This window comes from Xenorhabdus beddingii (genome assembly GCF_002127545.1).
In the GTDB taxonomy this organism is placed as follows: Bacteria; Pseudomonadota; Gammaproteobacteria; order Enterobacterales; family Enterobacteriaceae; genus Xenorhabdus; species Xenorhabdus beddingii.
The window spans coordinates 1-91,501 of record NZ_MUBK01000019.1 but is presented as its reverse complement, the minus strand read 5'-3'; the positions used below and the strand labels follow the sequence as shown (position 1 = coordinate 91,501).

The 91,501-nt window shown below is 44.1% G+C and carries 82 protein-coding genes, 1 other RNA gene and 1 pseudogene; 59 read left to right on the top strand and 25 right to left on the bottom strand.

Going from position 1 to position 91,501, the window contains the following annotated elements; all coding sequences use genetic code 11:
* Nucleotides 1–58 precede the first annotated feature (58 nt).
* Nucleotides 59–422, bottom strand: a transfer-messenger RNA (tmRNA) gene (gene ssrA, locus Xbed_RS12230).
* Between the two features lie 50 nt (nucleotides 423–472).
* The gene (gene smpB, locus Xbed_RS12225; protein WP_086113201.1) at nucleotides 473–955 is read right to left on the bottom strand and encodes an SsrA-binding protein SmpB; all 483 of its coding nucleotides are present in this window, start codon (nucleotides 953–955) and stop codon (nucleotides 473–475) included.
* Nucleotides 956–1,112: 157 nt separating this feature from the next.
* Here smpB and Xbed_RS12220 point away from each other — a divergent pair, with 157 nt between their 5' ends.
* On the top strand, nucleotides 1,113–1,547 hold the full coding sequence (locus Xbed_RS12220) for a type II toxin-antitoxin system RatA family toxin (protein ID WP_086113200.1): 435 nt from the start codon (nucleotides 1,113–1,115) through the stop codon (nucleotides 1,545–1,547).
* Nucleotides 1,540–1,833, top strand: coding sequence for an RnfH family protein (locus Xbed_RS12215; RefSeq protein ID WP_086113199.1), 294 nt, complete (start codon nucleotides 1,540–1,542; stop codon nucleotides 1,831–1,833). The genes Xbed_RS12220 and Xbed_RS12215 overlap by 8 nt, the downstream gene beginning before the upstream one ends.
* 62 nt (nucleotides 1,834–1,895) lie before the next feature.
* Here the strand turns inward: Xbed_RS12215 and bamE are convergent, their stop codons facing one another.
* From bamE to nadK, 3 genes are all read right to left on the bottom strand, one after another.
* A complete protein-coding gene (bamE, locus tag Xbed_RS12210; protein ID WP_086113198.1) occupies nucleotides 1,896–2,240 on the bottom strand; it encodes an outer membrane protein assembly factor BamE in 345 nt (114 codons plus the stop codon).
* Nucleotides 2,241–2,536: 296 nt separating this feature from the next.
* A complete protein-coding gene (recN, locus tag Xbed_RS12205) occupies nucleotides 2,537–4,210 on the bottom strand; it encodes a DNA repair protein RecN (protein ID WP_086113197.1) in 1,674 nt (557 codons plus the stop codon).
* A 116-nt stretch (nucleotides 4,211–4,326) separates the two neighbouring features.
* Nucleotides 4,327–5,205, bottom strand: coding sequence for an NAD(+) kinase (nadK, locus tag Xbed_RS12200; RefSeq protein ID WP_139837487.1), 879 nt, complete (start codon nucleotides 5,203–5,205; stop codon nucleotides 4,327–4,329).
* 124 nt (nucleotides 5,206–5,329) lie between these two features.
* Here nadK and grpE point away from each other — a divergent pair, with 124 nt between their 5' ends.
* On the top strand, nucleotides 5,330–5,911 hold the full coding sequence (gene grpE / locus Xbed_RS12195) for a nucleotide exchange factor GrpE (protein ID WP_086113195.1): 582 nt from the start codon (nucleotides 5,330–5,332) through the stop codon (nucleotides 5,909–5,911).
* 66 nt (nucleotides 5,912–5,977) lie between these two features.
* Here grpE and ung read toward each other — a convergent pair whose 3' ends face one another.
* Nucleotides 5,978–6,658, bottom strand: a complete 681-nt coding sequence (ung, locus tag Xbed_RS12190; protein ID WP_086113194.1) for a uracil-DNA glycosylase — start codon at nucleotides 6,656–6,658, stop codon at nucleotides 5,978–5,980.
* Nucleotides 6,659–7,009: 351 nt separating this feature from the next.
* Here ung and grcA point away from each other — a divergent pair, with 351 nt between their 5' ends.
* Together grcA and Xbed_RS12180 are read left to right on the top strand one after the other, a co-directional pair.
* Nucleotides 7,010–7,393, top strand: coding sequence for an autonomous glycyl radical cofactor GrcA (grcA, locus tag Xbed_RS12185; RefSeq protein ID WP_086113193.1), 384 nt, complete (start codon nucleotides 7,010–7,012; stop codon nucleotides 7,391–7,393).
* A 315-nt stretch (nucleotides 7,394–7,708) separates the two neighbouring features.
* Nucleotides 7,709–8,827, top strand: coding sequence for a Tle-like phospholipase domain-containing protein (locus Xbed_RS12180; RefSeq protein ID WP_086113192.1), 1,119 nt, complete (start codon nucleotides 7,709–7,711; stop codon nucleotides 8,825–8,827).
* Between the two features lie 83 nt (nucleotides 8,828–8,910).
* On the opposite strand, the gene srmB is transcribed toward Xbed_RS12180, so the two are convergent.
* Nucleotides 8,911–10,251, bottom strand: a complete 1,341-nt coding sequence (srmB, locus tag Xbed_RS12175; RefSeq protein ID WP_086113191.1) for an ATP-dependent RNA helicase SrmB — start codon at nucleotides 10,249–10,251, stop codon at nucleotides 8,911–8,913.
* A gap of 142 nt (nucleotides 10,252–10,393) precedes the next feature.
* Between srmB and Xbed_RS12170 the strand changes: the two genes are divergently transcribed.
* The 12 genes from Xbed_RS12170 (at nucleotide 10,394) to acpS (ending at nucleotide 21,101) form a co-directional block, all read left to right on the top strand.
* On the top strand, nucleotides 10,394–11,230 hold the full coding sequence (locus Xbed_RS12170) for a tRNA1(Val) (adenine(37)-N6)-methyltransferase (protein ID WP_086113190.1): 837 nt from the start codon (nucleotides 10,394–10,396) through the stop codon (nucleotides 11,228–11,230).
* Nucleotides 11,231–11,632: 402 nt separating this feature from the next.
* The gene (rpoE, locus tag Xbed_RS12165; protein ID WP_047768512.1) at nucleotides 11,633–12,208 is read left to right on the top strand and encodes an RNA polymerase sigma factor RpoE; all 576 of its coding nucleotides are present in this window, start codon (nucleotides 11,633–11,635) and stop codon (nucleotides 12,206–12,208) included.
* A 32-nt stretch (nucleotides 12,209–12,240) separates the two neighbouring features.
* Nucleotides 12,241–12,897 (top strand): anti-sigma-E factor RseA, encoded by a 657-nt coding sequence (gene rseA, locus Xbed_RS12160; RefSeq protein ID WP_086113189.1) that lies wholly within the window; start codon nucleotides 12,241–12,243, stop codon nucleotides 12,895–12,897.
* 5 nt (nucleotides 12,898–12,902) lie between these two features.
* Nucleotides 12,903–13,862, top strand: a complete 960-nt coding sequence (gene rseB / locus Xbed_RS12155; protein WP_086113188.1) for a sigma-E factor regulatory protein RseB — start codon at nucleotides 12,903–12,905, stop codon at nucleotides 13,860–13,862.
* Nucleotides 13,862–14,326 (top strand): SoxR-reducing system protein RseC, encoded by a 465-nt coding sequence (rseC, locus tag Xbed_RS12150; RefSeq protein WP_086113187.1) that lies wholly within the window; start codon nucleotides 13,862–13,864, stop codon nucleotides 14,324–14,326. The genes rseB and rseC overlap by 1 nt, the downstream gene beginning before the upstream one ends.
* Nucleotides 14,327–14,536: 210 nt before the next feature.
* Nucleotides 14,537–16,333: a translation elongation factor 4 gene (gene lepA, locus Xbed_RS12145; RefSeq protein ID WP_086113186.1), complete on the top strand. Its 1,797-nt coding sequence runs from the start codon at nucleotides 14,537–14,539 to the stop codon at nucleotides 16,331–16,333.
* 20 nt (nucleotides 16,334–16,353) lie between these two features.
* Nucleotides 16,354–17,325 carry a signal peptidase I gene (gene lepB, locus Xbed_RS12140; RefSeq protein WP_086113185.1) on the top strand — a complete coding sequence of 324 codons (972 nt, stop codon included), beginning with the start codon at nucleotides 16,354–16,356 and terminating at the stop codon, nucleotides 17,323–17,325.
* A gap of 267 nt (nucleotides 17,326–17,592) precedes the next feature.
* A complete protein-coding gene (gene rnc / locus Xbed_RS12135; RefSeq protein WP_086113184.1) occupies nucleotides 17,593–18,273 on the top strand; it encodes a ribonuclease III in 681 nt (226 codons plus the stop codon).
* Nucleotides 18,270–19,175: a GTPase Era gene (era, locus tag Xbed_RS12130; protein WP_086113183.1), complete on the top strand. Its 906-nt coding sequence runs from the start codon at nucleotides 18,270–18,272 to the stop codon at nucleotides 19,173–19,175. The genes rnc and era overlap by 4 nt, the downstream gene beginning before the upstream one ends.
* A 9-nt stretch (nucleotides 19,176–19,184) precedes the next feature.
* Nucleotides 19,185–19,922 (top strand): DNA repair protein RecO, encoded by a 738-nt coding sequence (gene recO / locus Xbed_RS12125; RefSeq protein WP_086113182.1) that lies wholly within the window; start codon nucleotides 19,185–19,187, stop codon nucleotides 19,920–19,922.
* A gap of 67 nt (nucleotides 19,923–19,989) precedes the next feature.
* Complete coding sequence (pdxJ, locus tag Xbed_RS12120) at nucleotides 19,990–20,721, top strand: pyridoxine 5'-phosphate synthase (protein WP_086113181.1); 732 nt, start codon at nucleotides 19,990–19,992, stop codon at nucleotides 20,719–20,721.
* A complete protein-coding gene (gene acpS / locus Xbed_RS12115) occupies nucleotides 20,721–21,101 on the top strand; it encodes a holo-ACP synthase (RefSeq protein WP_086113180.1) in 381 nt (126 codons plus the stop codon). Before pdxJ ends, acpS begins: the two co-directional genes overlap by 1 nt.
* Nucleotides 21,102–21,103: 2 nt before the next feature.
* Here the strand turns inward: acpS and Xbed_RS12110 are convergent, their stop codons facing one another.
* Both Xbed_RS12110 and Xbed_RS12105 read right to left on the bottom strand, forming a co-directional pair.
* Nucleotides 21,104–21,364, bottom strand: coding sequence for a YfhL family 4Fe-4S dicluster ferredoxin (locus Xbed_RS12110; protein ID WP_086113179.1), 261 nt, complete (start codon nucleotides 21,362–21,364; stop codon nucleotides 21,104–21,106).
* Between the two features lie 375 nt (nucleotides 21,365–21,739).
* Nucleotides 21,740–22,681, bottom strand: a complete 942-nt coding sequence (locus Xbed_RS12105; RefSeq protein WP_086113178.1) for an Rpn family recombination-promoting nuclease/putative transposase — start codon at nucleotides 22,679–22,681, stop codon at nucleotides 21,740–21,742.
* Between the two features lie 215 nt (nucleotides 22,682–22,896).
* Here Xbed_RS12105 and Xbed_RS12100 point away from each other — a divergent pair, with 215 nt between their 5' ends.
* The 4 genes from Xbed_RS12100 to tadA all read left to right on the top strand — a co-directional run bounded on the left by Xbed_RS12100 (nucleotide 22,897) and on the right by tadA (nucleotide 25,858).
* Nucleotides 22,897–23,541, top strand: a complete 645-nt coding sequence (locus Xbed_RS12100) for a hypothetical protein (protein ID WP_086113177.1) — start codon at nucleotides 22,897–22,899, stop codon at nucleotides 23,539–23,541.
* Between the two features lie 179 nt (nucleotides 23,542–23,720).
* On the top strand, nucleotides 23,721–24,539 hold the full coding sequence (locus tag Xbed_RS12095) for a DNA-3-methyladenine glycosylase family protein (protein ID WP_339373806.1): 819 nt from the start codon (nucleotides 23,721–23,723) through the stop codon (nucleotides 24,537–24,539).
* A gap of 68 nt (nucleotides 24,540–24,607) precedes the next feature.
* Nucleotides 24,608–25,258 carry an HD domain-containing protein gene (locus Xbed_RS12090; RefSeq protein ID WP_086113175.1) on the top strand — a complete coding sequence of 217 codons (651 nt, stop codon included), beginning with the start codon at nucleotides 24,608–24,610 and terminating at the stop codon, nucleotides 25,256–25,258.
* An 81-nt stretch (nucleotides 25,259–25,339) separates the two neighbouring features.
* The gene (gene tadA, locus Xbed_RS12085; RefSeq protein ID WP_086113174.1) at nucleotides 25,340–25,858 is read left to right on the top strand and encodes a tRNA adenosine(34) deaminase TadA; all 519 of its coding nucleotides are present in this window, start codon (nucleotides 25,340–25,342) and stop codon (nucleotides 25,856–25,858) included.
* A gap of 14 nt (nucleotides 25,859–25,872) precedes the next feature.
* Here tadA and mltF read toward each other — a convergent pair whose 3' ends face one another.
* Nucleotides 25,873–27,342: a membrane-bound lytic murein transglycosylase MltF gene (mltF, locus tag Xbed_RS12080; protein ID WP_086113173.1), complete on the bottom strand. Its 1,470-nt coding sequence runs from the start codon at nucleotides 27,340–27,342 to the stop codon at nucleotides 25,873–25,875.
* A 266-nt stretch (nucleotides 27,343–27,608) separates the two neighbouring features.
* On the opposite strand from mltF, the gene purL reads away from it, so the two are divergent.
* On the top strand, nucleotides 27,609–31,496 hold the full coding sequence (purL, locus tag Xbed_RS12075) for a phosphoribosylformylglycinamidine synthase (protein WP_086113204.1): 3,888 nt from the start codon (nucleotides 27,609–27,611) through the stop codon (nucleotides 31,494–31,496).
* A gap of 436 nt (nucleotides 31,497–31,932) precedes the next feature.
* Here the strand turns inward: purL and cspG are convergent, their stop codons facing one another.
* Nucleotides 31,933–32,148, bottom strand: coding sequence for a cold shock protein CspG (gene cspG / locus Xbed_RS12070; protein WP_086113172.1), 216 nt, complete (start codon nucleotides 32,146–32,148; stop codon nucleotides 31,933–31,935).
* A gap of 1,001 nt (nucleotides 32,149–33,149) precedes the next feature.
* On the opposite strand from cspG, the gene Xbed_RS12065 reads away from it, so the two are divergent.
* The 5 genes from Xbed_RS12065 (at nucleotide 33,150) to glnB (ending at nucleotide 38,928) form a co-directional block, all read left to right on the top strand.
* Entirely contained in the window at nucleotides 33,150–34,589 is a 1,440-nt protein-coding gene (locus Xbed_RS12065) for a sensor histidine kinase (protein WP_139837486.1), read from the top strand.
* A 32-nt stretch (nucleotides 34,590–34,621) separates the two neighbouring features.
* Nucleotides 34,622–35,479, top strand: a complete 858-nt coding sequence (gene qseG / locus Xbed_RS12060) for a two-component system QseEF-associated lipoprotein QseG (RefSeq protein WP_139837485.1) — start codon at nucleotides 34,622–34,624, stop codon at nucleotides 35,477–35,479.
* A gap of 2 nt (nucleotides 35,480–35,481) precedes the next feature.
* Complete coding sequence (gene glrR / locus Xbed_RS12055) at nucleotides 35,482–36,819, top strand: two-component system response regulator GlrR (RefSeq protein WP_086113169.1); 1,338 nt, start codon at nucleotides 35,482–35,484, stop codon at nucleotides 36,817–36,819.
* Between the two features lie 132 nt (nucleotides 36,820–36,951).
* Nucleotides 36,952–38,574: an NAD+ synthase gene (locus Xbed_RS12050; protein WP_086113168.1), complete on the top strand. Its 1,623-nt coding sequence runs from the start codon at nucleotides 36,952–36,954 to the stop codon at nucleotides 38,572–38,574.
* Between the two features lie 15 nt (nucleotides 38,575–38,589).
* Complete coding sequence (gene glnB / locus Xbed_RS12045; protein ID WP_086113167.1) at nucleotides 38,590–38,928, top strand: nitrogen regulatory protein P-II; 339 nt, start codon at nucleotides 38,590–38,592, stop codon at nucleotides 38,926–38,928.
* Between the two features lie 86 nt (nucleotides 38,929–39,014).
* Here glnB and hmpA read toward each other — a convergent pair whose 3' ends face one another.
* The gene (gene hmpA / locus Xbed_RS12040) at nucleotides 39,015–40,205 is read right to left on the bottom strand and encodes an NO-inducible flavohemoprotein (RefSeq protein WP_086113166.1); all 1,191 of its coding nucleotides are present in this window, start codon (nucleotides 40,203–40,205) and stop codon (nucleotides 39,015–39,017) included.
* A 349-nt stretch (nucleotides 40,206–40,554) separates the two neighbouring features.
* Between hmpA and glyA the strand changes: the two genes are divergently transcribed.
* The 7 genes from glyA (at nucleotide 40,555) to Xbed_RS12005 (ending at nucleotide 51,734) form a co-directional block, all read left to right on the top strand.
* On the top strand, nucleotides 40,555–41,808 hold the full coding sequence (gene glyA, locus Xbed_RS12035) for a serine hydroxymethyltransferase (RefSeq protein WP_086113165.1): 1,254 nt from the start codon (nucleotides 40,555–40,557) through the stop codon (nucleotides 41,806–41,808).
* 89 nt (nucleotides 41,809–41,897) lie between these two features.
* Nucleotides 41,898–43,139 (top strand): 3-phenylpropionate MFS transporter, encoded by a 1,242-nt coding sequence (locus Xbed_RS12030; RefSeq protein ID WP_086113164.1) that lies wholly within the window; start codon nucleotides 41,898–41,900, stop codon nucleotides 43,137–43,139.
* Between the two features lie 247 nt (nucleotides 43,140–43,386).
* Nucleotides 43,387–43,791, top strand: coding sequence for a DUF6088 family protein (locus Xbed_RS12025; protein ID WP_086113163.1), 405 nt, complete (start codon nucleotides 43,387–43,389; stop codon nucleotides 43,789–43,791).
* A 2-nt stretch (nucleotides 43,792–43,793) separates the two neighbouring features.
* Nucleotides 43,794–44,738 carry a nucleotidyl transferase AbiEii/AbiGii toxin family protein gene (locus Xbed_RS12020; RefSeq protein ID WP_086113162.1) on the top strand — a complete coding sequence of 315 codons (945 nt, stop codon included), beginning with the start codon at nucleotides 43,794–43,796 and terminating at the stop codon, nucleotides 44,736–44,738.
* Nucleotides 44,739–44,746: 8 nt separating this feature from the next.
* Nucleotides 44,747–47,326, top strand: a complete 2,580-nt coding sequence (locus Xbed_RS12015; RefSeq protein ID WP_086113161.1) for a type I restriction-modification system subunit M — start codon at nucleotides 44,747–44,749, stop codon at nucleotides 47,324–47,326.
* Nucleotides 47,319–48,473, top strand: coding sequence for a restriction endonuclease subunit S (locus Xbed_RS12010; RefSeq protein ID WP_086113160.1), 1,155 nt, complete (start codon nucleotides 47,319–47,321; stop codon nucleotides 48,471–48,473). Before Xbed_RS12015 ends, Xbed_RS12010 begins: the two co-directional genes overlap by 8 nt.
* 132 nt (nucleotides 48,474–48,605) lie before the next feature.
* Entirely contained in the window at nucleotides 48,606–51,734 is a 3,129-nt protein-coding gene (locus Xbed_RS12005) for a type I restriction endonuclease subunit R (RefSeq protein ID WP_086113159.1), read from the top strand.
* Nucleotides 51,735–51,874: 140 nt separating this feature from the next.
* Here the strand turns inward: Xbed_RS12005 and suhB are convergent, their stop codons facing one another.
* Nucleotides 51,875–52,678, bottom strand: a complete 804-nt coding sequence (gene suhB, locus Xbed_RS12000) for an inositol-1-monophosphatase (RefSeq protein ID WP_086113158.1) — start codon at nucleotides 52,676–52,678, stop codon at nucleotides 51,875–51,877.
* Between the two features lie 125 nt (nucleotides 52,679–52,803).
* Between suhB and trmJ the strand changes: the two genes are divergently transcribed.
* The 25 genes from trmJ to der all read left to right on the top strand — a co-directional run bounded on the left by trmJ (nucleotide 52,804) and on the right by der (nucleotide 80,291).
* Nucleotides 52,804–53,538, top strand: coding sequence for a tRNA (cytosine(32)/uridine(32)-2'-O)-methyltransferase TrmJ (gene trmJ, locus Xbed_RS11995; RefSeq protein WP_086113157.1), 735 nt, complete (start codon nucleotides 52,804–52,806; stop codon nucleotides 53,536–53,538).
* A gap of 172 nt (nucleotides 53,539–53,710) precedes the next feature.
* Entirely contained in the window at nucleotides 53,711–54,205 is a 495-nt protein-coding gene (gene iscR / locus Xbed_RS11990; RefSeq protein ID WP_086113156.1) for a Fe-S cluster assembly transcriptional regulator IscR, read from the top strand.
* Between the two features lie 49 nt (nucleotides 54,206–54,254).
* Nucleotides 54,255–55,469, top strand: coding sequence for an IscS subfamily cysteine desulfurase (locus tag Xbed_RS11985; protein WP_086113155.1), 1,215 nt, complete (start codon nucleotides 54,255–54,257; stop codon nucleotides 55,467–55,469).
* 24 nt (nucleotides 55,470–55,493) lie between these two features.
* Nucleotides 55,494–55,880 carry a Fe-S cluster assembly scaffold IscU gene (iscU, locus tag Xbed_RS11980; RefSeq protein WP_086113154.1) on the top strand — a complete coding sequence of 129 codons (387 nt, stop codon included), beginning with the start codon at nucleotides 55,494–55,496 and terminating at the stop codon, nucleotides 55,878–55,880.
* Nucleotides 55,881–56,014: 134 nt separating this feature from the next.
* Nucleotides 56,015–56,338 (top strand): iron-sulfur cluster assembly protein IscA, encoded by a 324-nt coding sequence (gene iscA / locus Xbed_RS11975; protein WP_086113153.1) that lies wholly within the window; start codon nucleotides 56,015–56,017, stop codon nucleotides 56,336–56,338.
* Nucleotides 56,339–56,381: 43 nt separating this feature from the next.
* Nucleotides 56,382–56,903: a co-chaperone HscB gene (gene hscB, locus Xbed_RS11970; protein ID WP_086113152.1), complete on the top strand. Its 522-nt coding sequence runs from the start codon at nucleotides 56,382–56,384 to the stop codon at nucleotides 56,901–56,903.
* 26 nt (nucleotides 56,904–56,929) lie between these two features.
* Entirely contained in the window at nucleotides 56,930–58,777 is a 1,848-nt protein-coding gene (gene hscA / locus Xbed_RS11965; RefSeq protein WP_086113151.1) for a Fe-S protein assembly chaperone HscA, read from the top strand.
* Nucleotides 58,778–58,779: 2 nt separating this feature from the next.
* Nucleotides 58,780–59,115, top strand: coding sequence for an ISC system 2Fe-2S type ferredoxin (gene fdx / locus Xbed_RS11960; protein WP_086113150.1), 336 nt, complete (start codon nucleotides 58,780–58,782; stop codon nucleotides 59,113–59,115).
* Nucleotides 59,116–59,129: 14 nt separating this feature from the next.
* Entirely contained in the window at nucleotides 59,130–59,324 is a 195-nt protein-coding gene (iscX, locus tag Xbed_RS11955) for a Fe-S cluster assembly protein IscX (RefSeq protein ID WP_086113149.1), read from the top strand.
* Nucleotides 59,325–59,475: 151 nt separating this feature from the next.
* A complete protein-coding gene (gene pepB / locus Xbed_RS11950) occupies nucleotides 59,476–60,771 on the top strand; it encodes an aminopeptidase PepB (protein ID WP_086113148.1) in 1,296 nt (431 codons plus the stop codon).
* A gap of 112 nt (nucleotides 60,772–60,883) precedes the next feature.
* Nucleotides 60,884–61,309 (top strand): enhanced serine sensitivity protein SseB C-terminal domain-containing protein, encoded by a 426-nt coding sequence (locus tag Xbed_RS11945; protein WP_086113147.1) that lies wholly within the window; start codon nucleotides 60,884–60,886, stop codon nucleotides 61,307–61,309.
* Nucleotides 61,310–61,602: 293 nt separating this feature from the next.
* Complete coding sequence (locus tag Xbed_RS11940; protein WP_244182486.1) at nucleotides 61,603–66,597, top strand: alpha-2-macroglobulin family protein; 4,995 nt, start codon at nucleotides 61,603–61,605, stop codon at nucleotides 66,595–66,597.
* Between the two features lie 83 nt (nucleotides 66,598–66,680).
* On the top strand, nucleotides 66,681–69,029 hold the full coding sequence (pbpC, locus tag Xbed_RS11935; protein WP_086113145.1) for a peptidoglycan glycosyltransferase PbpC: 2,349 nt from the start codon (nucleotides 66,681–66,683) through the stop codon (nucleotides 69,027–69,029).
* Nucleotides 69,030–69,213: 184 nt separating this feature from the next.
* Nucleotides 69,214–69,777, top strand: a complete 564-nt coding sequence (locus tag Xbed_RS11930; protein ID WP_086113144.1) for a DUF2975 domain-containing protein — start codon at nucleotides 69,214–69,216, stop codon at nucleotides 69,775–69,777.
* Nucleotides 69,778–69,797: 20 nt separating this feature from the next.
* A complete protein-coding gene (locus tag Xbed_RS11925) occupies nucleotides 69,798–69,992 on the top strand; it encodes a helix-turn-helix domain-containing protein (protein WP_208612237.1) in 195 nt (64 codons plus the stop codon).
* 52 nt (nucleotides 69,993–70,044) lie between these two features.
* Nucleotides 70,045–70,386 (top strand): hypothetical protein, encoded by a 342-nt coding sequence (locus tag Xbed_RS20200; protein WP_244182485.1) that lies wholly within the window; start codon nucleotides 70,045–70,047, stop codon nucleotides 70,384–70,386.
* 294 nt (nucleotides 70,387–70,680) lie between these two features.
* Entirely contained in the window at nucleotides 70,681–71,109 is a 429-nt protein-coding gene (gene ndk / locus Xbed_RS11915) for a nucleoside-diphosphate kinase (RefSeq protein WP_047962960.1), read from the top strand.
* Nucleotides 71,110–71,338: 229 nt separating this feature from the next.
* Nucleotides 71,339–72,517 carry a dual-specificity RNA methyltransferase RlmN gene (gene rlmN, locus Xbed_RS11905; protein WP_086113142.1) on the top strand — a complete coding sequence of 393 codons (1,179 nt, stop codon included), beginning with the start codon at nucleotides 71,339–71,341 and terminating at the stop codon, nucleotides 72,515–72,517.
* A 140-nt stretch (nucleotides 72,518–72,657) separates the two neighbouring features.
* A complete protein-coding gene (locus tag Xbed_RS11900) occupies nucleotides 72,658–73,008 on the top strand; it encodes a tetratricopeptide repeat protein (protein WP_244182484.1) in 351 nt (116 codons plus the stop codon).
* Nucleotides 73,009–73,118: 110 nt separating this feature from the next.
* Nucleotides 73,119–74,132, top strand: coding sequence for a cytoskeleton protein RodZ (gene rodZ, locus Xbed_RS11895; protein WP_086113140.1), 1,014 nt, complete (start codon nucleotides 73,119–73,121; stop codon nucleotides 74,130–74,132).
* 166 nt (nucleotides 74,133–74,298) lie between these two features.
* On the top strand, nucleotides 74,299–75,420 hold the full coding sequence (gene ispG / locus Xbed_RS11890; RefSeq protein ID WP_086113139.1) for a flavodoxin-dependent (E)-4-hydroxy-3-methylbut-2-enyl-diphosphate synthase: 1,122 nt from the start codon (nucleotides 74,299–74,301) through the stop codon (nucleotides 75,418–75,420).
* 109 nt (nucleotides 75,421–75,529) lie between these two features.
* Complete coding sequence (gene hisS, locus Xbed_RS11885) at nucleotides 75,530–76,807, top strand: histidine--tRNA ligase (RefSeq protein ID WP_086113138.1); 1,278 nt, start codon at nucleotides 75,530–75,532, stop codon at nucleotides 76,805–76,807.
* Nucleotides 76,808–76,816: 9 nt separating this feature from the next.
* Complete coding sequence (locus Xbed_RS11880; RefSeq protein WP_086113137.1) at nucleotides 76,817–77,437, top strand: YfgM family protein; 621 nt, start codon at nucleotides 76,817–76,819, stop codon at nucleotides 77,435–77,437.
* A 15-nt stretch (nucleotides 77,438–77,452) separates the two neighbouring features.
* Nucleotides 77,453–78,625: an outer membrane protein assembly factor BamB gene (gene bamB / locus Xbed_RS11875; protein ID WP_086113136.1), complete on the top strand. Its 1,173-nt coding sequence runs from the start codon at nucleotides 77,453–77,455 to the stop codon at nucleotides 78,623–78,625.
* A 175-nt stretch (nucleotides 78,626–78,800) separates the two neighbouring features.
* Nucleotides 78,801–80,291 (top strand): ribosome biogenesis GTPase Der, encoded by a 1,491-nt coding sequence (gene der / locus Xbed_RS11870; protein ID WP_086113135.1) that lies wholly within the window; start codon nucleotides 78,801–78,803, stop codon nucleotides 80,289–80,291.
* A gap of 160 nt (nucleotides 80,292–80,451) precedes the next feature.
* Here der and Xbed_RS11865 read toward each other — a convergent pair whose 3' ends face one another.
* The 12 genes and pseudogenes from Xbed_RS11865 to Xbed_RS11810 all read right to left on the bottom strand — a co-directional run.
* Nucleotides 80,452–80,661 (bottom strand): protealysin propeptide domain-containing protein, encoded by a 210-nt coding sequence (locus Xbed_RS11865; protein ID WP_086113134.1) that lies wholly within the window; start codon nucleotides 80,659–80,661, stop codon nucleotides 80,452–80,454.
* A 265-nt stretch (nucleotides 80,662–80,926) separates the two neighbouring features.
* On the bottom strand, nucleotides 80,927–81,985 hold the full coding sequence (locus tag Xbed_RS11860; protein WP_086113133.1) for a M4 family metallopeptidase: 1,059 nt from the start codon (nucleotides 81,983–81,985) through the stop codon (nucleotides 80,927–80,929).
* Between the two features lie 232 nt (nucleotides 81,986–82,217).
* Complete coding sequence (locus tag Xbed_RS11855; RefSeq protein WP_086113132.1) at nucleotides 82,218–83,279, bottom strand: M4 family metallopeptidase; 1,062 nt, start codon at nucleotides 83,277–83,279, stop codon at nucleotides 82,218–82,220.
* Between the two features lie 260 nt (nucleotides 83,280–83,539).
* Nucleotides 83,540–84,448 (bottom strand): oxygen-dependent coproporphyrinogen oxidase, encoded by a 909-nt coding sequence (gene hemF / locus Xbed_RS11850; protein WP_086113131.1) that lies wholly within the window; start codon nucleotides 84,446–84,448, stop codon nucleotides 83,540–83,542.
* A gap of 333 nt (nucleotides 84,449–84,781) precedes the next feature.
* Nucleotides 84,782–85,039 carry a helix-turn-helix domain-containing protein gene (locus Xbed_RS11845; RefSeq protein ID WP_086113130.1) on the bottom strand — a complete coding sequence of 86 codons (258 nt, stop codon included), beginning with the start codon at nucleotides 85,037–85,039 and terminating at the stop codon, nucleotides 84,782–84,784.
* A 525-nt stretch (nucleotides 85,040–85,564) separates the two neighbouring features.
* Nucleotides 85,565–87,361: a hypothetical protein gene (locus tag Xbed_RS11840; protein ID WP_086113129.1), complete on the bottom strand. Its 1,797-nt coding sequence runs from the start codon at nucleotides 87,359–87,361 to the stop codon at nucleotides 85,565–85,567.
* Between the two features lie 761 nt (nucleotides 87,362–88,122).
* Nucleotides 88,123–89,784, bottom strand: coding sequence for a terminase large subunit (locus tag Xbed_RS11835; protein ID WP_086113128.1), 1,662 nt, complete (start codon nucleotides 89,782–89,784; stop codon nucleotides 88,123–88,125).
* Nucleotides 89,781–90,134, bottom strand: coding sequence for a phage terminase small subunit P27 family (locus Xbed_RS11830; protein WP_086113127.1), 354 nt, complete (start codon nucleotides 90,132–90,134; stop codon nucleotides 89,781–89,783). The genes Xbed_RS11835 and Xbed_RS11830 overlap by 4 nt, the downstream gene beginning before the upstream one ends.
* A gap of 119 nt (nucleotides 90,135–90,253) precedes the next feature.
* Nucleotides 90,254–90,691 carry an HNH endonuclease gene (locus Xbed_RS11825; protein ID WP_086113126.1) on the bottom strand — a complete coding sequence of 146 codons (438 nt, stop codon included), beginning with the start codon at nucleotides 90,689–90,691 and terminating at the stop codon, nucleotides 90,254–90,256.
* Nucleotides 90,691–90,993 (bottom strand): head-tail connector protein, encoded by a 303-nt coding sequence (locus Xbed_RS11820; protein ID WP_086113125.1) that lies wholly within the window; start codon nucleotides 90,991–90,993, stop codon nucleotides 90,691–90,693. Before Xbed_RS11820 ends, Xbed_RS11825 begins: the two co-directional genes overlap by 1 nt.
* On the bottom strand, nucleotides 90,986–91,324 hold the full coding sequence (locus Xbed_RS11815; protein ID WP_086113124.1) for a phage head closure protein: 339 nt from the start codon (nucleotides 91,322–91,324) through the stop codon (nucleotides 90,986–90,988). Before Xbed_RS11815 ends, Xbed_RS11820 begins: the two co-directional genes overlap by 8 nt.
* Nucleotides 91,321–91,501 (bottom strand): annotated as a pseudogene (locus Xbed_RS11810) (phage portal protein); the annotation flags it as partial. The pseudogene Xbed_RS11810 and the gene Xbed_RS11815, both read right to left, overlap by 4 nt.

Here is a 91,501-nt window from a genome sequence, read left to right as displayed (position 1 = left end):
TTTGCCGCCATTTTCAAATAAAAAAGGGCTACACTTTCGTGTAACCCCTTGTTTTATTTGGTGGAGCTGGCGGGAGTTGAACCCGCGTCCGAAATTCCTACATCCTCGGTACTACATGCTTAGTCTAGTCTTTACATTCGCTAGCCAGCTGCGGACAGACACGTCACTGACAAACTAGCCTGATTGGATTTAACGCTTCAACCCCAGGCAGGGCATCCACGCGATCTCTTTTGGGTTTGACCTCTCTTGATCCCCGTCCTAAGAGCGGAGGCTAGGGAGAGAGGGCTCTAAGCAGGTTATTAAGCTGCTAGTGCGTAGTTTTCGTCGTTTGCGACTATTGTTTTGCGGCTTTTTACGAGGCCAACCGCCCCTCGGCATGCACCTTGGGTTTCGCGAATCCCGTCGAATCCAGAATCAGCCCCAAGTATGTTAAAGGGAAGTATATCAGAATATTGAGCGATAATGCCAGTAATTAACGCCCTGAATTCTTCATAATTCGCGCTTTGTCTAATTTCCACTCACGTTCTTTGATGTCTGAACGTTTATCGTGCTCTTTTTTACCTTTTGCAACGCCAATTTTGATTTTGCACCAGGCATTTTTCCAATACATGGAAAGCGCAACGATTGTATAACCTTCACGATTGATTCGACCATACAGTGAATCAAGCTCGCGTTTGTTAAGTAGTAGTTTGCGTGACCGTGTCGGATCACAAACTACATGGGAAGAAGCAACATTTAATGGTGTGATTGTGGCACCAAAAAGATAAGCATCACCATTTTTGAGCAAAACATAACTCTCACTAATGTTAGCTTTGCCTGCGCGCAGTGACTTGACTTCCCAACCTTGTAGGGATAAGCCTGCTTCGAATTCTTCTTCAATGAAGTATTCGTGGCGGGCTCGCTTATTCATGGCAATTGTTGCCGAACCGGGTTTGTGTGCTTTTTTCTTTGTCATAATGCGTTGTATTATACTGTATGCGTTAATGAAAGAAATCTCTTCTGCATGATATTTAGCAATAAGTGCACATTTATTGTTCTAAATGCCATCAGGTTTTTATTTAACCACATTTAAGTGGTACTATTCAGCGCTGTTACGTTTTACAGGAAATGATATGCCTCAGATTAGTCGCTCTGCGCTAGTGCCTTACAGCGTGGAACAAATGTATAAATTGGTCAACGATGTGACGTCTTATCCGGATTTTTTACCGGGATGCGTGGGTAGCCGTGTGATAAGCAGCAGTAATAATGAGATAACGGCTTCGGTTGAGGTCTCTAAGGCTGGGATCAGTAAGACGTTCGTAACGCGCAATACGTTATTTGATAATGAAAGTATCAGAATGCAGCTTGTTGATGGGCCTTTTCGCAAGTTAATGGGGGGATGGCATTTTACTCCGCTAAGTGAGGATGCTTGTAAGGTTGAGTTACACCTCGATTTTGAGTTTACCAATAAGTTGATTGAATTGGCCTTTGGCAAGGTATTTAAGGAACTGGCCGGTAATATGGTACAGGCTTTTACCCAACGAGCGCGTGAGGTTTATAGTGTCTGAGATCAATATCGAAGTCGTTTATGCTCTGCCTGAGCGACAATATCTGTGTAATGTGAAAGTATCGCAAGGGGCAACGGTTGAGCAGGCGATTGTTGCGTCGGGTCTTTTGACATTACGTCATGATATCGATTTGACGAAAAATAAAGTCGGCATTTATAGCCGGCCCGCTAAGCTGACAGATACGTTGGAAGAGGGTGACCGTGTAGAAATTTATCGCCCTCTCATTGCTGATCCCAAAGAAATGCGGCGTAAGCGAGCAGAACGCGCTAAAAATAATGCTCAATAATCTCTATTCAAAGTCTATTTATTCGCCAGAATATCGACTGGCGAATAAATAAAGTCCACATCTTACTGATTCTTTGGCAGTGACTTCTCATTCTTGATATCAGTCAGCACACCTTGGCTATCAAAGGTAAGGGTTAGCGTTTCCTGAGTGACTTTTTCATGGCCGGGCTGTTGACGGAATACGTAATACCAAGTTTGACTGCCAAATGGATCGGTCAGCATTGGGGTTCCCAAAGTGTAAGCGACTTGCTGCTGGGTCATTCCCTTCTGGATTTTTGATATCGCAGCCGACGTTAGGTAATTCCCTTGATTAATATCAGGACGATAAACAACTCGCTCAAACATGGAGCAACCCGCAGTCAGCATAACAAGTGATACAGTAGCGGCAGTCAATAATTTACAGCGCATAGTGATTACATTCCTTTAGGAGTTAAGCCGTCGATAATAATAAACATTGAAGAGTTTGAAAACCTCTATACCCTTCATACTTCAAATTGCCTCTTTGTTGGCTACGCTCACCCATCCCAGCCACATAGTTATCTATGTTCCTGGGGATTGGTTCCCTTGCCGCCGCGATGCAACTCGAATTATTTTGGGTATACGCGTTTAACTATGACTTCAATTATACAAAAAAGTTGTATACCCGTCGTCTTTCAAGTTGCAGCTTTGTTGGCTGCATCTTGAAATCCATTGGGTATATTCATTTATGCCGCTAACAGCTCTTTTGCATTGGCTAATGTATTTTTTGTCACTTCACTTCCTGCCAAAAGCCGCGCAAGTTCCTGAAGCCGTGCTTTTTTATCCAATAATTGCATTCGGGTTTCCGTCTCTTCCCCATCAGTCTGTTTGCTGACGTAAAAGTGTTGATGTCCACATCCTGCCACTTGTGGTAAATGGGTGACGCACATCACCTGGGTTGATTCCCCCAATTCACGTAGTAGGCGGCCAACAATGGCGGCTGTCGGCCCACTGATACCCACATCAACTTCGTCGAAGATGAGTGCAGGTGTTTCCATTTTCTTTGCTGTGATCACTTGAATCGCCAGTGCAATGCGGGAAAGCTCACCACCTGATGCCACTTTTGCCAGTGATTGGTGAGGCTGGCCGGGGTTGGTGGTGACATTGAATTCAACTTTGCTGGCACCGTCAATGTTTAAATGCTGGGGTTCAAAGGTGATATCAATAGTAAAACGGCCATGGGGCATGGAAAGTTGGTGCATGCTGTTCGTGATCAACTGGCTTAATTCCACGGCGTATTTCTGGCGAACATGATGCAGTTTTTCTGCCACAGTCAGCGCTTGCTGGTAGTGCTGGCTAACGAGTTCACTCAGATGAGCACAATCATCTTCTTGTTGGGATAACTGATGCTGTTCTTCCAGGAGTTGCTGATGTAAGGCTGGCAGTTCTTCCGGTGCAACGTGGTGTTTACGGGCCATGCTGATTTGCTGGGAAATTTTCTGTTCCAGTTCAAACAGCCGGTTAGGATCCAGTTCCAGCAGGTCGCTGTAATGACGCAATTCATCAGTGACTTCATTAATTTGAATGGCTGCTTCCTCTAACATGCTAAGCAAGTTACTGAGTTTGTGATCCATGCCGGCAAGCTCAGTCAGTTCATTTCGTGCATAGCTCAGGAGACTGACAATGTTCTGTTCATCATTATCGCTTAAGATTTGGAGAACGTTCTGGCTGACCGACAAAAATTGCCCGCAGTTTGCCAGCCGCTTATATTCGCTATCCTGTTCTTGATACTCTCCCACTTGTGGTGAAAGTTCGTTCAATTCTTTCAGATGATATTCCAGCAATTGCTGACGTGAGCGCCGTTCAAGGGCTTGTTGCTGGAATTGAGAGAGAGCCTGACAGCTTTGTCGCCATTGTTGGTAAACCTGTTTCATTTCATGCTGGAGTTCGAAATCTCCCGTGTAGATATCCAATAAACGTCTTTGATGACGGTTTTCTAACAGCAATTGATGAGCATGTTGGCCGTGAATTTGAATCAGGTGTGAACCTAATTCACGCAACTGAGAAAGTGGTACGGCAGTACCGTTGATGAAACCGCGAGAGCGCCCATCTGCGGTAATCGTGCGCCGCAACAGGCACTCATTGTCATCATCAAAACCTTCATCAAGCTGATGGTCTTCGAGCCAGTTACGGGCGGAAGGGGCATCGGCCAGTGAAAAACGGGCACAAAGATCAGTACGGGGAGCACCAGAACGAACCATATTGGCTTCGCCCCGATTGCCAAGACATAAACCCAACGCATCAATTGCGATGGATTTACCGGCTCCGGTTTCTCCTGTGATCGCCGTCATTCCTGAGCGAAAATCGATTTCAAGCTCGCGAACGATAGCAAAATTACTGATGGTCAACTGAGTTAGCATCGTGCTCCTCCTGCTTTTCCTGTGTATAAAAACACGTTCCTGTGCATAAAAACATGTCTGTGCTTACATACAGTATAAACTGGTATTTTATACAGTAAAGTAGGGGAGCATGGTTTTTAAAACATTTTTTTCGACCAGCCCAGTTTTGTGCTCAGTGTATTGAAGTAATTGTAATCTTTTGGGTGGATCAAATGCAGATTATATTCGCTGCGTTTGATAATCACCTCTTCACCGTCCTGAATGGGCAAAACTATCTGGCTGTCACAACTGACTTCATAGTCACTGCTGTTTTGAGAAAATTTCAGCCGAATGCTGCTTTCGCTGCTGATGACGAGAGGACGTGCTGAAAGTGTGTGCGGAAACATGGGCACCAGCACGATGGCATCCAAATTTGGTGTTAATATTGGCCCTCCGGCAGATAAAGAATAAGCAGTGGAACCTGTCGGCGTTGCGATAATTAAGCCATCTGAACGTTGGGAAAAAGCAAAGCGTTCATCAATATAAACCTCAAACTCAATCATATGGGCAACTTTGCCCGGATGTAACACCACTTCGTTCAGCGCGGTACTGCGCCGGGATTTCTGCCCTTTTTTTGTGACTTGAGCTTCGAGTAGAAAGCGTTTTTCGTCCCGATATTCGCCATCCAGAACTTCGGAGAGCTGTTGTAAAGCATTATCGGGATCTAAATCAGTCAGAAAACCCAAGTTACCCCGATTGATACCAATGACTTTAATGTCATAGCGGGAGAGTACTCTGGCTGCGCCAAGCATGTTGCCATCCCCACCGACAACAATGACCAGATCGGCGATTTTGCCGATTTCTGTCAGTCCTCCGGTTTGGGCGTCTTTTAAGTCAATATCTTTCGCAACCTGCCTGTCCATAATGACGCAATAACCTTTAGAAACTAACCAATGGTAAAGCATTTCATGGGTGGCCAGAGCTTCAGGATGACGTGGACGGCCGACAATACCGATGCATTTGAATTCATTATTCATTGCTGTTATTTCCTTCAGCATATGGTTTTGCCCTCACAATATGATGTGTTCCCTTGAATCCCGCGTATAGATCCCCATAATAAGCAAGAATGGCGAAGATAATACAAAATACGCGGAGATATTCATGAGTAGTAAAGACCAAAAAGTACCTGACGAGCAAGTCTCAGAAAATACAGAAAATGTATTAGAGCAACAAATTAATGCAGAACAGGCAGACGCGCCAGAGACTGAAAATGTTGTTGACCCGCGTGTTGCCGAGTTGGAAGAACAACTAAAACAGGCTCAGGTTAACGAACGTGATGCTATGCTGCGTGCTCGTGCTGAAGTGGAAAATATTCGCCGTCGTACTGAGCAGGATGTGGAAAAAGCACATAAATTCGCATTGGAAAAATTTGCCAATGAACTCCTGCCTGTTATCGACAATCTGGAACGTGCCCTGGAGGTGACTGATCGTACTAATGAATCATTGCAATCTATGATTGAAGGTATTGAACTGACTCTGAAATCTTTTATTGATGCAGTGGGCAAGTTCGGCATTGAAGTTGTTGGTGACACTAACGTGCCTTTCAATCCAGAAGTGCATCAGGCGATGACAATGATGGAATCTGATCAACATGAACCTAATCACGTTATGTTGGTAATGCAGAAAGGTTATACCCTGAATGGTCGTTTACTGCGTCCTGCAATGGTTGCCGTTTCCAAATAAGAATCATGTTTTCCCGTGATGTAATGCCGCCATTGAGAAGGCGGCATTTTTGTAGGCAGAAATCGATTATTGAGGTAATTGGGGTGCCCAATCAATGGGAGGCAATCCCTGTTTTTCCAGCAGTGTGTTGGCGTGTGAAAAATGTTTGCAGCCTAAAAACCCTCGATGGGCTGACAAGGGTGAAGGATGTGGTGCTTTCAGCACATGATGGCGTTGGGTATCGATAAAACGGCCTTTTTTCTGGGCATGAGAACCCCAAAGCAGGAAAACAACTCCGCTACGATGTTCATTGATTGCTGCAATGACTTTATCCGTGAAGGTTTCCCACCCCAGATTCGCATGAGAATGTGCGTTCCCGCGTTCAACGGTTAGCACGGTATTGAGCAGCAATACCCCTTGTTTTGCCCAACTGATCAAACAACCGTGGTTGGGGCGAGTAAATCCCGTAATATCCGATTCCAGTTCTTTGTACATATTGACAAGAGAAGGTGGTGCTGGAATGCCGGGTTGTACTGAGAAAGCCAGCCCATGAGCCTGATTCGGGCCATGATAAGGGTCTTGTCCCAAAATCACCACTTTTACATCAGCCAATTCGGTATAGCGGAATGCGTTGAAAACATCTTGCTGCGGCGGATAAATGGTTTTTCCAGCCTGACGTTCGTTGGCAACATAAGCCAATGTATCAACGAAATAAGGCTGTTTCTTCTCATTGCCGATGACATCGTGCCATGTGATAGGTGCGGACATAACCAATCCCTTTCTATATGATTATCAGATGGACTTAAGCTTACCGATTCCCTTGGCGTAGGGAAACCCTCGGATTTCACTCCAAGTTGACTTCATAGAATGAAAATCTGTTTTTACAAAATATTTTGAAAATTTATAAAAATTATTTTATAAGGGTTTTCTAAAAAATATATTATAAAACAGTTAATTATGATTTCATTGATAATAACCTTATAAAATTAATTGATTTCAATCAAAGAATCTTCTCATGTGTATTGGTATACAGGAAATGATGAACAAGGGTTGATTAAGTCATGGTTTGACTAAATAACCAAGATGATGATGATGATGATGATGAAGTTGGAGGTATAAATGATTACTGGGATTCAGATTACCCAATCTGACAACGCTGCATTGATGAATTCTTTTTGGCTGTTGGATGATGAAAAAAATGAAGTACGTTGTATCTGCGCTAAAGCGGAATACGATGAAGGTCAGATTGTTGCCAAAAATGAATTGGGGCAATTTGAATATCGGGAAATTCCGTTGGAAGTCAAACCCACTGTGCGTGTAGAAGGGGGGCAGCATCTCAATGTTAATGTCCTGCGCCGTGAAACGCTGGAAGATGCAGTGAAGCACCCTGAAAAATATCCTCAGCTCACCATTCGTGTGTCGGGTTATGCCGTACGTTTTAATTCACTGACGCCAGAGCAGCAACGTGATGTTATCGCGCGTACTTTTACAGAAAGTCTGTGATTTTTTGTATAAATCTCGCCAGGCAGCTAAAGGCTGCCTAATTAATCTGATGTCCTGAACAATTATCTGAGCAATTCTTCTCTTATTGTTAAAATTAATTCACCAGAACTTAATGTAGTCATTATTGGAAAAGCCAAATTATGACACTTGATTGTTTTTATTCCATATTGGAATAATTAATATTTTTTTATTCTTTTGTTGCATTAAAAATGTTAATCAGTGATTAAATTTGTTGTAAAGATGTTAATTATTCTGCCGATAGAGAATTCAGGGGAGTTAATCACTCCTAATCTGAATAATCTGTAGGAGAATTTTATGACTTTATCAGTAAATGCCAGTTTTTTCAGTGAACTAGGGATATATTCCTTACAAGGTAATTCCCTGCAACTTCAACCTGATTCTCCAGCCGAATCACTACCCGATAAAGCTGATCGCCTTTCTTCTCCATCCATCTCACTTTCAGAGAATACCAAGCAGGCTAATACACTTTACCAATCATTGATTAATGATCTCAATGCCAGTGCGGTGGCTTCACCCGAATTGGCCGCTAATGATATTGCAGGAAAGCAGTCTAAGCGGATTGACTATGAGTTAACATTAGTCACGCGTGATGTTTACCGCGAGAACAGTTTAGGGCTTCCCGGTTTTGAACGCCTGTCTGATGGTGATCTATCAAAGGCAGGCATTGATCCTGACACGTTGAACGATTATTCAACCGGATTTCAGGCGGGGGTATATAAACATAAAGGGTTATATATTGTTTCTTTCACTGGCTCGAATGAATTGCAGGATTTTATGGTAAGCCTTCGTCAGGGGCTTGGCTACAATGAAAAACAGTATAATCAGGCTTTGGAATTAGCCAATAAGACCTTAAAGGTATTTGGCGAAAATATTATTTTCACGGGGCATTCATTGGGGGGTGGGCTGGCAACTGTGGCGGCATTGGCGACCGGAAAACCGGCGGTTATTTATAATTCCGTTGGCGTTTCAGATCCCACATTGGAACGTATGGGGGTATCGCCTGAAGTTGCCCGAGAAATGGCTGACAATGGTTTGATTCGTCATTATTCCGTCCAATACGACTGGTTGGGTGATTTGCAGAAAGCATTGCCCGTGCCTCAACCGATGGGACACCAAATAGATCTTGAATATGAATTGAAAAATGCGGGAGGGGCTATTTTTCCTTATCGATATGGATTGCATACCTTTAAAGCTCACTTTTTGGAAGCGGTGTTGGAATTAATGACAGTGCATGAGCCTTGGTTGAATAATGATGATGCCATGTTAGCGTCAACCATGGATAGTACAGATGAAGGGATGCTGTCGTTGAATATGCCTTCTTTGCAAACATTGGCGATGGTCATGGATGATCCTGCCATCAGAGAGCAATTTGAGGAAACTTATCAGCAAATTGTGTCACAAAGAAGTACATAACATTAAGTGATCTAATGTTTGAATGATATAGGTAAAGAGGCGAAGTCATCTGATATTTAATGACCTCGCCTGGCTTTGGATAATTAATCTTTGCCAGATTCAATGACTTCTGGTTTTGGATTGCTGGAAGGAGTGCGACGTTTACCGATGTTTTTGCTGTCACGATGACGGACTTTCACCCGTTTTGTCTTCGTCCCTTCTGATTTTTTCTTCTCTTTGCGTTTTTCCAACACTTTTTTGGAAGGTTTGTAGCTCTTATTCTCACTTGGCGCTTTGGTTTGTGGACGAAGTTCGTCAACAACCCGTATTTTCAGTGGCTCTTGGAGGTAACGGCTAATTTTACCCAGCAGAGGATGATCGTGGGATTCAACCAGAGCAATGGCGGTTCCTTTACGGCCAGCGCGGGCTGTACGGCCAATCCGATGCAGGTAAACATCCGCAGTACGGGGTAAATCGAAGTTAAAGACATGGCTGATGTTGTCGATATCCAGACCGCGGGAAGCGACGTCTGTTGCGACCAGAACCTTGACTTTCCCCTCATTCAGCCGTTTTATGGCATCAGTGCGCTTGGCTTGTACCATCTCGCCTTCAAGGAAACCGGCTTGAATCCCGGACTGACTCAGCCAATCAACCAGTTCGCGTACACGTTCACGTTTGCGCACGAAAACAATGGATTTTGTAACATCAGGCTGCTGGAGAAGGTTGCACAGCAAGGCGGTTTTATGTTCTAACGTATCCGCACGATAATAAAATTGCTGAATTTTTTTGCGTTCGCGGCGGGAAGGTTCTGCATCAATCTCAACAGGATCGGTTAACAGGCGCTCGGCGAAATCACGAATGGATTCACCTTCCAGTGTCGCGGAAAATAATAGGGTTTGTTTACGCCAGCGCGTTTCACCTGCAATGGTTTCGACGTCATTGGCAAATCCCATATCCAGCATGCGATCAGCTTCATCAAGAATTAAAGTCTCCACTGCACGGCAGTCGAAATTTTCTTCTTTGATGTATTGCAGCAGACGCCCTGTCGTTGCAACAACAATATCCTGATTCTCACTGAATACTTCTGCGTGATTCATATAGGCAACACCACCCGTGATTGTGGCGATATCTAAATGTGTGTGGGCTGCCAATTCTTTTGCTTGTTCTGCAACCTGCATTGCCAGTTCGCGGGTTGGAGTCAAAATCAGGATACGCGGTGGCCCTGATTTTTTGCGGGGAAAATCCAGTAAATGCTGTAATACAGGCAACAGGTAGGCGGCGGTTTTACCCGTACCGGTTGGTGCTGAGCCAAGTACATCACGCCCATCCATGGCAGCAGGAATGGCTGCCGCTTGAATTGCCGTCGGGCGTTCATAGCCTTTATCGTTTAGTGCATCAAGCAGGGATTCATCAAGTTCGAATTCAGAAAAATTTGTCGCAGTCATTATATACCTCAGTTTGGGCCGCCGATTATAAACAGGTTAGGCACATTCTTCACCCTATAAAATATCCTATGAGCAGGTTGCTTTTATCTGCGAGCCATAAGATTTATGCTATGGCGAATTTTGATTTCAGCAGATATGACTCATGGCATTGATAGATAAACCCGTTTTTCGCCGCGGTGGTTTTACATTTAAACAATTTTTTGTTGGGCATGATCAATGTGCGATGAAAGTCGGGACGGATGGTGTGCTGTTGGGAGCCTGGGCGCCAGTATATAACAAGAAAAGGTGTCTGGATATTGGATGTGGCAGTGGCTTGATTGCATTGATGTTGGCTCAACGGGCAGGAGAAGAGACACGGATTGATGCCGTGGAGCTGGATGCTTTTGCAGCAATGCAGGCGGCTGATAATGTACGTCAATCACCGTGGTCTTCCCGAATTACGGTGCATCAGCAGGATATCCATGACTTTGTGCGGCAGCATGTGGAACAAAATGGGTTACAGCAAGGTGATTTGCGGCAAGAAAGTGGTTCACAGGGAAAACGTGATTCACAGGAAAAAAGTGGTTTACGGAAAAGTAATACCCAATATGATTTAATTGTCAGCAATCCGCCATACTTTGAACCTGCTATTGCATGCAGGAATGAAGCCCGCAATCAGGCTCGCTATACGGAATCATTGACCCATCAGGGATTATTGGAATGTGTACGGGTATTGATTTCACCGACGGGGTTATTTTGCGTGGTGTTGCCTTATGACATTGGTGAGCAATTTGAAAAGATGGCATCAGATTCGGGATGGTTTACTCATTTTCGGGTCAATATCCGCGACAGACAGGATAAGCCGTTGCATCGCCTGTTACTGGGGTTATCTTTGCACGAACAGTCGAGTGAGGTGAGGAAGTTAACGATTCGTACCTTGGATGGTGCGTACTCAGATGAATTTCGCCGGCTAATAACAGATTTTTATATTTATTATTGATAATGTGGGCGCAATTGGGGTGATGAGACGGGTTAGGGTAAAATTTTCATCTCTTACATAAAAATCACGTATCCGTGAAATAGGGACTATGATTTGTACTATATGTTCTTGATGTTCTTGCGGCATGTTTTTAAGCCTGTTCTTAAGGAATACATTTAAGAGGCTCAATTGGGTTTCTGAACACGACACACGATAAGCGAATGATATAAATAAAATTTAAATATCAATGATATATAAGAAATAGAATACGAAATAACAGGTGGTTGTAATATAAAATTACAGCCAAAGTTGAACTTCACAATCAATAAATACTCAAAGTCATGCTTGTTCGGGAAAGCAGGACATCATATAGGTTTAAGTAAGTATAAATGTGGAGTTTTACCTCAGGAGAGTGAACCTCGGATGAGCGAGCAGTTAACGGATCAAATGCTGATTGAACGGGTCCAGAAAGGTGACCAAAAAGCATTTAATTTGCTGGTGATGAGATATCAGCACAAAGTAGCGAGCCTGATTGCTCGTTACGTACCTCAAAGCGACGTTCCTGATGTGGCTCAAGAGGTTTTTATCAAGACTTATCGTGCGCTTTCTTCTTTCCGCGGTGATAGTGCATTTTACACATGGTTGTACCGTATAGCTGTTAACACAGCTAAAAATTATTTGGTTGCTCAGGGGCGTCGGCCGCCATCCAATGATTTGGATGCTAACGATGCAGAAAATTATGATACCTCAAGTTCATTGAAAGAAATTTCGAACCCTGAGAACTTAATGTTGTCTGAAGAATTAAAGGAAGTGGTTTTCCGCACGATTGAATCGCTTCCGGAAGATTTACGGGTAGCGATTACGTTAAGGGAGTTGGATGGGTTGAGCTATGAAGAGATAGCCGACATCATGGAATGCCCCGTAGGTACTGTGCGTTCGCGAATTTTCCGGGCTAGGGAAGCCATTGATAATAAAGTTCAACCACTTATCCAACAGTAGTGGGACAAAACAATTCTTAAAGGTACTTTGGCATGCAAAGAGAGAAACTTTCCGCTTTAATGGATGGAGAAGCTCTTGATAGTGAAGTAATTCATTTGGTCTCTGAAGATGCAGTTATGCAGAAACAGTGGGAAAGGTATCATCTTGTCCGTGATGTGCTGCGTGGTGATGTGGGAAATGTGTTACATCTGGATATCGCGAGTCAAGTAGCGCTGGCGCTTGAGAAAGAGCCTATCCCGATTAATCCTAATCCGGCGGTTGTCCTGGAATCGCAGCCAGAGCCTGAAACATGGGTCAGAATGCCATTCTGGAGCAAAATTCGTCCATGGGCGAGTCAAATTACACAAGTTAGCGTTGCTGCCTGTGTATCTTTGGCCGTGATTATTGGTGTCCAGCAATATAATAGCGGTAGTGGTGCTGAAGCGGATATTCAATCTGATACCCCGGTCTTCAACACATTGCCTGTGATGGGAGCGGCTTCACCCGTTGGCTTGGCGACTTCGGTTGATGATGAAACTTTTGGCGGTGATTTGAGTATGCAAGTGAGGGAAAGTAATAAACGAATTGATGCGATGTTGCAGCAATATGAACTTTCCCGACGTATTCATTCTGAGAAGAATTATGGTGTTACTCAAATTAATCAACCTCTTGGAGTGCCAGCATCGCAAGCACAACAACAATCACAATAACCGTAATGAAACGCATTTGGTTTTTCATTTTTTTATTGGCGACCAGCCTGTTGAATCCTTTAAAAGCCTCGGCGCAGCAAAGCAGCGCCGAGGCTTTGTTGCAGGATATGAATAATGCCGTACAAACGCGGGATTATGAACTGGGCTTCATCAATATAGGGCAGCAATTTCTTGTTCCGTTGCGCTATCGTCATGCCATTATTGATGGCCAACCCATTGCTCAAATCATACAAATGGATGGTTCACGCCGGGAAATTATCCAACGTGGTGATCAGATCAGTTACTACGAGCCGGGGCTGGATTCATTCAGCTTGCATGGCAATCATATCGTCGATTATCTTCCGCCGATCATCTTTGCCAATTTTGAACAGTTACAAAAGTTTTATCGTCTGGTTGATGCCGGCAGTACGCACGTGGGTGATCATCCAGTGAGATTTGTTCGCATCATATCGAAAGACGAGTCCCGCTATAGTTATAACCTTCTGATTGATGAGAAAAGTTATCTTCCTCTCCTGGTTGATTTGTTGGATAAGGATAATGTCACCGTCATTGAGCAATTCCGTGTCGTGTCATTAACCGTGAATGGCTACATTAAGAAAGAGCTGAATGCCATTATTGGTTTGAAGTTACCGCCGATGTTGCTTGTTCCTCCTTCCGAAAAACAGACGTTTAATTGGCGGGTTGGAAAAATGCCTGAAGGCTTCAATGAAATTTCCCGTACCAGCCGTAAACTGTCAGAAACGGAATGGTTTGAATCCATCATGTATAGTGACGGACTGTTTAATTTTTCTGTCAATGTAGTGAATGCAAACAAAAAGTCTGTCAATGAACAACCCTTTCGACAAGGCAGGAGAACGGTTTATACTTTGGCCAGAGGTAAAAATAGCATTACCGTCATTGGCGAGTTGCCTTTTGCAACTGCCGAGCGGGTTGCGGCAAGCGTGACATTCACAGGGGAAAACTGATGGTTAAAGAATGGGCGACGGTTGTCCGTTGGCAAAAAGGCCGCGCACTGTTGAGTTACGGTTCATCTTCTGGTTGTGGCAGTTGTCAGGCCAAAACCGGCTGCGGTTCTTATCTATTGGAAAAAATGGGGCCAGAAAATCTCCATCAGTTGGAATTGGAAATTTCCCAGCCACTTCAACCGGGGCAGAAAGTTGAAGTGGGCATTGCTGAAAGCAGTCTGCTGCGTTCAGCCATGTTAGTCTATCTGACGCCATTATTGGGGTTGTTTTTGGGCGCTGTTTTTTTTCAATCTTGGACGGCTGACCAATTATGGATATGTTTAGGGGGAATTGGCGGTGGATTGGCCGGTTTTTTCATCGCCCGCAGGATTGCTGCGTATTGGGATCACCTGCAAGCATACCAGCCTGTCGTATTACAAATTGGTCTACCTCCTGATGCGATTAAGGTTCTACAGCAGGAATAATCTGATTTACCCTACGGGCTTCAACTTTTTATCATACTGAAAATCACAGGGTCATACTGGAAATATCAGGCATGACTAGGTTTTCGCAGGTTTGGCATGTAGAATACGCCACCTCAGGCCAGTGGCCGAACCAATAAACTGTCGCTTTATGTCCATCAGTGTGTCCATAGGCGAATGATTCAGAAATATTAAGGCAAAAAAGATTTAATAATGAAGCAAATACGAAATTTCTCCATTATCGCCCACATTGACCACGGTAAGTCCACGCTATCAGACCGGATTATTCAAATCTGTGGGGGGCTGTCAGATCGTGAAATGGCAGCACAAGTACTGGATTCAATGGATCTTGAACGTGAACGTGGCATCACTATCAAGGCGCAAAGTGTCACCCTGGATTATCAGGCAAATGACGGGCAAGTCTACCAATTAAACTTTATCGATACGCCGGGGCATGTTGACTTCTCTTATGAAGTTTCCCGTTCCCTGGCTGCTTGTGAAGGTGCTTTGTTGGTTGTGGATGCGGGTCAGGGCGTAGAAGCCCAGACATTGGCGAACTGCTATACCGCGCTTGACATGGATCTGGAAGTGGTTCCAGTTCTGAACAAGATTGACCTCCCGGCAGCCGAGCCAGAACGTGTCGCAGAAGAAATTGAAGACATTGTTGGCATTGATGCAGCAGACGCGGTTCGTTGTTCTGCAAAAACGGGGGTTGGAGTACAGGATGTTATTGAACGTCTGGTGCAAGAGATCCCGGCACCGGAAGGCGATTCTGATGCGCCATTACAGGCGCTGATTATTGATTCATGGTTTGACAATTACCTTGGCGTTGTTTCACTCGTCCGTATTAAAAACGGGACATTGCGTAAGGGTGATAAAATCAAGGTAATGAGTACCGGGCAGGTCTATAACGCTGATCGTCTGGGGATTTTTACGCCGAAACGTATCGATCGTGATGTGCTGAATTGTGGTGAAGTCGGCTGGTTGGTTTGTGCTATCAAAGATATTTTGGGAGCACCCGTGGGTGATACTCTGACGACGGCACGTCAACCTGCGGAAAAAGCCCTTCCTGGTTTTAAAAAGGTCAAGCCGCAAGTTTATGCAGGTCTGTTCCCAATAAGCTCAGATGACTATGAAGCATTTCGCGATGCGTTGGGTAAATTGAGCTTAAATGATGCTTCATTATTCTATGAACCAGAAAGTTCCACGGCATTGGGCTTCGGTTTCCGTTGTGGTTTCCTTGGTTTACTGCATATGGAAATCATTCAGGAACGTTTGGAACGTGAATATGATCTCGATTTAATTACTACTGCCCCAACAGTTGTTTATGAAGTTGAGACAAATAGTAATGATATTATTTACGTTGATAGTCCATCGAAGTTGCCGGCCTTAAATAATATTAAGGAACTGCGTGAACCGATTGCAGAATGTCACATGTTGTTGCCGAAAGAATACCTTGGCAACGTCATTACACTCTGTATAGAAAAACGTGGTGTACAGACTAATATGGTTTATCACGGTAATCAGGTTGCACTGACTTACGAAATCCCAATGGCTGAAGTTGTTCTGGATTTCTTTGACCGTTTGAAATCAACCTCTCGTGGTTATGCGTCTCTGGATTATAACTTTGTCCGTTTCCAGAGTTCAGACATGGTACGTGTGGATGTTCTGATTAACGGTGAGCGTGTTGATGCGCTGGCATTGATTACTCATCGTGACAACTCGCAATACCGTGGACGTGAGTTAGTGGAAAAAATGAAGGAATTAATTCCACGCCAGCAATTTGACATTGCAATTCAGGCTGCTATCGGGGCTCACATTATTGCGCGTTCCACCATTAAACAGTTACGTAAAAACGTACTGGCGAAATGTTATGGTGGTGATGTCAGTCGTAAGAAAAAACTATTGCAGAAGCAGAAAGAAGGTAAGAAACGCATGAAGCAGGTCGGGAATGTTGAGCTGCCACAGGAAGCCTTCTTAGCGATTCTGCATGTCGGAAAAGATAACTAACAAGGTTGTAAGGAGTTTAAATGGCTAACACTTTTGCCCTGATCTTAACGTTAGCAACGTTAATCACCGGTATTTTTTGGTGTATAGATCGGTTTAAATTCGCTCCTGAACGCAAGAAAAAATTTGCTCATATTCAGGAACAGGCGACAGGCGCAGAAGCTCAGAACGCTTTGGCTAAAGAAATCAATAAACCTTCATGGGTTGATACAATTGCATCTGTCTTTCCGGTGTTAGCCATTGTTTTGGTTCTGCGCTCTTTTGTCTATGAACCTTTTCAGATCCCCTCTGGTTCAATGATGCCAACATTGTTGATCGGTGATTTCATTCTGGTGGAAAAATTTGCCTATGGTCTGAAAGATCCGATAACCCAAACAACGTTAATTAAAACCGGTGAGCCTAAGCGCGGAGATATAGCCGTTTTCAAATACCCGGTTAATCCAAGCATGGATTTTGTCAAGCGGATCATTGGCTTACCGGGGGACAGGATTGTCTACGATTACGTCAAGAAAGAACTTCAGGTTTTCCCCGGCTGTGGCTGGAACACTGAATGTAAGGGAGACTTACCTGTCACTTATCGGGATGCATTTCCAAGTGAATGGACTATCAAAGAAGATGTCACACCTGAAGGCATTCGCATCAACGGTGTTCATCAAGTTCCTCTTGAAGAAGTATTAGAGCCGTATACGCTCCGCCAAGAGGAAAGAGTTGAGAGTTTAGGGGATGTGTCACACCATATTTTGACCATTTCTCAGGCTCACTCTATGCCACATTATCGTCAGGCAGGTTTACCACTGGGTATTTGGGTTGTCCCTGAAGGTCAATATTTCGCGATGGGTGATAATCGTGACAATAGTGCAGATAGCCGGGAATGGGGATTCGTACCGGAGAAAAACTTGGTAGGCCGTGCAACCGCCATCTGGATGAGCTTTGAAAAGCAAGAAGGTGAGTGGCCTACGGGTGTACGTTTGAATCGAATTGGTGGAATTCACTAATATTTATATATTAGCGCAGCATTAATTTATCTCACAGTGTAGAATATTCTTTCAAACGAGATAACTGGCTCCTTATGATGACGGACATTTTAAGGAGCTAGTGCAAACGCAACAGTTTTGTCAGGCTATATGTCGTATTATACCCAATAGATTTCAAGATGCCGCCAACAAAGCGGCAACTTGAAAGACGAAAGGTATAAGGGATGTAGCTTCACAGGTCTGTTGCGTGTGCTTTTATTTGATGAATTCTAACTGAATTGGTAGCACATGAACTCCATAATAACGAATCGGTTACAACGTAAGCTAGGATATACCTTTACACAGCACGACCTATTGCTTCAGGCTTTGACTCACCGCAGTGCCAGCAGTAAGCATAATGAGCGTCTGGAATTTCTTGGCGACTCCATCCTAAGTTTTGTCATTGCCAATGCGCTTTACCATCGTTTCCCCCGTGTTGATGAAGGGGACATGAGCCGTATGCGGGCAACATTGGTGCGTGGTAATACGTTGGCAGAATTGGCGAGAGAATTTGAGTTAGGTGAATGCCTGCGTTTGGGGCCGGGAGAGTTAAAAAGCGGGGGACACCGTCGCGAGTCCATTTTAGCGGATAGCGTTGAAGCCTTAATTGGTGCTATTTTTCTCGATAGTGATATTCAGACAATTGAAAAAATTATCCTGAGCTGGTATGAAACTCGCTTGAATGAAATTAGCCCGGGCGACAAGCAAAAAGATCCCAAAACACGTTTACAGGAATATTTGCAAGGGCGTCATTTGCCGTTGCCTACATATCTGGTTGTTCAAGTTCGTGGGGAAGCACACGATCAGGAATTTACAATTCACTGTCAGGTCAGTGGATTTGAACAACCTGTCAGAGGAGTAGGTTCCAGTCGTCGCAAGGCAGAACAGGCGGCTGCGGAACAAGCATTACAACAACTGGAGCTTGAATGAGCGAAGAAAAAAACTATTGCGGATTTGTTGCAATAGTCGGACGACCCAACGTCGGTAAATCGACTTTATTGAATCAGCTATTGGGTCAAAAGGTATCCATCACCTCCCGTAAGCCCCAAACGACGCGCCATCGCATCATGGGCATTCATACGGAAGGTGTCTATCAAACCATCTATGTTGATACACCGGGTCTTCATATTGAAGAAAAACGTGCGATCAACCGTTTGATGAACCGTGCGGCAAGCAGCTCTATTGGTGATGTAGAACTGGTTATTTTTGTTGTAGAAGGCACGCACTGGACAGCCGATGATGAAATGGTGGTGAATAAGTTGCGTCACTTACGTTGCCCTGTCTTACTTGCTATCAATAAAGTGGACAATGTGACAGACAAAACCATTCTCCTGCCACATATCGGTTTTCTGAGCCAACAGATGAATTTCATTGACGTGGTGCCGATCAGCGCAGAAAAAGGCATGAATGTGGCTACGGTTGTCAAGATTGTGCGCGATCATATGCCACAGGCAGAGCATCATTTCCCTGAGGATTACATCACCGATCGTTCACAGCGCTTCATGGCCTCAGAAATTATCCGTGAAAAACTGATGCGTTTTTTGGGTGATGAACTGCCGTATTCCGTGACCGTAGAAATTGAACAATTTGTTGCCAATGAGCGTGGCGGTTATAACATCCACGGTTTGATTCTGGTAGAACGCGATGGCCAGAAAAAAATGGTTATTGGTAATAAAGGCAGTAAAATCAAGACGATTGGTATAGAAGCCCGTCAAGATATGGAAAAACTGTTTGATGTTAAAGTCCACCTGGAACTGTGGGTAAAAGTGAAAGCAGGTTGGGCTGATGATGAACGAGCGCTGCGTAGCCTCGGTTACATCGACGACTTATAAGGCTGATTTGTGGACGGCTGGCAGAGAGCTTTCGTGCTTCATGGACGCCCTTACAGTGAAACCAGTTTATTACTGGATTTTTTTACTGAAAATGAAGGGCGGGTACGTGTTTTAGCGAAAGGCGCCCGCAGCCGTCGCTCTCATCTAAAAGGTTGCTTGCAACCCTTCACCCCGCTGCTCATTCGTTGGAGTGGGCGGGGGGAAATCAAGACATTAAGAGATGCCGAACCTATCTCATTGGCTCTTCCCTTAACGGGGAGTGTGCTTTACAGCGGTTTGTACGTCAATGAACTCTTATCCCGAGTGGTTGAGCAAGGAACGGCATATCCCGCCCTTTTTTTCGATTATCTCCAATGCCTACAAGTGCTTGCGGCGAGTGAATACACGCCGGAATACGCCTTGCGCCGTTTTGAATTAGCGTTATTAACCAATATGGGATACGGTGTAGATTATCTTCACTGTGCAGGCAGTGGTGAGCCTGTATCAGATGCGATGACTTATCGTTATCGTGAAGAAAAAGGGTTTATTGCCAGTTTGGTTATCGATCACTATAGCTTTACCGGCTATGAACTAAAGGCGTTGGCAGTGGGTGAATTCCCTGATCCTGCGACTTTGAAAGCAGCGAAGCGTTTCACTCGCATTGCTTTGAAGCCTTATTTGGGGGGGAAGCCGCTAAAAAGTCGTGAACTGTTTCGCCGATTTGTACGTAAAAAAAATGATAATCCCAACAAGAAAAATGAAAATTAAAGTCAGTTACGGTCTTATGATGAAAGCGTAGACTTTAATGAATCTTATATTATTGCAGGAGCTAAAAATGGCTGAGGTATTATTAGGTATCAACATCGATCACATTGCAACCCTACGTAATGCCCGTGGGACACAATATCCCGACCCTGTTCAGGCGGCATTTATTGCAGAGCAGGCGGGAGCTGATGGTATCACGATCCACCTGCGTGAAGACCGCCGCCATATTACTGATAGAGATGTTCAATTATTAGAAAAAACGATTCAAACCCGCATGAACCTTGAAATGGCGGTAACGGATGAAATGATAGGTATTGCCACTCAAATCAAACCGATGTTTTGTTGTTTGGTTCCTGAAAAGCGTCAGGAAGTCACAACAGAAGGGGGATTGGATGTTTATGGGCAAAAAGAACCGATTGCTGAAGCTGTTAAAATTTTATCGGAAGCGGGAATTCTTGTCTCTCTGTTTATCGATGCGGATCACCAACAAATTGATGCCGCTGTTGAAGTTGGCGCACCCTTTATTGAGATTCACACCGGTGCATACGCAGATGCAAAAGATGAGATACAGCAGGAAAAAGAGTTCCAGCGTATCAAAGAAGCGGCAACCTATGCGGCTGGAAAAGGCATTAAAGTTAATGCTGGTCACGGATTGACTTATCATAATGTACAGCGTATTGCGGCCTTACCTGAAATTTATGAATTGAATATTGGTCATGCCATTATTGGCCGCGCTGTATTCAGTGGTTTGTCTGCTGCGGTTGCAGAGATGAAAACTTTATTGAGGGAAGCACGCCGTTAATGGCCATTATTGGATTAGGCACAGATATTGTTGAAATATCCCGCATTGAAGACATTATTGGACGTTCTGGCGAACGTCTGGCAAGACGCATTCTGGCTGATGGGGAATGGCAACAATATCAGCAGCATAACCAACCTGTCCGCTTCCTCGCAAAGCGATTTGCAGTCAAGGAAGCGGCAGCCAAAGCGCTGGGAACAGGCATTCGCAATGGCTTGGCCTTTAATCAATTTGAAGTGATTAATGATCCACTAGGAAAACCCACATTAAAACTTCATGGAGAGGCTAACGTACTGGCCAATAAACTGAATGTAAGATCTACGCATGTCACACTGGCAGACGAACGGCGTTATGCTTGTGCGACGGTGATATTGGAAAGCTAAATTCAGATTTTATCAGCATGATGCAAGAGCACGAATTTATCCCACAATTGCTCTTCATTTTCCTGATGGTCAGGGTTAAGAATAATGGTATTGGTGATCGGGCAGACAGACTGGCAAGTGGGTTTTTCATAATGCCCGATACACTCAGTACAGCGTTCAGGTTCAATTTCGTAGATCTCTGCACCCATTGTGATGGCCTGATTGGGGCATTCAGGTTCGCACATATCACAATTGATACAGCGTTTGGTAATTAGTAGTGCCATTTCAGTCTCTTGTGAGAATAATATCTTAAAATCAATTGGTTAAAAAACTTTCGCATTCGTTACGTTTAGCGGGTGCTTGTGTTTTTATACAGCATATTCTACGTTAAAAAACGATATTCCATAACATAGGCACTTAATACACCTAAAAAGATAAATATTTAAGCGCCTTGAAGTTGGGAGTCGTGCAAACCTCCTTGCACTGGCTCACACATGAAGACCTGTGTTGTGGCTGCAAAAAGTATATTAAAACATTTGGGGAAGTTACGTCGATCTGTGTATGAAAAGGAAAATTATCTAAGGGTAGATTGATACCCTTTGTTATTCTCTTACCCGCCCGAACAATGGGTAAGAGAACAACAACAAGAAAGGAGGGGGTTATTGCAGGGAGAGAAGTTCTTCACGGCTAAGACCGGTACTTTCCATGATCAATTCAATACTGACACCCTTTTTTAAGAGGGTATGGGCAATATTAATTGATGCTTGTTTCTCACCTTGTTGAATGCCTTGTTGAATGCCCTGCAACATACCTTGCTGAATGCCCTCTTCCCGGCCTTTTTCCTGCAATCGTTGTGCAATACTCATTATCACCTCCTGATGTCTATCTACCTGTTCAATCAGTTGCTGGATCACCTGTTCAAAATGTGGTGAATCCATTGTGATAAACAGGTAGTTAAGAATAGTAACAATATCGTTGTCACTATTATAGTTATGTTTGATGGCATGAGCTAATAGCGTAGTAACCGCTTTAAAACCCTCACGTAAATTCTTATGTTTCATCGCCAACTCCATCACGGCGATTTTGCGATGATTGACTAACTCGTTATCATCAATAACGGTCACATCAACCAGTGGAAACGGATTGAAATACATTTCCTCCGCCAGTTTTGGCCATGAGAAGCAGTGCGTCCAGATCTGCTGGAAAGGGTAAGGGGTTGTATCGCCATGATAAAATAAAACGGGCACAACCAGCGGCAATTCCTTATTTCCCTGTTGCAAATGCTGATTCATCGCCATAAAAGCATAATGCATCATTCGCCATGCCATCATTTTATCCGGTGTAGACTGGTGTTCAACAAGCACATAAATATAACCGTCACCTTGTTGGGTTTTCACCGAATAGAGCACATCAGACATTTTTGAGCGTAACTGACTGTCAATGAATGAAGAGTTAGTCAGCTTCAACGTGTTAAAATCACACAGTTTCTTGATTTTTTCCGGTAGATGAATATCAAAAAAATCACGGGCATTCTCAATCCGGGCCATGAACCCTTTGAATGCAGCATCATGAGGGGTGGGGGTTACCTTTTTATTCTTCATGTTTTTTTATCAAAAATGAATCCCGCACCCAGTGTACAGTACAAGAAAGACTCGCATCAAGTGCAATGGCTTTGCCCGCCATTTTCCACCGCTCCCTAAGTCCCTTATCCTACACAGTGCGGGGAGTAAGGAAGTGTCCTACTCTTTGGAAGGCAAACCAGTGTATTTATCATGGTATATACTTAGGTATGTTCTAAATTATTTAGAGTAATAACATGATTGAATACATCGTAAAATATGGCAATGATATCGTGACGGTTTTGGGATCTATCGGTACTTTTATCGGTGTTATTTTATCGGTATTAAAGAAAGTTTATGCAGATGTCTGTGTTTTAAGAGAACGAAAAGCAATAAAGTATATTAAATATTTGACTCAGTACAATAATTACTTGGATGAAAGTGATAAGGATTATCTTAAATATGCGATTGCCTCGGAGATAATGTTTGATACGACAAAAATTAAATCTGATAGGTTTAGAAAAATATTTATCAAACTAAAACAAGCTGGCTTGAAGGATGAATGTATAGATAGCCTGAAAAGGTTGAAAGCATACGCTGTTTTAAATTCTGGTGTTGTTCAAGTGAGGGTTAAGCATTTTTACTACGTTACTTATTGGTTTGAAAAGATATTTTCTTTGTATTTCTTTGCATTGGCATTTGTTGTATTGATGGTATTTTTATTAAGGTCGGATATTTTCACTAATACGATAGGTGGTGCCTTAGATTTATTTTTGGTTATTTTAAGTATGATGCTGCTTATGGGGATGGGTATTTATCTATTGGTATTGAGCCCGTCAAAATATCAAATTCAAGAACTGAATAATGAATTAAAGCGATATAAAATTGATGAGGTTTTTTAAACTGGATTCATTAAGTTACTATTGTATTGCAACTTATTATAAATTAAAGTCTGTTAGAATGTCCTCTCAATCATGTCTGTCTCTGGAGTTTTTTAATGAAAGCAAGTGGTTTTATGGAGATTATATTACCAAATAATTATCACATCAGGGATTTTCTGGACTTTCATCAAAGGGATGAAATGAAAGTGTCTGAAATCGTGCAACAGAATGAAATTAAAAAAGGCATAATGTGGCACGAAAATCCAGCTCTTCTGACAATAGCCATTGAAAAAAATAAGGCACAAATACAGCTTGATATTGATGATGAGGAAAACTTTTGTTCACACGAAGCGCTATCAGCTCTGGCGCTACACATGCTAGGGTTGAAGCAACCTATTGAAGGATTTGAATCCACATACCAAGATCATCCGGTTATTGGCGAGTTGGTTACCAGACAAACGGGTTTACGTATTTACCAGTCAGCCACACCTTTTGAAGCGCTAAGTTGGGCCATCATCGGCCAGCAAATCAGCTTAAGTGCCGCAATTTCCATTCGCCGGCGTTTTATTCAGGCAATTGGCATCCCGCACTCTTCAGGGTTATTGTGCCATCCGACGGATAAGCAGGTAATTCAGTGTTCGGAGCAGGATCTGCGCCAGTGTGGCTTTTCAGTAGGTAAAGCCAATGCGTTGCTGAAGGTTAGCCAGCTCATTGATTCTGGCGTGTTGAAGCTGAACATCCCAGAGGGAGAAGATGAAGTAAAATCTTTGACGGAGAATTTGCTCGCCATCAAGGGAATCGGTATGTGGACAGTGAATTATGCCTTGCTGCGGGGATTCAGTTACCTGAATGGTTCACTGCATGGTGATGTTGCTGTCAGGCGCAACCTGCAATATTTGCTTAAGCAGGCCGATAAAGTGAGCGCGGGTCAAGCGGAAAAATGGCTGGCGGGCTTCTCTCCCTGGAAGGCGCTGGTAGGCGCGCATTTATGGCGACAACAGTCCAGTAGTGGGTATTGATCATCAATACCATTCTAATCCCGTGTAAGGTGTTTTCCGTAAAGTATCAAGACGAAGAGGTTTTGGTTATGTTATTTGCACCATTTGAAAATTTATCTCAGCAACTTTTACCTGTGGCAATAGAAGGTGATGACGGGGCGCATGATGTCGCACATCTTTATCGGGTATGGAAAAATGCGAAGCAAATCTGTGAAGCGGAATCCGGCAACTTGCGGTTAGTGTTCGCTGCTGTGTTATTACACGATTGCGTCAATGTCGAGAAAAACGCCCCAAACCGACATCTTGCTTCGCGCATGGCGGCAGAAAAAGCGGCATTGATATTGAAAAATCTGGAATGGGAAGAGGAGGACATTACCGCAGTTTGCCATGCGATTGAAACCCATAGTTACTCTGCAGGATTATCTCCCAACACATTGGAAGCCAAAATCGTGCAAGATGCGGATCGGTTAGACTCCATTGGCATGATTGGGGTTGGGCGCTGCTTTTATACCGCAGGTCGTATGGGTTCTTCACTGTATGATTTCCATGACCCTTTGGCAACACAGCGTGAATATGATGATACGGCTTATACTGTCGATCATTTCTATACCAAATTATTGAAAATAGAGACTGGGTTTCAAACGGTATCAGGTAAGAAAATGGCCAGTGAAAGAACAGAACGCATGAAACAGTTTCTGGAAGTCTTTCTTGATGAAATTCACCTTGAGCCGACAAATTGAGATGAATAAACAATATTGATGATGACTCGTTATAATGAGTGGAATTTTTATAAGTAAGATCCATAAGTAAGAGAACATGCAGTGACCGAAATTTATAGTGATGAATATTGGATGCGCCGGGCCATGGAATTGGCGATGCAGGCACAAGAAAAAGGCGAGATCCCTGTGGGGGCGGTATTGGTAGCAGACAATAAAATTATTGCTGAAGGCTTTAATCATCCGATTACCGATCATGATCCTACCGCCCATGCCGAAATCATTGCCTTGCGGCGTGGAGGCATTCAAGTACAGAATTACCGTCTGCTGAATACGACACTGTATGTCACTTTGGAACCCTGTGTCATGTGTGCAGGCGCGATGGTACATAGCCGGATACACCGGTTGGTTTATGGTGCCAGCGATATGAAAACAGGAGCCGCAGGATCATTGATTGATATATTGCGTCACCCAGGCATGAATCATCAGATTGAAATTACTGGCGGAGTATTGGCGGAGGCATGTTCCGCCATGTTGAGTGCGTTTTTTAAACAACGCAGGGAGCAACATAAGGCATTGAAGAAGTTGAAAGCTCAACAGCAGGAAATGCCATCGCCGTTATGATGATTGAAAGCGGGTTATGACTGTTCGGTCTTCTCGGATTGCGCCGGAGTTTTTTCCTCCGGCATTTTTTTAGCAGATTCAGTTTTAACGTCTTCTGCTTTCTCACGGTTAGCTTTTGCCCGCAGATACCCTTCCAGACTTAAGTGGTAACGCCGAATATTTTCCACGTAGCGGTAAGCCTCATAGCCACGGGCATAACCATACGTTGTATTGGTATAGTATTTTTTCTTGCTTAACAGAGGCAGGCGGTTTTTAACATCCAGCCAACTGTCAGGATTACCTTTTTGTGCAGCAGTTAATTTTCTGGCATCAAGGACATGCCCATATCCCATGTTATAAGCCGCGAGAGCGAACCAGATACGCTCATCTTCCGGAATCGTTTTTGGCAAACGATCCATCAGGTAGTGCAGATATTCCATCCCCCCTTTTACGCTCTCTTCCGGGTCCAGCCGATCGTGGATGCCTGCCCACTCTGCTGTCGGGCGAGTGAGCATCATCAGGCCACGGACGCCGGTGGGAGAGGTTGCCTGTGGGTCCCAATGCGATTCCTGCCATGCAATCGATGCCACTAATTTCCAGTCAAGTGAACCTGCATATTTTTCAAAAATGGGCTGATAGGCCGGCAAGATTGTGTTGATGGCACGAATAAATGAGATGGTATCGAAATAGTCGAACGAACTAATATGACTGAAATATTTTTCCTGTAGTCTCGACATAATACCGTTTTCAGCCAACATGCTGAAAAAATCAAGCATGGCTGAGTAGAGACTGTCATCATGACTGCTTTTTAAATACCAAGTCAGGGGACGTTCCTCACTGACATCAAAAGCAACCGCTAAATTGGGATGAATCCGCTGTTGCAGGGCTAAGATGATGGAATCGCTGAGGGTATAATCGATTTTTCCTTCAGATACTTGTTCGAGTAACTGCTGAGTGTTCTCTTGTGACGTCTCTTCCCAGATTAGATCAGGATAAGCATGTTCTTTCCATGTTCTTAGTTCGCTGGCATGGGCTGAACCTGCTGTGACGACCAGTTTGCCTTTTATATCACCAAACGAGCGTGGGCGGGTTGTTCCCTTGCGATAAACCAGTTGTTGCAGGACTAAAGAATAAGCGGGGCCAGTGCGTGTTTGACCCAGCCTCTCTTTATTATAGATAAGACCTGCGGCCAAAAAATCGGCTTTATCATTCTCTAAGTCGTCAAAAAGCTGGTTAATGTTGGCCCGAAATTTAATGACCAGTTTAACACCCAAATAATCAGCGAATCGTTTGGCTAATTCATAGTCGAATCCCGTTGGTTCATTTTTGTCATTAAGAGAAATCAGAGGAGAAGTGATGGCACTCACCCGAAGTTCTCCCCGTGTCAGAATTTTGTTTATCTGCTCCTGCTGTTTATTGGGCCAATTGATGCTCAGGCCAATGATGGCAGCGGAGAGGAGCGCGATAATGACGATAACAAAATAATTTATCTTTATATTACTCAAATAGTTATCTCTCGCCAGTGCGGTTAGGCTCCGTATGAAATGTAAGATAATAGCATGGCTAAATTTCCAGTAATCGAGAATTTTGCGCAACAAAATTGGGATGTGCAACTTTATTAAATCAGTTTATAAATTCTATTGAGTGGATTGTTGGCTCAATAAACAGTCACGCAAACGGTTTCGTCAAAGCAAACATTCCTCTATAATGTCCGGCGTTTCCCCTGAGGCATCAGTCAGGCTTTGCTTCTAAGATGAGAGAACCTATAATGATGGAAATTCTGCGTGGCTCGCCCGCTTTATCAGCGTTTCGTATTACTAAGCTCCTTTCCCAGTGCCAAGATCAGCGTCTTCCTGTAACAGAAATTTATGCAGAATATGTGCATTTCGCAGATGTTAATGCCCCCATCACAGGAGATGAACGGGAAAAATTAAATCGACTATTAAAGTATGGCCCTTCTTTGGCTGAATATGAGCCTAAAGGTCAACTATTGTTAGTCACACCCAGGCCGGGAACCCTATCGCCTTGGTCATCGAAAGCGACAGAGATTGTCCACAATTGTGGGCTGAAGCAAATTGTTCGTTTAGAACGGGGAATTGCCTATTATATTCAGAGTGCGGGCATGAGTGCTGAACAGGAGCAAACATTGTCGGCATTACTGCATGACCGCATGATGGAAAGTGTATTCACGCAGTTTGAACAGGCTGAAGTTCTGTTTGCCCAGCAAAAACCCTCACCATTGAAACACATTGATGTCTTGCAGCAGGGACGGGCAGCACTGGAATCGGCCAATATTGAACTGGGATTGGCCCTGGCTGCGGATGAAATTGACTATCTGGTGAACGCGTTCCAGATGTTGGAGCGTAATCCGACGGATATTGAACTCTATATGTTTGCGCAGGCGAATTCGGAACACTGCCGCCACAAAATCTTCAATGCCGATTGGGTTATTGATGGTCAGGTTCAACCTAAGTCGCTGTTCAAAATGATCAAAAATACATTTGAACAGACACCGGATTATGTGCTCTCGGCTTATAAAGATAACGCTGCGGTGATGGAAGGCTCTCATGTTGGTCGCTTTTTCCCTGATCCGGCAACCGGAGCCTATGATTACCATCAAGAACCCGCCCATATCCTCATGAAAGTTGAAACCCATAACCATCCAACGGCAATTTCGCCTTGGCCGGGAGCGGCAACCGGCTCAGGCGGTGAAATTCGTGATGAAGGGGCAACCGGGCGGGGAGCCAAGCCTAAAGCCGGTCTGGTGGGTTTTTCAGTCTCAAACTTGAGAATTCCCGGCTTTGAACAGCCTTGGGAAGAAGATTTCGGCAAGCCTGAGCGGATTGTCAGTGCGTTGGATATCATGCTGGAAGGCCCATTGGGAGGCGCGGCGTTTAATAATGAGTTCGGGCGCCCGGCGTTGTTGGGGTATTTCAGGACGTATGAAGAAAAAGTGCACTCCCATAATGGCACGGAACTGCGCGGTTATCACAAACCCATCATGCTGGCAGGGGGAATCGGAAATATTCGTGCAGAGCACGTCCAGAAAGGCGAGATCTCAGTGGGTGCAAAACTCATTGTGCTGGGTGGCCCAAGCATGAATATCGGTCTGGGGGGCGGTGCGGCCTCTTCGATGGCGTCTGGTCAATCTGATGCTGACTTAGATTTTGCCTCCGTACAGCGTGACAATGCAGAGATGGAACGCCGTTGTCAGGAAGTCATCGATAGTTGCTGGCAACTGGGAGAGAAAAACCCCGTGCTGTTTATCCACGATGTGGGCGCGGGTGGTTTGTCGAATGCCATGCCTGAATTGGTCAGTGATGGCGGCCGGGGTGGGCGTTTTGAATTGCGTAACATTCTTAATGATGAACCGGGAATGAGCCCATTGCAGTTATGGTGCAATGAATCCCAGGAGCGTTATGTGCTGGCTGTAGCCCCAGAGCAGCTCGCCCAATTTGAAGAAATATGCCGTCGTGAACGCGCCCCTTATGCGGTGATTGGGGAAGCAACGGAAGAACGGCACCTTTTGCTGAATGACAACCATTTCGATAATCAGCCAATCGACATGCCTTTGGATGTGCTGCTCGGTAACACGCCCAAAATGTTAAAAAATGTTCAGGTCTTGGAAGCACAGGGACAACATTTGGATCGCAAAGGAATTGATCTCGCGGAAGCGGTAAAACGTGTCCTGCATTTACCGGCGGTGGCGGAGAAAACATTCCTGATTACGATTGGAGATCGCTCCATCACGGGCATGGTTGCCCGTGATCAAATGGTTGGCCCGTGGCAAATTCCCGTGGCGGACTGCGCAGTGACTACCGCCAGCTTGGATAGCTATTATGGCGAAGCGATGTCAATAGGGGAACGGGCACCGGTTGCCTTACTGGATTTTGCTGCCTCGGCACGTATGGCGGTTGGGGAAGCATTGACTAATATCGCTTCGGCTTATGTGCAAGATCTTAAGCGAGTGAAATTATCGGCGAACTGGATGTCGGCGTCAGGCCATGCGGGTGAAGATGCGGGATTATATGCTGCGGTGAAAGCCGTGGGGGAAGAGTTGTGTCCGGCGTTGGGATTGACCATTCCTGTGGGTAAGGATTCGATGTCAATGAAAACCCGTTGGGATCAAAACGGGGAAGGGCGTGAAATGACTTCACCGCTTTCATTGGTGATCAGTGCCTTTTCCCGCGTGGAAGATGTGCGTCGCACGGTCACTCCAGAGTTAGCGACAGAGGAGGATAACGCCCTCTTGTTGATCGATCTGGGACAAGGGCAGAATGCTTTGGGGGGCACCGCACTCGCCCAGGTTTATCGTCAGCTTGGTGATAAAACTGCCGATGTTCGCAGTGTGGAGCAACTTGCCGGTTTCTTTAATGCGATCCAGCAACTGATTTCAGAACAAAAATTGTTGGCTTATCACGACCGTTCTGATGGTGGACTGCTGGTGACCTTGGCTGAAATGGCCTTTGCGGGGCATTGTGGGCTGCAAGTTGATATCAGTGCATTTGATGAAGACATTTTGGCCGCCCTGTTTAGTGAAGAATTGGGTGCAGTGATACAAATTCGCCAAACTGACAGAGAACAGGTTGAAAATCTGTTGGCGGATTATGGCTTGAATGAATGTGTTCATTATTTGGGTAAAGCTCAGGTCGGTGATGATTTTGTCATTTCCAGTGGCAATATGGAGGTTTATCGTCAAAACCGTAGCATATTGCGCTTATGGTGGGCGGAAACAACGTGGCAGATGCAGCGTTTGCGTGATAACCCGGCATGTGCGGATCAAGAACATCAGGCAAAACAGGATGTGAATGATCCCGGCCTGAATGTGAAATTATCCTTTGATCCCGCAGAAGACATTGCTGCCTGTTACATCTCGAAACAAGTACGCCCACGGGTTGCCGTACTGCGTGAACAGGGGGTCAATTCTCATGTTGAAATGGCGGCGGCATTCCATCGTGCCGGGTTTGAAGCCGTTGATGTTCACATGAGTGACCTGCTGAGTGGACGAATTACGCTGGAGCAATTCCAGACCTTGGTGGCTTGCGGTGGCTTCTCATACGGAGATGTTCTCGGCGCAGGTGAAGGTTGGGCAAAATCCATTCTGTTCAATGCACGGGTACGTGATGATTTTGCGAATTTCTTCGCAAGGCCGGATACGCTGGCACTTGGCGTATGTAACGGATGTCAGATGATGTCTAATTTGCATGAACTGATCCCGGGTACAGAGCATTGGCCGCGTTTTGTCCGTAACCGTTCAGAACGTTATGAAGCGCGTTTTAGCTTAGTGGAAGTCGCGGATAGCCCTTCACTCTTCCTGAAAGAGATGGCAGGTTCCCGCTTACCCATCGCGGTGGCCCACGGTGAAGGTCAGGTGGAGTTCAGAAACAGCCAGAGTTTGCTGGAACTTGAAAAACATCAGCAGGTGGCACTGCGCTTTGTCGATAACTACGGTTCAGCGACAGAAAACTATCCTGCAAATCCAAATGGCTCAGTGAACGGCATTACTTCGGTAACCAGCCTTGATGGACGAGTTACGGTGATGATGCCGCATCCTGAAAGGGTATTCCGCACGGTCAGTCACTCCTGGCATCCTAAAGAGTGGGGAGAAGATAGCCCATGGATGCGAATTTTCCGTAATGCACGCAGACAGTTAGGTTAATTCCTTTCACTCTATTTCCTGTAAACTTTTTTTTGTAAAAAGGCCCTGATAAATTTTCAGGGCCTTTATTTTTTATTTGATGTTTTGAAATAGCATTATGCTAATCACAGAACAAATCGGCTAGAAATGGCACAAAATTTTTTTTGGATATCAGCTAACAAGAAGATAGAAGGCAAGAAGATAGAAGGCAAGAAGATAGGAGACATGGAAGTTAAACTTTCAATGGATCGAACGCTTAAATTCTATTGATAGTGGAATCAAAGAAGTCTGTTTCAGAAAACGGGGATCGTAACATACTGACTTGGGGGGCTAATTCAGAAACCGGTCCGGTCTTATCCATACCGGTAACTGAAAATACCCTGACATCCCGTCAACTCTGTCCACTCAGGCCGGAGGCCGTCTTCGCTATCGCAGAGGAAAGGATTGGAGGGAGCTTTTACGCTGCAGGCACAACGTTTGCTGCTGCTGGGCCTTTGGCACCATCCTCGATGGAGAATTCGACTTTCTGGCCTTCGTACAGAGTACGGTAGTCGTTACTCTGAATAGCGGAGAAGTGTACGAACACGTCTTTGCTTCCATCAGCAGGGGAGATAAAACCAAAACCTTTATCTGCATTAAACCATTTTACTAAACCAGTCATTTTACTAGACATATGATATTTCCTTTGTTTGAGCCTTTTTTAGGCGAATATGGCCTGTTTTACAGAAACTACTTAGCGCTTAAGGGAGAAACTCAAAAAGAAGGGATATCTGGGATAACGCCTGTGGATGAGAACTGCTTTAATAAACTGCTTTGTATGAGGTCTGTCTTTCAAACCGACGGGGCTATTAACGCATGACCTCGAATATTAAGCAAGTTATATTTTTATATATTTTTAGCCATCTGGATGTTTTCAGTCGCTGCACGACATAATATTCAACTAAAACGAGGAATTTTTTTCCATTACCTTGAAGTGATGGGTTCCTGTAATGATGTCTCTATACGACGACAATCGCCTTTTAAGGTGTCTCAAATTGGAGACATTTAATGCTTTGATATTATTATTAAAATATTTATTCTTGGTTAAGTGTCATCAATAGGCGACAATAATACATATTGAGTATCAAAAAATATGGGTAAAGAGAGCCGATGAATTTATTTTTTTATATATTACCAATAAAATCAAATGATTGATAATTGTTTTACAAGTTGGCATGTAATGTGCATAATAATCGGCAGTTGCTCATTCAACTTTTTATGTCGGCCCACAATCAGGTGGAAACATGCCACATAAGCCCAGAATGACGCCGAAGTAAGGTGCCTACCGTCCAACTCAATGATACTCGCTTTCGGGCTTTATCAAACACAGGGCGACACGTGGAGTGAGGCACCACCTACATGCTCATTAGGTAGCATGAGGGATCCTCACTGGCGGGATAGTAAAAAGATTACTATCCCGCCGTCATTATTACAGGCAAGCCCTGTCCATCGTGTTTATGTTTGCATCCACATCGTTCTCAATGACCCATTATTTTTAATTGGTTTCAGTTTTTAATTAATTTCGGTTTTCAACTGGTTTCAGAAAAGAGAAAAAATAGCTTTAGAATCTATCATCAGGCCGATTTCTTCCTCTGCCTTATGTCGGTTAGCATCAATGTCTTTGCAGGTTATGAGATGATTTCTTTAAAAAAATGGCGTTTATTTCCGCGCTCATTGCGCCAATTGGTTGTCATGGCTTTCTGGCTGGTATTGTTGCCATTATTGGTACTGGCCTATCAAGCCTATCAAAGCCTTGACCAGTTGAGTACCCAAGCCGCTGAAATTAGCCGTGCAACGTTGTCGGATGCCCGTCGTAGCGAAGCCATGATTGGTGTTGCCCTTGAGATGGAACGTAGTTACCGCCAATATTGTGTCTTGGGAGACGCCCGGCTGGAAAAGCTCTATCAACGTCAATACCGGCAATATACCCATATGCTCGGTAATCAGATGACAATGTTGGCCAACGCGGAATATACGGAAAAATTTAATAAATTATTGTCAGGGCTGACGACAATTTCCTGTAGTAATGGCGTGCCGAAACCTGCCATATCTAAATTACTTGAAGAATTCTCCACGGCTAATAATCTTTTGGTACAGGAAACCCGGAATATCATTTTCAGCCGGGGTGAACAATTGCAAAAAGATATTGCAGATAAAGGCCAGCTTTTTGGTTGGCAGAGTCTCATTTTATTCTTGTTAAGTGCGTTTTTGGTGGCTCTGTTTACACGTATGATCATTGGGCCGGTGAAACGCATTGAACGGATGATAAATCGGTTGGGGAAAGGGCAATCATTGGAAAATGAGATTGAGTCATTTAAGGGGCCGAGGGAGTTGCGATCGCTGGCACAGCGTATTATCTGGTTAAGTGAACGTTTGTCCTGGCTTGAATCTCAGCGCCACGAGTTTTTACGCCATATTTCCCATGAACTGAAAACACCTTTGGCAAGTATGCGTGAAGGGACAGAGCTGTTGGCGGATGAAATTGCCGGGCCGCTGACCGCAGATCAAAAAGAAGTTGTGAGCATTTTGGATAGCAGTAGTAAACATTTACAGCAGCTTATCGAACAATTGCTCGAATATAACCGAAAATTGGCGGATGGCTCTGCCGAGCATCAAATCGTATTTTTAAAAGACATTGTGGATGGTGTTGTGTTGTCACATCAACTGCCCGCCCGCGCAAAAAATATTAATACGGAAATTCAATTGAATATGGATTATTGTTGGGCAGAACCTAACTTATTGAGGCGGGTGATTGATAATCTCTACTCCAATGCAGTGCACTATGGCGCTGAATCCGGTAACATTTGGATTTCCAGTCGGCAAGCGGGAGGAAATCTTCATATTGACATTGCCAATACAGGAACGCCTATCCCCGAATTAGAAAAAAGCATGATTTTCGAGCCATTTTATCAAGGAAAACTGCAAAGAAAAGGTGCGGTTAAAGGAAGTGGCCTTGGCTTGAGTATCGCGCAAGATTGTATTAAACAAATGGGGGGGAAGCTCCATCTGATAGAATCCGAATTTGCTGACGTATGTTTTCGAATTGAACTGCCATTAACCGCAGAGAATGACTAAATAATATGTATAACAGGTTTACTTACCGCTTTATGACGAAGACGGGACAGCAAGATATTGTGACTCAGCCAATGAAAAAAACGGCTGTTAGGCAGCCCATGCTGGAACGGGTGTCGCCCCTGCGTTTCCGTGCCATGTTGTTATTGTTTATTCCCTATCTACTGACCGGGTGTGCTAAAACCAGCGGAACAGACAATTTGTCAGCAATGGCTCAGTCTATCCTGCCAGAGCACCATGTCACAGATTATCGTTTTAAGGACTGTGATTTAATCTGGGATATGACGAAACCTGCGGCAATAGAAAACGGGCTTTACTGGCTGAGAGTGATTGATTGTGCGGATCGATTTTCCTCAGTTGAAGCCCGCAATATGGCGAACCATTTCAATCCGACTGATTGGCATCAAATGTTCAAACAGAGTATTTTGATAAACAGAGCGACTTCTTCATTGGCAGAACGCCGGAAAATTGTAGAAAATCTTAATCAATATAGTACACAGTTTCCGGTGGCTTTGCGGCCACTGTTCCAATTGTGGCGTGAACAGCAATATTTGAAAATCAGTCTCGCCGAAGAAAGGGTGAAATTCCAGCGGTTCCAGCTTGACAGCGATAATAGAATTGACCGTTTGAGCGAAACACGGATGCGTTTGGAATATGAACTCAATTCAATGACCCGCAAACTAGAAAATCTGACCGATATTGAACGCCAGCTCTCCTCCCGCAAACAAGATCAAAGTAGTATTGCCTCGCCAGGTGGAACAGAACACGTGAATGGCACGGAGGATTCATCCCGTCAATCCAAACTGAAAGATGAATCGGCAACCCGTGCGGAAATGAAAGACCCGAAAACTAAAACGGAAGCTAATCCCCCAGCAGCAAAAGGAGCTGAATAACCATGACAGTGCGCCATCCCGCCCATCTTCTTTTAGTGGATGATGATCCCGGTTTGTTAAAACTATTGGGAATGCGTCTGACCAGCGAAGGGTTTCGTGTCACGACCGCAGAGAGTGGACATGAAGCATTGCGCATACTGGTAAAAGAAAAAGTGGATTTAGTTATCAGTGACTTACGCATGGATGAAATGGATGGCATGGCCTTGTTTGCCGAAATCCAGAAACAGCATCCCGGTATGCCTGTCATTATTCTGACTGCCCACGGTTCTATTCCTGATGCCGTGGCAGCAACCCAGCAAGGCGTCTTTAGCTTCCTGACCAAGCCTGTTGATCGTGATGCACTCTATAAAGCGATTGATGATGCACTGGAACTGTCGACACCCGCCATAGACGGACAATGGAGCGAGAAGATCGTCACTCGCAGCCCTTTGATGCTGCGTCTGTTGGAACAGGCAAAGATGGTGGCCCAATCCGATGTGAGTGTTCTGATTAATGGGCAAAGTGGAACGGGTAAAGAGGTGCTGGCCCAGGCCATTCATCGGGTAAGCCCCAGGGCGAAAAAGCCGTTTATTGCCATTAACTGTGGTGCCTTGCCTGAGCAACTACTGGAATCTGAACTGTTTGGTCATGCCAAAGGCGCATTTACCGGCGCGGTCAGTAGCCGGGAAGGGTTATTTTTGACGGCTCAGGGTGGAACCTTGTTCCTTGATGAGATCGGCGATATGCCGATGGCGCTGCAAGTTAAGCTATTGAGGGTATTGCAGGAACGGAAGATTCGTCCATTGGGGAGTAATCGCGACATAGACATTGATGTCAGAATTATTTCTGCCACCCACCGTGACTTACCAAAAGCCATGCAGCGTAATGAGTTTCGTGAAGACCTCTACTATCGCTTGAACGTTGTTAACCTGAAGATCCCTGCATTGAATGAACGTGCGGAAGATATTCCCCTGTTGGCTAATCATCTGTTGCGGGAGTCGGCCAAGCGCCATAAGCCCTTTGTGCGTAGTTTTTCCACCAATGCCATGAAATGCCTGATGGCGGCAAGCTGGCCGGGTAATGTTCGTCAATTGGTTAACGTCATAGAGCAATGCGTGGCCTTGACCATGGCGCCGGTCATTAGTGATGCCTTGGTGACACAAGCATTGGAGGGAGAAAATACGGCATTGCCGACATTTGTGGAAGCTCGCGGGCAGTTTGAACTGAATTACCTGCGTAAATTACTGCAGATGACCAAAGGTAATGTGACTCATGCTGCTCGCATGGCCGGACGTAACCGGACTGAATTTTATAAGTTGCTGGCGCGCCATGAGCTGGATGCCAACGATTTCAAGGAATAACTTTCCTGCTATTCCAGAACCTTTTAAATTGAATAGAAATTATATAGATTAACTGCCTTTTTTAATGCTGAGTCTAAGTAAGGTCATTAGTAAGGCAAAGAGATGAATCATGGCCTAGGAGAGCCGCATTCTATGAGTCGTACTCTTAATATTGGTCTTGCCCAGTTAAACTGGCTGGTGGGAGATATCGAAGGCAACAGCGAGCGCATGTTGCAGACTGTACAGGAACAGCAGGCAAAAGGCGCTGATCTGGTTATGTTTTCTGAGCTGGCACTGTCTGGCTATTTTCCTGAAGATTTACTGTTTCGCCCTGATTTACATCAACGCTGCCGTGAACAATTGGTACGTTTGCAGGCGGCAAGCGCCCACGTTGGCATTTTGGTAGGGCATCCGTGGCAACAGGATGGGAAGCTCTACAACGCGCTTTCCCTATTCTGGAAAGGCGAAATTGTTGCCCGCTATTTTAAACAGCTATTGCCCAACTATGGCGTCTTTGATGAAGAGCGTTATTTTAATGCGGGTGATCAAAGCTGTGTGATTCCATTCAAGGGGTATAACCTTGGTTTATTGATCTGTGAAGACTTGTGGTTTGATGCACCTATTGATGCCCTGAAACAGGCGGGTGCCGAGATCATCCTGTCGATTAACGCGTCTCCTTACAACCGTGAAAAACCGAATATTCGCAGTACATTAATTAAAACCCATTGTCAGCGTATCCAATTGCCCATCATCTACCTTAATCAGGTTGGTGGGCAAGATCAGCTCATCTTTGATGGTTGTTCAAAAGTCTTTGATGCCAATGGTGAAATGACCCATCGTATGGCCGCTTTTGAGGAACAGGTTGAACAGTGTCGTTTCAACGGCATGGAAATTGAACCGATGGCAAACCCCATTCCTCAATTGCCAACCTTGGCACAAATCTATAAGGCACTGGTTCTTTCTGTACGTGACTATGTGCGGAAAAATGGTTTCAAAGGTGCTTTGCTGGGGTTATCTGGCGGGATTGATTCCGGTCTGACCTTGGCGATTGCCGTGGATGCTTTAGGGAAAGATCATGTGCAGGCAGTCATGATGCCCTTCCGCTATACCTCAGAAATGAGCATCCATGATGCCAGAGAACAGGCGGAATTATTGGGTGTTGAATTTGACGTGGTATCCATCGAACCGATGTTTGATGCTTTTATGGCGCAGCTTGAACCGATGTTCGCCGGGACGGAAAAAGATACAACAGAAGAGAATTTGCAGGCCCGTTGCCGCGCAGTCATTTTGATGGCGATGTCAAACAAGCGCCGCCGTCTGGTGTTGACGACCAGCAACAAGAGTGAATCAGCCGTCGGCTATTCAACCCTGTATGGTGATATGGCCGGGGGTTTCAACGCGTTGAAAGATGTCCCTAAAACGATGGTATTTGCTTTGTCTCAATACCGTAATACCGTCTCTCCGGCCATTCCTCAGCGTGTCATAGATCGTCCGCCTTCTGCGGAGTTGGCGCCTGACCAATTGGATCAGGATAGTTTGCCGCCGTATGACATGCTGGATGCTATTCTTGAGGGATATGTTGAAAAAGATAAATCTGTGGCCGACTTGGTGGCTGAAGGTTTTGACGAAGCCATTGTCCGCAAGGTGATCCGGCTGGTGGACATCAATGAATATAAACGCCGTCAGGCACCTATCGGCCCACGCATTTCACAGCGTGATTTTGGTAAAGACAGGCGTTACCCGATTACTTCTGGTTTCGGGCGTAAGAACTGGTAATGACAGGAAAACTTCATGAAAAAGATTGATGCAATTATCAAACCTTTCAAGCTGGATGATGTGCGTGAAGCTCTGGCTGAAGTGGGTATCACGGGGATGACCGTGACAGAAGTAAAAGGATTTGGTCGCCAGAAAGGACATACTGAACTGTATCGTGGTGCAGAATATATGGTGGATTTTCTGCCAAAGGTCAAAATAGAAATTGTTGTACCGGATGATCTTGTTGATACCTGTGTCGAAACCATCATGCAAATTGCACAAACCGGCAAAATCGGTGATGGCAAAATTTTTGTTTTCGATGTCGCCAGGGTGGTACGTATTCGAACTGGCGAACAGGACGAAGAAGCGATTTAATCGTACAAGACACGCCTTTACTCCCCGCCTGGCGGGGGAGTAAAGGATCATCAGGAATTTCAGTGTCTCACTATGATGCAAAGTCGTTAAATCACTTTATGCGGGCCAAAACATTCATAATGGATATGCTGTTCATCAATACCCATTGCCAGAAGTTGTTTGGCGATATATTGCATGAAAGCCACTGGCCCACAGAAATAAAATTGCATTCCTTCCGCCGTTATCGATTCTTTTACGAGAGAGAGATCCATCAGTCCGGTATGTTGGTAATGTATGCCTTTCTGATCCCTATCCCGGGGTTCACGATACCAAACCTGCGAATATAAATTAGGCATGGATTGGGCAATTTCATCGACCGGATTTGAGAAAGCATGGTAGCCACCATGTTCGGCGGCATGAAGCCAATTTACCGCCCCTGCATGATGCTGATTATGCAGATGTTGCAGCATACTCATCATGGGGGTTAAACCGACACCGGCTGAAATCAGCGTAACCGGTGTATCATGTTGCACATCAAGGAAAAAATCACCGCGTGGCGCTGCCAACATGACGAGATCACCTTCCTGTACTTTATCGTGCATGAAATTGGAAACCTTGCCCTGAGACTCACGCTTAACGGCAATCTGGTAATGGCGTCCGTTGGGGGCTGCGGTCAGAGAATATTGGCGGATCTCACGATTCTCGAACGTGGGATCTTCGATATAGACCCCTAAATATTGCCCCGGCTTGTAATCCATGACTTCGCCACCATCAACCGGGACAAATTCGAAGCTAGTAATCACATCACTTTGTGGCTGTTTGCGGCTAACACGGAATTGACGCAGCCCACGCCAACCTCCTTCCTGAGATTCACCGCGTTGGTAAATTTCCTCTTCCCGGTTGATAAAAACATCCGCCAGTACGTTGTAGGCTTTTCCCCAAGCACTGAGAACTTCATCACCGGGATGAAACATTTCATCAAGGGTCGCCAATAAATGCGTACCCACAATTTGATAATGTTCAGGTTTAATATTCAGGCTTGTATGTTTATGAGCGATTTTTTCTACCGCAGGCAGTAAAGCAGACAGATTATCGATATTGGAAGCATAGGCACAAAGGGCATTGAAGAGCGCTTCACGCTGATCTCCGTTGATCTGATGGCTCATATTAAAAATATCTTTTAATTCAGGGTGATGTTTGAACATACGTTCGTAAAAATGCGCAGTTAGCTTGGGACCCGTAGAAACGATTAACGGAATGGTGGATTTTATGGTCGCGATAACCTGACTATCTAGCATGGGATGCTCCTGAATTTTTCTCAAGTTTATAAGTTGTATTTTAAATGCAACTTATAATGTTTGGGAAGACTTCAAATGGAGAAAAGAGAAATGTCTTGATTTAAATCAAAAATTCAGAATTTGCGCCAATGAAAACTCTGACAGAGATCACAAATATCATTGATAAATCAGAAATGGTTGGCGCTATTGCCCGTTGTTCAGTCCTCAATGCGTGATGGTGATGTGATGCAAACGTTTGCGTAAATTATCTTGTCAAGACTATCTCATTCGATAAAAAGAGTTTACACTGTGTCGCATTCTGGCCCTCAGGGGTATTTTTTAGAGATGTTGGCTGAGTCAGGAGAACCCAATGTTAAAGCGTGAAATGAATATTGCGAATTACGATCCCGAACTGTGGCAAGCGATGGAACAAGAGGTTTGTCGTCAAGAAGAACACATAGAATTGATTGCCTCTGAAAACTATACTAGCCCAAGAGTGATGCAGGCTCAGGGATCTCAGCTCACCAATAAATATGCGGAAGGCTATCCGGGTAAACGTTACTACGGTGGCTGTGAGTATGTTGATGTGGTTGAACAACTTGCGATTGATCGGGCCAAAGAGCTGTTTGGTGCTGATTATGCCAATGTCCAGCCACACTCTGGCTCTCAGGCAAATGCCGCAGTGTACATGACACTGCTGAAACCCGGCGATACGGTTTTAGGGATGAATCTGGCGCACGGTGGTCATCTGACTCATGGTTCCCCAGTTAACTTTTCCGGTAAACTTTATAACATCGTACCTTATGGCATTGATGAAAGCGGTAAAATCGATTACGCCGATATCCGTGCCCAAGCGCAAAAACACCAGCCTAAAATGATCATCGGGGGTTTCTCCGCCTATTCCGGTGTGGTTGATTGGGCGAAGATGCGTGAAATCGCTGATGAAATTGGTGCTTACCTGTTCGTTGATATGGCACACGTCGCGGGTCTGGTTGCTGCCGGCGTTTATCCAAACCCGGTTCCCCATGCCCATGTTGTGACAACCACAACGCACAAAACCCTGGCTGGTCCACGTGGTGGTTTGATTCTGGCGAAGGGCGGTGATGAAGAGCTGTATAAAAAGCTGAACTCTTCTGTTTTCCCGGGATCTCAGGGCGGCCCGCTGATGCACGTTATTGCAGGTAAAGCAGTCGCACTGAAAGAAGCGATGGAGCCTGAATTCAAGACTTATCAGCAGCAAGTCGCTAAAAATGCCAAAGTTATGGTGGCAGAGTTCCTGCAACGTGGTTATAAAGTGGTGTCCGGCGAAACGGAAAATCACCTGTTCCTGCTGGATTTGGTGGATAAAGACATTACCGGTAAAGAGGCTGATGCTGCATTGGGTCGTGCCAATATTACGGTTAACAAAAATAGCGTACCTAACGATCCGCGCAGTCCATTTGTGACTTCCGGCATTCGTATCGGGACGCCTGCCATTACCCGCCGTGGCTTTAAGGAAGCGGAAACCCGCGAACTGGCTGGCTGGATTTGTGATGTGCTGGATAACGTCAATGATGAAGCGACGATTGAAAGTGTTAAGCAGAAAGTATTGGCGATCTGTGCGAAATATCCGGTTTACGCATAATTAAAAATAAAGTGTAATTTACTCATAAGCCCGACTCATGACGTTAGTTTTGAGCGGGTTTTTTGCATTTGAAAAATGGGGGCGTTGGGATGGTTGTTCCATCAACATTTTGGTTGGGGTTAAGTTATTTCACCTATTTTTTCTCTTTTGGCATATTTTTGCCTTTTTGGTCTGTTTGGTTAAAAGGTGAAGGTATTGAGCCTTCAATGATAGGCATCTTGCTGGGGATCGGGCTGGTTTCTCGATTTATCGGCAGTTTAATCATCTCTCCTACGGTAAAAGATCCCGCAAAATTAATTAAGGCGTTACGGCTTCTTTCCCTGCTGGCTTTGCTTTTCTCCGTTGGATTTGTCTGTGGCAGCCATTGGGCGTGGCTTTTTTTAGTCATGATAGGCTTCAATTTATTTTTTTCGCCGTTGGTGCCTTTATCGGATGCTTTGGCGGGAACATGGCAAAAACAGTTTACTTTTGATTATGGCAAAGTCAGGGTTTGGGGATCGGTTGCATTTATTATTAGTTCGTCATTGACCGGCATATTGATGTCTGCCGATGGGATCAATTTTTCAATCAGCGGCTTAGATTTTGACGGGAATATATCATTTGACCGTTTAAACGGCTGGATTGGCCGTGATTTATTTGGAACACACCATATCATTCTGGCTTTTTTAGTGTTCAGTATCACCCTCATGCTATTGGGAATGATGTTGAAACCTTCCATTATGCCGGTAGGTAAAATCAAGGCCGCCAATACGAATGCGGTTTCTTTTAAAGAACTTTTATCCGAAAAGTCAGTGCGACAGTTTTTAGCCTGCGTAACCTTATTGCAGGCCGCCCATGCGGGATACTACAGTTTTGGCTCCATCTATTGGGAGCAGGCAGGTTATTCCTCATCCACCATTGGTTACCTTTGGTCATTAGGAGTGGTGGCGGAAGTGGTGGTCTTTACCTTCAGTAACCGGTTGTTCCGCCGCTGGAGCGCGCGTAATTTGCTGTTGTTATCCGGGATTTGTGGTGTCGTTCGTTGGGGGCTGATGGGAATATCGACCGAATTACCCGTGTTGATTATTATTCAAATCCTGCATTGTGGCACTTTTACGGTTTGTCATTTGGCTGCGATGCGTTTCATTGGTGCAAGAAAGGAAAATGAAATCATTCGCCTGCAAGCGACTTACTCTGCTTTGGCAATGGGAGGCGGTATTGCAGTCATGAGTGTGATGGCGGGTTTCATGTATGAACATATCGGATATGGCATATTTTGGGTGATGGCGTTGGTGGCATTGCCGGCCCTGTTCTTGAGACCAAAAGTTGAAGCCCATGCGATTTCAGGTTAAGTAAAACGCAGAATAACGCTGAGGGTCTAAAGGACGATATTTTTAAATTGAAAATATTGATGTTTAAAGAAGGTCATTATGTTTTGTTTTTTGTGCTGATATTTGCGAAAATAAAAATATTGGCTATAAATCAGTGTATTAAAAATATTTTTTTAATTTTAATGCCGTATTTATATATTAGATAATGTCGTATTTATTCCTGTTTTATTTCCACTGGTATATACTTCTATATAAAGAAGGAGGTTCTATGACAGCAGCAGCTCGAATCAATCAAAAGTTGAAACGTTCGAGACGTTACGTCTTTGAACGCAAAGATTTTGAAGACATTGCCAGTTATGACCAGATCGGCCGTGCGCTTAATCAATTGATCAAGCAAGGTGAACTGATGAAAATCGGGTATGGACTTTATACTAAGGCTCGTAAGAACAGCCTCACAGGTCGCCTAATGCCAACGAATCCTGGTGGCACCGATGCGATCTTACGTGAAATTCTTAAGATGAAAGGCGTAGACTTCGAAGTAGATAATCTATCGTTGCAAAGTCTTTCCGGTAATAGCACGCAAATCCCTTCATCTGTGCAGTATTCGTGGAATCCTAAGCAGTTTAATCGCAAGCTAGTTATTGGTAACCGTATACTTAACGCACCAAGTTAAAAATGAAAAAATTAAAAGAACAATTCTTAGAGGTTTCCGATGCCTTAGGGCTCGGAAATCCTGCCATTATTGAAAAGGATTACTGGGTAGTGGCTTTGCTTGCTGAGTTAGAAAAACTTGAATTTGATACGCATCAAATGGTCTTTTCTGGTGGGACGGCATTGGCTAAATCCAATGTAAAAATTCTCAGAATGTCGGAAGATGTCGATATCAAACTCATTCCAACAGATGCATTTAACTCATTCGGTCGAAGCAAACGCAGGGCGGAACGTAAAGATTTAGTTCAAAAAATCGAAAAATCTCTTACTCATCAATCAAGCTATTTTTCTATTGAAGAAAAAATAGTTCGTGATGAATACCGCTATGTCGAGTATGAACTAAAATATCCTCAGCAATTTAGCCAAGCGCCTTGCTTGCGCCCAATCATTAGACTGGAGCTAATGGAAACTGTTCCTCTACTTCACTTAGAACAGCGTAGCATTCAATCATTGGTTGCTGAGCTATATCATCAGCCTCACGAAGTCAATGCATTTTCTTGTATCTCCGTTCAGTCCACTTTGGTGGAGAAAGTCATTTCTATGCTGCGCCGTACCATGCTAGTCAAACGAGATTTTGAGCGCAAAGATGATGCTACGTTGATACGCCATATATACGATGTACATTGTATTGACGCAGAGCAGAAACTTGATTTTGAAACTCTTATGCCCCTTTTCCAAACCGTGTTACAAGAAGACGTTAAGCGATTTGGTAATCAGCATGCGGAGTTTGTTGCTAACCCTGTTCAAGAATTACAGCTAGGTTTGCAAGAGATAGAATCTAACCCGATGTTTCGTCAAAGGTTTACAGACTTTGTCACCCCAATGGTGTTTGATACAAAAACACCCGATTTCGATACCTGCTTTGCCTCATTTAAGCGCATTGCTCAGTCATTGATGAATAGTAATTAGAGTAAAACATGAATAAACAACAACTGGCCGCCAAGATTTGGGAATCGGCTAACCAAATGCGTTCTAAAATCGAAGCAAACGACTACAAAGACTATATCTTAGGCTTCATTTTTTATAAGTTTTTGTCTGATAAACAAATTCAGTTCCTAATCCAAAACGAATTTGATGAGCAATCGATCAAAGATTTGAATGAGGGCGATAGCGACACCCTCAAATATATTCAAGACGAATTAGGTTACTTCATCGCTTATGACAATCTGTTCTCAACTTGGATCAGTGATGGTAAAGATTTCGACATTGCTTATGTGCGTGATGCGTTATCGGCGTTCAGCCGCTTGATTAATCCAGCTCATAAAGACTTATTTGACGGCATTTTTACTACCCTGGAAACAGGACTAAGCAAGTTGGGTGAAAGCGCAGCAGCACAAACCAAAGCGGCGATGAATCTGATTCACCTGATTGATGATATTCCGATGAAAAGCAAGCATGATTATGATGTGCTTGGTTTTATCTACGAATACCTAATCAGTTCGTTTGCTGCGAATGCGGGGAAAAAAGCCGGAGAATTCTACACTCCCCATGAAGTCTCGGTATTGATGTCAGAAATCATGGCTGAACACCTGAAAGACCACAAACATATCAAAATTTACGATCCAACCAGTGGTTCCGGCTCTCTGTTGATCAACATCGGTCAATCAGTAGAAAAACGTCTTGATGGTGAAAATAACATTCGTTATTACGCTCAAGAGCTCAAGCAAAACACCTATAACTTAACTCGTATGAACTTGTTTATGCGTGGTATTTTGCCAAATAACATCATCACCCGTAACGCCGATACACTCGAAGACGATTGGCCTCTGGATGAAGATAAAACCCATGAACCGATGCGTGTGGATGCGGTTGTCTCTAACCCTCCTTATTCACAAAAGTGGGATCCAGAGTTTAAAGACAAAGACCCTCGCTATTCGCCTTTTGGTTTAGCGCCAAAAACGAAGGCAGATTATGCATTCTTGCTACACGACCTGTACCACTTGAAACCCGATGGCATTATGACCATCGTTTTACCACACGGGGTGTTATTCCGTGGTGGTGATGAAGGAAAGATCCGTGAGAACCTCATTGAAAAGAACCATATTGATGCCATTATCGGCTTACCGGCAAATATATTCTTCGGTACGGGCATTCCAACCATCATTTTGGTGCTTAAGCAAACACGTAACAATGACGATGTATTGATCATCGACGCCTCAAAAGGGTTCGTGAAAGAAGGTAAGAACAACAAACTGCGCGCTTGTGACATAAAACGTATTGTGGATGCTGTGGTCACCCGTCAACCACAAGACAAATTTGCCGCCTTAGTCAGTCGTGACACCATTCGAGATAACGGTTATAACCTCAATATTCCACGTTATGTGGACTCTTCGGATACAGCGGAAAGCTGGGATATTTATGCTTCAATGTTTGGTGGTATCCCTAATAACGAACTGGATGCGCTAAAATACTATTGGCAAGCCATGCCTAACCTCAAGGCAAGCCTGTTTAAACTAACATCCAGTGATTACTCTGCATTAAGCGTTGCCGATGTGAGAGCAGCGATTGAAAGCAACGGCGATATGCAGCAATTTATGGCAACGTATCAACAAGCTTTTAGTGATTTTGAGGCTTATTTGACAAAGAGCTTGATTAAAGAGTTGTTACAAGTCAAACCTTCGCGCCAACAAGATATCATCAGTGAAGAGATTTTCCGCCGTTTAGAAGGGATCGCACTGATTGATAAATATGATGCTTACCAATTGCTTGATGATCAATGGCAGCAACTCAGTGCGGATTTGGAAATGATCCAAACCGAAGGTATGGATACCTGTAAAGTGGTTGAGCCGAATAGGGTGACCAAAAAGCAAAAAGGCAAAAACGTTCAGGTTCAAGACGGTTGGTTTGGTCGCATCTTTCCCTTTGCGTTGGTTGAAAAAACCTACTTTGCAACAGACCTGGAAAAAATCCAAATAATGGCAGAGCGTTTGCAAATCATCGAATCCAAGGTTCAGGAGATCTTCGATTCGCTTAGCGAAGACGATAAAGAAGCGGAATGCGTTAACGACGACAAAACCGCATTTGTTACCGCAACGTTGAACAAAGAAGTAAAACAAATCAAAGCCGACAAAAAGAAAGGTGAAACCTTTGCTGATGACAGCTTTGAAAGCAAGTTACTTGCCGTAGATAAGTTACAAACAGAAGAGAAATCACTGAAGGTAAACCTCAAAGCCGCCAATGAGATCTTGCTAGAAGCAACACGTAAAAAAATCGAAAACTTAACCCAAGATGAGATTGATCATCTATTGCTGCTTAAATGGGTAAAACCAATTGTGAATTCCCTGGATAAACTGCCAAATCAAGTCTTGCAGCAACTGACCTGCAAGCTAGAAACTTTGGCAGGAAAGTATGCACAAACGTATGCCGATATTGCTACAGAAACCCAACAAGTGGAGCAAAGCTTGGCGGCAATGATGGGCGAGTTACAAGGTAGTGACTTTGATATGCAGGGTTTAAAAGAGCTACAAAAATTCCTGCAAGGTGGCAAAAATGAGTAAAGGAAAAGTGTTGCAGCCTACGCTACGTTTTTCTGGTTTTGATGATAATTGGAAGTTCACTAACATTGCTGATGTTGTTGATGTCCGAAGTGGTCGTGATTATAAGCACTTAAACAAAGGTTACATCCCAGTATATGGTACAGGCGGGTATATGCTTAGCGTTGATAAAGCTCTGTCTTATAATGAAGATGCTATAGGTATTGGGCGAAAAGGGACAATTGATCGCCCATTCATTCTTAACGCTCCATTTTGGACCGTTGATACATTATTCTACGCAGTTCCTAGACAAAACAATGACTTACAATTTGCATATAGTCTTTTTCAGAAAGTGAATTGGAAAGATAAAGATGAGTCTACTGGCGTACCTAGCTTATCAAAAGTTGCAATAAATAGTATTCCTGTCTTTTGTTGTTCATTAAGCGAACAAGCCCAAATCGGTAAGTTCTTCCAACACATCGATCAACAACTAAAACTCCATCAATCTAAATACACCAAGTTGCAGCAGTTAAAAAAGGCAATGTTGGGTAAGATGCTCCCAAAAGCGGGAGAAAAAGTGCCAGAAGTCCGTTTTGCTGGGTTTAGTGGGGATTGGGAAGAAAAATATTTAGGTAATATCGGCAACTTCACTTCAGGTATCGGATTTCCAGAAACTGAACAAGGTGGTAAATCTGGAGTACCTTATTTTAAGGTTTCAGATCTTAACCTAAAGGAAAATCAATATAGTATGACTACTGCGAATAATTATGTAAGCAATGAACAGATTAAGCGGCTCAATTACAAGCTAATAAAAGAAAATTCAATATTATTTGCTAAGGTTGGTGCTGCGATCTTCTTAGAACGAAAGAGAATTGCACAGAATTTTCTAATGGATAATAACATGATGGCATTTTCAACTTCTTTGGACATCACTTTTATAAAACAATGGTTTGATAATATCAGATTATCAACATTTTCTCAGGTTGGAGCTTTACCCTCATTTAATGCTTCTGATTTAGCAAAAATTGTTATCAGATTTCCTAATGGAGATGAACAAAAAAAAATCGGCGAATACTTCCATAACCTCGATCGCTTAATCGCACTCCAGCAGCAACACATTGATAAGCTGAAGAACATTAAGCAAGCGTGCTTAGAAAAAATGTTTGTTTAAGCACTAAATCAATACCCAATAGGATGCGCTCACCACGTCAGTTTAGGGGCGCACTCTGATGTCAATTTTATCTGTTACCACTCATAAACCAAAGGTAACTGAGCTTTTTAGACTGTACGCTAAGGATAAGCTGTGACCTACACTAGTGAAGCCCAATTTGAACAAGATGTTATCTCCGAGTTATGCAAAAAAGGCTGGGAAGATAAGGTCTTAGCCAACCTCACTGAAGCCGATTTGCTGCAAAATTGGGCGGATATTCTTTATCAAAATAACAACAGCATTGATCGCCTAAACAATGTGCCACTCAGCCAGAGTGAAATGCAGCAAATTATAGAGCAAATCATTGCGCTTAAAACACCTCTCAAACTAAACGGTTTTATTAACGGTAAAACGGTCTCTATTAAACGTGACAATGCCGCAGACACTTTGCACTATGGCAAAGAGATCAGTCTCAATATTTACGACCGCCAAGAAATCGCCGCGGGGAAAAGTCGGTATCAAATTGTTCAGCAACCTCGATTTGAGCGCAAAAGTGCCGTCCAGCACGACAGGCGCGGTGATCTTTTGTTGCTGATTAATGGCATGCCCGTTATCCACCTTGAACTCAAACGTTCTGGCGTCCCAGTGATTGAGGCGTGTAACCAGATAGAAAAATACACCCATGAAGGGCATTTTAGCGGCGGCATCATGGCGTTAGTACAGGTGTTTGTTGCAATGAATCCAGATAACACCTTGTATTTTGCTAACCCTGGAAAGGACGGGATCTTTAATCATGATTACTACTTCCAGTGGGCCGATTTTTCTAATGAACCCATCAACCACTGGCAGAAAGTGATCGAGGGGTTGCTATCCATCCCGATGGCTCACCAATTAATTGGTTTTTATACTGTTGCCGACAATGCCGATGGCATTCTTAAAGTGATGCGCAGCTATCAGTATTACGCTGCTAATGCCATTTCAAGTAAAGTCGCCAGCCTGGACTGGTCTATTAAAAATAAAGGTGGCTACATTTGGCATACCACTGGCTCGGGTAAAACCATGACCAGTTTTAAGTCTGCGCAACTGATTGCTAACTCTGGCGATGCCGATAAGGTGGTGTTTTTGATGGATCGCATTGAGTTAGGAACACAATCCTTAGAAGAATATCGCAGCTTTGCCGATGCCAGTGATGATGTTCAAGGAACAGAAAATACCCATGTCCTGATCGCCAAACTGAAAAGCATAAAGCCAAGCGATGGCTTGATTGTGACTTCAATTCAAAAGATGAGCAACATCCACGATGAAGGACAATTAAAAACTGCGGATATCGACTGTATTAATCAAAAGCGCATTGTGTTCATTGTCGACGAAGCCCACCGTTCAACCTTTGGCGATATGCTTTCTATCATCAAAGCCACTTTCCCTAATGCGGTGTTCTTTGGCTTTACAGGAACGCCAATCCAAGAAGAAAACCAGAAGAAGGACAGTACAACCAGTACGATTTTTGGTGATGAGTTACATCGTTATAGCATTGCGGATGGTATTAGAGATGGTAACGTGCTGGGATTCGACCCTTGCAAAGTGATGACGTATCGTGATGATGACTTACGCGAGGCGGTTGCACTTGAAAAAGCCAAAGCAACGAGTGTTGCTGAAGTGTTTGCCGATCCTGCAAAAACTAAAATTTATGAAAAGTACATGGACAGTGCTCGGGTACCAATGGCGACCCAAGAAATCAAGGGTAAAAAAGTGCGAGGCATTGAAGAATTATTGCCTGCAACGCAATATGATCGTATAGAGCATAAACAGCAAGTCATTAATGATATTCTGGCTAACTGGGTACGTTTTAGCCGTAATAATCAGTTTCATGGCATTTTTGCCACACACAGTATTCCTGATGCCTTACAGTATTATCGATTATTCAAACAGCAAGCTCCTCAACTGAAGATAACAGCATTGTTTGATCCTAACCTTGATAACAAAGGTAACGCCGTGACTAAAGAGGCTGGGTTAATTGAGATTATTGAAGACTATAACAAAACCTACAATACGACCTGCACTTTGCCCACTCATGCGCAATTTAAAAAGGATATTGCGGCACGTCTTGCGCACAAAAAACCTTATCAATATGTCGAGCAACAACCAGACCAGCAATTACATTTACTAATTGTTGTTGATCAGATGCTCACCGGTTATGACTCCAAATGGGTGAATACCCTATATTTGGATAAAGAACTTGAGTACGCGAATATCATTCAAGCGTTTTCTCGCACTAACCGATTGTTTGGTATCGATAAACCTTTTGGCAATATTCGTTATTACCGCAAACCGCACACCATGGAACTCAACATCAATAAAGCACTCAAACTCTATTCTGGAGACCGTCCTTATGGTGTATTTGTGGAGAAATTGGAAGATAACTTACATTCTCTTAATGAAAAATTTTCCGAGATAGAAATCATTTTCAAAAACGCGAAGATCAGCGATTTTAGTCAGTTACCGAAAGATGAAGAAACTCGTGCTAAATTTGCCAGTCTGTTTAATGAATTCAGCAAAATCTTGGAGGCGGCGAAAGTTCAAGGATTTCACTGGCAGAAAAACAGCTATTCATTTGAAGAAACGGGTAATACCGTGGATATTGATTTTGATGAGAATCAGTATCAAGCGATGTTACAACGTTATAAAGAGTTGTCATCCTCTTCGGGTAATGGTGGCAATACGCCTGCTGTGCCTTATGCCATTTTGGGCTATTTAACCAAGCAAAACACGGGGCGAATTGATCATAACTATATGAACGCTCAGTTCACCAAATTTCTTAAGCAATGCGATCAACCGAATGTCACGCCAGAGGAGATGCAACAAACGCTTGATGAACTGCATAAATCCTTTGCTACCTTAAGCCAAGCGGAACAAAAACAGGCAAACAAGCTACTGATTGATATACAGGCAGGCAATTTGATTATCGAAGCAGGTAAAACCTTACAGGATTATATTACCCAAGCTCAAGCAGAAGAAGAAGATAAAGCCTTGCAGGTAATGGTCGATGCTCTAGGAGTTGATAGTAAACAGCTTAAGGCATTAATGAAAGGAAATCTTTCCACCGCCAACTTAAATGATTATGGTCGTTTTGATGCTCTCAAGGCAACAGTGGATAAAGCCAAAGCCAAGGCTTATCTAGAAGATAAATTAGGCGCAAAGCTAACGCCACCTAAAGTCAATATTGAACTGAATAAGCTTCTGCGGGAATTTATTTTGCAAAGTCAGAGAGATAAGGAATATTGATACTCGATAGAGAAAAATGAATTTATCATAACTGCCGAAAACCTCGTTATTTTTAACGAGGTTTGTCAGCAATTTTAGGGCACCCAGCAGGTGCCCTAAAAATAACATTGCTCAAATTATATTTTATAATAATCAACGAATTAACGTTTCAACGCTTCCGTCAATTCTTCACGCATCTCAGACAGAATGTCTTTAACGATACGTGGGCCACCTGCAACGATGTTGCCGGAGTTGACATAGTTATGGCCACCGACGAAATCGGTAATGATGCAGCCTGATTCACGCACCAGCAATTCGCCGCCCATAAAATCCCAAGGTTTCAGGCCAATTTCAAAGTAACCGTCTACGCGCCCGGCTGCAACATACGCCAGATCCAGCGCTGCAGAACCAGTACGGCGGAAATCTGCACAGCGTCCAAATAACTTACCCAGAACATTCATGTAAGGGATAGCGTGCTGCTTGGCTTTGAATGGGAAACCTGTCGCAAGGATAGTACCGTCCAGATCACGGGCATTAGTACCACGCAGACGATAACCGTTCAATTGCGCGCCTTGACCACGCGTTGCGGTGAACAGTTCATTGCGCATTGGATCGTAAACGACGGACACTTCAGTCCGGCCTTTGATGCGCACGGCAATGGAAACTGAAAAATGAGGGAGGCGTTTGATAAAGTTGGTGGTGCCATCCAGTGGATCGATAACCCAGTGGAAATCGTCTTCTTCACCTAAGTGCTCACCGCTTTCTTCGGTAATAATCGTATGCTTAGGATAAGATTTTCGGATAATGTCAATGATCAGCGTTTCTGCTTCACGGTCAACATTGGTGACGAAATCATTACTGCCTTTTTGGCTTGCCTCAATGGCATCAGGGGATTCATAGCTCTTGGCAATGTAGTTGCCGGCTTTACGCGCAGCGCGTATAGCGATGTTTAGCATCGGATGCATGGGGTATCTTCCACCAGAATTTTAAAGAACGGGAAACAAATCGGCGCACATTATAGCAGTAGTTCGGCAAAATGACTAATGCTGTGTTAAGATATTCGGCTCTTATCCTGAACTTAAAAGCCGTCATGTTAGAGAATATCCGTATTATTCTGGTAGAAACTTCCCACACGGGTAACATGGGATCAACCGCCAGGGCCATGAAAACAATGGGGTTGACCAATCTGTATCTGGTTAATCCGTTAGTTCAACCCGACTCTCACTCTATTGCACTTTCAGCCGGTGCAAGTGATGTTATTGGCAATGTGACGATTGTGAATACGTTGGATGAGGCACTGGCAGGGTGTGAACTGGTCATTGGAACCAGCGCCCGTTCCCGAACCCTTTCTTGGCCAATGGTTGAACCACGCGAATGTGGTGAGCGTTGCGTCAAAACGGCCAGCCACTCTCCGGTTGCGGTTGTCTTTGGCCGTGAACGTGTTGGCTTGACTAACGAAGAACTGCAAAAATGTCACTACCATCTGTATATTCCGACCAATCCGGAATATGGCTCGCTGAATCTGGCGATGGCCGTTCAATTGGTGAGCTATGAAATTCGCATGGCGCATCTTTCTGCTCAGGAAGCGCCAGAAAAACCCATTGTGTCAGATGATGAGATAGAATATCCGGCTGTCGAGGATATGGAGCGTTTTTATCAGCACCTTGAACAGGTATTGAACGAATCTGGCTTTATCCGCAAAGCGCATCCGGGTCAGATAATGAATAAGCTAAGACGTCTTTATACCCGGGCACGACCTGAAACTCAGGAACTGAATATTTTGCGAGGTATATTAACTTCTATGGAAAAATGGGCTAAAAAGTAACGGATATTTGGCAGGAAAAGGCAGCAGGAACAGCCAGAAGACCCAGGATAGACAGGTGAAAAAAAGTGAAAGGGCCATCAAATAATAGTTGAGTAAATTACTAGGTTAAATAGTTGACTAAAATACTCAGGAATGTCACAATTTCATTATATTTCACCATGGAGTTTTTGTTATGAGACTGACATCAAAAGGACGTTATGCGGTAACTGCCATGCTAGATGTGGCGTTGCATTCACAAGAAGGGCCGGTGCCATTAGCCGACATTTCTGAACGTCAGGGAATTTCCCTTTCCTATCTTGAGCAGTTATTCTCCCGCCTGCGTAAAAATGGTCTGGTTTCTAGCGTCCGTGGTCCGGGTGGCGGTTATTTACTGGGCAGAGATGCCGGTAAGATTGTCGTTGCCGAAGTGATTTCTGCTGTTGATGAATCCGTTGATGCAACTCGTTGTCAGGGCAGGGAAGGCTGTCAGGGCGGTGATCGTTGTTTGACCCATACATTGTGGCGTGACCTCAGTGACCGCATCACGGGTTTCCTGAGCAGTATCAGTTTAGAAGAATTAGTGAATAACCAAGAAGTGTTAGACGTGGCTGATCGTCAAGACAGCGATAAGCGCCGTACACCCAATGGCAGACCTCAAGAGACGATTAACGTTAACCTGCGTGCATAATCTTGCGGCAAACAGAAGTATTAAAAGTGTCTTACGGAGCATGTGAGCAATGAAATTACCCATTTATTTGGACTATTCAGCAACAACACCAGTTGATCAACGTGTTGCTGAAAAGATGATGAACTATCTGACTATGGACGGGATTTTTGGTAACCCAGCTTCCCGTTCACACCGTTTTGGCTGGCAGGCTGAAGAAGCGGTTGATATTGCGCGTAATCAAATTGCTGATTTGATCGGAGCAGACCCGCGTGAAATCGTGTTTACTTCAGGTGCAACAGAATCAGATAACCTTGCGATTAAAGGTGCTGCAAAATTTTATCAGAAAAAAGGCAAGCACATTATCACCTGCAAAACTGAGCACAAAGCGGTTTTAGATACTTGTCGGCAGCTAGAGCGTGAAGGTTTTGAGATCACTTACCTTGCCCCCATGAGCAATGGCATGATTGATCTGAAAGAGCTGGAAGCCTCCATGCGTGAAGAGACAATTCTGGTTTCGATCATGCATGTCAATAACGAAATCGGCATTGTGCAAGATATCGTGACCATTGGTGACATGTGCCGTAGCCGTGGCATTATTTTCCATGTGGATGCAACGCAAAGTGTCGGTAAATTGCCTATCGACCTCAGTAAACTGAAAGTTGATCTGATGTCTTTCTCTGCCCATAAACTTTATGGCCCGATGGGTATCGGTGCGCTGTATGTTCGCCGCAAACCCCGCGTGCGTATCGAAGCGCAGCAGCACGGTGGCGGTCATGAGCGCGGTATGCGTTCAGGGACATTGCCTGTTCACCAGATCGTTGGCATGGGTGAAGCCTACCGTATCGCAAAAGAAGAGCTGGAATCAGAAGCAGAACGTCTGCGTGGTTTGCGTCTGCGCTTGTGGAACGGTATCAAAGATATCGAAGAAGTTTATCTGAACGGTGATTTAGAACTGGGTGCGCCACACATTCTGAATGTCAGCTTCAACTATATTGAAGGTGAGTCATTGATGATGTCACTGAAAGATCTGGCGGTTTCTTCTGGCTCGGCATGTACTTCCGCGAGTCTGGAGCCTTCTTATGTCCTGCGCGCACTAGGCATGAATGATGAACTGGCACACAGTTCTATTCGTTTCTCTTTGGGGCGTTTTACCACAGAAGAAGAAATAGACTATGCAATCAAGTTGATTCACAACTCGATTGATCACCTGCGTGACCTTTCTCCACTGTGGGAAATGTTCAAACAGGGTGTGGATCTCAGCACCATCGAATGGTCTCATCATTAATCAGACGGTTTCAGGAGTAACGATATGGCTTACAGCGACAAAGTAATTGATCACTATGAAAACCCACGTAATGTTGGTTCATTCGATAGTGAAGACCCTTCAGTGGGCAGCGGCATGGTAGGAGCACCTGCTTGTGGTGACGTCATGCGATTGCAAATTAAAGTCAGCGATGAGGGTATCATCGAAGACGCACGTTTCAAAACCTACGGTTGTGGCTCTGCGATTGCATCCAGTTCTCTGGTAACAGAATGGATGAAAGGGAAATCGCTGGAACAGGCTGAGGCGATCAAAAACACTCAGATTGCTGACGAATTGGAATTGCCACCCGTGAAAATCCACTGTTCTATTTTGGCAGAAGATGCAATCAAAGCGGCGATTGCTGACTACAAGAGCAAGCGCCAGGCAAAATAACTTTTCTTGTCGTTTTGTAGAAGCGTGTTTTGTCAAAGAGAATCTTGCAAAAAGAAAGTTTCGCAAAAAGAAAATAACTCTGGTGGATATTGGTTCAATATCCACCTTTACTAGTTTTAAAAGTGAGGTGTTGTATGTCAATTTCCCTGACAGAAAGTGCAGCCCAGCGTATTTTGGCCTTTCTTGACAATCGCGGAAAAGGTGTCGGGTTGCGTTTGGGAGTGAGAACATCCGGCTGCTCTGGTATGGCATATGTACTTGAATTTGCTGATACAGTTAATGAGGAAGATCAGGTTTTTGAAGATAAAGGTGTGAAAGTCATCGTTGATGGTAAAAGTATCCTTTACCTTGATGGTACTGAGTTGGATTTTGTAAAAGAAGGTCTGAACGAAGGTTTTCAATTCAACAACCCGAATGTTTCCAGCGAATGCGGCTGTGGAGAAAGTTTCCACGTTTAACCCCCTTTTTTGACCCCGCACTTTGCGAAACTAAGAGTAACTTATGGACTATTTTACTTTATTTGGGCTGCCTCCGCGTTATGTGATTGACCGTGAACTGTTGGCGACCCGTTATCAGGAATTACAGCGTCGGTTTCATCCTGATCGTTTTGCCAATCAGCCAGAACGTGAAAAAATGCTGGCACTCCAACAAGCCGCGACTATCAATGCGGGTTACCAGACACTCAAACATCCCCTGAAACGCGCAGAATATATACTTTCTCAGCAAGGGTTTGATCTATCCAGCGAACAGCATACGATGCAGGATAGCGCTTTCCTGATGCAGCAGTTGGAATTGCGCGAAGAGCTTGATGTCATTGAACATAGCGCGGAACCAGAAACAGCACTGACTCATTTTTCATCTCGCCTGAATAAAATGATTAAAACTCGCAGTGAGCAGATGGAACAGCAGCTAGAGGCTGCCGAATGGTCAATTGCAGCCGATACGGTTCGTAAATTACGCTTTTTGGATAAATTGCAACAGCAGGTTGAACAACTGGAAGAGCGGTTGCTGGATGATTTTTAGCTGAACAGATTTATTTAGGGGTACATATGGCTTTATTACAAATCAGCGAGCCTGGTTTATCTGCCGCACCTCACCAGCGTCGTCTGGCTGTGGGGATTGATTTGGGTACGACTCACTCACTGGTTGCGACCGTCCGCAGTGGTCAGGCGGAAACCCTGGCGGATAGTGAAAACCGTCACTTGCTTCCTTCCGTTGTGCAATACCGCAAAGAAGACATTCAGGTTGGCTGGCTGGCGCGTCAGCAAGCTGCATCAGATCCTGCCAATACCGTGAGTTCCGTCAAGCGGATGATGGGACGCTCTTTGGCCGACATTCAGCAACGTTATCCCAACCTGCCCTATCAACTTCAGGCGAGTGAAAACGGTCTGCCGTTGATCAACACCGTGGCGGGTTTGGTTGATCCTATTCAGGTTTCTTCTGACATCTTGAAATCGTTGGCACAGCGGGCGGAAGAAACCTTGGATGGCAAACTTGATGGTGTCGTGATCACCGTTCCGGCCTATTTTGATGATGCACAACGCCAGGGAACCAAAGATGCTGCGCGTTTAGCGGGTTTGCATGTTCTTCGTCTTTTGAATGAACCGACCGCCGCCGCCATTGCTTATGGCCTTGACTCAGGTCAGGAAGGCGTCATCGCCGTTTACGATCTGGGAGGCGGAACATTTGACGTTTCCATTCTCCGCCTTAGCCGTGGTGTATTTGAAGTGCTGGCGACAGGGGGCGATACCGCACTGGGTGGCGATGATTTTGACTCATTGCTGGCGAATTGGGTCCGGGAACAGGCTGGGATCAGCGATAACGATCATGGATTGCAGCGTCAATTGCTGGATATTGCCACCCAAGCCAAAATCACCCTGAGTGAAGCGGAGAGTGCGGAAATCCGCATTGCTGACTGGCAGGGCAAAATTAGCCGCACCGAATTCAACGCCCTGATTGCCTCTCTGGTCAAACGCACATTAATTTCTTGTCGCAGGGCGCTGAAAGATGCGGGTGTTACCGCTGATGAAGTTTTGCAGGTAGTCATGGTTGGCGGTTCAACCCGAGTCCCCCTGGTGCGCAGTATGGTAGGGGAATTCTTTGCGCGTGAGCCACTGACTTCTATTGATCCAGACAAAGTGGTGGCCGTTGGCGCTTCAATTCAGGCTGATATTCTGGTGGGCAACAAACCTGACAGCGAAATGCTCTTGCTGGATGTCATCCCGCTGTCACTCGGTCTGGAAACCATGGGCGGGCTGGTTGAAAAAGTCATTCCACGTAATACCACCATCCCTGTTGCCAGAGCGCAAGAATTTACCACCTTCAAAGATGGTCAAAGTGCGATGAGCATCCATGTGGTGCAAGGCGAAAGGGAATTGGTCAGTGATTGTCGTTCACTGGCACGGTTCACATTGCGCGGCATTCCACCATTACCGGCGGGGGGGGCGCATATTCGTGTGACTTTTCAGGTCGATGCGGATGGCCTACTGAGCGTCAGCGCATTGGAAAAATCCACGGGTGTTGAGGCTGCCATTCAGGTAAAACCTTCCTATGGTTTATCGGATGAAGAAATCGCACGTATGCTCAAAGACTCCATGTCGAATGCACAAGAAGACATTCAGGCACGTAAATTGGCTGAACAAAAAGTAGAAGCGGCCCGGGTTCTGGAAAGTTTAACCGGTGCACTGGAGAAAGATGCTGACTTATTGAGCCAGCAAGAACATGCCGCCATTGACGCGGCTGCACAAGTATTAATTGAATGTGCTCAGGGAACTTCCCCTGATGCGATTGAAAGTGCAATTAAAGAATTGGACAAACAAACGCAGGAATTTGCCGCGCGCCGTATGGACACATCAATCCGCCGGGCTTTGGCGGGTCATTCTGTGGATGAGATTTAATTATGCCTAAAATTGTATTTTTACCTCATAACGAACTTTGCCCTGAAGGTGCAGTATTGGACGCTAAGGAAGGCGAATCAATTCTGGATGTTGCACTGCGTAATGGCATTGAAATTGAACATGCTTGTGAAAAATCTTGTGCGTGTACGACCTGCCACTGCATCGTCAGGGAAGGTTTTGACTCACTGCAAGAAAGTACTGAGCTGGAAGATGACATGTTGGACAAAGCATGGGGGCTGGAACCAGAAAGTCGGTTGAGTTGCCAGGCCAAAGTCACAGATGAGGATTTGGTGGTAGAAATCCCTAAATATTCCATCAACCACGCTCGTGAGCACTGACAGGAGAACGGAAAATGAAATGGTCTGACATTCGTGATATTGGCGAAGCACTGTATGATAAATTTCCGGATTTAGATCCCAAAACAGTGCGTTTCACCGATATGCATGAATGGATTTGTGAACTGGATGGTTTTGATGATGATCCACAGAAATCCAACGAAAAAATATTGGAAGCTATCTTGCTCGTGTGGCTGGATGAATATGAGTAACGCGCCAAAAAAATAGCGCAAACTCATCGATTCTTGCTCAATAGCTTGGCATCGTCTGCATTTAATGGAAAACTGGCATTTGCCAGTTTTTTTACATCAATCAATCCTAACACTGTGAAACAGTGAACAATAAGATAAGAAGTGAGAAAAAATGACAAAGCAAATCATGCCCATAACACTGTCTTATGAACCCGCTAATGCTTGCTGGGGTGAGAAAGCACTCATGAGTTCGAGTGAGCAGGGGATCACCATTCACTTGGCAGACAACGGAAAATTGGGCGCTATTCAGCGTGCCGGGCATAAAATTGATGGACAAGGAATACGCAATGTTGCTTTAGCGGGGGATGGTTGGGATCTGGAAAGAAGTTGGGCATTCTGGCTGGGGTTCCGTTCACCCAAGGGGCTGCGTGCGATTGAATGGCCGCAACTCTCCGTGGCGGACAAACAAGAGCTGGAAAGCCGGATCAAATTCATTGATTGGGTACGTGATACCATCAACCTTCCCGCAGAAGAGCTGGGGCCGCAACAGCTTGCCCAGCGAGCCATTGATTTACTGACGGGGGTTGCGGGTGATGCCGTCAGTTATCGGATTATCAAAGGGAATGAACTGCGTGAGCAGGGTTATATGGGCGTACATACGGTCGGCCGGGGTTCTTCTCGTGAACCGGTTTTTCTGGCATTGGACTTCAACCCGACAAAAGATGCAGCAACCCCTGTCTTTGCCTGTCTGGTCGGTAAAGGGATTACCTTTGATTCCGGCGGATACAGCCTCAAACCTTCCAATTTTATGGATTCCATGAAATCGGATATGGGCGGCTCGGCAACATTAACCGGAGCATTGGCTCTTGCCATCAGTCGCGGTTTAAAACATCGCGTAAAACTGTTCCTGAGCATGGCAGATAATATGGTGAGCAGCAATGCATTCAAATTGGGTGACATTATTCGTTATCGCAATGGTAAATCCGTTGAAGTCATGAATACTGATGCAGAAGGGCGTCTGGTTCTGGCTGATGGTTTGATTGACGCCAGTGCGGAAAAGGCACAACTTATTATTGATGCTGCAACATTAACGGGTGCAGCGAAAACAGCAGTCGGCAATGATTACCACTCAGTATTAGGCTTTGATGATCAACTGGTCTCTGACTTACTGGCTGCGGCCGACAGTGAAAATGAATTGTTCTGGCGCTTACCGCTGGCTGAATTCCATCGTAGTCAATTGCCATCCAACTTTGCTGACCTGAACAACATTGCATCACCCGCCCATTCAGCGGGAGCAAGTACCGCAGCGGCGTTCCTGTCTCACTTTGTAGAAAACTACAAAAAAGGCTGGGTACATATCGATTGTTCAGCCACTTACCGAAAATCATCTGTTGAACAGTGGGCTGCAGGGGCAACGGGATATGGTGTGCGCACGATTGCCAATTTATTGCTGGCTAAAGCGAAATAAAGAGTAACGTCTTCAAATGAACTTTCTTGATAGCCTCTCTTAATGGGGGGCTATGTGATTGAACTTTTCAACCGTCTTAACCCCATTCAAACAGCAATATCCGGAGATTTTCATGAGCTTATCAAATGGTGCTGCTACAGAAATAGACGTCCCCAGTGGAAGCCGCATTACTCTTAGTCAGCCTGAAGAACAACCCGTTCAGCTTATTGAAGCATTGATTAATTTATTCAGGCAACATAAGTCCCTCCGGCGTGCTTTTCTGGTCATGGCCCATGATAAACAGGTCGATGAAAAACCCAATCTATTAATTGGTTTAGAGTTCAGCGGAGCACCATCAAGTGATGAGATCAATCTGGTGATTCAAGCAGCGGGTGAACTGGCCTGCGAATATCTGGATGAAGATGAATCGGTCGATTTCTGCTTGCTTGATGAAAAAGAACGAGGGATCAGCCATTACCTGATTGAGCATACCCAACCTTTCTACCAGCGAAAATTAGGTAGCTGGCTGAGGGATACCATTCCTGTGGTTAATCAATAGTGTTTGATTAATCAATAGTGTTATTCGTGTAATTTAATTGCAATTGTCCCATCAAAATTGCGAGAGTCACCGAAGATTTAAAAGAATATGGAACAAAAGCGCAGAATGAATTTTATTTCGGATAAACATTTCGTTATTTTTTCTGCGCTTTGGTCAAGTTAAATAGGAAGTACCATAATGAATATTCAAGAAGCACAATACTCCGGGTTATCCGGCAAACAACAAGGGTTATGGTTATGTATCAATATCAACTTCGGCAACAGGCTGCAAGGGGAAAGCGATACCTTGCGGTAATGCTGGCTTCACTATTTGCGTTATTTGTGTTGTCTGGATGCGACCAATCTGACAACACAGAGAAAACCAAAACAGAACACACTGAAAATCAGGCCAATAAAGGCTTAACCAATCAGGAAGTCATCATTGCAGGGGGAGCCGCCCAAAAACGGATACCTCAACCACCCGCACAACGTTATGCGGGTAAAGATGTGACTATTCTGGATGCCTCCGAACTGCAATTGGAGGGTGCCAGTGCAATGGTAGTGACATTCTCCGTTCCTTTAGAACCGAATCAGGATTTTTCACAAAAAGTCCATCTTGTTGATGTGAAATCGGGGAAACTGGATGGTGCATGGGAACTATCCAATAACCAGATGGAACTTAGATTACGTCATTTACCGCCAGACCGTGAGTTACAGTTAACGGTTGATGAAGGTGTCAAAGGGGTAAATGAGCGCCGGTTGGCAACCGCCTATGAAAAAAAAATTAAGACCGCGCCTATTACGCCAACGGTGGGTTTTGCCAGCAAAGGTTTATTGCTACCCAGCAAGGCGGCGGAAGGATTACCGATTCTGGCGCTCAACGTTGATCGCGTTGATGTCAACTTTTTCAGAATCAAGGATGCAGCATTACCCTCATTCATTGCTAACTGGCAATACTCCAGTAATATGAATTCCTGGGAATCCCAAGATTTATTAAAAGAAACCGAATTAGTCTACACGGGCCGTTTTGACCTTAACCCTACTGCCAATACCCGTGAAAAATTATTGTTGCCACTGAATAACATCAAAGAATTGCAAAGCGATGGCATCTATTTGGCCGTTATACAGCAAGCGGGAAAATACACGGATAGCAACCCGATAACCCTGTTCACAGTGAGTGATATTGGCGTCTCGATGCACCGCTATCTGAACCGGATCGATGTATTTACCCAGTCACTGGCGCGAGGCTCCAGTCTGAAAGGTGTTGAAATTCGCCTGTTGGATGCAAAAGGACAACTTTTGTCAAAGGCCACAACGGACGGTGACGGGCATGCTTTGCTCGAAAAAACGGATAAAGCCAAATTATTGCTGGCAACTCAGGGTAGCCATACCAGCATGATCGACTTAAATGCTCCGGCGTTGGATCTTTCTGAATTTGATATTGGTGGCCCTCAGGGATATAGCAAACAGTTCTTTGTTTTTGGGCCACGGGATCTCTACCGACCCGGGGAAACGCTGATAGTTAATGGATTATTGCGTGACGCGGATGGCCGTCCACTGAAACCACAACCCGTTAAAGTGGATATATTGAAAGCAGATAACCAGGTTGTCCGCAGTTTTGTTTGGCAAGCAGAAAACGGTTTGTACCAATACCGTTTTCCAATTCCTGATCAGGCTGAAACGGGGATGTGGTCACTGCGATTTGATTTAGGTGATAACACGCCACGTTATTACAAATTTCATATTGAAGATTTCATGCCTGAACGGATGGCATTGGACATCAAAGGGAATGCTGAACATCAGCCGGTATTAAAAGATCAAGATGTTAAGTTCGCTATAGCCGGTCGTTACCTGTATGGCGCGCCTGCTGCTGATAATCGTCTGCAAGGGCAGCTATTCCTGCGTCCTGTTCGTGAGGCAGTGGCAAAATTACCGGGATATGAATTTGGCTCCGAACAAGAAACTGATTTGACACGTACATTGGATGAATTTGATTTCACCTTAGACAATGAAGGGAAAGCAAGCCTCCCTGTCAGCAATAGTAACTGGAAGTCGGTGACATCTCCCGTAAAAGTCATTGTTCAGGCCAGTTTGCTGGAATCTGGCGGCCGTCCGGTGACACGTCGTGCTGAACAAGCCATCTGGCCGGCTGAACAGCTCGTTGGGGTACGGCCACTTTTCAACAAGAAAACGATTTATAATTACAGCACTGGCCGTGATGAAAACCGCTATAACGTGGATGAGAATTCACTGGCAGAATTCGAAATAGTTTATGCGGATGCCAATGGCAAAAAACACGCTATATCAGAATTAAGGGCACGTTTGATCTATGAACGGCGTGATTATTATTGGCGCTGGTCAGACAGTGCCGGTTGGGATTCTGGTTATGACCAGAAAGATTTGGTGATGGCTGATGAACCTGTGCAGATTGCAGAAAAGGGTATGGCGAAAGTGAGTTTTCCTGTTGACTGGGGATCTTATCGCATTGAAGTCGTCAATCCGCAAAATCAGCTTGTGACTAGCCTAAATTTCTGGGCGGGTTATTCATGGCAAGATAATACCGGAGGCACCGGCGCCGTGCGTCCGGATCAGGTCAAATTATCACTGGATAAACCGGCTTATAAACCGGGTGAAAAAGTGAAATTGCATATGGCTGCACCACAGGAAGGTAAAGGTTACTTGCTGGTGGAATCCAGTGATGGCCCATTGTGGTGGCAGGAAGTTGATGTACCGGAAAAAGGCTTGGATATTGATGTTCCCATTAATCAGGCTTGGGCCCGCCATGATTTGTACCTCACTGCCGTTGTGATACGTCCGGGAGATAAATCCCGTCAGGCAACGCCGAAGCGCGCGATTGGCGTATTGCATCTGCCACTGATGGATGAAGGACGTAAGTTAGACCTGACTTTAAATGCGCCTGATAAAATGCGGCCAAATCAGGATGTTACTGTCAAAATCAAGGCGACACCCCAACAGGGATACGCGCTTCCTAAGCAAGTCTATGTTCTACTTTCAGCGGTAGATACCGGAGTGTTGAGCATTACTGATTTTAAAACTCCCGATCCTTATGACGCTTTCTTTGGTCGCAAACGTTATGGCGTTGATCAATATGATGTTTATGGCCATCTGATTGAAGCAGAAGGGCGTCAGGCTAATTTGCGCTTTGGGGGCGATGGCAGTGATGACTCACTCGATCGGGGAGGTAAAAAACCCCTGACGGAAGTCAAAATCATCGCAGAACAAGCCAAACCCATCACATTGAACGCCAATGGCGAGGGGGAAATTACCCTGCCGATCCCGGATTTCAATGGAGAACTCAGATTGATGGCGCAGGCATGGAGTGGCGATGAATTTGGTCACAGTGAACGCAACATCATTGTCGCTGCGCCGGTCATTACCCAGATGTCGTTGCCGCGCTTTATGGCAGGAGGGGATCAGTCCCAACTGTCGTTGGATCTCACCAACTTGACTGAACAACCACAAGTATTGAGCCTGAACTTCTCTGCGGAAGGGCTGATTAAACTACAGGACGTGACCAGCCAAAAACTGACACTGGAAAAAGGGAAACGGGCAACAATTCAAGTTCCCGTCAAGGCCGATGACGGATTTGGACAAGGTGAAGTGTTCTTGACGGTGAATGGCTTGAACCTGCCTGGCGAAAATTTGAAACAGTATAAAAATAGCTGGAAAATTGGTGTTCGTCCGGCATATCCAGCCAATACCCTGCAATTTGCTGACGTGATCCACCAAGGGCAGAATTGGCAGTTACCGATGACCGCTATTTCTGGGTTGGCACCAGAAACATTGGAAGGTCAATTATTGCTGACCAGCCGACCGCCATTGCAAATCGCACGCTATATCCGGGAATTGTATGCATACCCTTACGGCTGTCTGGAACAAACCGTGAGCGGGCTTTATCCGTCGCTCTATTCCAATGAAGCTGAATTGAAAAAACTGGGTATCCATACCCAAAGCGATGAAAAACGTCGGGCAGCCATTGATGCCGGGATTGCACATTTATTGAGTATGCAGCGCAGTGACGGGAGTTTTTCATTGTGGAACCGCAATGGCAATGAAGAGTTCTGGCTGACAGCCTATACGACAGATTTCCTGTTCCGTGCAACTCAGCAAGGTTACAGCGTTCCCGTTGATGCTCTGACATCGGCCAACAATCGATTACTGCGTTACTTACAGGATAAAACCATTATTAGTGATCGTTACAGTCGCTCATCGGCTGCAACCCAATTTTCTGTGCAGGCTTATGCCGGATTGGTATTGGCCAATCAACAAAAAGCACCGCTGAGTGGATTGAGACAGCTCTACGAACGCCGGGCACAGGCTGAAAGTGGCCTGTCTTTGGTGCAGTTAGGTATTGCCCTGAAAATGATGGGGGATAACACCCGTGGCAATGAAGCGGTTCATTTAGGGGTTAACAAATCACGTAAGCCCGGCTATGGATTGGGTGATTATGGCAGTACTATCCGGGATAACGCACTGATTGTTGCCCTGTTGACAGAGAACAATATGTCTCAGAGCAATATGATGTTGCAGAAAGAGCGCGACAATAAATTGCTCGATTTATCGAATGAACTGATAGAACGTCGTTATTTCTCAACACAGGAAAGTAATTCTATCTATCTGGCAGGACGTTACTTTATCGATGTTGCTGAACAACCCTGGCAGGCGGTGATTAATCAGCAAGTTCCCCCGATTAACCGTGACAGTGCCTTGAGCGAAATGTTAACGGCGGAGCAGCTTTCGAAAGGCGTAGACATCAGTAATCGTGGCAATACGACACTGTATTCACGCTTGAATGTGGTGGGTTATCCACAGAATACGCCGAATCCTTCTTCAAACGTTCTGAAAATTAAGCGTACTTACCTTGATTTGAAAGGAAAACCTGCTCACATCGATCGCATGAAAAGTGGAGAAATGGTGATCGTGAAGCTGGAAGTGGGGGCGAGCGAATCAGTGCCAGATGCGCTGGTGGTCGATTTGCTGCCAGCCGGATTGGAAATCGAAAACCAAAATCTGGCAACGAGCAGTGCCAGCCTGAGTGAAAGTGCAGCAGATTTACAAGATCTGATTGAGGCGATGCAAAAAGCGGATGTTCGTCACATCGAATACCGTGATGATCGCTTTGTTGCCGCTGTTGCTGTTCCATCTTATGAATCAGTGACATTGCTGTATTTAGCCCGCGCAGTTTCACCGGGCGTTTACCGAGTGCCTGCACCACAGGTTGAATCCATGTATGTCCCTAATTGGCGTGCCGTGGGTGCAACCAACGCAAAACTGGAAGTTGTCCGCTAATCATCAGCCCCTATCATTAAAGATAGGGGCTATTTTTCTTTCGGATACCGTTTTTCGGTGACAGGTTTTTGGATACCGGTTTAATGAGAAAATTATCCTCCCGCATTTATCTGCTAATTTTGACAATGATTCTGACTATTTTGTTGGTGCCCCCCGCCGCAATGTGGCTGGCAGATAAAATTTGGCCGTTACCGATACATAACGTCAAAATGGCGCGTGTCGTGGTGGGGGCTGATGGCTCACCGTTGTGGCGTTTTGCTGACAGCGAGGGAATTTGGCGTTATCCCGTCACCTTAGATCAAGTTTCTCCTGAATATCTTCAGGCATTGTTGACTTACGAAGACCGTTGGTTTTACAAACACCCGGGTATCAATCCTGTCTCCTTGTTGAGAGCGGCATGGCAGGATATTCGGGCAGGAAAAATCGTATCGGGAGGCAGTACTATTTCGATGCAGGTTGCCCGATTGATTGATCCACATCCACGCACTTTCACTGGGAAATTCAAACAAATTTGGCGCACCCTACAACTGGAATGGCATTATTCAAAAGATGAAATTTTGACGATGTATCTGAACCGTGCGCCATTTGGTGGCACATTGCAGGGCATTGGAGCGGCGAGTTGGGCTTATTTGGGCAAATCACCGTCAGAGCTTTCGTCTGGTGAAGCTGCGTTATTGGCGGTATTGCCACAAGCGCCCAGCCGATTGCGGCCAGATCGCTACCCAGAACGGGCACAGGCCGCTCGTGACAAGGTATTGCAGCGATTGGAGCAATATAACGTCTGGTCAGCGGAAAAAGTGGCTGATATCAGGGAAGAAAATGTGTGGCTGGCTCCGCGCCAGTCGCCGCACCTTGCGCCGTTGCTGGCAAGGCGAATGGTTAATGAACATCAGCAGGAAGTGATTCAGACGACGATTGATACCCGTTTACAGCGCCAACTGGAAGATATGGTGTTTAACTGGAAATATCAATTGGCGGCCAAAACATCAATGGGTGTTTTGGTTGTTGATCACACGGATATGTCTGTCAAAGCCTATATTGGTTCTGTCGATTTTCAGGATAACAGCCGTTTTGGGCATGTGGATATGATAAGTGCGTGGCGTTCACCAGGCTCCACACTGAAACCCTTTTTATATGCCATGGCGTTGGATGATGGATTAATTCATGGTGAGTCTTTGTTGCAGGATGTACCTCGCCGTTTTAATGATTACCGGCCGGGTAATTTTGACAGTGGTTTTAATGGGCCAGTGAGTGCCAGTGAAGCATTGGTCAGATCATTGAATCTACCTGCGGTACAGCTTCTTGAATCCTATGGTGCCAAACGGTTTACCGCTAACTTGCGCAATGTTGGCATGAGATTGCATTTCCCATTAGGCAGTGAACCGAACTTATCCCTTATCTTGGGGGGAACTTCCGCCCGTATGGATGAATTAGTTGCAGCCTACAGTGCTTTTGCCCGTCAGGGAAATGCCTCCCCATTGCGTTTTACACCAGAACAAAAAGTCAGGGACAGGCGGCTGTTCTCTGCGGGGGCGGCTTGGATCGTCAGAAGGATCATGGCAGGAGAGGGACGCCCTCAACCAGATAGTGTTTTACCCGCAGAAGTCCCGCTGGCATGGAAAACCGGCACAAGCTATGGTTATCGTGATGCCTGGGCGATTGGTCTGAATGCCCGCTATACCATAGGGGTTTGGGTTGGCAGGCCAGATGGAACGCCGGTTGTCGGCCAATTTGGTTATGCCACGGCGATCCCTGTCATGAATCAAATCAACGGCTTGTTGATGGAAAGTTTACGCTATAGCCCAAAGCACCCCCTTATTGACCCACGACCCGCCAGCGTCAGTCAGGCCACTATTTGTTGGCCTGGTGGAACGGCCTTTTCCCAAGAACACGTTGGCAAAGAAAACAATAATTGTCGCCAGCGTCGCTTGAGCTGGATTTTGGATAATACGGTTCCTCCCACACTGTCTGCTATTGGGCAGGAAGGGCTTTCAGGGATCAACGAACGAATATGGTTGGATAAAAAGGGTATGCGTGTTGCTCCTGACTGCGCTGATGCCCGGCCAGAGACCGTGATTTTGTGGCCAATCGCACTGGAAGCATGGTTACCCGCCAAAGAGCGACGCGCAAATCGGCTCCCCCCCATTAATCACCAATGTCCGCCGATGAAAGTGGATGAGATACCACTCTTGATTGTTGGGGTGCGTGAAGGTGATGTGCTGAAACGCATTCCGGGTCAAAAAGACGTGGACTTACGAATCACAACCCAAGGAGGTAGTGGTAAGCAATGGTGGTTTTTAAATGGTGAACAGGTTGCAGTAACAGAAAAGAATCAGTCATGGCTTAAGACATTATCGCAACCGGGAAAATATCAGCTTAGTGTTTTGGACTTGAGCGGACAAATCAGTTCGATCAATTTTGTATTGAAGTAATTTATCTGTCAGTTTTGGCAGCCTACCTTAGATATCATTTTCATTAAAAACATGGTGTTAGCCATGTTTTTTTGTTTATTCACATAACGTGCGCATCTTTCACTTAATGTTTTGCAGTAAAAAATTATTGTTTTACGTTAATTCTTGTCTATTATTAGATCTAAATTAACAACGGGACATCCGCATGAAGCATACAGCAAACCCCACACGTACAGCGACACTCAGTTTAGTCATGTCTAAATTATCGTTGTTGCTTATCATCATTGTGATAGCAATTAATATTTTCAGTTGGCTGGAGCCAAAGTTAGTTTTGGAAAAATATGGGTTAGGATTTGCGTTGACTGAGAGAATATTGTCCCATCTTTATCGTGATAATTTTAGTGCATGGAAATTAGCCGGGGGAATATTGATATCGACGATCCCTTTATTATCGCTGAGTGGTAGTTTTTGGGCTTTTCATCGATTATTCGGTAATTACAAAAAAGGCGATTATTTTTCCAAGCGTACCGTTAAATATTTGGAATATGCAGGTTGGGGGGTAATTGCATGGAGTATTTTAGATATTCTTTGTCAGCCCCTGTTAACACTATGGTTAACAATGGGAGCGCCAGTCGGTGAGCGTTTAATCTCATTGAGCATTACTGCGGGTCATTTTGTCGCTATTTTCATTTCAGTTTGCCTGGCTATCATTTCGCGTATCCTTTATCAAGCATGTGATATATACGATGAAAATCAGAGCATTATATAGGAGATACCGTGGCAATTCTTATGAATCTGGATGTGATTATGGCGAAACGAAAGGTGAAATCCAAAGAGTTAGCACAGGCTATTGGTATTACTGAACAGAATCTTTCCTTACTAAAGACAGGAAAAATTAAGGGAATTCGATTTTCTACTCTGAATGCGATTTGCCAATATTTGGATTGCCAGCCTGGGGATATATTGGAGTTTAAAGATGATTAATCAGTGATTAAATTGTGCTAGTTATTAATTCAACGTAAACAGTGAGGAAAGAATGAAAAATTTTTCATACGTTTTGCTGCTGGGCGCATTTTATATACCCACTTCGTTTGCTGATACATCAGCAACAGGCAATAGTCAAAAAACAGCTCATCAACAAATAGCAGTGCAAGGATCTTCTCATCAGGGAGCATTGAGAAAGTGTACAGACTTATTACCGGCCGGTCATAAATATACCATTAGTATTGTGGGTACATCGGATAAAACGACGCAAAATGCCAAGGGAGAGTTTACAGGCAAATTTGAAGTCTCTGATGAAACTAAACAAACCTTAAACCAGAAAAGAGCCAAAGAGGTCAAACCTTTTATTCAATGTGTTACAGAGACCGTTTTATAATTGATATTGGGTTTAAAATGCAAATTCAATGATCTTGGTCAGAATGCCTGTTTGGGATTTAATCATCTGAACAGGTATTCTGAGTTAAAATGTGATTCATGCTAAAAAATGATAATTTTCGCTAAGAAAGTTTTAATGAAATGTTATGTTTTTTGTAGGCAAGCAGAAACTCTCCTCCTATAATCAACGCCTATTTTTGTTCCTGTGTGATACAGGGTCGATTTGCCCCTCCGTTTTATCCGGGGCATAAAAATTAAAATGAATCATCGCTGAAAGTGCCAAAGAGGTTATCCAATGACAATTGAACGTACTTTTTCCATTATTAAACCCAATGCAGTAAAGAAAGATGTTATCGGTTCTATTTATGCTCGTTTTGAAAGCGCAGGGTTTAAAATCATCGCGGCCAAAATGCTGCATTTGACTCGTGAACAAGCGGAAGGTTTTTATGCTGAACACAAAGGCCGCCCTTTCTTTGATGGTCTGGTGGAGTTCATGACCTCTGGCCCAATTATGGTACAGGTTCTGGAAGGTGAAAATGCCGTTCAACGCCACCGTGATCTGATGGGAGCCACTAACCCTGATAACGCGCTGGCGGGTACGCTGCGTGCAGACTATGCTGACAGCTTTACTGAAAATGCTGTCCACGGTTCAGACTCCATTGAATCTGCGAACCGTGAAATCGCGTATTTTTTCAGTGATGATGAGATCTTCCCTCGTCACTGAACTTCAGTTACCCGTAGCATCTAAACAGTAAAGTTTGTACAATGGCGCGCTCCGCTGATTTGATTCAGTGGGGCGTTTATTATTTTATTTCAATGTCTATTTGATATTTCTGGAATTCGATATTGCCAGCAATAGAATGTCCATTGAATTGGCAGTCACCGCATGAAAACTTAGTGCTGACATGAAATCAGCACAGAGCCGAAAGTGTAACAACGAGGCGATGTAAAAAATGTCCCAACTTAATGAAACCGTATCACCTTCAACCTCCGTCGTATCTGTCACGCCTGAAAAGAAAAACGGCAAAATCAACCTGTTCGACCTAAACCGTAAACAAATGCGTCAATTCTTTGTCGATATGGGCGAAAAACCTTTTCGTGCCGATCAGGTCATGAAATGGATGTACCATTATTGCTATGACGACTTTGAGCAGATGACAGATATTAACAAAGTGCTCAGGGCTAAATTGCAACAAGTCGCTGAAATCAAAGCGCCGGAAGTTGCAGAAGAACAACGTTCTTCTGATGGCACCATCAAATGGGCAATTACTGTTGGTGATCAACAGGTTGAAACGGTTTATATCCCAGAAGATGACCGCGCAACATTATGCGTATCATCTCAGGTGGGATGTGCTTTAGAGTGTAAATTCTGTTCTACGGCCCAGCAGGGTTTTAACCGTAACCTGCGGGTATCTGAAATTATTGGTCAGGTTTGGCGTGCCGCCAAGATTATTGGTTCACTGAAATCCAGTGGTCGCCGTCCTATTACCAACGTCGTGATGATGGGAATGGGTGAACCCTTGCTCAATTTGAATAATGTCGTGCCTGCAATGGAAATCATGATGGATGATTTCGGTTTTGGTCTGTCAAAACGTCGGGTGACATTATCAACATCTGGCGTTGTTCCGGCATTGGATAAACTGGGTGATATGATTGACGTTGCATTGGCAATTTCTTTACATGCGCCTACTGATGATGTCCGTGATGAAATTGTGCCGATTAACCGCAAATACAACATTGAAGAGTTTTTGGCAGGGGTACGCCGTTATCTGTCAAAATCTAATGCAAATCAGGGGCGTGTCACGGTCGAATATGTGATGCTTGATCACGTTAATGACAGTGTTGAACAGGCTCACCAGTTAGCGGAATGTCTGAAAGATACGCCAAGCAAAATCAACCTGATCCCTTGGAACCCGTTCCCGGGAGCACCTTATGGCCGCAGCTCTAACAGTCGAATCGACCGTTTTTCCAAAGTTCTGATGGGGTATGGTTTTACAACCATCGTGCGTAAAACGAGAGGGGACGACATTGATGCTGCATGTGGACAGCTTGCCGGTGAAGTCATTGATAGAACAAAGCGGACGCTAAAAAAACGTCTGGCAGGTGAACCTATTCAGGTAAAAACAGTCTAATTTTCTGTTTAATATCGATTAATGGCTAAAAATTTGGCGAAGTTTAACATATTCTGATAAATGAAAATGGTATGATACGGAAATCAATAATTTGGTCTATAGTTTGTTTTGGCTTGTTAGTGGGTTGCGCGGAACAATCGGTGCATCGTGCTCATCAGGTCGTCGCCATCGATACACGATTACAGCTAGGGAAGGCTTATTTGGTGGAACGGAATTTACCGGCCGCCAAATATCACTTTCAGAAAGTTTTGCTGGCGGAGCCCCATCATCCAGAGGCTCATTTAGGTATGGCTCTGCATGAGCAATATGCCGGGCGAGCGGAAACCGCCAACCAGCATTATAGAATAGCCATGCAGCGGGCGGTAGGACGTGATACTGTAATACATTATTATTATGCTTTTCTCTGTGAACAAAAGCGATATGAAGAAGCTAATCAATTGATCACAGAAAATAAGGAAAGCACCACAAACCGTTATAGCTGTGATAGATAATAGATGATTTTCTGCGTGTAACGCAGTTTGAGATGATTTCGCTGCACAAATTAGTTAGATCTAATTTGCGTAAATTCTTTAACCCAGAACAGTACCAGTGTCCTTAGCTAATGAAGACTGAAACTTACCCAGAAGAAGCCAATCTGACAATAGGTCAGATTCTGCGCCAGGCTCGTGAAAAAATTGAGCTTTCTCAGCAAACTGTGGCAGATCGCTTGTGTCTTAAACTGTCCACTGTTCGTGATATTGAAGAAGATAATATTCCATCAAATATTACACCGACATTCTTTCGTGGATATATTCGTGCTTACGCAAAATTGGTTCAGGTGCCTGAATCTGATATTTTAAGCATGTTGGATAAGCACATGCCTGCCAAAGCCATGAAAGTTTCTCCCATGCAAAGTTTTTCATCGGGAAAGAAACGCAAGAAGCGTGATGGTTGGTTAATGAAGGTAACATGGGTTATCATCATTCTGCTGTTGGGCATGACTGTCCTATGGTGGTGGCAGAATTACAAGACGCAACAAAAAGAATTGTCTTCAATGGCCGCGCAGTCTGGCGTTCAAAATGTTCAAGCACAAGATGCTGAAAATGATTCAGGTGTTTCAAGCCCAGCCACGGATAATGCATCCGCATTCCTTAAAGAAAATCAACCTGTAGCGGCGTCAGAGCAGGCAAATGGCACGGGAACCGAAAATAGTGTTCCAGGCAGCAATGCCAGTGCGCCGGTCTCCACGGCAACAGGGCCAAAATCAGCCTCTTTGTCAGCCAATCAACCTGCAACCAATCAACCTGAAACCAATGCGACTTCAGAAAATACCGCCACGGCCAATTCCGTTGTCAGTACATCATCAGCCGACGTCAATAATATTAGCGCTGTAAGCAGTAATGCGTTGGTGATGGACTTTAAGGGAAGATGTTGGTTAGAAGTCAAAGACGCCAAAGGTAAGGTGCTGTTCAATGGTATGAAAAACAAAGGTGATCATCTAAAACTTTCTGGTGAATTGCCTTATTCATTGAACATTGGTGTGCCTGCTGTGGTTAAGGTTCAGTTTCAGGGGAAACCGGTGGATTTGAGTGCCTTTATTAAGAAAGGGGTGGCTGCCAAACTGACCCTGAAATAAACTCATCAACCGGATTTTTGGCAAATTTATCTTGGGAAGGATTTGGGCGAACATTGAATAAGCATTCATGTTCGCCTGTGTGTATTATTTACCACAGCATAATTCACCACAGCATAGTTGTAATTTTTATAAACAAAATACAGGGATGTAGGGGAGTAATGTAAAAATGCATAATGAATCACCGATAAAAAGACGCAAATCCACACGTATTTATGTCGGTCAGGTGCCCATAGGGGATGGCGCACCCATCGCGGTGCAATCAATGACTAATGCACGAACAACTGATGTTGAGGCTACGGTCAATCAAATTAAGGCATTAGAGCGGGTTGGCGTTGATATCGTTCGTGTTTCCGTTCCAACCATGGATGCGGCTGAAGCGTTCAAATCCATCAAACAGAAGGTCAATGTCCCCCTTGTTGCTGATATTCATTTCGATTACCGCATTGCATTGAAGGTAGCCGAATATGGTGTTGACTGCCTACGCATTAATCCCGGCAATATTGGTAATGAGGAGCGTATCCGTCAGGTTGTCGATTGCGCTCGTCACCATAACATTCCCATTCGCATCGGGGTCAATGGCGGGTCGCTGGAAAAAGATCTACAGGAAAAATATGGCGAACCGACACCAGAAGCGCTGGTTGAATCAGCGATGCGTCATGTGGACATCCTTGATCGTCTTAATTTTGACCAATTCAAAGTGAGTGTGAAAGCCTCCGATGTTTTCTTGGCGGTTGGCGCTTATCGCTTATTGGCGCAAAAAATTGATCAACCGCTACATCTGGGCATTACCGAAGCCGGTGGAGCCCGTGCAGGCGCGGTGAAGTCCTCAATTGGCCTTGGCATTTTGTTGTCTGAAGGAATTGGTGACACGTTGCGTATCTCTTTAGCCGCCGACCCGGTGGAAGAAGTTAAAGTCGGTTTCGACATGCTGAAGGCGTTGCGCATCCGTTCGAGAGGCATTAACTTCATTGCCTGTCCGACTTGCTCGCGTCAGGAATTTGATGTTATCGGTACGGTTAATGCGCTTGAACAGCGTCTTGAAGATTTAATCACACCAATGGATGTTTCTATCATTGGTTGCGTTGTGAATGGCCCGGGAGAAGCTGAAGTTTCAACGCTTGGCGTCACGGGTGCGAAAACGAAAAGTGGCTTTTATGAAGATGGCATTCGTCAGAGAGAACGTCTTGATAATAAAGACCTGATTGATCAGCTCGAAGCGAAGATCCGGGCGAAAGCTACGATCCTTGATGCGAATAATCGGATTAATATCAGTCAGCTTGATGAGTAATATGCCGAATGCTGGCGCATGTTATCATGTGCCGGCGATGCTCTTTGTCTTGGCATTCATTCGCTTTTATAATCGACGCCATTGTATAAATATTAATAAGAGATAAAACGTGACAAAAAATATCCCAGCTATTCGTGGCATGAACGACTGTCTTCCCGCTGAAACAGCCATCTGGCAACGAGTTGAATCTACGGTTAAGCGTGTGCTGTCAGGTTATGGTTTCAGCGAAATCCGGACACCGATTGTAGAGCAGACCCCGTTATTTAAACGTGCCATTGGGGAAGTGACCGATGTTGTCGAAAAAGAGATGTATACTTTTGATGACCGCAACGGGGAAAGCCTGACCCTGCGCCCGGAAAATACCGCAGGATGTGTCCGTGCCGGTATTCAGCATGGTCTGCTGTACAATCAGGAACAGCGTTTATGGTATATCGGGCCAATGTTCCGTTATGAACGTCCACAGAAAGGCCGTTACCGCCAATTCCATCAATTGGGTGCAGAAGTATTTGGTCTGCAAGGGCCGGATATTGATGCGGAAGTCATTTTAATGACAGCACGTTGGTGGCGTGAATTGGGTATTGCTGACCATGTTACGCTTGAATTGAATTCGATTGGTTCATTGGAAGCGCGTGCCAATTACCGTGAAGCACTGGTTGCGTTTCTTGAACAGCATAAAGAAAAGCTGGACGAAGACTGCCGGCGTCGTATGTATACCAATCCTTTGCGCGTGTTGGATTCCAAAAATCCTGAAATTCAGCAACTGCTTAATGATGCACCGGAACTGTTTGATTATCTTGATATCGAATCAAAAGAACATTTTGATGGCTTATGTCAGATACTGGATAAGGCGGGCATTAAATATCGCATCAATCAGCGTCTGGTTCGTGGTCTTGATTACTACAACCGTACTGTCTTTGAATGGGTAACATCGGCATTGGGCGCACAGGGAACCGTCTGTGCGGGTGGGCGTTACGACGGTCTGGTTGAGCAATTGGGTGGAAAAGCAACACCCGCAGTGGGTTTTGCAATGGGCATGGAGCGCATGGTTCTGTTGGTACAGGAAGTCAATCCTGACTTTGTTGCCGATTTGACGGTTGCCGATGTTTATCTCTCCTCCTTTGGTGAAGGTAGCCAACAGGCAGCCTTGATTCTGGCAGAAACAATCCGTGATCAACAACCAGAGTTACGCCTGATGACCAATCACGGCGGTGGTAACTTTAAAAAACAATTGGCCCGTGCGGGTAAGCATGGCGCTAAAGTTGCCTTGATCCTTGGAGAAGATGAAATTCAAGCGGGCAACATCACAGTAAAAGATTTACGTAACGGTGAACAAGAAACGTTGTCACAACAATCGGTTGCGGCACGTTTGAGCGAATTGTTAGGCTAAGGAGACTCTGTGCAAGTCTATTCCACTGAAACTGAACAAGTTGACGCGATAAAGCGTTTTTTTGCCACCAACGGTAAATACCTGGCTGTTGGTTTAGTTCTGGGCATTGGCGTGTTGGCTGGCTGGCGTTATTGGCAGACTCATCAAACAAACCAATTGCATGAAACAGCGGCTGCCTTTGAGAAAGTGAACGTATCGCTGACGTCGGGGTCGAAAGAAGGTGTTGCTGCCGCAGAAAAGTTCGCGAATGAAACGAATAATATCTATGGTTTCATGGCTGATCTGGAACTGGCACGACAGGCTATTGGGCAGAATCAATTGGCTCAGGCAGAGAAAAATTTGCTGTCAGCATCTGGCAAAACCAAAGATGAAGACATGCAAACTCTGTCTAACCTTCGCTTGGCCCGGGTTCAATTGGCGGAAGATAAACCCGATGCTGCATTGAAAACGTTAGAGTTGGTCAAGGGAAAAGGTTGGTTGGCTATTGCTGAGGATCTCCGTGGAGATATTCTGGCGAAAAAAGGGGATACTGCTGGCGCTCGTGCAGCATATTCCAAAGGGCTTGAATCTGATGGCCCTGAGACGATGAAAGATTTCATTAAAATTAAACTCAATAATTTATCCAACTAAGGGAGCCAACATCTAATGCAACTGCGAAAAACACTCTTGGTTGGGCTGGTTGCTTCTGTTCTGCTGGCGGGTTGTTCAAGCGAACAGGATACGGTAACAATGTCGCCGTTGCCGAAGGTTGAAAATCAATTCAGCCCCCGTGTTGTTTGGGATAAATCCGTTGGAAGCGGCGTTGGGCACTACTATTCTCACTTGTCACCCGCTTGGCAGGGTTCAACGGTTTATGTTGCTGACCGAAATGGGGTTGTCAAAGCGTTTGATATAGATAGCGGCAAAGAAGTGTGGGCAACGGATTTATCAGATAAAGCAGGTTTTCTGTCATCCCGCCTGCCAGCACTGCTTTCTGGCGGTCTGACTGTTTCTGGTGATCGCCTTTATGTTGGGACAGAAAAGGCAAAAGTCATCGCGTTGGATACAACAAGCGGTAAAGTTGAATGGGAATCAGCGGTTGCCGGTGAAGCATTATCGCGCCCTGTGGTGAGTGATGGTTTTGTCCTGATCCATACAGGCAATGGTATGTTGCAGGCGTTGAATGAAAGTGATGGTAGTGTCGCGTGGTCGGTTAATATGGATACGCCTTCATTGTCAGTTCGCGGTGAATCTGCCCCTGCCGTGGCTTATGGTGCAGCCGTTGTCGGTGGTGACAATGGTCGGGTCAGTGCGGTTATGCTTTCTCAAGGGCAACTCATTTGGCAGCAGCGCATTTCCCAGGTGACGGGAGCCACGGAAATTGACCGCCTGAATGACATTGATATGACTCCAGTCATTTCTGACAATATGATTTATGCCATTGCCTATAATGGCAATCTGGTCGCAATGGATATGCGTTCGGGTCAAATCATCTGGAAACGTGATTTGGGTTCGGTAAATGATATGGTTGTGACGGATGACAACATTTTCGTTGTTGATCAGGATGACCGGATTTTGTCCCTGCGCAAGAAAGATGGGGTGACATTATGGACGCAAAATGATCTTTTGCACCGTAACTTGACTGCACCGGAAATGTATAATGGCTATCTGGTTGTCGGAGATAGTGAAGGTTACTTACATTGGTTAAATATGGCTGATGGCAAATTTGTGGCTCAACATAAGGTTGATGGTTCCGGCCTATTGAGTCGCCCGGTTGTTGCCAGCGATAAACTGATGGTACAAGCGAAAGACGGGACAGTTTACTTGTATACCCGTTAATTCCAGAATGTGTTTTAGCGTTAGATGTAACGCTTATACACGAAATCATACGGCTCCTGTGCTGAAAGTAACAGGGGCCGTTTCGTCTTTTTAGTATCTTGTAGTGGTGGATCATATTGTTTGGATCACGTCCAGCAGGATATCGATTTAAATCTAGTCATGAGGCATCAAAAAAATGATACCTGTCGTTGCGCTGGTTGGGCGCCCCAATGTTGGAAAATCCACCTTATTTAACCGCTTAACCCGAACCAGAGATGCGCTGGTAGCGGATTTCCCTGGCTTAACCCGTGATCGTAAATATGGACGGGCAGAGGTTGAAGGACAGGAGTTCATTATCATTGATACCGGAGGTATCGATGGCACGGAAGATGGTGTAGAAACGCATATGGCTACGCAATCTTTGATGGCTATCGAAGAGGCGGATATTGTTCTATTCATGGTTGATGCCAGATCGGGATTAATGCCAGCGGATCATGCGATTGCCAAGCATCTGCGCAGCCGTGAGAAGGCAACCTTTTTGGTGGCAAACAAAACGGATGGCATTGATGTTGACATTGCCATTGCAGAATTCTACTCATTGGGATTAGGTGATGTTTATTCCATTGCCGCTTCTCATGGTCGTGGAGTGACACAGCTCATTGAACGTGTCTTGCTGCCTTTTTCTGATAAAGAAGAAACGGAAGAAGTTGAATTAACTGAAGAAGAGGCTAACGCAGCTTATTGGGCTGAGATGGAACAGGCCGAGCTGGATGCTACTGCTGAACAAGAAGAAGAGGCAGCATTTGATCTTGCCAGCTTACCTCTGAAACTTGCGATTGTTGGCCGGCCAAATGTGGGTAAATCCACATTAACCAACCGTATTCTGGGGGAAGAGCGTGTTGTCGTTTATGATATGCCCGGCACAACCCGTGACAGTATTTATATTCCCATGGAGCGTGATGGCCGTGAGTATATCCTGATTGATACTGCCGGCGTTCGTAAACGTGGTAAGGTAACCGAACCTGTTGAAAAGTTTTCCGTTATTAAAACACTCCAGGCCATTGAAGATGCTAATGTGGTGTTATTGGTCGTGGATGCTCGCGAAGGTATTTCTGATCAGGATCTCTCTTTACTGGGCTTTATTCTTAATAGTGGTCGTTCGCTGGTCATTGCCGTCAATAAATGGGATGGCATGAATCAGGAAGCCAGAGATCATGTTAAGGATATGCTGGATCTGCGTTTGGGCTTTGTCGATTTTGCCCGTGTTCATTTTATTTCTGCATTGCATGGCAGTGGTGTTGGCAATTTATTCGAGTCAATTCAGGAGGCTTATGAAAGTGCAACCCGTCGTGTTAACACGGCCTTACTGACCCGTATTATGCGCATGGCAGAAGATGATCACCAGCCGCCGATGATCCGGGGTCGTAGGGTTAAGATGAAATACGCTCATGCCGGGGGCTATAACCCGCCTATCGTAGTTATCCATGGTAATCAAGTTACAGGTTTATCCGACTCTTATAAGCGTTATTTGATGAATTACTTCCGTCGCTCTTTAAAAGTGATGGGAACACCTATTCGTATCCAGTTTAAAGAAGGGGCTAACCCTTACGCAGATAAGAAAAATACGTTAACGTCAACTCAGCTTCGTAAGCGTAAGCGCTTGATGGAACATTTGAAGAAACGTTAATTAAGTAAAAATAATGAAGAGAATAGAGGGCTATTTTTAGCCCTTTATTTGAATTATGGTAAACTCTTTATAATATTTTTGTAAATCTATGGGGGCATAGTTAACTATGTGGCTGGGTGAAGCCAACAAAGAGGCAACCTGAAGTATGACGGATATAAAACTAATTATCTTTGTTGGAGCAAGGCTGATTTTCCCTGGGTGTGTTTTTCATTAATTGGTTTTTCATTAATTGGTTTTTCATTAATTGATTTACATGGTTTAATGTTTTCAATATACATTCTTTATCGTCGTCAGAATCACAATTTTTTGCGATGCTTTCCAGTAAGTAAGGAGGGATTATATTTTGTTTTTCTATTTTATTGTTGCTCATAGCAATGCCCCATTTTATATTTTGTCACGTCTGACTATTTTTAGCTTAACTAAAAAATTATTCTAACAATAATAGTAGCTAAACTAACATTGTTAGTCACGACTAAAAATGTAAATTTTTATGGTGTAAGATTAATGAATGGAATAATTAAATTGGTGACGGGGAATAAATAAAAATTTATGGCTGAACGATGGGGTTTAAAAATAAAAAATATGTATAATCAATGCCTTCCCTAGCCTTGATTATCAGAGAAGTATTCTTATCCTCAAAGTAAAATCCCGACTTGTTTCCAGGAGTGAGCGACAATAGCTGAAATTTTTTTACCAAATAATTTTTCTGCATTGTCAACAGATAATGTTGCGAAATCATCGAAACTTGCTTTATGAGATAAGCGTTTGTCTAGCAATGTTGCGTACCAAATCTTTCCTGCCTGTTCCCATGAATAGCCTCCCAACTCAATTGCCAACAAATAGAATGCCTTATTGGGGATGCCAGAATACTTGTGGACGCCTCCATGGTCATCCCGAACGGACAAGTCTTGATATTGCTTCATGTGGCCGATTTGATTATCTTTGGGATTCGCATTTCCGGGGTTTTTGAATGAACGCAAAGCAATATTGGGGTCATTATCTGGATTAAGTGCGGAGCCAAATATCCCCTGACCGATCAACCAATCAGATTCACTTGCCTGTTGATTGTTTGCATACTGTTTCACCATAATTCCGAATACATCTGAAATGGATTCATTTAACGCGCCGGATTGGTAGGCATAATCAAGGTTTGCTTCACTTTCCGTGACGCCATGAGTAAGCTCGTGGGCCGTGATATCAATGCAGGAAGTAAAGCGGTTAAAATAGGGAGCATAACCATCACCAAAAACCATTTGGTTATTATCCCAAAATGCATTCATATAATTTTTCTGATAATGAACGGTAGCAACTAAATTAAGACCTTGGTTATCAATCGAATTTCGTCCAAAAATTTTTTTATAAAATTCATATATCTTACCAATGTGATTATAGGCATCATTGGCGGATATATCGCTGCTTATGATTATTTTTTCATCTAAAATTAATGTATTTCCTGGATACTGGTCGTCATGTTTTGCATCATAAATTTTTCGGCTTAATTTATTATAATGCCCTGGTTGGTATTGGGGAGTGGTAATATCCATTTCAGCAGAGTTATACATTAGATTGTAAACATGATCTAATGTTTTTAATATATACGCTTTATCACTTTGACCACAAATTTTAACGACATATTCCAATAGATAAGGTGAAATTATACCCGATTTGTTTAATTTAGTTTGATGGTTGCGCATAATAATACCCCGCTTTTTAGATGTTTTATGTATTTTAATTCCCTGGGTTCTTAATAAAGTATTAATCTAAATGGTGGTATCCGCTACTGATAGGAAGGTTTTTTGTTGGGCTTTATAATATTAATGTGTAAATATAATAAAGGATTGTCCTTAATCCTTTATTGTTTTTTTTAGGTTTATCTATATGTTACTATTTTTAACATCAATTAATAGTGTATTAATATTGGTTTAATTAATCCTTGGAAAGAAGGATGCCAACTTCTTTCCAACAATGACTTACAATGTTCGAAATTTCCTTATTGAACAATTTTTCAGCATTTGCAACGGTCAGTTTGGCGAAATCATCAAAATTTGCATCTGCATATAAGTGTTCGTCCAATAACGTTTCGTACCATATTTTCCCCGCCCGCTCCCAGCTATATCCTCCCAATGCTATCGCTACCAGATAAAATGCTCTGTTGGGAATGCCGGAATATATATGAACCCCTCCATTGTCTATGGTGAAAGGAAGTTCTTCATATTGATCCATATGCCCAACTTGCTTATCTCCGGAAAAGGCTTTTCCTGGATGAATGAAACTGCGTAAGGCAATATCAGGCTTATTCTCCGGATTAAATTTGGGACCTAATAAACCTTGCCCTAACAACCAATCGGATTCACTGGCTTTTTGATTATTGGCATATTGTTTTACCATAATACCAAACACATCAGCGATGGATTCATTGAGTGCACCAGATTGGTAGAGATAATAAAGATCAGCTTCACTTTCAATGACACCATGAGTTAACTCATGAGCTATGATATCAATGGCAGAAGTAAAGCGGTTGAAAAACTTTCCATCTCCATCACCAAATATCATTTGTCTTTTAGACCAAAATGCATTCAAATAGTTGTCACCATAATGTACAGTGGCGATTAATTTTAGCCCCTTGTTATCCATCGAATGACGGCCAAAAATATTTTTATAGAATTCATAAGTCTTTCCGAGATGTTCATAGGCTTCATTAACAGCAATATCAGCGTCTTCAGACATGCCTTCACTTCGAGACAATTTCTCTCCTGGAAACTGTTCTTGGTTTTTAGCATCATAAATTGAGCGATATAATTTATCATCTGCGCCTATTTCATCTTCCTGATGAAGAATATTTTCCTCAATGGGGTAGCTCATTAAATGATAAACATGATCCAATGTTTTTGCCACATATTGGTTAGTGCATTCATCATAATCGTCTGATATTTGCTCCAAAACAAATGGAGGAATTAGACTATATTTATTAATTTGATTATTGTTCATGATAATACCCCATTTTTTTGTTAGATGTTGTGTTTATTTTTTCGGGCCCGGATTGAATACTAGCTTTAATTAAAGGGGGAGTCATTAGGGGGAATGTTGATTTTTTATGGCAGGGTATTACCAATGAAAAACAATCAATGATTTTATCAGTGTTCTGATATTTATCTGATTTTTTGCAAATGAGGATGTTAGCAAATGAGGGTTTTAGCAATAGGTAAACAGGAATACAGAAGTGATTTATATATTCCTGTTTTGAATTATCAAACCCAATCTTTTTTTATCAGAAAGACGGTATATAGTTCAGATTCTGGCGAATTAGGTTCTGGAGTATAACCATATTCCCAGCGTACTAAAGGTGGCATGGACATTAATATTGACTCCGTTCTTCCACCACTTTGCAGGCCAAAGAGCGTTCCCCTATCCCAAACTAAATTGAATTCGACATAACGGCTTCGGCGATATAATTGAAATTGCCTCTCACGATCACCCCAAGCTATATCTTTTCTTCGCTCTACAATGGGCAAATAAGCCGGCAGGAATCCCTGACCCACAGATTGTGTAAAGTTAAAGCAAGTCTCAAAATCAGGGGTATTTAAATCGTCGTAAAACAGACCTCCAATACCACGGGGTTCATTTCGGTGTTTTATAAAAAAGTAATCATCACACCATTCTTTATATTTTGGATAAATATCATGACCAAACGGTTGGCATAAAGTTTTGGCAACACGATGCCAGTGGATAGCATCTTCTGCAAAACCATAATAAGGCGTGAGATCAAAACCACCGCCAAACCACCATAACGGGGATTCTCCTTCTTTTTCAGCAATAAAAAAGCGTACATTCGCATGGCTGGTTGGGACATAAGGATTCAGCGGATGGATAACGAGGGAAACCCCCATCGCTTGATAGCTACGACCTGCTAATTCCGGGCGATGGGCGGTGGCAGAAGCCGGCATTGATTGCCCCATAACGTGGGAAAAGTTTACGCCAGCCTGTTCAAAAACGCTGCCGGCGGTTAACACACGACTGCGCCCACCACCTCCTTCTTCCCGTTGCCAGCAGTCTTCGATGAATGTTGAGTGACCATCAATTTGCTCCAGTTGATTGCAGATTTGATCCTGTAATGAGAGGAAAAAATCTTTAACTTGAGATATATTAGGTATATTCATGATTTAAACATAACCATTTGATATTAAATAAATAATTCTCATTTTTCAACGAGATTGTTTTTGTTTGTTTATATAAATATTTATACATAGAATGCTGAACGAACCTATAAACAAAACATAAGATAAGAACAATGTGAAAGAAAAGAAAGAATAAGAGTGAATTTGGGATCAATAAAAAGAGGTCAGTATGCTAAACGCTCCGACCTTGTGAAGAAGGTGTGGTGCATTTCGTCAAAAGCTATTGAGGTGGTAATTACGAATGTTACTGCTAGTGAGAAGATACCCCGTTACGGCTATCTTCCCGGCGATTTTCAAATTGTGGATTGGCTATTTTTACGACTTATTGCGAGCCTTACGCTCAATGAGTTGACCGTTCATATCAAAATAGCGACTAGGCCAGATTTCAGAGGGATGTATTTTGAGATAATTAGCAATTATCCATTCGCCTTTAGGCCAAGGCCGACTGAGAGTATTTGCTAATGTTGATGAGCTAAGTCCCGCTTCACGGGAGACAGCCGCTAAGGTAGTACCACGCTTACGTAATGCAGCAATAATGTCGGCTTGATGCCAGTCATTTCTAACGTTATTCATTCCTGCTACCCCTTCCATTAATTGAGAAAATTGATGGTGGCGATTCAAGCAAGGTTCGCATTACCGGGCTAAGATTCCGGTGAGGCCGAAGCCTCCCCTGCCTGAATCACCATTGAAAGGGTGAACGAGGTCACTGGTAGAAACATCCTACCAGTGTTCTTAGCTCAGGGATGCGAAGCCCTGACCACTGGATTTTGCCAGTGGCGGAGCTACTTTAACTGATTGGTTTATCGGACTCAATAAGCGAACCAGTATAAACGCTTAACTTTTTACGTTATATGCTGTCCAGATGAGATCTGATACCCTTGCTACTCTGAGTTCAAGCAAATATGACAGTTGGCTTTGTGCCAGATATAGAACTGGTCGCACTTATGCAGCATGTCCTGCCTAGAACAGTAAAAATGTGTCTGTTGAACTAATAGCGATTCATATGGCTTGATATGACGCAGCAATACTGACAGTTTCACGAAACTGTATTAAAGTTGTATGAGAGGACGACGGGAGTAATCCCGCATCCTATTCGATTTAGAATAAATTGATATTTTCGTCCTTACGAAGCGTAGATATTACTTTTTTTATCCCCCACGCTAGTAAACTTAAAAATAAAGCACCAATTCCACCCAATATAAGAGTGTTATCACTAGAAGATTCCCATAATGTTTTATTTTCACGGAGTCTATTCCTATAAAATAGATTAGCCTTGCCGGCCACAACTAAGTTATTATTTGATGATGTGCTAGCATAAATATTACTCCCCATTATCATCAAGTTATCCATTTCATTTGATTCTATACTCTTCCCATTCAAGGATAACTTATCAAAATTATGAAGAAGGATTCCACTTATATATCCATTCTTAAAATATTCACTAAATAAATCATGTTCCATTATATCTTTACTTAAGATATGTAATAATTTACCTTTTATTTCAATACGACTGCTATCATCATTGATAGGTGTATAAAACTCATTTTTAGCATCAGGTTCTATCTTGATAAGAAGGCCAATGTAAATTGCATCATTTACTTTTAAGTCCAACTGGTTATTTAAACTATCTAAAGATGCAATTTTACATTCTATAGGGATGTTTTTTTTGCTTGAACGTAGTCTTTCTGTTTCAATATTTAAGGTTTTTTGGATGCCATTAATAAATAATGTAAAATTAGTATTTTTCTTGATTTGATTTTTATTATATTCAACAACTGGAATGGTAATATATAGGCTTGCTTCAGAGTCTGATGGGAAATATGAAAGAGTACCATCATTAGTCTTATTAATGTTATATCCATTCTTTTTATTATTATTTACGGAAAACATATTAACAATCTCATCAGTGCTTTTAATATACCCAGAGTTGTCATTTATATGAACAGTAGAAAAAGATTCTGAATATTTGAGAGTAAAGTTCTTCACATCATTAAAAATCAATGGATTAGAATGCGAAACATTACTATTTAGACCATCAAAACAATTAAGAAGAAAATAAATCCTAACTTTGTATGATTCATCTTTTTTAAAACGAGATTGAATCATTCCAATATCCCCATAAACCTGGATCTCTTTTTTTATTTTTATAGGACTGCCTAGCATTGAAAAAAATTCTTTATTTCTATTGGTTTTATTAATGTCAGTTTGAATATTTTTTTTATCTATGAAGTAGCTACCAGAAAAATATTGTGAAGTTGACACAGAGAAATCAACATTTGTAGGTCTATAAAAAAAGCAAATCACATAATAACTAACTGTCAATATAACAAAGCAAGTTAATATATAGCAAATATAACTCGCCACATGGCGAAAAATGATACTTACGTTGTTTAAATTTAAAAAAACACGCTTAATATAAAATAGAAAAATAACAAAAGTGGAAATAATTGGTGATCCAATTGTGTTCGCAATTATACATTCAACTATAGATTTAATTGATAATGCATTATTTACAAGAAGGAAAGTTATATCTGTAGCTGTCAGCATAAAAACAGAACTAATTATACAAACAACAAATATTTGGACTGTTGACTGAAAAAACAAAGAGGACAGGACTATAAAAAACACAGCTACATAATTATAATTATTTGCCAATGAATATGTTTTCAATATATATTGATTGAGCGTCGGTATTTTTGCTATAGCATCTTCAAACGCGCTACCATAAAGTGTTGAGCTATCGCTACTAATAAATTTGAATAAATAATATTGTGCTTCCGAACCAACGGAAGTTAATGTCCAAATACATAGAAAAATAAAACAAAAATCTAAATAAGATGTTTTCCTTCTTAAGTTGATTCTAATCATTCTCAAAAAATTTAGTATTATAGTCATTTTAATCAAATTCCATTGCGTTATAAAATATTAATTTTTAGGTTTTTATTAAAAAATAAAAAACAATATATCATTATTTATTTTGCCTTTTATTATTTTCATGAAATTCTACACTTTATTTTAATAACTATGTTTTGTATTTAAAAGTCAAGTGAGAAAGATCATTTTTATCTCGCAGTAATTATATATCACTTTTGATGCAAAACAATGCTAAAATGTTTTTGTTTTTTACTATTTATGTCCTCTCAACCCAGTAACTGTACGGTTTCGGCCTAAATAGGTTTCCTAGTCAAAGTGTCTCATTATTATGAAAAGTTATTATTTCTCTTGTACATAAAATGAAGTGAAAGTGGAGTGTAGGTGATTCAGGGGATGGGGAGCAAACTTTCAATTGCTATAATCTAATCTTACTCATTATTGTTAAGTGTTTTAAAACATCGAAATATTAGTAGATTGCTTTAAGAGGACTAAATCCGGATTGTGTGATCTGGGCATTCTCCAGACCAAGCATAACTCTCAGCTGGACTGAGTAATGCCGAACATAACGTTAATCTTTTACCCAGAGTGATATCTGATGCAGAAAATAGTTCATAAAGTGCGAGTCATGACTATGATTGCATAATAACCACCACACTGTGCTGCTCCAGAGCTATACAGAACATTGCCAAATAAAGTAGCGACTAATCCAAAAAAGTGTGATATTTAACCTTCTGAGCATTTAATTTCCATACTATATAAGTATTAAAAAATCAATTAACTACCTAAATTCCATCAAAGTTATCCAGCCTCCGTTTCTGTTCATCATTGAGGTTGAAAGCAAAATCTTCATGCTCTACTTGCCATGTGCCAAAACTCATCAAAAACGCAATCGCAGGGTCTATTTTGTTCGCCGATTTCTTCTTGTTCGGCTTGATATTGGCGTTCGCATCGGTTTCCATCACCACATTGGACATTGCCCATGCGAGAACCGGATCGCTATTGTGACGAATAATCTTGCGGTTAACGAACACCTCGGCCGATTTCGCCACCGGGCTAAAACGCATATAGGTTTGCGGGAATGGCTCAACATCCAGCCCTGCGCCCTGTAGTTGGGTGCGTAGGTGCGTGGCGTTCCATGTGTCGAAGCCCACCAGTTTGATATCAAAGTGCTGGCTGTCGTTAAGAATGTCATCACGGATACGGTCATAATCAATGCAATCGCCTGTTGTGGTGCGTATCCAACCCGATTGTGCCCATTGACGATACACTGCCCGATTCTTGTTGGCAGGGTTCTGTAACTGGGCTTCCGGCAGGTAATGGCGGGTCAGTAGTAATAGCTCATTATCCACTGGGAATGTGTAACAAATGCTGGTGATATCGCCCGTTGAGGATAAATCCAGTCCGGCGTAACACTCCAGCCCTTTGAGGTCGTTTTCATCGTATTCTGTCTGGCAGGCTTTCCATGCGCCGTCACCCATCCACGGCGTTTCGCCCTGGCACCAGATATTAAAGCGTTTGGTAAGCATTTCTGTCCACTGCGAGGGAATACCGCGCGCTTTCTGGATAGTGTCATGCAAGGCGGCGCTGTCTACCGATATATTCAGGTTTGGATTGGCCTTTATCCAAAGCTGCTCATCATCAATCTCGTGCTCGTCGTCCAGTTCGTAGATCAGGGCAAACAGCGATTCATTTTGCTCTTCGCCCTCCAGTATCTGGCAACAATAATCATAGTGCTGTTTACAGGCGGAGATCACGTTACTGCCCGCTGTGGTGATGGCAAACAATATGCCTTCGGGACGTGCGCCCATGCCCAGTTCAAGAGCAGAGTACACGGCATTATCCGGGTGTAAATGGTACTCATCGACAATCGCCAGACTGGGGTTAGTCCCCTCAATCGTGGCGGCTTTGGCGGCCAGTGGCTTTAACAGGCTGTTACTCTTTGGATAGGTCACTTTGTGTTGCTGGATAGCGACCCGCTTTTTGAGTGGCTTGGAAAGCAGACACATCTGACGGGCATCATCAAATACAATACGCGCCTGATCACGGCTCACGGCGGCGGTGTAGATATCCTGCTGCCCGTTCTCCATCACAAGGAACCAGTTCGCCAGTATCGCGGCCACGGTGGACTTGGCATTTTTGCGTGGCACCTGAATGTAGGCACTGCGGTATTTTCGGCGTCCGGTTGTTTTGACTTTGAAGCCAAACAGATTCGCAAAGGCGAACTGCTGCCACGGTTCCAAGACTATAGGTTTGCCGCGTAGGTGCCCTTTGACATGTGGACAGTGACGGGAAAACGCAATAAATCGTGTCACCACCTCCGAATCAAACACATAAAGCGGGTTATTCAGATCGTTAAGGTAGCGTTTTACCGCCTGTTTTACCCGTTTACAGGCCGGAATGGTGCCGTTTTCGATATCAAAAGCGTACTGCTCCCATGCATTCATAAGCGGTCTAACTCGTCCTCTTCCTCGGTCTCTACCGGATTTTTGCGCCGTGAGACGGGGTCAAAACCCAATAACGAGGACATTTTTATCATGATTTTTTCGGCATCGGCTTTGGCGCTCAGTGACGGATTTCGGCTTTCACTGCCCTGACTGTTGACGATGCTAAAGCCCCGCATATCAAGGTCTGCCACCGCCTTTCGGTAAATGGCATAGTTGACACAATACAGCTCTAAGTTGTTCCAGTCGGCGGCGGTCAGATCTTCCCGTTCGCTTAAGGTTTTTGCCTTGGCTTTCCACTGGCTGGCGGCAATCTCATTCAGATACATCGGGGGTTTGGGTGCTCTTGCCATAATATTCTGTTTTCCTTGTGATTTTATTTTCAAAAAAAGTGCCGTGCATAAAAATTGGAGGAGGCGGCGGTTCCTTTTAGCAGGGCATTTGTCATTTTTGCTACCCCCACCCCCCTATTTCATTGGGTTATTATTCCGCAACTCACCAACCTTGCCGCTTCTGCTTCTTGCTTCCGATACTCACCGTTCTTGCGCTTCTGTTTGGTGATCGGGTCTGTCTGTACGGTCTTACGGTTATGGCAGGCGTGGCATAAAGATTGATGGTTGGATTCAGGCCAGAACAACACATCACTATCACCCTCTATCGGGATAATGTGATCCACAATGGTTGCGGGTGTGTAGCTGTTCTGCCTGAGACAATGCACACACAACGGATTCGCTTTGAGATACCTCAGCCTGTATCTGCCCCATCGGTTACTGTAGCCACGCTCGGTACGTGTGCCGCGTTGCTTATCCTGTTGTCGGCTGATTTCTCGTCTGTGCTGCTCACAGCGTCCTGACTTCACCCGCTGATTACAGCCCGGATAATTACAGCGTCTTAACGGTTGCCACGGCATCAATACACTCCCACATCACGATAAACAGACCACAATGATTTAATGGTGAACGGGATTTCTTTCAGTTCCTTATCAGCCACCATTGTCCGGTTCTCATACAGCAAGCCGATATAGAGTAAACAGCCCACCTTAATGGCGGGGGTAAAGGTCAAGCCTGCATCAAACCGCTTGCCAATATGTTGCTGGCAGACTTCCAATGCCGCATCAGCATAACCTTGAAGCAGGGCATCCTCTAAATCATTGCCCTCATCTATCCGGCAATGCTGCTTGATTTCACTCAGGGGGATTTCAATATCAGGCATATTTCACGCCTCCCTTGCAAAGTAGCTCTAGGTGAGTCCGTTTCGGATCGGGGATAACGGCAACGATGGCAAAAGCCTGACTGTGGGGACTATCACCCTGATAGATAATCCGGTGTGTGGTGGTGATATCGTTCCGGTAGCGCAACCAGATACGTACTGTGGCTTCGGAAAGCATCCGTCCGGAGGCCACCAGTTCCCGACCGCTGATAAATCTCACTTCTGCCCAGACGGTGGCAACGTCCACCCAATGCTTAACCATCGTGCCGTATTCACCACGGGTCGGTTCATTCTTTTGAATCATCACCCGATGCCGTAATTTGCCTGCCCTCATGCCTTGCCCTCCGGTTGTTGCTTGATTTCCACCGTTTGTTTCCATGCCTGACTGAATTCATCACCGCCCTCACGGGGGGATAATCCCTCCCGTTCACGGGCTTCATTCGGGCACATCACACCGGATTTAATCGCCGTCTCATAACTCTGGAAGCGTTCTTTCGGATTGGCACGCAGC

Bases quoted from the DNA above. Each gene is read 5' to 3' on its own strand.
- smpB (WP_086113201.1), bottom strand. From the start codon at position 955: ATGACAAAGAAAAAAGCACACAAACCCGGTTCGGCAACAATTGCCATG.
- Xbed_RS12220 (WP_086113200.1), top strand. From the start codon at position 1,113: ATGCCTCAGATTAGTCGCTCTGCGCTAGTGCCTTACAGCGTGGAACAA.
- bamE (WP_086113198.1), bottom strand. From the start codon at position 2,240: ATGCGCTGTAAATTATTGACTGCCGCTACTGTATCACTTGTTATGCTG.
- recN (WP_086113197.1), bottom strand. From the start codon at position 4,210: ATGCTAACTCAGTTGACCATCAGTAATTTTGCTATCGTTCGCGAGCTT.
- nadK (WP_139837487.1), bottom strand. From the start codon at position 5,205: ATGAATAATGAATTCAAATGCATCGGTATTGTCGGCCGTCCACGTCAT.
- grpE (WP_086113195.1), top strand. From the start codon at position 5,330: ATGAGTAGTAAAGACCAAAAAGTACCTGACGAGCAAGTCTCAGAAAAT.
- ung (WP_086113194.1), bottom strand. From the start codon at position 6,658: ATGTCCGCACCTATCACATGGCACGATGTCATCGGCAATGAGAAGAAA.
- grcA (WP_086113193.1), top strand. From the start codon at position 7,010: ATGATTACTGGGATTCAGATTACCCAATCTGACAACGCTGCATTGATG.
- Xbed_RS12180 (WP_086113192.1), top strand. From the start codon at position 7,709: ATGACTTTATCAGTAAATGCCAGTTTTTTCAGTGAACTAGGGATATAT.
- srmB (WP_086113191.1), bottom strand. From the start codon at position 10,251: ATGACTGCGACAAATTTTTCTGAATTCGAACTTGATGAATCCCTGCTT.
- Xbed_RS12170 (WP_086113190.1), top strand. From the start codon at position 10,394: ATGGCATTGATAGATAAACCCGTTTTTCGCCGCGGTGGTTTTACATTT.
- rpoE (WP_047768512.1), top strand. From the start codon at position 11,633: ATGAGCGAGCAGTTAACGGATCAAATGCTGATTGAACGGGTCCAGAAA.
- rseA (WP_086113189.1), top strand. From the start codon at position 12,241: ATGCAAAGAGAGAAACTTTCCGCTTTAATGGATGGAGAAGCTCTTGAT.
- rseB (WP_086113188.1), top strand. From the start codon at position 12,903: ATGAAACGCATTTGGTTTTTCATTTTTTTATTGGCGACCAGCCTGTTG.
- rseC (WP_086113187.1), top strand. From the start codon at position 13,862: ATGGTTAAAGAATGGGCGACGGTTGTCCGTTGGCAAAAAGGCCGCGCA.
- lepA (WP_086113186.1), top strand. From the start codon at position 14,537: ATGAAGCAAATACGAAATTTCTCCATTATCGCCCACATTGACCACGGT.
- lepB (WP_086113185.1), top strand. From the start codon at position 16,354: ATGGCTAACACTTTTGCCCTGATCTTAACGTTAGCAACGTTAATCACC.
- rnc (WP_086113184.1), top strand. From the start codon at position 17,593: ATGAACTCCATAATAACGAATCGGTTACAACGTAAGCTAGGATATACC.
- era (WP_086113183.1), top strand. From the start codon at position 18,270: ATGAGCGAAGAAAAAAACTATTGCGGATTTGTTGCAATAGTCGGACGA.
- pdxJ (WP_086113181.1), top strand. From the start codon at position 19,990: ATGGCTGAGGTATTATTAGGTATCAACATCGATCACATTGCAACCCTA.
- acpS (WP_086113180.1), top strand. From the start codon at position 20,721: ATGGCCATTATTGGATTAGGCACAGATATTGTTGAAATATCCCGCATT.
- Xbed_RS12110 (WP_086113179.1), bottom strand. From the start codon at position 21,364: ATGGCACTACTAATTACCAAACGCTGTATCAATTGTGATATGTGCGAA.
- Xbed_RS12105 (WP_086113178.1), bottom strand. From the start codon at position 22,681: ATGAAGAATAAAAAGGTAACCCCCACCCCTCATGATGCTGCATTCAAA.
- Xbed_RS12100 (WP_086113177.1), top strand. From the start codon at position 22,897: ATGATTGAATACATCGTAAAATATGGCAATGATATCGTGACGGTTTTG.
- Xbed_RS12095 (WP_339373806.1), top strand. From the start codon at position 23,721: ATGAAAGTGTCTGAAATCGTGCAACAGAATGAAATTAAAAAAGGCATA.
- Xbed_RS12090 (WP_086113175.1), top strand. From the start codon at position 24,608: ATGTTATTTGCACCATTTGAAAATTTATCTCAGCAACTTTTACCTGTG.
- purL (WP_086113204.1), top strand. From the start codon at position 27,609: ATGGAAATTCTGCGTGGCTCGCCCGCTTTATCAGCGTTTCGTATTACT.
- cspG (WP_086113172.1), bottom strand. From the start codon at position 32,148: ATGTCTAGTAAAATGACTGGTTTAGTAAAATGGTTTAATGCAGATAAA.
- Xbed_RS12065 (WP_139837486.1), top strand. From the start codon at position 33,150: ATGATTTCTTTAAAAAAATGGCGTTTATTTCCGCGCTCATTGCGCCAA.
- qseG (WP_139837485.1), top strand. From the start codon at position 34,622: ATGACGAAGACGGGACAGCAAGATATTGTGACTCAGCCAATGAAAAAA.
- glrR (WP_086113169.1), top strand. From the start codon at position 35,482: ATGACAGTGCGCCATCCCGCCCATCTTCTTTTAGTGGATGATGATCCC.
- Xbed_RS12050 (WP_086113168.1), top strand. From the start codon at position 36,952: ATGAGTCGTACTCTTAATATTGGTCTTGCCCAGTTAAACTGGCTGGTG.
- glnB (WP_086113167.1), top strand. From the start codon at position 38,590: ATGAAAAAGATTGATGCAATTATCAAACCTTTCAAGCTGGATGATGTG.
- hmpA (WP_086113166.1), bottom strand. From the start codon at position 40,205: ATGCTAGATAGTCAGGTTATCGCGACCATAAAATCCACCATTCCGTTA.
- glyA (WP_086113165.1), top strand. From the start codon at position 40,555: ATGTTAAAGCGTGAAATGAATATTGCGAATTACGATCCCGAACTGTGG.
- Xbed_RS12030 (WP_086113164.1), top strand. From the start codon at position 41,898: ATGGTTGTTCCATCAACATTTTGGTTGGGGTTAAGTTATTTCACCTAT.
- Xbed_RS12025 (WP_086113163.1), top strand. From the start codon at position 43,387: ATGACAGCAGCAGCTCGAATCAATCAAAAGTTGAAACGTTCGAGACGT.
- Xbed_RS12020 (WP_086113162.1), top strand. From the start codon at position 43,794: ATGAAAAAATTAAAAGAACAATTCTTAGAGGTTTCCGATGCCTTAGGG.
- Xbed_RS12015 (WP_086113161.1), top strand. From the start codon at position 44,747: ATGAATAAACAACAACTGGCCGCCAAGATTTGGGAATCGGCTAACCAA.
- Xbed_RS12010 (WP_086113160.1), top strand. From the start codon at position 47,319: ATGAGTAAAGGAAAAGTGTTGCAGCCTACGCTACGTTTTTCTGGTTTT.
- suhB (WP_086113158.1), bottom strand. From the start codon at position 52,678: ATGCATCCGATGCTAAACATCGCTATACGCGCTGCGCGTAAAGCCGGC.
- trmJ (WP_086113157.1), top strand. From the start codon at position 52,804: ATGTTAGAGAATATCCGTATTATTCTGGTAGAAACTTCCCACACGGGT.
- iscR (WP_086113156.1), top strand. From the start codon at position 53,711: ATGAGACTGACATCAAAAGGACGTTATGCGGTAACTGCCATGCTAGAT.
- Xbed_RS11985 (WP_086113155.1), top strand. From the start codon at position 54,255: ATGAAATTACCCATTTATTTGGACTATTCAGCAACAACACCAGTTGAT.
- iscU (WP_086113154.1), top strand. From the start codon at position 55,494: ATGGCTTACAGCGACAAAGTAATTGATCACTATGAAAACCCACGTAAT.
- iscA (WP_086113153.1), top strand. From the start codon at position 56,015: ATGTCAATTTCCCTGACAGAAAGTGCAGCCCAGCGTATTTTGGCCTTT.
- hscB (WP_086113152.1), top strand. From the start codon at position 56,382: ATGGACTATTTTACTTTATTTGGGCTGCCTCCGCGTTATGTGATTGAC.
- hscA (WP_086113151.1), top strand. From the start codon at position 56,930: ATGGCTTTATTACAAATCAGCGAGCCTGGTTTATCTGCCGCACCTCAC.
- fdx (WP_086113150.1), top strand. From the start codon at position 58,780: ATGCCTAAAATTGTATTTTTACCTCATAACGAACTTTGCCCTGAAGGT.
- iscX (WP_086113149.1), top strand. From the start codon at position 59,130: ATGAAATGGTCTGACATTCGTGATATTGGCGAAGCACTGTATGATAAA.
- pepB (WP_086113148.1), top strand. From the start codon at position 59,476: ATGACAAAGCAAATCATGCCCATAACACTGTCTTATGAACCCGCTAAT.
- Xbed_RS11945 (WP_086113147.1), top strand. From the start codon at position 60,884: ATGAGCTTATCAAATGGTGCTGCTACAGAAATAGACGTCCCCAGTGGA.
- Xbed_RS11940 (WP_244182486.1), top strand. From the start codon at position 61,603: ATGCTGGCTTCACTATTTGCGTTATTTGTGTTGTCTGGATGCGACCAA.
- pbpC (WP_086113145.1), top strand. From the start codon at position 66,681: ATGAGAAAATTATCCTCCCGCATTTATCTGCTAATTTTGACAATGATT.
- Xbed_RS11930 (WP_086113144.1), top strand. From the start codon at position 69,214: ATGAAGCATACAGCAAACCCCACACGTACAGCGACACTCAGTTTAGTC.
- Xbed_RS11925 (WP_208612237.1), top strand. From the start codon at position 69,798: ATGAATCTGGATGTGATTATGGCGAAACGAAAGGTGAAATCCAAAGAG.
- Xbed_RS20200 (WP_244182485.1), top strand. From the start codon at position 70,045: ATGAAAAATTTTTCATACGTTTTGCTGCTGGGCGCATTTTATATACCC.
- ndk (WP_047962960.1), top strand. From the start codon at position 70,681: ATGACAATTGAACGTACTTTTTCCATTATTAAACCCAATGCAGTAAAG.
- rlmN (WP_086113142.1), top strand. From the start codon at position 71,339: ATGTCCCAACTTAATGAAACCGTATCACCTTCAACCTCCGTCGTATCT.
- rodZ (WP_086113140.1), top strand. From the start codon at position 73,119: ATGAAGACTGAAACTTACCCAGAAGAAGCCAATCTGACAATAGGTCAG.
- ispG (WP_086113139.1), top strand. From the start codon at position 74,299: ATGCATAATGAATCACCGATAAAAAGACGCAAATCCACACGTATTTAT.
- bamB (WP_086113136.1), top strand. From the start codon at position 77,453: ATGCAACTGCGAAAAACACTCTTGGTTGGGCTGGTTGCTTCTGTTCTG.
- der (WP_086113135.1), top strand. From the start codon at position 78,801: ATGATACCTGTCGTTGCGCTGGTTGGGCGCCCCAATGTTGGAAAATCC.
- Xbed_RS11865 (WP_086113134.1), bottom strand. From the start codon at position 80,661: ATGAGCAACAATAAAATAGAAAAACAAAATATAATCCCTCCTTACTTA.
- Xbed_RS11860 (WP_086113133.1), bottom strand. From the start codon at position 81,985: ATGCGCAACCATCAAACTAAATTAAACAAATCGGGTATAATTTCACCT.
- Xbed_RS11855 (WP_086113132.1), bottom strand. From the start codon at position 83,279: ATGAACAATAATCAAATTAATAAATATAGTCTAATTCCTCCATTTGTT.
- hemF (WP_086113131.1), bottom strand. From the start codon at position 84,448: ATGAATATACCTAATATATCTCAAGTTAAAGATTTTTTCCTCTCATTA.
- Xbed_RS11845 (WP_086113130.1), bottom strand. From the start codon at position 85,039: ATGAATAACGTTAGAAATGACTGGCATCAAGCCGACATTATTGCTGCA.
- Xbed_RS11840 (WP_086113129.1), bottom strand. From the start codon at position 87,361: ATGACTATAATACTAAATTTTTTGAGAATGATTAGAATCAACTTAAGA.
- Xbed_RS11835 (WP_086113128.1), bottom strand. From the start codon at position 89,784: ATGAATGCATGGGAGCAGTACGCTTTTGATATCGAAAACGGCACCATT.
- Xbed_RS11830 (WP_086113127.1), bottom strand. From the start codon at position 90,134: ATGGCAAGAGCACCCAAACCCCCGATGTATCTGAATGAGATTGCCGCC.
- Xbed_RS11825 (WP_086113126.1), bottom strand. From the start codon at position 90,691: ATGCCGTGGCAACCGTTAAGACGCTGTAATTATCCGGGCTGTAATCAG.
- Xbed_RS11820 (WP_086113125.1), bottom strand. From the start codon at position 90,993: ATGCCTGATATTGAAATCCCCCTGAGTGAAATCAAGCAGCATTGCCGG.
- Xbed_RS11815 (WP_086113124.1), bottom strand. From the start codon at position 91,324: ATGAGGGCAGGCAAATTACGGCATCGGGTGATGATTCAAAAGAATGAA.